At 72.2% G+C, this 104,470-nt stretch carries 91 protein-coding genes and 1 riboswitch (1 of these 92 running past the window's edge); of the genes, 60 read left to right on the forward strand and 31 right to left on the reverse strand.

All coding sequences use genetic code 11. The features are described from left to right. Together AB0E02_RS16160 and AB0E02_RS16165 are read left to right on the forward strand one after the other, a co-directional pair. Positions 1-547 carry the 3' portion of a response regulator transcription factor gene (locus AB0E02_RS16160; protein WP_362139530.1) on the forward strand. Its footprint begins 167 nt before the window's first position, so the window shows 547 of its 714 coding nt (coding positions 168-714); the start codon falls outside the window, past its left edge; its stop codon occupies positions 545-547. A gap of 261 nt (positions 548-808) precedes the next feature. Next, on the forward strand, positions 809-1,933 hold the full coding sequence (locus AB0E02_RS16165; RefSeq protein WP_362139532.1) for an alpha/beta hydrolase-fold protein: 1,125 nt from the start codon (positions 809-811) through the stop codon (positions 1,931-1,933). A 79-nt stretch (positions 1,934-2,012) separates the two neighbouring features. Here the strand turns inward: AB0E02_RS16165 and AB0E02_RS16170 are convergent, their stop codons facing one another. Beyond that, positions 2,013-3,161, reverse strand: coding sequence for an NlpC/P60 family protein (locus AB0E02_RS16170; protein WP_362139534.1), 1,149 nt, complete (start codon positions 3,159-3,161; stop codon positions 2,013-2,015). Positions 3,162-3,392: 231 nt separating this feature from the next. Between AB0E02_RS16170 and AB0E02_RS16175 the strand changes: the two genes are divergently transcribed. Beyond that, positions 3,393-3,746 (forward strand): hypothetical protein, encoded by a 354-nt coding sequence (locus AB0E02_RS16175; RefSeq protein WP_030416551.1) that lies wholly within the window; start codon positions 3,393-3,395, stop codon positions 3,744-3,746. A 186-nt stretch (positions 3,747-3,932) separates the two neighbouring features. On the opposite strand, the gene AB0E02_RS16180 is transcribed toward AB0E02_RS16175, so the two are convergent. Further along, positions 3,933-5,090, reverse strand: a complete 1,158-nt coding sequence (locus AB0E02_RS16180) for an NlpC/P60 family protein (RefSeq protein ID WP_362139537.1) — start codon at positions 5,088-5,090, stop codon at positions 3,933-3,935. A gap of 7 nt (positions 5,091-5,097) precedes the next feature. Then, positions 5,098-5,267: riboswitch (cyclic di-AMP (ydaO/yuaA leader) on the reverse strand. A 282-nt stretch (positions 5,268-5,549) separates the two neighbouring features. On the opposite strand from AB0E02_RS16180, the gene pcrA reads away from it, so the two are divergent. Then, positions 5,550-8,024 (forward strand): DNA helicase PcrA, encoded by a 2,475-nt coding sequence (pcrA, locus tag AB0E02_RS16185; RefSeq protein WP_362139538.1) that lies wholly within the window; start codon positions 5,550-5,552, stop codon positions 8,022-8,024. 74 nt (positions 8,025-8,098) lie between these two features. Here the strand turns inward: pcrA and AB0E02_RS16190 are convergent, their stop codons facing one another. Further along, positions 8,099-9,868, reverse strand: coding sequence for a peptidoglycan DD-metalloendopeptidase family protein (locus AB0E02_RS16190; RefSeq protein WP_362139541.1), 1,770 nt, complete (start codon positions 9,866-9,868; stop codon positions 8,099-8,101). A 191-nt stretch (positions 9,869-10,059) separates the two neighbouring features. Continuing rightward, positions 10,060-10,860 (reverse strand): alpha/beta fold hydrolase, encoded by an 801-nt coding sequence (locus AB0E02_RS16195; protein ID WP_362139544.1) that lies wholly within the window; start codon positions 10,858-10,860, stop codon positions 10,060-10,062. A 369-nt stretch (positions 10,861-11,229) separates the two neighbouring features. Between AB0E02_RS16195 and AB0E02_RS16200 the strand changes: the two genes are divergently transcribed. Continuing rightward, positions 11,230-11,688 (forward strand): cobalamin B12-binding domain-containing protein, encoded by a 459-nt coding sequence (locus AB0E02_RS16200; RefSeq protein ID WP_051823727.1) that lies wholly within the window; start codon positions 11,230-11,232, stop codon positions 11,686-11,688. Between the two features lie 23 nt (positions 11,689-11,711). Here AB0E02_RS16200 and AB0E02_RS16205 read toward each other — a convergent pair whose 3' ends face one another. After that, positions 11,712-13,469, reverse strand: coding sequence for a DUF5691 domain-containing protein (locus AB0E02_RS16205; protein WP_362139715.1), 1,758 nt, complete (start codon positions 13,467-13,469; stop codon positions 11,712-11,714). Between the two features lie 123 nt (positions 13,470-13,592). Continuing rightward, positions 13,593-14,978 carry an SWIM zinc finger family protein gene (locus AB0E02_RS16210; RefSeq protein ID WP_362139548.1) on the reverse strand — a complete coding sequence of 462 codons (1,386 nt, stop codon included), beginning with the start codon at positions 14,976-14,978 and terminating at the stop codon, positions 13,593-13,595. A 171-nt stretch (positions 14,979-15,149) separates the two neighbouring features. Here AB0E02_RS16210 and AB0E02_RS16215 point away from each other — a divergent pair, with 171 nt between their 5' ends. From AB0E02_RS16215 to sucD, 7 genes are all read left to right on the forward strand, one after another. Continuing rightward, the gene (locus tag AB0E02_RS16215; RefSeq protein WP_362139550.1) at positions 15,150-16,292 is read left to right on the forward strand and encodes an AAA family ATPase; all 1,143 of its coding nucleotides are present in this window, start codon (positions 15,150-15,152) and stop codon (positions 16,290-16,292) included. Beyond that, on the forward strand, positions 16,289-18,919 hold the full coding sequence (locus AB0E02_RS16220; protein WP_362139552.1) for a DUF5682 family protein: 2,631 nt from the start codon (positions 16,289-16,291) through the stop codon (positions 18,917-18,919). The genes AB0E02_RS16215 and AB0E02_RS16220 overlap by 4 nt, the downstream gene beginning before the upstream one ends. Positions 18,920-19,194: 275 nt before the next feature. Further along, positions 19,195-20,328 carry a VWA domain-containing protein gene (locus AB0E02_RS16225; protein WP_362139717.1) on the forward strand — a complete coding sequence of 378 codons (1,134 nt, stop codon included), beginning with the start codon at positions 19,195-19,197 and terminating at the stop codon, positions 20,326-20,328. A 169-nt stretch (positions 20,329-20,497) separates the two neighbouring features. Further along, complete coding sequence (locus AB0E02_RS16230; protein WP_362139554.1) at positions 20,498-21,667, forward strand: hypothetical protein; 1,170 nt, start codon at positions 20,498-20,500, stop codon at positions 21,665-21,667. A gap of 93 nt (positions 21,668-21,760) precedes the next feature. Further along, a complete protein-coding gene (locus AB0E02_RS16235) occupies positions 21,761-22,672 on the forward strand; it encodes a hypothetical protein (RefSeq protein ID WP_362139557.1) in 912 nt (303 codons plus the stop codon). Between the two features lie 1,334 nt (positions 22,673-24,006). Continuing rightward, on the forward strand, positions 24,007-25,182 hold the full coding sequence (gene sucC, locus AB0E02_RS16240; protein WP_362139560.1) for an ADP-forming succinate--CoA ligase subunit beta: 1,176 nt from the start codon (positions 24,007-24,009) through the stop codon (positions 25,180-25,182). Between the two features lie 23 nt (positions 25,183-25,205). Beyond that, entirely contained in the window at positions 25,206-26,090 is an 885-nt protein-coding gene (gene sucD, locus AB0E02_RS16245; RefSeq protein ID WP_362139562.1) for a succinate--CoA ligase subunit alpha, read from the forward strand. A 145-nt stretch (positions 26,091-26,235) separates the two neighbouring features. Here sucD and AB0E02_RS16250 read toward each other — a convergent pair whose 3' ends face one another. Beyond that, positions 26,236-27,087 (reverse strand): hypothetical protein, encoded by an 852-nt coding sequence (locus tag AB0E02_RS16250; protein WP_362139564.1) that lies wholly within the window; start codon positions 27,085-27,087, stop codon positions 26,236-26,238. A gap of 108 nt (positions 27,088-27,195) precedes the next feature. On the opposite strand from AB0E02_RS16250, the gene AB0E02_RS16255 reads away from it, so the two are divergent. Beyond that, a complete protein-coding gene (locus AB0E02_RS16255) occupies positions 27,196-28,737 on the forward strand; it encodes a DUF6350 family protein (RefSeq protein ID WP_362139566.1) in 1,542 nt (513 codons plus the stop codon). Between the two features lie 29 nt (positions 28,738-28,766). Here AB0E02_RS16255 and AB0E02_RS16260 read toward each other — a convergent pair whose 3' ends face one another. Then, entirely contained in the window at positions 28,767-29,675 is a 909-nt protein-coding gene (locus tag AB0E02_RS16260) for a hypothetical protein (protein WP_362139568.1), read from the reverse strand. Between the two features lie 260 nt (positions 29,676-29,935). Here AB0E02_RS16260 and purN point away from each other — a divergent pair, with 260 nt between their 5' ends. Both purN and purH read left to right on the forward strand, forming a co-directional pair. Then, positions 29,936-30,601: a phosphoribosylglycinamide formyltransferase gene (purN, locus tag AB0E02_RS16265; protein WP_362139571.1), complete on the forward strand. Its 666-nt coding sequence runs from the start codon at positions 29,936-29,938 to the stop codon at positions 30,599-30,601. Continuing rightward, positions 30,598-32,160, forward strand: a complete 1,563-nt coding sequence (gene purH, locus AB0E02_RS16270) for a bifunctional phosphoribosylaminoimidazolecarboxamide formyltransferase/IMP cyclohydrolase (protein WP_362139572.1) — start codon at positions 30,598-30,600, stop codon at positions 32,158-32,160. The genes purN and purH overlap by 4 nt, the downstream gene beginning before the upstream one ends. A 66-nt stretch (positions 32,161-32,226) precedes the next feature. Here purH and AB0E02_RS16275 read toward each other — a convergent pair whose 3' ends face one another. Continuing rightward, a complete protein-coding gene (locus AB0E02_RS16275) occupies positions 32,227-32,787 on the reverse strand; it encodes a hypothetical protein (protein ID WP_362139574.1) in 561 nt (186 codons plus the stop codon). Between the two features lie 122 nt (positions 32,788-32,909). Beyond that, on the reverse strand, positions 32,910-33,641 hold the full coding sequence (locus AB0E02_RS16280; RefSeq protein ID WP_362139577.1) for an RDD family protein: 732 nt from the start codon (positions 33,639-33,641) through the stop codon (positions 32,910-32,912). 306 nt (positions 33,642-33,947) lie between these two features. On the opposite strand from AB0E02_RS16280, the gene AB0E02_RS16285 reads away from it, so the two are divergent. Both AB0E02_RS16285 and AB0E02_RS16290 read left to right on the forward strand, forming a co-directional pair. Next, complete coding sequence (locus AB0E02_RS16285) at positions 33,948-34,802, forward strand: bifunctional methylenetetrahydrofolate dehydrogenase/methenyltetrahydrofolate cyclohydrolase (RefSeq protein ID WP_261956101.1); 855 nt, start codon at positions 33,948-33,950, stop codon at positions 34,800-34,802. Between the two features lie 95 nt (positions 34,803-34,897). Further along, positions 34,898-35,326: a DUF3017 domain-containing protein gene (locus AB0E02_RS16290; RefSeq protein WP_362139579.1), complete on the forward strand. Its 429-nt coding sequence runs from the start codon at positions 34,898-34,900 to the stop codon at positions 35,324-35,326. 84 nt (positions 35,327-35,410) lie between these two features. On the opposite strand, the gene AB0E02_RS16295 is transcribed toward AB0E02_RS16290, so the two are convergent. After that, positions 35,411-35,818 (reverse strand): peptidase inhibitor family I36 protein, encoded by a 408-nt coding sequence (locus tag AB0E02_RS16295; RefSeq protein WP_362139581.1) that lies wholly within the window; start codon positions 35,816-35,818, stop codon positions 35,411-35,413. 331 nt (positions 35,819-36,149) lie between these two features. Here AB0E02_RS16295 and AB0E02_RS16300 point away from each other — a divergent pair, with 331 nt between their 5' ends. From AB0E02_RS16300 to AB0E02_RS16315, 4 genes are all read left to right on the forward strand, one after another. Then, positions 36,150-36,968 (forward strand): peptidoglycan-binding protein, encoded by an 819-nt coding sequence (locus tag AB0E02_RS16300; protein ID WP_362139584.1) that lies wholly within the window; start codon positions 36,150-36,152, stop codon positions 36,966-36,968. Beyond that, complete coding sequence (locus AB0E02_RS16305; protein ID WP_362139587.1) at positions 36,965-37,861, forward strand: DUF2690 domain-containing protein; 897 nt, start codon at positions 36,965-36,967, stop codon at positions 37,859-37,861. Before AB0E02_RS16300 ends, AB0E02_RS16305 begins: the two co-directional genes overlap by 4 nt. A 337-nt stretch (positions 37,862-38,198) precedes the next feature. Continuing rightward, positions 38,199-38,789 (forward strand): helix-turn-helix transcriptional regulator, encoded by a 591-nt coding sequence (locus AB0E02_RS16310; RefSeq protein WP_362139590.1) that lies wholly within the window; start codon positions 38,199-38,201, stop codon positions 38,787-38,789. A gap of 459 nt (positions 38,790-39,248) precedes the next feature. After that, positions 39,249-40,238 (forward strand): malate dehydrogenase, encoded by a 990-nt coding sequence (locus AB0E02_RS16315; RefSeq protein WP_362139593.1) that lies wholly within the window; start codon positions 39,249-39,251, stop codon positions 40,236-40,238. A 69-nt stretch (positions 40,239-40,307) separates the two neighbouring features. Here the strand turns inward: AB0E02_RS16315 and AB0E02_RS16320 are convergent, their stop codons facing one another. Together AB0E02_RS16320 and AB0E02_RS16325 are read right to left on the reverse strand one after the other, a co-directional pair. Continuing rightward, positions 40,308-40,490, reverse strand: coding sequence for a hypothetical protein (locus tag AB0E02_RS16320; protein ID WP_362139595.1), 183 nt, complete (start codon positions 40,488-40,490; stop codon positions 40,308-40,310). Then, on the reverse strand, positions 40,487-40,723 hold the full coding sequence (locus AB0E02_RS16325; protein ID WP_362139596.1) for a hypothetical protein: 237 nt from the start codon (positions 40,721-40,723) through the stop codon (positions 40,487-40,489). The genes AB0E02_RS16320 and AB0E02_RS16325 overlap by 4 nt, the downstream gene beginning before the upstream one ends. 160 nt (positions 40,724-40,883) lie before the next feature. On the opposite strand from AB0E02_RS16325, the gene AB0E02_RS16330 reads away from it, so the two are divergent. The 5 genes from AB0E02_RS16330 (at position 40,884) to AB0E02_RS16350 (ending at position 45,033) form a co-directional block, all read left to right on the forward strand. Further along, a complete protein-coding gene (locus AB0E02_RS16330) occupies positions 40,884-41,843 on the forward strand; it encodes a helix-turn-helix transcriptional regulator (protein ID WP_362139597.1) in 960 nt (319 codons plus the stop codon). Further along, positions 41,791-41,919 carry a DUF397 domain-containing protein gene (locus AB0E02_RS16335; RefSeq protein WP_362139720.1) on the forward strand — a complete coding sequence of 43 codons (129 nt, stop codon included), beginning with the start codon at positions 41,791-41,793 and terminating at the stop codon, positions 41,917-41,919. The genes AB0E02_RS16330 and AB0E02_RS16335 overlap by 53 nt, the downstream gene beginning before the upstream one ends. A gap of 84 nt (positions 41,920-42,003) precedes the next feature. Further along, the gene (locus AB0E02_RS16340) at positions 42,004-43,785 is read left to right on the forward strand and encodes a hypothetical protein (RefSeq protein ID WP_362139600.1); all 1,782 of its coding nucleotides are present in this window, start codon (positions 42,004-42,006) and stop codon (positions 43,783-43,785) included. Then, positions 43,772-44,146, forward strand: a complete 375-nt coding sequence (locus AB0E02_RS16345; RefSeq protein WP_362139602.1) for a hypothetical protein — start codon at positions 43,772-43,774, stop codon at positions 44,144-44,146. Before AB0E02_RS16340 ends, AB0E02_RS16345 begins: the two co-directional genes overlap by 14 nt. Positions 44,147-44,148: 2 nt before the next feature. Beyond that, complete coding sequence (locus tag AB0E02_RS16350; protein WP_362139604.1) at positions 44,149-45,033, forward strand: hypothetical protein; 885 nt, start codon at positions 44,149-44,151, stop codon at positions 45,031-45,033. A gap of 33 nt (positions 45,034-45,066) precedes the next feature. Here AB0E02_RS16350 and AB0E02_RS16355 read toward each other — a convergent pair whose 3' ends face one another. From AB0E02_RS16355 to AB0E02_RS16365, 3 genes are all read right to left on the reverse strand, one after another. After that, positions 45,067-45,276 (reverse strand): DUF5988 family protein, encoded by a 210-nt coding sequence (locus AB0E02_RS16355; protein WP_030413973.1) that lies wholly within the window; start codon positions 45,274-45,276, stop codon positions 45,067-45,069. Positions 45,277-45,321: 45 nt separating this feature from the next. After that, positions 45,322-45,930, reverse strand: a complete 609-nt coding sequence (locus AB0E02_RS16360) for a Uma2 family endonuclease (RefSeq protein ID WP_362139607.1) — start codon at positions 45,928-45,930, stop codon at positions 45,322-45,324. A 95-nt stretch (positions 45,931-46,025) separates the two neighbouring features. Then, a complete protein-coding gene (locus tag AB0E02_RS16365; protein WP_362139610.1) occupies positions 46,026-46,826 on the reverse strand; it encodes a hypothetical protein in 801 nt (266 codons plus the stop codon). A 285-nt stretch (positions 46,827-47,111) separates the two neighbouring features. Here AB0E02_RS16365 and AB0E02_RS16370 point away from each other — a divergent pair, with 285 nt between their 5' ends. The 7 genes from AB0E02_RS16370 (at position 47,112) to AB0E02_RS16400 (ending at position 55,042) form a co-directional block, all read left to right on the forward strand. Then, a complete protein-coding gene (locus AB0E02_RS16370; RefSeq protein WP_362139612.1) occupies positions 47,112-48,620 on the forward strand; it encodes an aldehyde dehydrogenase family protein in 1,509 nt (502 codons plus the stop codon). A 182-nt stretch (positions 48,621-48,802) separates the two neighbouring features. Continuing rightward, positions 48,803-50,344 (forward strand): GMC oxidoreductase, encoded by a 1,542-nt coding sequence (locus tag AB0E02_RS16375; protein WP_362139615.1) that lies wholly within the window; start codon positions 48,803-48,805, stop codon positions 50,342-50,344. Further along, positions 50,344-51,465 (forward strand): glycine betaine/L-proline ABC transporter ATP-binding protein, encoded by a 1,122-nt coding sequence (locus tag AB0E02_RS16380; RefSeq protein WP_362139617.1) that lies wholly within the window; start codon positions 50,344-50,346, stop codon positions 51,463-51,465. The genes AB0E02_RS16375 and AB0E02_RS16380 overlap by 1 nt, the downstream gene beginning before the upstream one ends. Beyond that, on the forward strand, positions 51,465-51,638 hold the full coding sequence (locus AB0E02_RS16385; protein WP_158745063.1) for a hypothetical protein: 174 nt from the start codon (positions 51,465-51,467) through the stop codon (positions 51,636-51,638). Before AB0E02_RS16380 ends, AB0E02_RS16385 begins: the two co-directional genes overlap by 1 nt. Further along, positions 51,635-53,638, forward strand: a complete 2,004-nt coding sequence (locus AB0E02_RS16390; RefSeq protein WP_362139620.1) for an ABC transporter permease subunit — start codon at positions 51,635-51,637, stop codon at positions 53,636-53,638. Before AB0E02_RS16385 ends, AB0E02_RS16390 begins: the two co-directional genes overlap by 4 nt. A 2-nt stretch (positions 53,639-53,640) precedes the next feature. Further along, positions 53,641-54,633 carry an ABC transporter substrate-binding protein gene (locus AB0E02_RS16395; protein ID WP_362139622.1) on the forward strand — a complete coding sequence of 331 codons (993 nt, stop codon included), beginning with the start codon at positions 53,641-53,643 and terminating at the stop codon, positions 54,631-54,633. A gap of 154 nt (positions 54,634-54,787) precedes the next feature. Then, positions 54,788-55,042, forward strand: coding sequence for a hypothetical protein (locus AB0E02_RS16400; protein ID WP_078866197.1), 255 nt, complete (start codon positions 54,788-54,790; stop codon positions 55,040-55,042). A gap of 21 nt (positions 55,043-55,063) precedes the next feature. Here AB0E02_RS16400 and AB0E02_RS16405 read toward each other — a convergent pair whose 3' ends face one another. Next, the gene (locus tag AB0E02_RS16405; protein WP_362139625.1) at positions 55,064-55,798 is read right to left on the reverse strand and encodes a hypothetical protein; all 735 of its coding nucleotides are present in this window, start codon (positions 55,796-55,798) and stop codon (positions 55,064-55,066) included. A 487-nt stretch (positions 55,799-56,285) separates the two neighbouring features. Between AB0E02_RS16405 and AB0E02_RS16410 the strand changes: the two genes are divergently transcribed. From AB0E02_RS16410 to AB0E02_RS16420, 3 genes are all read left to right on the forward strand, one after another. Beyond that, on the forward strand, positions 56,286-56,567 hold the full coding sequence (locus AB0E02_RS16410; RefSeq protein ID WP_267887910.1) for a helix-turn-helix transcriptional regulator: 282 nt from the start codon (positions 56,286-56,288) through the stop codon (positions 56,565-56,567). A 236-nt stretch (positions 56,568-56,803) separates the two neighbouring features. Then, a complete protein-coding gene (locus tag AB0E02_RS16415; RefSeq protein ID WP_030413963.1) occupies positions 56,804-57,229 on the forward strand; it encodes a hypothetical protein in 426 nt (141 codons plus the stop codon). Positions 57,230-57,590: 361 nt separating this feature from the next. Next, positions 57,591-58,760, forward strand: a complete 1,170-nt coding sequence (locus tag AB0E02_RS16420; protein WP_362139628.1) for a hypothetical protein — start codon at positions 57,591-57,593, stop codon at positions 58,758-58,760. A gap of 30 nt (positions 58,761-58,790) precedes the next feature. On the opposite strand, the gene AB0E02_RS16425 is transcribed toward AB0E02_RS16420, so the two are convergent. Next, complete coding sequence (locus AB0E02_RS16425) at positions 58,791-60,218, reverse strand: PLP-dependent aminotransferase family protein (RefSeq protein WP_362139630.1); 1,428 nt, start codon at positions 60,216-60,218, stop codon at positions 58,791-58,793. A 73-nt stretch (positions 60,219-60,291) separates the two neighbouring features. Between AB0E02_RS16425 and AB0E02_RS16430 the strand changes: the two genes are divergently transcribed. Next, the gene (locus AB0E02_RS16430) at positions 60,292-60,777 is read left to right on the forward strand and encodes a carboxymuconolactone decarboxylase family protein (protein WP_362139722.1); all 486 of its coding nucleotides are present in this window, start codon (positions 60,292-60,294) and stop codon (positions 60,775-60,777) included. Between the two features lie 195 nt (positions 60,778-60,972). Here the strand turns inward: AB0E02_RS16430 and AB0E02_RS16435 are convergent, their stop codons facing one another. Genes AB0E02_RS16435 through AB0E02_RS16445 form a run of 3 tightly spaced genes read right to left on the reverse strand, consistent with a single transcriptional unit; the run spans position 60,973 to position 62,652 of the window. After that, positions 60,973-61,716 (reverse strand): isocitrate lyase/phosphoenolpyruvate mutase family protein, encoded by a 744-nt coding sequence (locus AB0E02_RS16435; RefSeq protein ID WP_362139632.1) that lies wholly within the window; start codon positions 61,714-61,716, stop codon positions 60,973-60,975. Then, entirely contained in the window at positions 61,713-62,162 is a 450-nt protein-coding gene (locus AB0E02_RS16440; RefSeq protein WP_362139634.1) for a carboxymuconolactone decarboxylase family protein, read from the reverse strand. The genes AB0E02_RS16435 and AB0E02_RS16440 overlap by 4 nt, the downstream gene beginning before the upstream one ends. Positions 62,163-62,166: 4 nt before the next feature. Continuing rightward, complete coding sequence (locus tag AB0E02_RS16445; protein ID WP_362139635.1) at positions 62,167-62,652, reverse strand: carboxymuconolactone decarboxylase family protein; 486 nt, start codon at positions 62,650-62,652, stop codon at positions 62,167-62,169. Between the two features lie 47 nt (positions 62,653-62,699). Here AB0E02_RS16445 and AB0E02_RS16450 point away from each other — a divergent pair, with 47 nt between their 5' ends. Together AB0E02_RS16450 and AB0E02_RS16455 are read left to right on the forward strand one after the other, a co-directional pair. Beyond that, positions 62,700-64,124: a PLP-dependent aminotransferase family protein gene (locus tag AB0E02_RS16450; protein ID WP_362139638.1), complete on the forward strand. Its 1,425-nt coding sequence runs from the start codon at positions 62,700-62,702 to the stop codon at positions 64,122-64,124. A 51-nt stretch (positions 64,125-64,175) separates the two neighbouring features. After that, positions 64,176-64,721: a hypothetical protein gene (locus tag AB0E02_RS16455; RefSeq protein ID WP_362139640.1), complete on the forward strand. Its 546-nt coding sequence runs from the start codon at positions 64,176-64,178 to the stop codon at positions 64,719-64,721. Positions 64,722-64,742: 21 nt separating this feature from the next. Here AB0E02_RS16455 and AB0E02_RS16460 read toward each other — a convergent pair whose 3' ends face one another. Continuing rightward, a complete protein-coding gene (locus AB0E02_RS16460) occupies positions 64,743-65,288 on the reverse strand; it encodes a GNAT family N-acetyltransferase (RefSeq protein WP_362139643.1) in 546 nt (181 codons plus the stop codon). 426 nt (positions 65,289-65,714) lie between these two features. Between AB0E02_RS16460 and AB0E02_RS16465 the strand changes: the two genes are divergently transcribed. The 3 genes from AB0E02_RS16465 (at position 65,715) to AB0E02_RS16475 (ending at position 73,933) form a co-directional block, all read left to right on the forward strand. Further along, on the forward strand, positions 65,715-72,164 hold the full coding sequence (locus AB0E02_RS16465) for an Ig-like domain-containing protein (RefSeq protein ID WP_362139645.1): 6,450 nt from the start codon (positions 65,715-65,717) through the stop codon (positions 72,162-72,164). A 153-nt stretch (positions 72,165-72,317) separates the two neighbouring features. After that, a complete protein-coding gene (locus tag AB0E02_RS16470; protein WP_030417203.1) occupies positions 72,318-72,725 on the forward strand; it encodes a hypothetical protein in 408 nt (135 codons plus the stop codon). Positions 72,726-72,742: 17 nt separating this feature from the next. Further along, on the forward strand, positions 72,743-73,933 hold the full coding sequence (locus AB0E02_RS16475) for a glutathionylspermidine synthase family protein (protein WP_362139646.1): 1,191 nt from the start codon (positions 72,743-72,745) through the stop codon (positions 73,931-73,933). A gap of 335 nt (positions 73,934-74,268) precedes the next feature. Here the strand turns inward: AB0E02_RS16475 and rocD are convergent, their stop codons facing one another. Continuing rightward, entirely contained in the window at positions 74,269-75,486 is a 1,218-nt protein-coding gene (rocD, locus tag AB0E02_RS16480) for an ornithine--oxo-acid transaminase (protein ID WP_362139648.1), read from the reverse strand. Between the two features lie 316 nt (positions 75,487-75,802). On the opposite strand from rocD, the gene glyA reads away from it, so the two are divergent. The 4 genes from glyA (at position 75,803) to AB0E02_RS16500 (ending at position 80,411) form a co-directional block, all read left to right on the forward strand. Next, positions 75,803-77,119 carry a serine hydroxymethyltransferase gene (glyA, locus tag AB0E02_RS16485; protein ID WP_362139651.1) on the forward strand — a complete coding sequence of 439 codons (1,317 nt, stop codon included), beginning with the start codon at positions 75,803-75,805 and terminating at the stop codon, positions 77,117-77,119. A 278-nt stretch (positions 77,120-77,397) separates the two neighbouring features. Then, positions 77,398-78,411, forward strand: a complete 1,014-nt coding sequence (trpS, locus tag AB0E02_RS16490) for a tryptophan--tRNA ligase (RefSeq protein WP_362139654.1) — start codon at positions 77,398-77,400, stop codon at positions 78,409-78,411. A gap of 184 nt (positions 78,412-78,595) precedes the next feature. Continuing rightward, complete coding sequence (locus AB0E02_RS16495) at positions 78,596-79,180, forward strand: 2'-5' RNA ligase family protein (protein ID WP_362139656.1); 585 nt, start codon at positions 78,596-78,598, stop codon at positions 79,178-79,180. 304 nt (positions 79,181-79,484) lie between these two features. Then, positions 79,485-80,411, forward strand: a complete 927-nt coding sequence (locus AB0E02_RS16500) for a YihY/virulence factor BrkB family protein (protein WP_362139658.1) — start codon at positions 79,485-79,487, stop codon at positions 80,409-80,411. A gap of 124 nt (positions 80,412-80,535) precedes the next feature. Here the strand turns inward: AB0E02_RS16500 and AB0E02_RS16505 are convergent, their stop codons facing one another. After that, complete coding sequence (locus AB0E02_RS16505) at positions 80,536-82,023, reverse strand: D-alanyl-D-alanine carboxypeptidase (protein ID WP_362139724.1); 1,488 nt, start codon at positions 82,021-82,023, stop codon at positions 80,536-80,538. Between the two features lie 10 nt (positions 82,024-82,033). Here AB0E02_RS16505 and AB0E02_RS16510 point away from each other — a divergent pair, with 10 nt between their 5' ends. The 8 genes from AB0E02_RS16510 (at position 82,034) to AB0E02_RS16545 (ending at position 90,177) form a co-directional block, all read left to right on the forward strand. Further along, positions 82,034-82,285, forward strand: coding sequence for an SCO4848 family membrane protein (locus AB0E02_RS16510; protein WP_030417175.1), 252 nt, complete (start codon positions 82,034-82,036; stop codon positions 82,283-82,285). A 458-nt stretch (positions 82,286-82,743) separates the two neighbouring features. Then, on the forward strand, positions 82,744-83,523 hold the full coding sequence (gene gntA, locus AB0E02_RS16515) for a guanitoxin biosynthesis heme-dependent pre-guanitoxin N-hydroxylase GntA (RefSeq protein ID WP_362139661.1): 780 nt from the start codon (positions 82,744-82,746) through the stop codon (positions 83,521-83,523). Positions 83,524-84,024: 501 nt separating this feature from the next. Beyond that, a complete protein-coding gene (locus AB0E02_RS16520; RefSeq protein ID WP_362139664.1) occupies positions 84,025-85,362 on the forward strand; it encodes a metallophosphoesterase in 1,338 nt (445 codons plus the stop codon). Between the two features lie 304 nt (positions 85,363-85,666). Beyond that, complete coding sequence (locus AB0E02_RS16525) at positions 85,667-85,978, forward strand: hypothetical protein (protein WP_362139666.1); 312 nt, start codon at positions 85,667-85,669, stop codon at positions 85,976-85,978. A 56-nt stretch (positions 85,979-86,034) separates the two neighbouring features. Then, positions 86,035-87,447, forward strand: coding sequence for a hypothetical protein (locus tag AB0E02_RS16530; RefSeq protein ID WP_362139668.1), 1,413 nt, complete (start codon positions 86,035-86,037; stop codon positions 87,445-87,447). Positions 87,448-87,562: 115 nt separating this feature from the next. Next, positions 87,563-88,741, forward strand: coding sequence for a S8 family serine peptidase (locus tag AB0E02_RS16535; RefSeq protein WP_362139670.1), 1,179 nt, complete (start codon positions 87,563-87,565; stop codon positions 88,739-88,741). A 204-nt stretch (positions 88,742-88,945) separates the two neighbouring features. After that, positions 88,946-89,593 (forward strand): hypothetical protein, encoded by a 648-nt coding sequence (locus AB0E02_RS16540; RefSeq protein WP_362139672.1) that lies wholly within the window; start codon positions 88,946-88,948, stop codon positions 89,591-89,593. An 83-nt stretch (positions 89,594-89,676) separates the two neighbouring features. Next, the gene (locus AB0E02_RS16545; RefSeq protein WP_362139675.1) at positions 89,677-90,177 is read left to right on the forward strand and encodes an FBP domain-containing protein; all 501 of its coding nucleotides are present in this window, start codon (positions 89,677-89,679) and stop codon (positions 90,175-90,177) included. 331 nt (positions 90,178-90,508) lie between these two features. On the opposite strand, the gene AB0E02_RS16550 is transcribed toward AB0E02_RS16545, so the two are convergent. Beyond that, positions 90,509-91,357: an alpha/beta hydrolase gene (locus AB0E02_RS16550; protein ID WP_362139677.1), complete on the reverse strand. Its 849-nt coding sequence runs from the start codon at positions 91,355-91,357 to the stop codon at positions 90,509-90,511. Positions 91,358-91,445: 88 nt separating this feature from the next. Here AB0E02_RS16550 and AB0E02_RS16555 point away from each other — a divergent pair, with 88 nt between their 5' ends. Both AB0E02_RS16555 and AB0E02_RS16560 read left to right on the forward strand, forming a co-directional pair. Continuing rightward, positions 91,446-91,844: a MerR family transcriptional regulator gene (locus tag AB0E02_RS16555; RefSeq protein WP_362139680.1), complete on the forward strand. Its 399-nt coding sequence runs from the start codon at positions 91,446-91,448 to the stop codon at positions 91,842-91,844. 152 nt (positions 91,845-91,996) lie between these two features. Further along, entirely contained in the window at positions 91,997-92,827 is an 831-nt protein-coding gene (locus AB0E02_RS16560) for a hypothetical protein (RefSeq protein ID WP_362139683.1), read from the forward strand. Here AB0E02_RS16560 and AB0E02_RS16565 read toward each other — a convergent pair. The 5 genes from AB0E02_RS16565 to AB0E02_RS16585 all read right to left on the reverse strand — a co-directional run bounded on the left by AB0E02_RS16565 (position 92,824) and on the right by AB0E02_RS16585 (position 97,261). Then, entirely contained in the window at positions 92,824-93,600 is a 777-nt protein-coding gene (locus tag AB0E02_RS16565) for a succinate dehydrogenase iron-sulfur subunit (protein WP_261956049.1), read from the reverse strand. The genes AB0E02_RS16560 and AB0E02_RS16565 overlap by 4 nt on opposite strands. After that, positions 93,600-95,354 (reverse strand): succinate dehydrogenase flavoprotein subunit, encoded by a 1,755-nt coding sequence (gene sdhA, locus AB0E02_RS16570; protein WP_362139686.1) that lies wholly within the window; start codon positions 95,352-95,354, stop codon positions 93,600-93,602. Before sdhA ends, AB0E02_RS16565 begins: the two co-directional genes overlap by 1 nt. 20 nt (positions 95,355-95,374) lie before the next feature. Next, positions 95,375-95,851 (reverse strand): succinate dehydrogenase hydrophobic membrane anchor subunit, encoded by a 477-nt coding sequence (locus tag AB0E02_RS16575; RefSeq protein ID WP_362139689.1) that lies wholly within the window; start codon positions 95,849-95,851, stop codon positions 95,375-95,377. Between the two features lie 6 nt (positions 95,852-95,857). Beyond that, complete coding sequence (sdhC, locus tag AB0E02_RS16580) at positions 95,858-96,238, reverse strand: succinate dehydrogenase, cytochrome b556 subunit (protein WP_030416515.1); 381 nt, start codon at positions 96,236-96,238, stop codon at positions 95,858-95,860. 243 nt (positions 96,239-96,481) lie between these two features. Then, positions 96,482-97,261, reverse strand: a complete 780-nt coding sequence (locus tag AB0E02_RS16585; RefSeq protein WP_362139691.1) for a 2-oxo-4-hydroxy-4-carboxy-5-ureidoimidazoline decarboxylase — start codon at positions 97,259-97,261, stop codon at positions 96,482-96,484. A 134-nt stretch (positions 97,262-97,395) separates the two neighbouring features. On the opposite strand from AB0E02_RS16585, the gene AB0E02_RS16590 reads away from it, so the two are divergent. The 3 genes from AB0E02_RS16590 (at position 97,396) to AB0E02_RS16600 (ending at position 101,433) form a co-directional block, all read left to right on the forward strand. Continuing rightward, complete coding sequence (locus tag AB0E02_RS16590) at positions 97,396-99,063, forward strand: glycoside hydrolase family 20 protein (RefSeq protein ID WP_362139693.1); 1,668 nt, start codon at positions 97,396-97,398, stop codon at positions 99,061-99,063. A 661-nt stretch (positions 99,064-99,724) separates the two neighbouring features. Then, on the forward strand, positions 99,725-100,396 hold the full coding sequence (locus AB0E02_RS16595; RefSeq protein ID WP_362139695.1) for an RNA polymerase sigma factor: 672 nt from the start codon (positions 99,725-99,727) through the stop codon (positions 100,394-100,396). Continuing rightward, positions 100,396-101,433 (forward strand): hypothetical protein, encoded by a 1,038-nt coding sequence (locus AB0E02_RS16600; RefSeq protein WP_362139698.1) that lies wholly within the window; start codon positions 100,396-100,398, stop codon positions 101,431-101,433. Before AB0E02_RS16595 ends, AB0E02_RS16600 begins: the two co-directional genes overlap by 1 nt. Before the next feature lie 163 nt (positions 101,434-101,596). Here AB0E02_RS16600 and AB0E02_RS16605 read toward each other — a convergent pair whose 3' ends face one another. Beyond that, positions 101,597-102,466, reverse strand: a complete 870-nt coding sequence (locus AB0E02_RS16605; RefSeq protein WP_362139701.1) for a L,D-transpeptidase family protein — start codon at positions 102,464-102,466, stop codon at positions 101,597-101,599. Between the two features lie 172 nt (positions 102,467-102,638). On the opposite strand from AB0E02_RS16605, the gene AB0E02_RS16610 reads away from it, so the two are divergent. Then, a complete protein-coding gene (locus tag AB0E02_RS16610) occupies positions 102,639-104,237 on the forward strand; it encodes a methylmalonyl-CoA mutase family protein (RefSeq protein ID WP_362139703.1) in 1,599 nt (532 codons plus the stop codon). Positions 104,238-104,470: the final 233 nt, after the last annotated feature.

Consider the following 104,470-nt stretch of genomic DNA (forward strand, 5'->3'; position numbering starts at 1 on the left):
CGTCGACCAGGCGATCACGGTCATCACCGCCACCCGCCCCGAGGTCGTCCTCCTGGACGTCCACCTCCCCGGGGGCGGCGGCGCCGAGGTGCTGCGCCGCAGCGCCACGATGATGGCCGACCCCGAGAAGCCGGTCCGCTTCCTCGCCCTGTCGGTCTCCGACGCGGCGGAGGACGTCATCGGCGTCATCCGTGGCGGCGCCCGCGGCTACGTCACCAAGACGATCACCGGCACGGACCTGATCAGCGCGATCTTCCGGGTGGCGGACGGCGATGCGGTCTTCTCCCCGCGGCTGGCCGGCTTCGTCCTGGACGCCTTCGCCTCGACGGACGCCCCGCCGATCGACGAGGACCTGGACCGCCTCACCCAGCGCGAGCGCGAGGTGCTGCGGATGATCGCCCGCGGCTATGCGTACAAGGAGTGCGCGAAGCAGATGTTCATCTCCGTGAAGACGGTCGAATCGCATGTCTCGGCGGTGCTGCGCAAGCTCCAGCTGTCCAACCGCAACGAGCTGACCCGCTGGGCCGCGGCCCGCCGCCTGGTCTGACGGAGGGGCCGGCCCGGGAGGCAGCAGGCACGGCGGGCGGGCGGTGCGGGGACGGTGGGACGGAGGTCACACTGACCCCACACGCACCACACGGGACGTGAAGGGGGGTGTGAAGAAGGGCGTAAAGAAGGACCAAAGACGGGCAACCAGGACCACGCGGATCGCCATCTAAGGGCGCGGAGAGGCTCACTGCCGAAGGCGGGGCCCGAACCACCCCACCCCACGTCCTTCGCGTCATGCGTTCCTGGAAGCGAGTTCCCGATGAGCCTGACGGGCACGCCCTTCTTCCTCACCTCGATCGCGCTGCTGGTCATCGCCGTTGTGCTGCCGCTCGCCATCTGGAGCCGGATAGCCGGCCCGCCGCTGCTGCGTGGTCTCGCGCGGCTGCTGATGCTGCTGTTCGCCCAGATCACCGCCATCACCGTGGTGTTCGTCCTGGTCAACAACGCGAACAACCTCTACGACACCTGGGGCGACCTGCTCGGCACCGACAGCCACGTCGCGGTCGCGAAGGACCTCGGACCGGACGGCATGGGCGGCCGGCAGATCAAGAACCAGCCCCGGCAGATCCAGCAGTTCCGGCCCGCGGACGACCCGAAGGTGGGCCCCGGCGTCCAGATGACCAACCTCAAGGGCCGCATCTCGGGCGTGGTCGGCGAGGTGTACGTCTGGCTGCCGCCGCAGTACAACGACCCCGCGTTCCGGAACAAGAAGTTCCCGGTCGTCGAGCTGCTGCCCGGGTACCCCGGGTCGGCGAAGGCCTGGTTCGGCGCACTGCACGTCGCCGAGCAGCTCGGCCCGAAGATGCAGCGCGGCGAGATCAAGCCCGCCATCCTCGTGGCGCCGCGCACCACCCTCCTCACCGGCGCCGACACCGGCTGCGTCAACATCACCGGCAAGGTCAACGCGGACAGCTGGCTGACCGTCGACGTCCGCCAGATGATCGTCGACAATTTCCGGGCCGGCGACCGGCCGCACTCCTGGGCCCTGGCGGGCTACTCGGCCGGCGCCCACTGCGCCGCCAAGCTGGCCCTGGCCCACCCGGACCGCTACCGCGCCGCGGTCGCCATGTCCGGTTACAACGACCCGGCGCTGGAGCCCGATTCGCTCGCCGGCAAGGACCCCGCGCTGCGTGTGCAGTCCAACCCGCTGCACATCCTGAAGGCCGCCAACGCGGCCGGCCGCCCGCCGCGCACCGCCCTGTACGTGTCGGGCGCGGCCGGCGACGGCTATCAGGCGGGCCTCGGCCTCCGGCAGCTCGCGAAGCGCCCGACGACGGTCACCGTGCACCAGATAGCGGCGAACGCCGGCGGCCACACCACGGTGGTGTGGCGCAACCAGGTGCCGGAGATCTTCCGCTGGCTGGGCCTGCAACTGCGGGCCTGAGCCAGCAGACCGGGCTCCGAGCACCGGCCCCCGACCACCGGCGCCGGGCGACGTACCCCCGGCGCCGGGCGTGTGGCCCCTACGCCGGCCGCGTGGCGCCCGCGAAGGGCATCTGGTCGATCGGCGAGATCCGCACCGGTGCGCCCGGATGCGGTGCGTGGATCATCTTCCCGTCGCCGATGTAGAGCCCCACGTGACTGACGGCCGTGTAGAAGAACACCAGGTCCCCGGGCGCCAGTTGGGAACGGTCGATGCGCGGGCCGGCGTTGATCTGGGTGTAGGTCGTGCGCGGGAGGGCGACCCCGCCGGACCGCCACGCGGCCTGGGTCAGCCCCGAGCAGTCGTACGCGGCGGGCCCGGTGGCGCCCCAGACGTACGGCTTGCCGAGCGCGGCGTAGGCGAACGCCACCGCCCGGGCGGCCCGCGCGTTGGGCGCCTGCTGCGCGGAGGCGGTGGCCGCGGCCGCCGAGCCGGTGGGGATCCCGCCGAGCAGACCGCCGTCCCGCCCGCCGCCCCCGCGGTCCGCCCGGCCGCCCGCCGTCCCGGCCCGGGAGCCGTCCCGTCCGGCCATCCGGCCCCGCTGTTCCGCCGTCAGCCGGGCCAGCAGCTGCTCCGCGGCGTCCAGTTTCCGGACGACGGTGACCCGGTGCTTCTTCAGCGTGGACTCGTTCCGGGTCAGCCGTTCCGCGGTCTCCTCGGCCCGTTGCCGGACCTGCCGCACGCTGCCGAGCCGGCGCGCGTACCCGGCCACCGCGCTCGCCTGGTGGGCCCCCGTCCGCTCCAGCACCGCGGCGCCCTCCAGATAGCGCTGCGGATCGGCGGACAGCAGCAGCCGTACGGTCGGGTCCACGCCGCCGGAGCGGTACTGGGAGGCGGCCAGGGCGCCCAGCCCGGCCCGCGCGGTGTTCAGCTTCTGGGTCCTGCGGGCGGCCTCGTCCTGCAGTCTGCTCAGCTCCTCGCGTGCGGTCTCCGCGGCTTCCTGCGCGCCGTCGTACTTCTGTGTGGCCACCTCTGCCTCCTGGTACAGCGCATCGACCCGGCCCTTGACCTGGGCGGGGGTGGAGAGGTCCGCCGCCTGGCCGGTGCCGTCGAAGGCGGTGGCGGTGGCGGCGCCGGCGAGGGCCAGCGTGGCGGCCGTACGGGCGGTGCGCGCGGTGCGCGAGCCGCCGGTGAGCGAGGCGAGCGGATGCTGCCTGGGCTTGCGGTGCGAGGCCACGGTGGCCGTCACTTCCTTCCCTTGCGGCGGGGCGGGAGTCGGCCGCCTGGAGGAGGACGCTAAGCCCGGCTGTCACGGGGATGGGCTCACTTGCACGGCATTGTCCGGTTTCGACCGCTGCCCGAACGCGGCTGACCGGAGCGTCATCGCCCGGTCGCCGGGGCCGCTCCGCGCTGACCGAAGCGGCGAATGTGGACGCCCTGCCGAAAAGGGCGTGCTATGCGGCGGATACGATCCGGCCCCATGGACGTAGTCATCAATATCTTCGTCGGCCTGCACATCATCGGCATCGCCTCCCTGCTGGGCGGCTTCCTGACGCAGATGAAGGCGATGGGTGCGGGCACCGCCCGGTTCGTTCCGGCCATGCTGCACGGCGCGCTGACGATGCTGGTCACGGGCATCGTGCTGGTCGGCCTCAACCAGGCGCAGGACCACCCGGTCAACAACATCAAGATCGGCATCAAGATGGCCGTCCTGGTGGTGATCCTGGCACTGGTCTACGTCAAGCGGGACGAGGAGCAGATCGACAAGGCGCTGTTCGGCGCGGTCGGCGGCCTCACGATGGCCAACATCTTCATCGCCGTCCTCTGGACCTGAGAACGCCGGCCGGACCTGAGAACGCCGGCCGCCGACCCCGGCCCCTAGTGCCCAGGGCCCGGCAACGGCGCCCCCACAGCAGCACACCGCGCGGTCGTCGCACTCCGGGATCCGGAGGCGAGGGCCGCGCGGTGGCGTGTGGGGGGTTTCCGTGGGGGGTGGGCCAAGGGGGAGCGGGGCCGGGCGTCAGCCCAGGCGGACGCTCCCGTAGATCGGCATGTAGTAGATCGACTCCTCCCGGACGTTCGCGCCCGGGTGCGGTGCGTGGATCATCTTGCCGCCGCCTATGTACATGCCGACGTGGCTGATGTCGTCGAAGAAGAAGACCAGGTCACCGGGTTGCAGGTCCTTGGTCGCCACCCGCTGGCCGACCTTGACCTGTTCCCAGGTGGTGCGCGGCAGAACGACCCCGGCCGCTTTCCACGCCGCCTGGGTCAGCCCCGAGCAGTCGTAGGACGAGGGCCCGGTGGCGCCCCAGACGTACGGCTTGCCGATCTGGGCGCGGGCGAACGCGAGGGCCTTCTCGGCCTTGGTGGACTGCGAGCCTCCGGTCGAGCCCCCGGTGGAGCCGCCGGTGTCCCCGCCGGTCCGGCCGCCGGTGGAGCCGCCGTCGTGCTGCCGCTGCCGCTCGCGCTCCTGCTGCTTGCGCGCCTCCTCCTCGGCCCGGCGCTTGGCCGCCGCCTCCTTCCGGCGCTCCAGTTCGGCCAGCCGCGCCTTCTCCTGGGCGGTCAGCCGGGACAGCAGCTGCCGAGCCTCGGCCAGCTTCTGCTGCACGGAGCGCTTGGACTCCTTCAGGGCGGCCTGCGAATTCTGCAGCTGATCCAGGCTGCGGGACGCCTCGGCCCGCTGCCGGGCGGCCGCCGCGGCCTGCTGCTGGTAGTCGCTGACGGCCTGTTGCTGCCGCCCGGTCAGCCGCTCCATCAGGTGGCTGCGGTCGAAGAACTGCTGCGGGTCCTTGGCGAGCATCAGCTGCGCGGTCGGGTTCATCCCGCCGGTACGGTACTGCGCCGAGGCGAACGTCCCGAGCTCCCGCCGGGACGCGTTCATCTTCTCGGCCCGCTTGGCCGCGGCGTCGAGCAACCCGTCCACGGTCTCGCGCTGGTGATCGGCGCGCTCCTTGGCGGCGTTGTACTTCTGGGTGGCCACCTCGGCCTGCCGGTAGAGGCCGTCGACCTTCTGCTTGACGTCTTCGATGGTGGGCCGGGGGGCTCTGGGGGCGGCGGCGTCGGCGGTCTGCGAGAGCAGGGTGACCGAGGCGAGCGCGGCGGTGGTGAGCCCGGCCGCCGTACGGCGGCTCCCGGGCGAGGTGAGAACGCTGGTGCGCGGCTTGCGATGGGACGCCAAGGCCGGCAACTCCTTCCGTGGACCGCCTACCGGGTTAGCTGTCGGGTTCGGGCGGTGTCGCTGACGGAAGGCCGTGCCCTACGGTCCGTACGTCCGCTGGCGTCGGTCGGACGGATCGATTCACCCCGGTGTTGCTGGTGGGTCCCCGGCTCCGGGTGACCCGGGCGTGACCGGAGGGACACGTCGCGGGCAGGGCCGGACTCGGCGTCGGCGGCCCGTGCGGACGCTGTCGTTCGCGGGGAGGCGGGCTGCCTGAGCGAGGACGTTAGCCAACTCGTGTGGCTCCTGTGAAGGCTGATGTTCGATATGCCCGAAACCTTTTCGTGACCTGAGCGATATCGTTCCGCTTTCGGGCGGTGTGCGCGGCCGCCGTCCGCAACGCCCGTTCTCCGGCCGTCCCGGCCACTTGTCCACAGTCCCCGGCACGCTGTCGGTGCGGCGGCCTAGACTCGGTGGGCGATGAGCAGCCTCTTTGACGACAGCTTCCTGGCGGACCTCGGCCACAAGGACGAGGAGCCCCCGCCGCCCCCCGAGGACGAGCACGGGCCGGTCCCCGAGGAGATCCCCGCCGACCTGTTCGGCGGGCGGTTCGACGCGCCCGTGCCCAGGGACGCGTACTACCGCGACGGCGCCGCCCGCCCGGCCCTCGACCCCGCCGCGCTGCTTGAGGGGCTCAACGACCAGCAGAAGGCCGCCGTGGTGCACACCGGCAGCCCGCTGCTGATCGTCGCCGGCGCCGGATCCGGCAAGACCCGGGTGCTCACCCACCGCATCGCGCACCTGCTCGCCGAGCGGCACGTCCACCCCGGCCAGATCCTCGCGATCACCTTCACGAACAAGGCCGCCGGCGAGATGAAGGAGCGCGTCGAGCAGCTGGTCGGCCCGCGCGCCAACGCCATGTGGGTCTCCACCTTCCACAGCGCCTGCGTGCGGATCCTGCGCCGCGAGTCCAAGAAGCTGGGCTTCACGTCCTCCTTCTCGATCTACGACGCCGCCGACTCCAAGCGCCTGATGTCCCTGGTCTGCCGCGATCTGGACCTCGACCCCAAGCGCTTCCCGCCCAAGTCCTTCAGCGCGAAGATCTCCAACCTCAAGAACGAGCTCATCGACGAGGAGACCTTCGCCGGGACCGCGGCCGACGGATTCGAGAAGACGCTGGCCGAGGCGTACGCGATGTACCAGGCGCGGCTGCGCGAGGCCAACGCCCTGGACTTCGACGACATCATCATGACGACGGTCAACCTCCTCCAGGCCTTCCCGGACGTCGCCGAGCACTACCGCCGCCGCTTCCGGCACGTCCTCGTCGACGAGTACCAGGACACCAACCACGCCCAGTACACCCTCGTCCGCGAGCTCGTGGGCACCGGCACCGCCGACATCCCCGCCGCCGAGCTGTGCGTCGTCGGTGACGCCGACCAGTCGATCTACGCCTTCCGCGGCGCCACGATCCGCAACATCCTCCAGTTCGAGGAGGACTACCCGGACGCGACCACGATCCTGCTGGAGCAGAACTACCGCTCCTCGCAGACGATCCTGTCCGCCGCCAACGCCGTCATCGAGCGCAACGAGAACCGCCGCCCCAAGAACCTCTGGACCGACGCCGGCGCCGGCGCCAAGATCAACGGCTATGTCGCCGACACCGAGCACGACGAGGCGCAGTTCGTCGCCGACGAGATCGACCGGCTGACCGACGCCGGCGACGCCAAGGCCGGCGACGTCGCCGTCTTCTACCGCACCAACGCCCAGTCCCGTGTCTTCGAGGAGATCCTCATCCGGGTCGGGCTGCCCTACAAGGTCGTCGGCGGAGTGCGCTTCTACGAGCGCAAGGAGGTCCGCGACGTCCTCGCGTACCTGCGCGTGCTCGCCAACCCCGAGGACAGCGTCCCGCTGCGCCGCATCCTGAACGTCCCCAAGCGCGGCATCGGCGAGCGCGCCGAGGCGATGATCGACGCCCTGTCGCTCCGCGAGAAGATCACCTTCCCGCAGGCCCTGCGCCGGGTCGACGAGGCGTACGGCATGGCGGCCCGCTCCGCCAACGCCGTCAAGCGCTTCAACGTCCTGATGGAGGAGCTGCGGACGATCGTGGAGTCCGGCGCCGGGCCCGCCACGATCCTGGAGGCCGTGCTGGAGCGCACGGGCTACCTCGCCGAACTCCAGGCGTCCACCGACCCGCAGGACGAGACCCGGATCGAGAACCTCCAGGAACTCGCCGCGGTCGCCCTGGAATTCGAGCAGGACCGTGGCGAGGAGAATCCGGGCACCCTCTCCGACTTCCTCGAACAGGTCGCGCTGGTCGCCGACTCCGACCAGATCCCCGACGAGGACGAGGAAGGCAGCGGCGTGGTCACCCTCATGACGCTGCACACCGCCAAGGGCCTGGAATTCCCCGTGGTCTTCCTGACCGGCATGGAGGACGGCGTCTTCCCGCACATGCGCGCGCTGGGCCAGACCAAGGAGCTGGAGGAGGAGCGCCGGCTGGCGTACGTCGGCATCACCCGCGCCCGCGAGCGGCTGTACGTCACCCGCTCGACGATGCGCAGCGCCTGGGGCCAGCCGTCGTACAACCCGCCGTCGCGGTTCCTGGAGGAGATCCCGGACGACTACGTCGAGTGGAAGCGGACCGGCCCGGCGACGCCGTCCGCGTCGATGGGCGGGCTGTCGTCCCGGGCCGGCGGTGGCGGCTTCGGCGGGGGCATCGGCTCGTCGTTCTCCTCGTCCCGCGCCAAGGGGCCGAGCGGTTTCGCCACCCGCCGGACCAATGACCGCCAGGTGGTCTCGCTGGCCGTCGGTGACCGTGTCACCCACGACAGCTTCGGGCTGGGCACGGTCGTCGCCGTCAAGGGCAGCGGGGACAACTCCGAGGCGACGATCGACTTCGGCGGCGAGAAGCCCAAGCGGCTGCTGCTGCGGTACGCGCCGGTGGAGAAGCTCTGACAAAGGCCTGGCAGCTCTGACGGAGTCCTGGGCGCCGGCCGGTGGCCGGCGCTGCGGGAACGGTGCGCCGGGCGTCAGTTGGGGTTGAGGCCGTGGCTGCGCAGCCACGGGATCGGGTCGACCGCCGCGCCGCCCCCGGGACGCACCTCGAAGTGCAGATGCGGGCCGGTGGAGTTGCCGGAGTTGCCCGAATAGGCAATCTGCTCACCGGCCTTGACCGAACCCGACCGGATCTTGGTGCTGCTCAGGTGGCAGTACCAGGTCTCCGTGCCGTCCGGCGCGGTCACGATCGCCATGTTGCCGTAGGCGGAGTTCCACTGGGTCCGGACGGTGCCGTCGGTGGCGGACATGACCGGGGTGCCGTAGCTGACCGGGAAGTCGATTCCGGTGTGCACGGACATCCAGTTCACGCCGGCCTGGCCGAAGAGCGCGCTGAGTCCGTGCTGGGTCACGGGCAGTACGAACTTCGGGCGCAGCGCCTCCTTGCGGGCGGCCTCCTCCGCCTTCCGCTTGCGCTCCTGCGCCTGGCGTTCCTTGAGGTCGAGCCGTTCCTGGGTGCGGCTGGCCCGGTCGCGGAAGTCGTCGGCGCCGGCGCTGAGTCCGGCGAGCTGGGTGTCGAGCTTCTTGTTGGCCGCGGCCCGCTGGACGCCGCCCGGGTCGGGCGCGGTGGCCTGGGTGGTGGTGTCGTCCTTGTCGTTGCCGCCGAGACCGGCGACGGACGCGGCGGCCACCCCGCAGACGCCCATGGCGGCGACCGACGGCACGGCGACGGTCAGCAGCGCCGAACGCTTCGCCGGGCGGCGCCGGCCGCGGCCGCGGACCGGCTTCCCGGCGGCGGGCCCGGTGACCCGCCGGCCGGCCGGGGCGGGGGCCGGAGAGGTCACCGGCATCGCCTGGGTCGGGGCCTCGGCAACGGCGGCGGCGCCTTGGCCCGGGGCCTCGTCGGTGACGTCGGTGTCGTCGTGGTCGTCCCAGGCGGCGGAGTCGGCCGGGGGCGGGCCGGGCTGGGCGGGGATGCCGGCCATCAGCGGCTGGTCGGTGGTGGACCAGATCGCGGTGGCTTCGTAGCTCGCGGTGTCGAGCGGGTCCGTGTGCCGTGCGTCGACGCCGATGGTGTCGAAGGTGGCGGTCTCGAAGTTCGCCATCTCGAAGGCGGCCGTGTCGAAGGCCGCCCTGTCGAAGGCCGCGGTCTCCTCGACCGCGGGGGCCTGCTGCCCGAGGGCGTCATAGCCGCCCGTCGTCCCGTATGTCCCGGCGGGCTCCTGCGTGCCCAGCGTCTCGTAGGCCCCGGTCGTCCCGTACGCCTCGTACGCGCCGACGGCGTAACTGCCGGTGTCATAGCCGGTGGTGGGGTGGTTCCCGGTGTCGTACCCGCCGACGCCGTAGACCGTGGCGCCGTGGGTGTCGTAGCCGCTCGGGTCCTGCGCCGGGGTCTCGTAGGCGGTGTGCGCGTACGGGTCGTAGGCGCCGGTGTCCCACTGCGCCGTGGGGTAGCCGCCGGTGTCGTACGTGCCGGTGGCGTAGCCGTCGCCCGCCGTCGGGTACGTCCCCGTGCCGTAGTCGCCGGCGCCGTAGCTGCCCGTGCCGTAGGTGCTCATGTCGTAGGCGCCGGTGTCGTACGTCCCGCCGGGATAGCCGCCGGTGTCGTAACCGCCCGTGGCGTGGGCACCGGTGTCGTACGCGCCGGGGAGCGAGCCGAAGAGGGGGTCGCCGTCGCCGTATTCGGCACCACCGGCCGGGGAATGCTGCTGCCCGTAGGACTCGTAGGCCGGATAGTGCGCATACGAGGCGTCGGAAGCGGAGCCGGTCGGAAGCGCGGCCTCCGATGGGTGACGGTCGTTCACCAACTTCTCTTTCGCCTCGGCAGCAGGAGAATTAGCGGCGACTGTACCCGGCGGTACACGACGGCGACAATCTTCCACGGGTTTTACGCTGCGCGAGACCGGGCATTTGGCCGCCTTTCGGCAGAGGCCATGCGAGTTCTTGGCGCCCCGTTCGATGGCTGTTCGATAGCCCGTCACGGAGCGGAGCGGCCTCAGGCCACGGATATGGCTCCGTCGGCCTCCTCTTCGGCTGCCGGGTCCGCCGCGGCCAGTGCCTCCCGTATGCCGGCCGCGACGGTGCCGTTCACCGGGAGGGCGAGATGTCCGACACCGGCGACATGGACGTTACGGGCGAGCAAATCCGGGTGATCGATTCTGGCCGCGGTGGCTGGAATCATCACCTGATCCGCGTCGCTCCAGAAAGCGACAAATTGCGTCCGGCAATTCGGCGCCGGCAGCGACAACTCCGCTATCACCTCGGAATCGGGGCGCATCTGGCGGACGATGGGGTGGGCCGACATCAAGGGGGCTATACGGGTCCCGGCGTGCGGGGTGCCGAGGGTGACGACCCTGCGGACCCGGGCGTCGCCGCCGAGCCGCTGGACGTAGTAGCGGGCGATCAGACCGCCCAGGCTGTGCCCGACGAGGTCCACCCGGCGGTGACCGGTCCGCGCGCAGACGTCCGCCACATGCCGGCCCAGCAACTCCGCCGCTTTCCGCAGGTCGCAGGTCAGCGGGGAGTAGTTGAGCGCCTCGACGTGGCACCAGCCGTGGCGCAGCAGCGAACGGCGCAGCAGCACGAAGACCGAGCGGTTGTCGATGAAGCCGTGCAGCAGCAGGACGGGCGGATGCGCCCGGCCCTCGGTCGGGAGGAGCGGAGGGGCGTCTTCCGTCGCGTGGGGCGGCCGTGGCACGGAACGCTCCCGGGACATGCCGGTGGGATAGAGGAGTAGATGCCCGGCGAGGACCGCCAGGTCCACGAGCGTGGTGCGAAGACAGGGCAGGGTCTGCATGACCGACCTCCCGAACGGCATGCGGCAGGCGGCGCTGACCCCCGATGCCCTCGTGGGAAGCCATGAGCGGCGGCGCACGGGCGCACTCGTCCCGATGCGCGTGACGATCCATGGTGCGGCGGCCCGGCTGCGGCTCCCCGGACGCCCGGCCCGCGCGCACTCCGCCCGGCCCTGGCGGCACGACGCACGGAACGCGGCGCGTAGCGAACGTGTCCCAGGTGTGATTTCCCCCTCGCCGGATGTCACGAAACGGCTGGATACTGGATGCTGGCGATAACGTTCGTTCACGTCGTGGCCGCCGGATCGCGGTCGCGCGCCCGATTGTCGGCTTTGCGGCACCACCGTGCCGTGCAGGGCTTGGAGGCAGTGATGAGTGTGGCTCGGCAGGACGGAGCGCAGGCGGGGACCCCTGGCGCGGCGGGCCGGTCGGGGCCGATCCGTGTCGTGGTGGCCAAGCCGGGGCTGGACGGGCACGACCGGGGCGCCAAGGTCATCGCCCGGGCGCTGCGCGACGCCGGTATGGAGGTCATCTACACCGGGCTGCACCAGACCCCCGAGCAGATCGTCGACACCGCGATCCAGGAGGACGCCGACGCGATCGGGCTGTCCATCCTCTCCGGCGCGCACAACACCCTCTTCGCGAAGGTCATCGCCCTGCTGGCGGAGCGCGACGCGGCGGACATCAAGGTCTTCGGCGGCGGCATCATCCCCGAGGCCGACATTCCCCCGCTGAAGGCCCAGGGCGTCGCCGAGATCTTCACGCCCGGCGCGACCACCGCCTCGATCGTGGAGTGGGTCAACGCGAACGTCCGCCCACTGGCGGTCTGAGGCCCCCGGGGCGACGAGAGTGATCATGGCGCGGACCCGTCGTCCGGGGCCGCCGTAGCGGCATCGGCAGCCGTATCAACGTCGGCAGCCGTATCGACATCGGCGGCAGCAGCGGCATCGGCGGTGGTCGGGCCGATGCCGCCGGCGGCCTTGGCGTCCGGCGGCGGGAGGAGCTCGGCGCGCATCGTGGCGCGCAGCCGGAGCGTGCCGACCAGCCGCTGGAACGCCTCGGACCAGTAGCCGCCGGAGCCGGGCGAGGCGCCCTCGGGCTCGTCGGTGACCGCGGTGAGCATCGCGAGCCGGTCCGCCGCCGCCGGGTCCAGACAGCGCTCGGCCAGGCCCATCACCCCACTGAAACTCCACGGATAGCTGCCGGCGTCCCGGGCGATGTCCAGCGCGTCGACGACGGACCGGCCCAGCGGCTCCGCCCAGGGGACCGCGCACACCCCGAGCATCCGGAACGCGTCCGACAGGCCGTGTGCGGCGATGAACTCCGCCACCCAGCCGGCCCGTTCCCCGTCCGGCAGTACGGTCAGCAGCTTCGTCAGGTCCCGTGTGGAGCCGGCCGGTGCGACCTCGCCGGTCCGGGACGACGCGCCCGGCACACCCAGCAGGGCCCGCGCCCAGGCGGCGTCCCGCTGGCGCACGGCGGCCCGGCACCAGGCGTCGTGCAGCTCGGTCCGCCAGTCGTCGGCCACCGGGAGCGCGACGATCTCCGCCGGACCGCGGCCGCCGAACCGCTCCTCCCAGCCGCCCAGCGGGGTCGCCTCCACCAACTGGCCCAGCCACCAGGACCGTTCACCCCGACCGGAGGGCGGCTTGGGAACCACGCCGTCCCGCTGCATCCCCGCATCGCACTCCTGGGGCGGCTCGACCCGGATCACCGCCTCCTGGCCGGCCGCGGAATCCAGGGTCACGCAGACGTGTGCCCGCTGCGCCATCCTGGCCGCGAGGGCCGAACCGGGCAGCGCGGAGAGCAGCTCGGCGGCGGTGGCCCGGACCGTGCGGCTGCGGTCGGACAGCGCCTGCTCCAGGAAGGGCTCGTCGCCCGCCGTGAGCCCCTCGCGCAGCGAGTCGAGGAACATCAGCCGGTCCTCGGCCCGCTCCGTGGACCAGGTCGTCCGCAGCAGCTCCCGGCCCGCCTCCGGGGCGCGGCGGCGGACCGCCGTCAGCAGGGCCACCCGCTCCGCGAACAGCCCCTCCTCCCACCGCCGCGCGATCTCCTCGGGGGCCTCCCCCTCGGGCAGGACGGCCGCGCCGCCGATCCCCCGGAGCGCGAACTTCCAGGCGTCGTTGAGCCGCGCCAGCCACCGCGCCCGCGGCCCGGCCAGCGCCAGCGCGGCCGGCCGCAGGTCCGTACGGGCCCGGGCGGCGTCGAGCAGCGCGGGCAGCAGGGCCTCCGGGGCGCGGTAGCCGTACTCGTCGGCGGCGGCCAGCCACTGGGGCAGCAGTTCGGTCAGGTCGGGGGCCGCGCCGCGGCGGCTGCCGCCTCCCGTACCGCCGCGGTCGGCGAGCAGCAGGGCGAGCCTGCGGCGCGCCGCGGCCGGCAGCGGCGGCCGCGGGTCGTCCGGTGCCGGGGCCGGCCGCTCACCGGCCGGGGCGGGGCGCAGCGCGCCGCGCCGCCGCACCGTGCTCACCGCGGCCGCGTCCAGCAGGGCCGCCGCCGCACTCTGCCCGGGTCGTACGGTCACCGGGGGCAGCCGCCGCTCGGTGCCCAGCAGCGCCGCGCTCACCAGATCGGGCCAGGGGGCCGGGGCGGTCGCCGGAGGCATCGGAGGCATCGGGGTCGTCGGGGCGGTCGGGTGGGGCTCAGGGCTGGTGGTGGTCGTCATGCCCGTCCTCCAGGCATCGGTGATGGATGGGGTCCTCGGGAGCGCGCGCTCCGGCGCGGCCGGGAATCGGGGTCACAGGGACACCGGGGACGGGTCCCAGGCGGTCAGCGGGAGGAAGCCGCGGTGGCCGCACTCGCCGAAGACCGTGACCGGCGCGCCGCCCGATATGGCGGCCAGCTGCCAGACGCCCGTACCGCCCAGGCAGCGCGGGTCCAACGGCAGTGCCGACTCGCCGTCCGCGTCGGCCAGTTGCCAGCCCCGGCCGTCGCGGCCCGGTATCGGGGTGACGTCGGCGAGCACCACCGGCCAGGAGTCCAGCCAGGGGTCGTCGCGCAGCGCATCGCCGTACGCGGCCAGGGCGGCGTCGATACCGCAGCCCGGCGGCACCGGGCCCGGGACGGCCGGGGCGTACCGCTCGCCCAGGGTGGCGCGCAGCGGGCGGGCTCCGGGGTAGTAGGCGAGGTCCGCGTCGAGGACCAGACCGGGCGGCAGGGCCGGCTCCAGCGGGCGGTTGGTGCCGGCGAACGACAGATGCAGCGCCATCCGGCCGGTGCGCTCGCCGCGCAGGAAGATCCGGCGGGTGGTCAGCCTGCCGTCGTCGCTGTCCTGCTGGGCCAGCACCAGCCAGCGGTCCCGGACCGGCGCCGCGTCGGGGCCGGTCAGTAGCTCCGCCGCGTCCGTGGTCAGCCCGACGCGCGCGCGGACCGTGGCCGCCAGCGGGGCCGGCAGCCGGTCGATGCCGAGGAAGCCCTGATCGAGGAGGTGCAGCAGCGCGCACTCCTCCAGCAGCCGGGCCGGCCAGTCCGCGCCGGACGCCACCACCGCGCCCAACTCCCGCACCCGGGAGGCGAGACCGGGCGCCTGCGCATCGACCATCCGCGCGGCCGTCTCCTCCCACGAGCGTCCCCCGCCGCCGTCACCCGGCGCGCCGCCACCCTCCCGGCCGCCCGCGGCCAGACCGGACTGCAGCAGATCCGCCAGCCGCTGCTCCAGCTCCGTGGCGCCCGCGCCGATCCGCTGCATCCGGCGCTCCGCCCGGCGCCGGGCGGCCTCCGGATCGGCGGGCCCGCGCGAGGCAGCGGCGCCGGACGGCCCGGCCGCCGCCCGCTCCGCGCGCTCCCGGCGCGCGGCCAGCCACTCACCGGCCCACTGCGGCGGCTCGCCGGCCGCCACCGCGCCCTCGTCCCCCGCCCAGAGCAGCAGCAGCCCCAGGGCGTGCTTGCACGGGAACTTACGGCTCGGGCAACTGCACCTGAACGCCGGTCCCTTGACGTCCACGACCGCTTGGTACGGCTTCTTCCCGCTGCCCTTGCACAGCCCCCACACCGCGCTGCCGTCCGCGCCCGTCTCCGACCACGGCCCGGGCGTCGCGAGCTTGCCGCCCGCCTTGCGTGATGCCTCGTCAGGCGCCAGTGCCAGCACCTGATCCGTCGTCCAGCGTTCCCCCTGCGGATTCATGTCTCCGACGCTACGACGGCCCACTGACAATGCCCTTCCTGCGCGGTGAACTCGCAGCTCAGAGACGGTTTTCGGGGCGTTGTCAGTGGTGTGGTGCAGGCTGGGAACAGCAAGCGGCCGGAGGGACTTTTCCCGGGCGTCGGCCGCGGATTCTTGCGACGAGGGGGACCCATGTCCGAGCTCATCAACGACACGACGGACGACACGCACACGACGGCGGAGGGGGCCGGGGGTGGCCAAGTGCTGCGCCCGCACGCCGAGGACAGTTTCGCCGGCGAACTCAAGGCCCTCGCCGCGGCCGACGACCGGCCGCGTCCGGCGCGCTGGCGGCTCTCGCCGTGGGCGGTCGCCACGTACCTGCTCGGCGGCACGCTCGCCGACGGCACGGTCATCACACCCAAATACGTCGGCCCGCGCCGGATCATCGAGGTCGCCGTGACGACCCTCGCGACCGACCGCGCACTGCTCCTGCTCGGTGTGCCCGGCACCGCCAAGACCTGGGTCTCGGAGCATCTGGCGGCGGCGGTCAGCGGCGATTCCACCCTGCTCGTGCAGGGCACCGCCGGCACCCCGGAAGAGGCGATCCGCTACGGCTGGAACTACGCCCGGCTGCTCGCCCACGGCCCCAGCCGGGAGGCCCTGGTGCCCAGCCCGGTGATGCGCGCGATGGCGCAGGGCATGACGGCACGGGTGGAGGAGCTCACCCGGATCCCCGCCGACGTCCAGGACACCCTCATCACGGTCCTCTCGGAAAAGACCCTGCCCATCCCCGAGCTGGGCCAGGAGGTGCAGGCCGTCCGCGGCTTCAACCTGATCGCCACGGCCAACGACCGCGACCGCGGGGTCAACGAACTCTCCAGCGCGCTGCGCCGCCGCTTCAACACCGTCGTCCTGCCGCTGCCCGCGACACCGGACGACGAGGTGGACATCGTCTCGCGGCGGGTCGGCCAGATAGGGCGTTCGCTGGAGCTGCCGCCCGCACCGGAGGGCCTGGAGGAGATCCGCCGGGTCGTCACGGTCTTCCGCGAGCTGCGCGACGGCCTCACCACCGACGGCCGGACCAAGCTCAAGTCCCCGTCCGGCACGCTCTCCACGGCCGAGGCCATCTCGGTGGTGACGAACGGCCTGGCGCTCGCCACCCACTTCGGCGACGGTGTGCTGCGCGCCGGCGACGTGGCCGCGGGCATCCTGGGCGCGGTGGTCCGTGATCCGGCCGCCGACCGGGTCGTCTGGCAGGAGTACCTCGAAACGGTCGTGCGTGAGCGCGACGGCTGGAAGGACTTCTACCGCGCCTGCCGTGAGGTGAGCGCATGAGCACGCACGGCACGAAGGCCCCGCCGGACGGCAGCGGCCCGTTCCTGCTGGGGGTGCGGCACCACGGCCCCGGATCGGCGCGCGCGGTGCGGGCCGCCCTGGAGCAGTGCGCGCCCGCCGCGGTCCTGATCGAGGGCCCGCCGGAGGCCGACGACCTTGTGCCGCTGGCCGCACGGGACGGCATGCGGCCGCCGGTGGCCCTGCTCGCCCATGTGCAGGACGATCCCGGCCGCGCCGCGTTCTGGCCGCTGGCCGAGTTCTCCCCGGAGTGGGTGGCGCTGCGCTGGGCGCTGGAACACGACGTCCCGGTCCGGTTCATCGACCTGCCCGCGGCGCACACCCTCGCGATGACGGACGAGACAGGCGAGACGGGTGAGATGGGTGAGACGAATGAGACGGGTGAGATGGGTGAGACCGACGGTGAAGGCGAAGGGGACGTAGAGCGCGACCTGTCGGGGGAGGAGGCCCGCGGCCGGGACCGGGACCGGGACCAGGACCAGGACCAGGTGCGGGTCGATCCGATCCGGGTGCTCGCCGAGGCCGCCGGGTACGACGACCCCGAGCGCTGGTGGGAGGACGTGGTCGAGCACCGCGCCGGGACCGGAGCCGCCCGCCCGGGACGCCCCGAAGCGGACGCGCTGGCCCCGTTCACGGCGCTGGCCGAGGCGATGGGCGCGCTGCGCGAGACGTACGGCGACGGCGGCCATGACCGTGACCCCGTGCGCGAGGCCCATATGCGGCTCCAACTCCGCGCCGCACGACGGGAGTTCGGTGAGGCGGTCGCCGTGGTGTGCGGGGCCTGGCACGTCCCGGCGCTGCGTCGCCGCAGCACGGTGACCGCCGACCGCCGGCTGCTCAAGGGCCTGCCCAAGGTGAAGACCGCGGTGACCTGGGTCCCCTGGACGCACCGGCGGCTCTCCCGGCGCAGCGGCTACGGCGCCGGCATCGCCTCACCCGGCTGGTACGGCCACCTCTTCAGCGCCCCCGACCGCCCCGTCGAACGCTGGCTGACCAAGGTCGCCGGCCTGCTCCGCGAGGAGGACTACGCGGTCTCGTCCGCACACGTCATCGAGGCGGTGCGGCTCGCGGAGGGGCTGGCCACGGTGCGCGGCCGGCCGCTGGCCGGGCTGACCGAACTGGACGACGCGGTCCGGGCCGTGATGGGCGACGGCTCCGACGCGCCCTCCGCGCTGATCCACGACCGGCTGGTGGTCGGCGAGGTGCTGGGCGAGGTCCCGGAGGACGCCCCGGCGGTACCCCTCCAGCGTGACCTGGCCCGCAGCCAGCGCACCCTGCGGCTCAAACCGGAGGCGCTGGAACGGGAGCTGGAGCTGGACCTGCGCAAGGAGACCGACGGCGGCCGCAGCCGACTGTTGCACCGGCTGCAACTGCTCGGCGTCCCCTGGGGCGAGCCGGTCCGCTCCCGCGGCAGCACCGGCACCTTCCGGGAGACCTGGCGGCTGCGCTGGGAACCGGAGCTGGCCGTGCGGGTCGCCGAGGCCGGCGTCTGGGGCACGACCGTGCGCGCCGCCGCCACCGCCAAGGCCGCCACCGAGGCGCCCGGGGCGGCCGCGCTCGCCGAGGTGACCGCGCTCGCCGAGCGCTGCCTGCTCGCCGGGCTCCCGGACGCCCTGCCGGTGGTGATGCGGGTGCTGTCGGACCGTGCGGCGCTCGACGCGGACGTCGGCCACCTCGCCCAGGCGCTGCCCGCCCTCGTCCGGTCGGTGCGGTACGGCGATGTGCGGGGCACGGACGCCGGGGCGCTCCGCGAGGTCGCCCTCGGCCTGGCCGAGCGGGTCTTCGTCGGCCTGCCACCGGCCTGCCTCGGCCTGGACGCCGACGCCGCCGCGGAAATGCGCACCCACCTCGACGCCACGCACCGCGCGGTCGCCCTGCTCGCCCAGGCGCACGCTGCGTCCGGGCCGAGCTCTGCGCATGAGTCGCAGGGCACGTCGGCGCCGGGCTTTGCGCCGGCGTCGCAGGTGTGGTCGGAATCCGCGAGCGGGGAGGGTGGCGGGCTGCGGGGGCGCTGGGCGGGGGTGTTGCGGGCGGTCAGCGGGCGGGAGGCGGTTCCCGGGCTGATCCGTGGGCGCGCGGCCCGACTCCTGCTGGACGACGGCCCGTTGGGCGCCGACGGGGCCGAGCGGTTGATGGGGCTCGCCCTCTCGCCCGGCACCCCGCCCACCGACGCCGCCGGCTGGATCGAAGGGTTCCTGGGGAGCGGGTCCGGCGGGGACGGCGGCATGCTGCTGGTCCACGACGAACGGCTGCTCGCCCTGGTCGACCGCTGGCTGACCGGCGTGCCGGACACCGCGTTCACGGACGTACTCCCACTGCTGCGCCGCACGTTCGCGGAGTACGAGTCCGGGGTGCGGCGCACGCTCGGTGAACTGATCCGCCGCGGCCCCACGGCACCCTCGCCCGGCCCCACTGGGCCCGCCACCGACGCCGAGCCCGCGCCCGGCTTCGGCCCCGGCCTGGACCGCGACCGCGCCGCCGCCGTCCTGCCCACCCTCCGCCTGCTGCTCGGCATCGAACAACACGGCTTCGACGACTTTGATGACTTCGACGAGGAGCGCCCCGGCACGCACAACGCGCGCAACGACCTGACAGGAGCCATGAGTTGACCGCCCGACTTCCCGGCCCCCAGGCCGGAACCACATCAACCCCCACCGCGGCAGCCACCGGGGCAACCGCCCCATCAGCCACCGCGGCAACCACCCCGGCAACCGCCCCATCAGCCACCGCGGCAACCGTCCCATCAGCCAGCCCGGCAGCCACCCCGGCAACCGCCCTAGCAGCCACCGCGGCCTCACCCTCGGCTCCGGCCCCTGCTTCCGCTTCCGCTCCCGCTTCCGCCTCCGCCCCCGCCTCCGAAGCCGAACGGCTCCGTCGTTGGCGGCTGGTGCTCGGGGGCGGCGGCGCGGACGGTACGGGACATGAGCTGCGCGGGCGGGATGCCGCGATGGACGGGGCGCTGGCCTCGCTCTACGGCCGTGAGAAGGCTCCCGGCGGCCGCGCCCCGGACGGCGGCCGGCGCACCGCCGGACTCGGTGCCTCGGCGCCCGGGGTGGCCCGCTGGCTCGGCGACATCCGGACGTACTTCCCGTCCTCCGTGGTGCAGGTGATGCAGCGGGACGCCATCGACCGGCTCGGGCTCTCCGCGCTCCTCCTGGAGCCGGAGATGCTGGAGGCGGTCGAGGCGGACGTCCATCTCGTAGGCACCCTGCTCTCGCTCAACAAGGTCATGCCGGAGACGACCAGGGAGACCGCACGGGCCGTCGTCCGCAAGGTCGTTGAGCAACTGGAGAAGAAGCTCGCGACCCGCACCCGCGCCACGCTCACCGGCGCGCTGGACCGCTCCGCCCGGATCGCCCGCCCGCGCCACCGCGACATCGACTGGGACCGCACGATCCGCGCCAACCTCAAGAACTACCTCCCCGAGTACCGCACGGTCGTCCCCGAGCGGCTGATCGGCTACGGACGGGCCGCGCAGTCCGTGAAGAAGGACGTGGTGCTCTGCATCGACCAGTCCGGTTCGATGGCCGCCTCGGTCGTCTACGCCTCGGTGTTCGGGGCGGTACTGGCGTCGATGCGGGCGCTGGACACCCGGCTGGTCGTCTTCGATACCGCGGTGGTCGACCTCACGGACCAGCTGGACGACCCGGTCGACGTCCTCTTCGGCACCCAGCTCGGCGGCGGTACGGACATCAACCGCGCGCTCGCCTACTGCCAGTCCCGCATCACCCGCCCCGCCGAAACCGTCGTCGTACTCATCAGCGACCTCTACGAGGGCGGCATCCGGGACGAGATGCTGAAGCGGGTCGCCGCGATGAAGGCGTCCGGGGTGCAGTTCGTGACGCTGCTCGCGCTGTCCGACGAGGGCGCGCCGGCCTACGACCGGGAGCACGCTGTGGCCCTCGCGGCCCTGGGCGCGCCGGCGTTCGCCTGTACGCCTGATCGGTTTCCGGACGTGATGGCGGCTGCGTTGGAGAAACGCCCGCTGCCCATACCGGACATGACGGAGCAACGGTGACAGGCGCGCCGGAAGGAGTTGCAGGGCACCTGGCGATTCATGCAAGGATCAGGACATCGCTCGATCGCCCGCGATGTGGGTGACCCCGAGGCTTATGCCCGGGTGTCCCTCCCACCAGCTAGCGCTGGGCGGTACCTCCAGCCCCGCATCCGTACGGGAAGGCCCCTCCTTGTCTGCTGCGTTCGCTCTGCCCGGACCTGTGCGCCTGTCGCGCACGGTGGCCGTGCGGCGCGCGCTGCTGGCGGGGCTCTTCCTGATGGGCTTCGCCGTGCTCGGCTTCGCCTTCGGACCCGGCGCCCATGCCGACGACCGTGCGAGCTCGCCGGTGCCGTCCGGAGCCACCTCCCCGGCGCAGACGCACCCGCAGATGCACCCGCACCCGCAGATGCCCGCGCAGACGCAGACGCAGACGCAGACGTGCACGCACACGCAGGCGCCGACCGCCCGCGAGCGGACCACCACGGACCGGACGGCTACGGACCGGACCACCGCGGCCCGGACCGCCAAGGGCCGGAGCGCGGGCACCACTGACCGGGCCGCCGCAGACCGGACCAGTACGGACCGGTCGACCGCGGGCCGGGCGACCCCGTACCGGGCCGCCACCCGGTACGGGTCCGCCGAGTGCGCGGGCCATGAGTCCTGGGCGCACCGCTCGGCCGGCTCCGGTACGTCCAGGACGTCTGGCACGTCCGGCACGTCCGGTACGGCCGTCGAGCAGGAGGGCGCCGCAGCCGGCGCCCGGATCACCGGGCACGCGGGCAGCGCCGGCAGCGAACTCGCCGACGGCGTAAGGCCCGCCGCCGAGCAGGCCGGGCCGGTCGCCGGCAGGGTTACCCGCCCCGTGACCGGTGCCGTGGGCGAGATCGGCGACGCGTTCGGCGGTGCGCTGCCCGTGCAACTGCCGTCCGTCGAGCGCCCGGGCCGGCCCGGCTACGGCGGTGGCTTGCCGCACGGCAGTGGCTTGGCCGGCGGTGGCGTGACCGGCGGCGACCGGCCGTCCGGTGCGCGGACCGGGGCTCCGGCTGGCGGCTTCCGCGTCGTCCCGTCGACGCACTGCGTCCGGGGGGAGGCCCAGCAGGCCGCCCCGGACCTGCCGTCCGCCGTCTCCGGTCAGCGCGACGCGGACCGCCGCGGCCTGCCGGAGCAGCAGTTCCCGCAGGGGCCGACGGCGCCCGCTCCGCACTCCGCCGGCGACCAGCAGGGTCCCCGCGGCGGGGACCAGCACGCCGCCGCACCGGCGGACGCACCGCGCTTCCGGCTGCTGCCCGGTGGCGTCCGTACGGCCGACGGCGCCCCGACGCGTCGCCGTGCCGAAGAAATCCTCGAATTCCCGGGCTAGGGCAGACCGCTCCGCGTCTCCACTGGACCTGCCGCGCGGGGGCGGGACAGGTCTGCCCTTCACACCCTCCTGAATTCAAAGGACTTCACCTTCATGCGTACGAACATCCGTCGTGCGGTCGTCGTCGCCGCTGCCGCCACCGGCCTGTGGGCCCTCGGGTCGGTCGCCGCCAACGCGGCCGAACTGCCCGTCGGCACCTCGAAGCTGCCCGCCACCGGTGCGGTGACCGGTGCCACTCAGCAGCTGCCCACCGGTGACGTGACCGGTACGGCGACCAAGGCCGCGCGCACCGCCACCGCCACCGCGACCGCGACCGGCACCCCCGCGGGCACCGCGCAGAAGACCGTTGGCGACGTGGCGGGCAAGGCCACCGGCGTCCTCGGCGGCGGGGTGCCCACCCAGGGCCTGCCCACGTCCGGCACCGGACTGCTGACCAAGGCCGCCGACGTGCAGCCCACCAAGCAGATCAAGCAGCCCAAGCACGCCACGAAGGCCACGAAGGCCACGAAGGCCAAGCAGGCGAAGAAGGCCCTCAGGGCCGCCAAGAAGACCGCCGGCGCCACGGACCTCGGCGCGACCGGCCGCCTCACGGAAGGCACGCCGCCCGCCGCCTTGGCGCTGCCCGCCGCCCCGGCACTGCCCGGCGTCCCGGCGCTGTCCGCCGCTCCCGGCGTACCCGCCGCGGAGCTGCCCGGCGGTCTGCCCACCGTTCCCTCGACCCCGGCGCTGCCCAAGGCCCCCGGGTCCGCCGACAACCTGCTGGCCGGGCTGGCTGGGCTGGCCGGTGCCGGCACCCGTTCAGAGCAGCTGACGCAGCGGGTCACCGACGTCGTGACCGACGGCAAGGCCACCGTCACCCAGGCCGTCGCCGGTGTCCGGGGCGCGGCCCCGGCGCAGGCAGTCCCGGCCGTGCCCGGTGACCTGACCGGCGCGGCCGGCATCCCGGCGCTGCCGGTCCTGTCGGTCCTGCCGGTCCTGCCGGCTCTTCCGGCCCAGGGCGTCTGAGGCCGGTAGGCCGAACTCACCGGTTCCGGCCGCGGCGGCGGCCAGGCTCCGGAGCCCCCCGAAAGCAGCCGGGCGGTCCTCTGTGGGGGAGGGCCGCCGGGCCTCGGCCCCCGGTTCCGGCCGCGGCGGCGGCCGGGTACCGGGGCGTCCCGAAAACAGCCGGGTATCGGGGGCCCCGAAAACAGCTCAGGTTCTGGCCGCGGCGGCGGCCAGGCACCGGGCACCCGAAAGCAGCCGGGCGGTCCTCTGTGGGGGAGGGCCGCCGGGCCTCGGCCCCCGGTTCCTGCCGCGGCGGCGGCCGGGTACCGGGGTACTCCGAAAGCAGCCGGGCACCGGGGCACCCCGAATACAGCTCAGGCCCCGGCCGCGGCGGCGGTCGGTAACGGGGCACCCGAAAGCAGCCGGGCGGTCCTCTGTGGGGGAGGGCCGCCGGGCCTCGGCCCCCGGTTCCGGCCGCGGCGGCGGCCGGGTACCGGGGCGTCCCGAAAACAGCCGGGTATCGGGGGCCCCGAAAACAGCTCAGGTTCTGGCCGCGGCGGCGGCCAGGCACCGGGCACCCGAAAGCAGCCGGGCGGTCCTCTGTGGGGGAGGGCCGCCCGGCCTCGGCCCCCGGTTCCTGCCGCGGCGGCGACCGGGCACCGGAGCACCCCGAAAGCAGCCGGGTACCGGGGCACCCCGAGAACAGCTCAGCCCCGGCCGCGGCGGCGGCCAGGCACCGGAGCACCCCGAAAGCAGCCGGGCACCAGGGCACCCCGAATACAGCTCCGGCCCCGGCCGCGGCGGCGGTCGGTAACGGGGCACCCGAAAGCAGCCGGGCGGTCCTCTGTGGGGGAGGGCCGCCCGGCTTCGGTGTGTTCGGGGTCGGGAAGCTTCGGCATAAACGCCGGTACGGGCGGGTGAGCGCACCGTGAAATCGAGAAAAACGAGAAAAAGGGGAGGAGAGCGGCGAGTGCGACGAAGCCTCGGCCGCTCGGTCACCGGTCGCGGCCTTCTCCTGCGTGAGCCGTCAACTCGCCGATCAGTAAGCGGAGTTGAGGGGCCGTGGGGGCCCGGCCCCGGGGCGGTGCCGGCCTGTGATTCGCGTGCCGGAAAGCGGGTGGGGACCGAGCGTGGCCAAAGGATCTGTGACCGTAATCACCGCTGGAGTGTGATCTGCGATTTAGGACCTCAAGTGCTGCGGCGATAACCTGCGAGACGGACATGCCGCGTATCCGGTCACCGTGTATACGCCTCCCCTGTGACAGCGCCGTCACGTTGCCCTTCGCGGCACGCCCATCGCAGACAACGAACCGCGATCACTACGGCGATTCTGAGAAGACAAGGGACGGACGCGCGTGGACCTGTTCGAGTACCAGGCGAGGGACCTCTTCGCCAAGCACGGTGTACCGGTGCTGGCCGGTGAAGTCATCGACACGCCTGAGGCGGCCCGCGAGGCGACCGAGCGGCTGGGCGGCAAGTCCGTCGTCAAGGCGCAGGTGAAGGTCGGCGGCCGCGGCAAGGCCGGTGGCGTCAAGCTGGCCGCGACCCCGGACGAGGCCGTCGCCCGCGCGACGGACATCCTCGGCATGGACATCAAGGGCCACACGGTCCACAAGGTGATGATCGCCGAGACCGCGCCGGAGATCGCCGAGGAGTACTACGTCTCGTACCTCCTCGACCGCACCAACCGCACCTTCCTGGCCATGGCCTCGGTGGCCGGCGGCATGGACATCGAGGAGGTCGCCGCGACGACCCCCGAGAAGCTCGCCAAGGTCCCGGTCGACGCCAACGAGGGCGTCTCCATCGAGAAGGCCCGCGAGATCGTCGCCCAGGCGCAGTTCCCGGCCGAGGTCGCCGAGAAGGTCGCCGAGGTCCTCGTCACCCTGTGGAAGACCTTCATCGCCGAGGACGCGCTCCTCGTCGAGGTCAACCCGCTCGCCAAGGTCGCCAGCGGTGACGTCATCGCCCTCGACGGCAAGGTGTCCCTGGACGCCAACGCCGAGTTCCGCCAGCCGGAGCACGAGGCCCTGGAGGACAAGGACGCAGCCAACCCGCTCGAGGCTGCCGCCAAGGCCAAGGGTCTGAACTACGTCAAGCTCGACGGCCAGGTCGGCATCATCGGCAACGGCGCGGGTCTCGTCATGAGCACCCTGGACGTCGTCGCCTACGCCGGCGAGAACCACAACAACGTCAAGCCCGCCAACTTCCTCGACATCGGCGGCGGTGCCTCCGCCGAGGTCATGGCGAACGGCCTGGAGATCATCCTCGGCGACCCGGACGTGAAGTCCGTGTTCGTCAACGTCTTCGGTGGCATCACCGCCTGTGACGAGGTCGCCAAGGGCATCGTGCAGGCCCTGGAGCTGCTCAAGTCCAAGGGCGAAGAGGTCACCAAGCCCCTGGTCGTGCGCCTCGACGGCAACAACGCGGAGCTGGGCCGCCAGATCCTGTCGGACGCCAACCACCCGCTGGTGCAGCGCGTGGACACCATGGACGGCGCGGCCGACAAGGCCGCCGAGCTGGCCGCTAAGTAAGAGGGACGAGGACACTAACAACCATGGCTATCTTCCTCACCAAGGAAAGCAAGGTCATCGTCCAGGGCATGACCGGTGCCACTGGCATGAAGCACACCAAGCTGATGCTGGGTGACGGCACCAACATCGTCGGCGGTGTCAACCCGCGCAAGGCCGGCACCTCCGTCGACTTCGACGGCACCGAGGTCCCGGTCTTCGGTTCCGTCAAGGAAGCGATGGAGAAGACGGGCGCCGACGTCTCCGTGCTCTTCGTCCCGCCGGCCTTCGCCAAGGCCGCCGTCGTCGAGGCGATCGACGCCGAGATCCCGCTGGCCGTCGTGATCACCGAGGGCATCGCGGTCCACGACTCCGCCGCCTTCTGGGCGTACGCGAAGGCCAAGGGCAACAAGACCCGCATCATCGGCCCGAACTGCCCCGGTCTGATCACCCCCGGCCAGTCCAACGCCGGCATCATCCCGGGCGACATCACCAAGCCCGGCCGCATCGGTCTGGTGTCGAAGTCCGGCACGCTGACCTACCAGATGATGTACGAGCTGCGCGACATCGGCTTCTCGTCGGCCGTCGGCATCGGCGGTGACCCGGTCATCGGCACCACGCACATCGACGCGCTCGCCGCGTTCGAGGCCGACCCGGAGACCGACCTGATCGTGATGATCGGCGAGATCGGCGGCGACGCCGAGGAGCGTGCGGCCGACTTCATCAAGGCCAACGTCACCAAGCCGGTCGTCGGCTACGTCGCGGGCTTCACCGCGCCCGAGGGCAAGACCATGGGCCACGCCGGCGCCATCGTCTCCGGCTCCTCCGGCACCGCCCAGGCGAAGAAGGAGGCCCTGGAGGCCGCCGGCGTCAAGGTCGGCAAGACCCCGTCGGAGACCGCGCGGCTGGCCCGCGAGATCCTCGGCGGCTGACCTCGGCCGAGCCCGGCAGACGTTCCTGCCGGCCTCGCGGCGTCGGCACCGCCGGACCCGTCCTGCGGCGCAGTGCTCGCCGTGAAACCGGACGCGGGCCCGTACCCCTGGTGGGTGCGGGCCCGCGCCCGTTTCCGGGGGCCGGTCAGCGCACCTCGGGCAGGAGCCGGGCCTGGTCCGGGTGGGTGCGGTGCACGGACCGGTGCGTGTCGGGCCGGGGTTGCCGGGTGGCCGGTGCCTTCGCGACCGGCGGTACCGGCGGCCCGGCGTAGTGGTCCGGCGTGGCGACCGCGACGGACAGGGTGACCAGCGCGAACAGTCCGGTCAGCCCGAACGCGGCGCGGGTCGTCCGGCGGGCGCTGCGCTCGCCGCCGGCCCGTACCTGCGCACCGGTCGGCGGCGGCTCCCCGGTGGCGGGCCCGTCGTCCGCCGGGCCGGTGAGGAGGGCGGTCAGCCGGTCCCGCAGGAGCGCGCCCTGCCGCGCCGGCGGCTGTCCGGCGAGGCCCAGTTCGGGAAGCCGGGCGGCTAGCAGGTCCCGGGCGTGGGTGAGCCGGCCGGCCGTGGCCCGGGTGCTGGCCTCGACCTCGGCGGCGGTCGCGTGGAGGCCGAGCCCGAGGCCGTCGTGCAGCAGCAACACCCGCCGGTACGGGGCGGGCAGCGCGGTGAGCGCCTCCCGCAGCGCACGGTCCGCGTCGTCCGGGAGCGCCACACTGTCGGCCGTCCGTTCTCCCGGCAGCAGGCGGTGCCACGGCCGGAGCGCGTGGTCGTACACCGCGGCCCGCACCCAGCCCGCCGGGTCCGGGGCCACCGCGACCTCCGGCCACCGCTGCCAGGCCAGCTGGAAGCCGCGCCGCACGGCCCGCCGGGCGAGCCGCGGCTGCCCGGTGAGCAGGTACGCCTGCCGGGTCAGCGCGGCGGCGTGCCGGGTGTGCAGCGCGTCGAAAGCGGTGGCGGCGGGGGACCGCCCGGTGGCGGGCGGGGAGGCGTGCGCGGTCATGCACAGCAGTGTGGAAAGCGGCAAACGGGCATCAGTCGCGACACGTGCGACACGACGATCATTTCGCCGGTACGTGGTGGAAATTCGCTTTCTTGGCAGCATGGCGGCGTGAGCGAGTACCTCGGCAGCGGCCCCGCATGGTCCCCGTCCGGCCGGCCCGCGACCCGGCGCTCCTCCGCGCTCGGCGCCGCCTTCCTCGGCGGGGTGACCGCGGCCGGCCTCGGCCTCGGCGCGCTGACGGTCGCGGTGCTGCTGCTGTGGGTCGCCGCCCCCTACCCCGACACCAGCCTGTCCCGGGCGCTGCACCTCGCCGCGGACCTGTGGCTGCTGGCGCACGGCGGGGGCCTCCTACGGGACGTGCCGCACTCGGCCGTTGCGGCGCCGGTGGCGCTCACCCCGCTGCTGCTCGCCGTCCTGCCGGTGTGGCTGCTGCACCGGGCCGCCCGGCACACCCTGGCCACCGCGGACGACCCCGGTCCGGCGGCCGGCCCGACGTCGCCGCGCACCCTGCTCGGCGCGCTGCTCACCGGATATCTGCTGGTCGCGGGCGCTGCCCTGGGTTACGCCTCGGTGGGCCGGCTGGCCGCCGACCCGCTCAGCGCGCTGCTGTACGTTCCGGGCACCGCGGTCGCCACGATGGCCGTCACCACCTGGCGGGTGCTGGGGCACGGCGGCGCCGCCCTGCTGCCCGAGGGCGTCCAGCGAATCTTGGCGAAGGTGCCGCGCCGACTGCTGACCGTCCTCGGCGGCAACCGCCTCGCCGCCGCCCGTCGGGCCGCCGGCGCGGGCCTCGTGGCGCTGCTGGTGGGCGGCGCCCTGCTGACTCTCGTCGGGCTCGCGGTGCACGGCGGCCGGGTGCGCCACGACCTCCTGACGCTCGCACCGGACTGGGCGAGCCGCGCCACGGTGCTGCTGCTGTGCCTGCTGCTGCTCCCGAACGCGGCGGTCTGGGGCGCCGCCTACGGGCTGGGGCCCGGCTTCACGCTGGGCGCCGGCAGCACGATCGGCCCGCTGGGCGCCTCGGCGCACCCCCCGGTGCCGCTGCTGCCGTTGCTCGGCGGGGTGCCGGAGGTGGGCCCGGGAACGCCGCTGACCTGGGCGGTGGCCGTGCTGCCGGTGGCCGCAGGGATCTGGCTCGCCCGCTCGGTGGCCCGTATGGCGACCGACTCCGGCTCCGCGGACGAGCCTTGGGCCAAGTCCTGGCCGGCGCCCTGGCCGTGGCGGCGGACGGCCGGTGTCGCGGCGTTCGCGGCCCTGCTGTGCGGTGTCGGCGCGGCGGTGCTGGCGGGTCTGGCCGGCGGGGCGCTGGGGCACGGCGCGCTCGCCGCGTTCGGCCCGAGCGGCTGGCGCACCGGCCTCGCGGCGGTCGCCTGGTCCGCCCTCACCGGTGGCCCCGGCGCCCTCGCCGTGCGCTCCTGGCAGCTCCGGCGCGCCCGGAAAGCGGCACCGGCGGACGGCGGGAACGCGACGACGACCGGCGGGACGGGCGGGGAGGCGACAACGGGCGGGGAAGCGGCCACGGGCGAGGAGACGACGAAGGACCCGAAGGCGCCGACAGCGGAAGAGGCGGCGGCCGAGGGTGAGGAGACGGCCGAGGGGGAGGCGACGGCCGACGGCAAGGCGGCGGCCGCCGCGGCTCCCGGGGGCTGAGCGACCGGGGCGGTCGCCGTGCCCGCTGATTACTCCTGCACGCTCAGCAGCGGCCGCAGTTCCTTCGGCAGGAGCTTCTCGCAGGTCTTGCCGGACGACTGTGTCAGGGCGTCGTTCACGCAGGTGAAGTAGTCGCGGTAGACGATCTGGACGGTGAACGTCGCGGCCACCAGCATCAGCGCGAGCGAGGCGGTCACCAGGCCCCCGACGGCGGCGGTGACCTGCGGCCGGGTGGTGGCCGGCGCGCCGGGGCGCGGGCCCTGGGCGGACGGCCGGTGGGGGGCGGGGCGGCCCTCCATGGCGGCGGTGGTCGCCGATGCGGTGGCCTTGGCCGGGTCCGGCTTGGCGCGCAGCGCGCTGATGCCCCAGTAGATCGCCAGCGCGCCGAGCAGCAGGGCGACCTCGGAGAGGCTGAAGAGCACGAAGAAGAACGCCCACATGCCGGCCAGCAGGGCGTAGCGGGCCCGGCGCTGGGCCGGGTCGGTGGGGTCCCAGCGGAGGTTGCCGGGGCCGCCGGGGCCGCCGCCGGGCTGGCCGTTGCGGCTGCCCGGGCGGGTGCCGAAGCCGCCGCTCTGCCGGCCCGGCTGCCGGGGGCTCCACTGGCTGCCCCAGCTCGGCGCCGGCTCGTCCGGTCCCGGCTGCGGCCGGTCGCCGCCGTCCTGCCCCTGGCCCTGGCCCTGCCCCTCTTCCTGGTCCTGGTCCTGGCCCTGGGCGTACGGGGCCGGGTGCCGGGGCCGCCATTCCTGGTCGGGGGTTCCGGCCGGCGGCGGCGCGAACGGGTTGTCGCGGTCGGGGCCCGGCGAGGACGGGCCGGGGGACGACGTCATGCGGCCGCGCGGCAGCACCACCACCCCGGGGGCGGTGGCGGGCCGGGGGTGCCTCCCAGCGGTGGCCGGGGGAGGGAGCAGGAGGGCCGCGCGGCGGCGTCGGTCCGTCATCTGGAGTGTGTCTTCCCCTTGTCTCGTCCGTACGCGGGCCTTCGCGACCGGCGGCCGGATACCACGAACTGCGTGCAGTCTCACGCCCGACGCTACCTCCCGTGCCCGCCCCCGTCCCGCGGGGGCCGCTCGGTGTGCCGGTATCGTTGCTGACGGTCGGCGCCTTCGTAGGGTTCCCCGGATTTGCGGTACCCGCGGCCTTGTACGACCACACAAAGCATGTGAGCTCACTGCACGCGAGATCGAGAAAGAGCCCCGCCGTGGCTTCGTCCCCGCCCCCCGCCCCGCCCGCCCGACCCGCCGGGCCCGCCCGACCGGCGCGCCTCGTCGTGCTCGTCTCCGGTTCCGGTACGAACCTGCAGGCCCTGCTGGACGCCATCGCCGCCCGCGGGGCCGAGGAGTACGGCGCCGAGATCGTGGCCGTGGGCGCGGACCGCGGTGACATCGCCGGCCTGGAGCGGGCCGAGAAGGCGGGCCTGCCGACCTTCGTCTGCCGGGTCAAGGACCACGGCACCCGCGCGGAGTGGGATGCCGCGCTGACCGCGGCGACCGCCGCGTACGAGCCGGACCTGGTGGTGTCGGCCGGCTTCATGAAGATCCTGGGCAAGGAGTTCCTGGCCCGGTTCGGCGGCCGGACGGTCAACACCCACCCGGCGCTGCTGCCGAGTTTTCCCGGTGCCCACGGTGTGCGCGATGCGCTCGCGTACGGCGCGAAGGTCACCGGATGCACCGTCCACTTCGTCGACGACGGGGTCGACACCGGGCCGATCATCGCGCAGAGCGTGGTCGAGATCCGGGACGAGGACGATGAAGCCGCGCTGCATGAGCGCATCAAGGAAGTCGAGCGATCGCTGCTCGTCGAGGTCGTGGGGCATCTGGCCCGGCACGGCTACCGCATTGAGGGACGAAAGGTACGTATCTCGTGACCGCCGAAGGTACGAAGCGGCCCATCCGCCGCGCGCTGGTCAGCGTCTACGACAAGTCCGGGCTGGAGGAGCTGGCCCAGGGCCTGCACGCGGCGGGCGTCGAGCTCGTCTCGACCGGGTCGACGGCCGGGAAGATCGCCGCCGCCGGGGTCCCGGTCACCAAGGTCGAGGAGCTGACGGGCTTCCCCGAGTGCCTCGACGGCCGGGTCAAGACCCTGCACCCGAAGGTGCACGCCGGCATCCTGGCCGACCTGCGCCTGGACGCCCACCGGCAGCAGCTGGCGGAGCTGGGCGTGGAGCCGTTCGACCTGGTGATCGTGAACCTCTACCCGTTCCGGGAGACCGTCGCCTCCGGCGCCACCCCCGACGAGTGCGTCGAGCAGATCGACATCGGCGGCCCCTCGATGGTCCGGGCCGCCGCCAAGAACCACCCCTCGGTCGCGGTCGTCACCAGCCCGGCCCGGTACGCCGACGTGCTCGCCGCGGTCCGTGACGGCGGCTTCGACCTGACCGCCCGCAAGCGGCTGGCCGGGGAGGCCTTCCAGCACACCGCCGCCTACGACGTGGCCGTGGCGGGCTGGTTCGCGGACGACTACGCGGCGGCCGACGACAGCGGCTTCCCCGACTTCCTCGGTGCGACGTACGCGCGCAAGAACGTGCTGCGCTACGGCGAGAACCCGCACCAGGGCGCCGCGCTGTTCGTGACCGGCGAGGGCGGGCTGGCCGAGGCCGAGCAGCTGCACGGCAAGGAGATGTCGTACAACAACTACACGGACACCGACGCCGCGCGCCGGGCCGCGTACGACCACGCCGAGCCCTGTGTGGCCATCATCAAGCACGCCAACCCGTGCGGCATCGCGATCGGCGCGGACGTCGCCGAGGCGCACCGCAGGGCGCACGCCTGCGACCCGGTCTCCGCGTACGGCGGCGTGATCGCCGTCAACCGCCCGGTGTCGGTGGCGATGGCCGAGCAGGTCGCCGAGATCTTCACCGAGGTCATCGTGGCGCCCGGCTACGAGGACGGTGCGGTCGAGGTCCTCGCCCGGAAGAAGAACATCCGGGTGCTCCGCGCCGAGGGCGCCCCGGCCGCCCCGGTCGAGGTCAAGCAGATCGACGGCGGTGCGCTGCTGCAGGTCACCGACCGGCTCCAGGCCGACGGTGACGACCCGGCCAACTGGACGCTGGCGGCCGGCGAGGCGCTGGCGCCGGAGCAGCTGGCCGAGCTGGCGTTCGCCTGGAAGGCGTGCCGCGCGGTGAAGTCCAACGCGATCCTGCTCGCCAAGGACGGCGCCTCGGTGGGCGTCGGCATGGGCCAGGTCAACCGCGTCGACTCCTGCAAGCTGGCCGTCGAGCGGGCCGGCGAGGAGCGCGCCCGGGGCTCGTACGCGGCCTCCGACGCCTTCTTCCCGTTCCCCGACGGCCCGGAGATCCTCATCGCGGCCGGCGTCCGGGCGATCGTCCAGCCGGGCGGTTCGATCCGGGACGAGCTGGTCGTCGAGGCCGCCAAGAAGGCCGGCGTGACGATGTACTTCACCGGCGCCCGGCACTTCTTCCACTGAGCGCCACATACGGCCAAGGGCCGCACCCCAGCCGGGGTGCGGCCCTTGGCCGTATGTGCGGCGCGGTCAGTAACGCGGCCGGTTGAACCAGGCGTTGCCCTCGTCCTTGGAGACGAAGACCAGCACCAGGATGCCCAGGACGGTGTGGACCAGGCCGAGCGGGAACGTGAGCAGGCTCAGGATGATGTTGCCCACGCCGAAGACGATGGTGGCGATGCGGACGCCGGAACCGCCGTTGGCGAACTGCGCGGCCAGGGTGATCGCTGTCACGGTGAAGATCACGATGACCACGATGACCGCGATCAGCACGCCCTTGCCGATGTTCATCGCCGTGATGTCGTCACTGGTGGTGTACGCCGAGGCGTTGTGCGACGCCTTGCTGACGCCGCCCAGCCCCATCACGGCGAGGACCAGGCCGATGAGGTTCAGCCCGGACAGCACGAACAGCATCACCCGGGCGGCCTTGACGCCACCGGGCATCACCGTCGGGTACTGCGGCTGCATGCCGGGCATCGGACCGCCCGGGTACGGGCCGTACGGCGACGGCTGCGGCGGCTGCTGGGGATAGCCGTAGCCGGGCTGCTGGCCCGGAGGCGGGCCGTAGGGGTTGGGGTTGGGGTAGCTCACGAGCGGTGTCCTTCAGGCGACTTGAACGGAGCCGCGAAGGCCCCGATCGCGCTGTTGCGAGGGGGCCTTCGGGGAGTGGCGCACGTCCGTCGGGGCGGTGCCCCGGCCGGAATGCCGGTGCGTTACTGGGACTTGACGACCACCGTGCCGGCGATCTTGTCCGCGAACGTCTGCGACTTCTCGTCCCACAGCGGCCACAGGTAGCCCAGGCAGCAGAACCCGTCGAGGATGTGGCAGAGCTTCCGGACGAAGGCCATGCCGAAGCCGATCGGCTGGCCGGTGGCCTCCTTGACGAGGCGGATGCCGAGGGCCTTCTTGCCCGGGGTCTGGCCGGTGCTGCCTTCCTTGGCGAGCACGAACAGACCGGCGGCCAGGCCGATCAGGCCGGCGATCGCGATGAGCACGAACGAGCCGACCGGAGTGGCGGTGTCCGCGGCCTTGTTGTAGGCGTCGCTGATGCACTGGATGTCGCCGGGCGGGCAGGACGAGGTGTCCGGCGTGACCGTCGCCGCGCTGGCCGACATGGCCAGGGCCACGAAGTACAGGATCGTCGGGAGCAGACCCACGATCAGGTAGTCGATGAGGTAGGCGCCCACGCGCGCGCCCCAGCTCGCGTAACCCTGCGGCATGCCCGGCATGCCGTAGCCGGCCTGCTGCGGGTAGCCGCCGTACGGCTGCTGCGGCGGGACCTGACCCTGCTGGGGGTAGCCGTACGGCTGCTGCGGGGCCTGCGGCTGCTGCGGGTAGCCGTAGCCGGGGCCGCCCTGCGGGGGCACCGGGGGCTGCTGCCCGTAGGGCGCCTGCGGGGCCTGCGGCGGCTGGCCGTACGGGTTGTTCGGGTCGCCAAAACTCATGGGGTGTTTTCCTCCGTTGGGTCAGTGGGGGACGACGCAGCGTGACTCGGAGGAAAAACAGGTTTCACTGGCCCGCCCCCGACGATGCCTGCGGCACTGCGCCGTCAATCCTTCTAGGTGGGGCTTGACTCTGTCCAGTCAGATAGCGGAGCCGTTGTCCAAGTGCAATGATCACTTCCGGCCATATCATGTCCGGAAAATGCAGGGGCAGATGGGCCCCGGATCCGGCCGGCGCATCACCCGGCGCGCGGGCGCCGTGCACGCCCTGATTGGAACGTGACCGCCCTCATCCGGGAGGATGGAGACATGACTGCCCAGATTCTGGATGGCAAGGCCACCGCAGCCGCTATCAAGTCCGAGCTCGCCGCCCGCGTCGAGGCCCTGAAGGCCAAGGGCGTCCAGCCCGGCCTGGGCACCCTCCTGGTCGGCGACGACCCCGGCAGCCGCTGGTACGTCAACGGCAAGCACCGCGACTGCGCACAGGTCGGCATCGCCTCGATCCAGCGCGAACTGCCGGAGACCGCCACCCAGGAGGAGATCGAGGCGGTCGTCCGGGAGCTGAACGAGGACCCGGCCTGCACCGGCTACATCGTCCAACTCCCGCTCCCCAAGGGCATCGACGCCAACCGCGTCCTGGAGCTGATGGACCCGGCCAAGGACGCCGACGGGCTGCACCCGATGAGCCTGGGCCGGCTGGTGCTCGGCATCGAGGGCCCGCTGCCGTGCACCCCGTACGGCATCGTGCAGCTGCTGCGCCGCCACGAGGTCGAGATCAAGGGCGCCCACGTCGTCGTGGTCGGCCGGGGCATCACGATCGGCCGCCCGATGCCGCTGGTGCTCACCCGCAAGTCCGAGAACGCGACCGTGACCCAGTGCCACACCGGCACCCGCGACCTGTCCGCGCACCTGCGGCAGGCCGACATCATCGTCGCGGCGGCCGGTGTGCCGCACATCATCAAGCCGGAGGACGTCAAGCCCGGCGCGGCCGTCCTGGACGTCGGCGTGAGCCGGGACGAGCAGGGCAAGATCGTCGGCGATGTGCACCCCGGCGTGGCCGAGGTGGCCGGCTGGGTCGCCCCCAACCCCGGCGGCGTCGGCCCGATGACCCGCGCCCAGCTGCTGGTCAACGTCGTCGAGGCGGCCGAGCGCGCGGCCGGCTGAGCCGCCCGTTGCTTGCCCGTACCCTCGAAGAGGTGACGCCCGGCCGCGGACGGCCGGGCGGACCGCCGGACCAGGAACCGAAGGGACTGCCAGCCATGCCAGCCGAAGCGCATTCGGACGGCGCCTCCGAGCCGCAGCGCTCCTCGCGCCGCTTCCCGACGCTGACCCGCGACACGGCCCGGCCGGAGGGCGGCGGACGGGCCGCTTCCGGCGAGCACTCCGCGCCCGCCCGGCAGTGGCCGCTGCTCACGGTCATGGGCGGGGTCGCCCTCGGGCTGCTGCTGGTCGCGCTCGACGCGTTCCGCATCGGCAGCCTGCTCGTCGGACTGTCCCTGCTGGCCGGCGCCGCGCTGCGCTGGGCGCTGCCGTCGGTGGGCATGCTCGCGGTGCGCTCCCGCTTCACGGACCTGGCGACGTACGGCGTGCTCGGCTTCGTGATCGTGGTGCTGTCGATGATGGTGCAGCCCAAGCCGTGGATCCACGTCCCGTTCCTGGACGACATCGTGCACTTCACCGTGCGCTGACGCGGCGCCCGCGACCCAACAGCACGACGGCGGCCCGTCCTCTCCCCCGGGGAAGGACGGGCCGCCGCCGTGTGCTTCAGGGCGTCAGCACCACTTGTTCGAGTAGATGGTCATGAGGTTGGAGCCGATGAACTTCCAGCCGGTGCCGCGGTTGAGCTTGGCGTGGTGGCCGTGGCGGTAGGGCTTCTCCCAGACCGTCACGTTGCAGCGGGTGCCGTTGTTGTACGCCGACAGCGGGTAGTTGAAGGCGCCGCCGTAGTGCCGCAGGTCGTTGTTGTTGCCCGCGACCTTCTTCGGCGTCCCCTTGTAGTTGGCCTGCGGGTAGACGCACAGGTAGCCGCGGGGACAGTTGCTCGGTGCCCGCAGGACGGTGGCCGAGCCCTGCTTCGCGGGGGCGGGGGCGGCGCTGGCGCTGACGGCCGGGGCCAGCGCGAGTCCTCCGGTGACGGCCGCGGCGGCCGCGGTGAGGGCGAGGCGCTTGCGAGCGTTCATGGTCGGGTTCCTCCCCGTAGGTGGTCAGGAGGCGGCGCGGGGTGGACCGCGCCGCCGTGGTGCGTCACCGACTGTGCGCCCCCCGCCGCACGGCCGCCACAGCCTCCGGACCGATGGGGAACCCCTGGGACGTCCCAGCCGCTGACCTGCAGGGACGCCGGGTCCGCGGACGCCGCGGTGGGACGCTGGGGCGAAGGGAAGGAGGCGGTACGGATGTCCGGATACCGTGCGGAAACCGTAAAAAGGGCAAACGGAGGGTGCATCCGGGCCATCATCGGCGTGTAGGGGGCTGCTGGCCTCGGGGGAAAAGCAAACGCGTATGGGGTGGAACATGTCGCGTTGGAAAGGGCTGCCCGAAACGCTCGACCATCGGGTGCGGCAGCTCGTCGTGCAGATGCGGAGACTGAAGGACCACAGCGGGCTGAGCCTGGCCTCGCTCGCCGCCAAGACCGCGTACAGCAAGTCGTCGTGGGAGCGCTATCTCAACGGCAAGAAGCTGCCGCCGCGGGAGGCGGTGGAGGCGCTGGCACGGGTCTGCGGCGCCGACGCGACCCGGCTGCTGGCGCTGCACGAGGTCGCGGCGCAGGCGTGGGGCGCGGAACGGGCGGGGCAGCCGCGCTCCCCGGGGGCCGCGGAGGGGGCCGAGGCCGCCGCGCCGACAACTGCCGCCGCCCCGGCGCCCGTTGCGGTGTCCGGTCGTTCGTGGCTGCGGGGTGCGCCGCTCGCCCTGCTCGGCGGGCTGGTCGTGGTCGCGGTGGCCGCGGTGGTGCTGCTGGCCGTCCGGCCCTGGCAGGACGACGGTGGCGGCGGACGCGGGACCGGCACCGCGTCCGCCGGCCGGACCGCCGCCGCCACACCGGCGTTCAGCCACCGCGTCGGCGAGACGTTCCGCTGCCATGTCCGGCGCACCGCAGGCGTGTTGACCGCCGACCGCAGCCGCAGCACCACGGCGATCCTGAGCGGCGGTGTGACCGGCTGGGACGTGGTCGAGGCGCAGTGCCTGCTGAACCACCGCGGTTACGACCCGGGCCCGGTGGACGGCATCGTCGGGGAGCACACCATGCGCGCCGTCAAGCGGCTGCAGGCCGCCGCCGGGCTGCCCACGGACGGGATCGTGGGCCCCGACACCTGGAAGGTGCTGCGCCGGTGAGCGGCCCGGGCAGCGAGCTGTGCGAGGACGTCGAGAGCTCCCGACTGGCCGCCGGAATGCGGGAGTTGCGCGGCCGTACGGGGCTGAGCCTGGCCGCCCTCGCGGCCCGCACCCCGTACAGCAAGTCCTCCTGGGAGCGCTATCTCAACGGCAAGAAGCTGCCGCCGCGGGACGCCGTGGAGGCACTGTGCCGGCTGGCGGGCGAACCGGCCGGGCGGCTGCTGGCGCTGTGGGAGCTGGCGGACGCGGCCTGGAGCGGACGGGCGGCGCCCGCCGCTGCCCGGGCGGAGGCCGCGGCCACGCGGGCCGCCGCGGTCGCCCCGGGCCCTACGGCCGAGGCTCATCCAGTACTGCCACAACCGCCGCCACAGCCCGAGCAGCCGCCGCCCCCGAGGAGGCATCGACGGGTGGTGGCCGTGGCGGCCGGGGCCGGTGCCGGGGGGTTGGCGCTGGCCGTGGCGGTGACGTTCCTGGCGGGGGAGCGGGCGGGGGAGGCCCGCGGTGGCCCGGCCGCGAGCGCCGCACCCAGCTCCTCGGCGGTGACCGGCTGCCGCGGACGGTCCTGTGACGGCAAGGACCCGCACTCGATGTTCTGCGGTGGCGAGGGCATGGTGGACACGGTCGTCGAGGCCACCACCGCCCGCGGGGAGCACGTCCAGGTGCGGTACGGCACGGCGTGCGCGGCCGCATGGGGGCGGCTCGCCGGCGGCCGGATCGGGGACCGCATCGAGGTCACCGCACCCGGCGCGCTGCCGCGGTCGGTGCGGGTCAGGGACCGGTTCGACGCCGAGGGCTACCTCGTCACGCCGATGGCGGCGGCCCGCGGCCCGCGGGGCATCCGGCTCTGTCTCTACCCGGCGGGCGGCGGCCCCCGCGAGTGCTTCGCGCACTGAGCGGACCGCCCGTGATGAGGACCGCCGGCGCTGAGGACCGCCGGTGCTCAGGACCGCCGGTGCTGAGGACGGCCTGCGATGAGGACCGCCCGCGATGAGGTCCGCCTGCGATGCCGGCCGTCGGCGCCCCGGACCGCCGGAGCCGCGGGTGCGGACGGCGGTGCGGGGCGCGTCCGGGAGGCACGACGAGGGCACGGCGCAGGCCCGAATGCTCCCGTGCGCCCAGCGGGAAAGGGACGTTCCACTGGATGGCGGTGTCCCTCCTGGGGGTGAATAGGGCAGGTCCGGGGGAGTCGCGCCGCGGTACGGCGCGTGAGTGGGGGAACAGGGGGAGGCCATGCCTCGCTGGAAGGCACTGCCGCAAGAACTCGATCCGGCGGTGGGGGAGTTCACGGAACGGCTGCGCGCTCTGGTGGACCGCAGCCGGCTGAGTGTGGCCGCCGTCGCGGACCGCACCGGATACAGCAAGACATCGTGGGAGCGCTATCTGGACGGGCGGCTGCTGCCGCCGCGCCGTGCCGTCGTCGCGCTCGCCGAGGCGACCGGCACCGACCCGGGACACCTCGTCATGCGGTGGGAACCGGCCGAACGCGCCTGGAGCCGGGCCGAGCTGCGGCACGACGTACCGAGGGAGGCGATACGGGCCGCCCCGGCGTGGGCCGTACGGGAGGCCGCGGCGGCGCCGGGCCCGGTCCGTACGCAGGTCGCGCAGCTGCCCGTGCGGGACGAGGAGGGGAGGGCGGAACGGGGGGCGTACGCCGACCGACCGGGCCGGGCGGCGGCGGTCGCCCCGGAGCCAGCGGCCGGCTCCGGTGCCGTCGCCGGCCGGCGGGCCCGTCGCCTGCGGGCGCTGATGCTGGCGGTCGGCGCGCTCGGCGCCCTGCTGATGGCACTCGCCGCCGTGCTCCTGCTGGCTCCCGGACGCTGACGGCCGGCCCCGGACGCCGAGGCCGACCGCGGCGGCCCGGGGCGCCGCCGCTGGCCGGGAATCGACGTCCGCGGGGCGTTCGGTGAAAAAAGGGGGGCATGCGCCCGGTTATCCCGGGCAGGCGCCGGTTATCCCCCCACGGGTGTGGCACAGCCCGGCGGCCGCCCGCCTCCCCCCTCCTTGAGCGGGCGGCCGCCGCCACGAACCGTGCGGGCGGGCCGGTCGGAGGCCGGGCGGGCCGACGTCGACCGCGGTGCGGGCGGGCCGCCGTCCGGGCGCCCCGGGTACACCCGGTGAGGCGTTCCACACCGACCCGTCACCGGCACCGGGCAGGGGTCCGATAGCCTGACGGCCGGGTCTCTCGATACCAAGAGACCTCGATAGCTGGGCAGGGACACCCACCGCCACCCCTGGTGGTCCAGGGGCTTGCCCCCGGAAAACACCGCGCAGGAGATCGCCATGACCCGCACTCCCGTCAATGTCACCGTCACCGGCGCCGCCGGCCAGATCGGTTACGCCCTCCTCTTCCGCATCGCTTCCGGTCATCTGCTCGGCGCGGACGTGCCGGTCAAGCTGCGCCTCCTGGAGATCCCGCAGGGGCTGAAGGCCGCCGAGGGCACCGCGATGGAGCTCGACGACTGCGCCTTCCCGCTGCTTCAGGGCATCGACATCTCGGACGACCCGAACGTGGCCTTCGACGGTGCGAACGTCGCCCTGCTGGTCGGCGCCCGCCCCCGCACCAAGGGCATGGAGCGCGGTGACCTCCTGGAGGCCAACGGCGGCATCTTCAAGCCGCAGGGCAAGGCCATCAACGACCACGCCGCGGACGACATCAAGGTCCTGGTCGTCGGCAACCCCGCCAACACCAACGCGCTGATCGCCCAGGCCGCCGCGCCGGACGTACCGCGCGAGCGCTTCACCGCGATGACCCGCCTTGACCACAACCGGGCGATCTCCCAGCTCGCGCAGAAGACCGGCACCCCGGTCTCCGAGATCAAGCGCCTGACGATCTGGGGCAACCACTCCGCCACCCAGTACCCCGACATCTTCCACGCCACGGTCGCCGGCAAGAACGCCGCCGAGACCGTCAACGACGAGAAGTGGCTGGCCGACACCTTCATCCCGACCGTCGCCAAGCGCGGCGCCGCGATCATCGAGGCCCGCGGTGCCTCGTCGGCCGCCTCCGCCGCGAACGCCGCCATCGACCACGTCCACACCTGGGTCAACGGCACCGCCGACGGCGACTGGACCTCGATGGGCATCCCGTCGGACGGCTCCTACGGCGTCCCGGAGGGCCTGATCTCCTCCTTCCCGGTCACCACCAAGGACGGTACGTACGAGATCGTCCAGGGCCTGGACATCAACGACTTCTCGCGCGAGCGCATCAACGCGTCGGTCAAGGAGCTGGAGGAGGAGCGCGAGGCGGTCCGCGGCCTCGGCCTCATCTGAGCCACCCCGCTTCCACGGCGAGCCCGCACGGTCCCGACGACCGTGCGGGCTCGTCCCGTTGGCGGCTCCTCACGGCCGGTGGGGATGCCGCCGGATCTCGACATTGCAGTCCGACACCTTCGACCGGTCCCCCACGGCATACGCCGCCACCCGCTGCCGCGCCAGCGCCCCGCACACATCGCAGCCGTCGACCGGTTCCGGATCCCGCACCGGCACGCCCAGTTCAACGGCCGGTCCCGCGCCGCCCGTCACCACACCACCTCCGGCATGCGGCGCGCGTACTGCCGCCGCTCGTGCGCGATCAGATACGGCCGCACGAGGGCGGAGTCCTCACCCCGCAGCAACTCCGTGTGCCGTACGGGCACCCAACGGGGCGGAACGACGGTTGGGGGTACCGGCGGCGGCAGCTCTGCGGGCCGGTGCCGCCCCGAGCCGGGCAGTAACAGCCGTAGCAGGGGCTCGAAGAGCCGGATAACGTGGTGCATGTCATCAATCTCTCTGGGTTGAAGGCCACGCCCCCGGACGTCTGCCAACGTCGCGGGGGTTCGCCGTTCGTTACTCTGGGTGTGTTCATCGTTGCTCAGCGGGTTGGGTGGTTACAACGCTGAGCGCGTGTCAGTGAGCAACTGTCACAAGGGGGGTGCCGTGAGTCGACGCAATGGCGCTGGGGGAGCGGCGGCTACGACGGCTGTCGTGTTTGGCGAACTGCTGAAGCACCACCGGGAGGCGGCGGGCCTCACCCAGGCCGCCTTGGCGCGGAAGATTCCGTGCGATCGCTCGCACGTGGCGCATATCGAGGCGGGCACCCGCGTTCCACCGGACACCTTTGCCAAGCAGTGCGACGAACTGCTTGGTACGGGTGGGATGTTGCTCCGACTGTGGGGACGGATCGACTGGTATCCGGAGGTGCAGCATCCGGACTGGTTCGAGCGACGCGCCCAGATGGACGCCGAAGCCGTCGCCGTGCGCGCCTACCAGACTCAGGTCATGCCGGGGTTGCTACAGACGGAGGAGTACGCACGGGCCATGTTCTCCCCGATCGCGAGGGGTGACGAGGTGGAAGAGCTGGTCAGGGCGCGACTGAGCCGACAGCAACGCTTTCTGGCCTCGGATGGCCCGCTGTACGTCGTGGTATTGGACGAGAGCTGTCTGCGCAACGTGGTGGGAAGCGCCGCCATCATGTATGGCCAGTGTGCGCACCTGCTGGAGGTCGGGCAGCGAGCCAACATCCGCATTCAGGTCGCTCCGGCCGCCCTTTCCAGACTCGTTCGCCCCAAGACCTCCATGTCGCTGATCACGCTGCCCGGCGGGGACCAGTGGGTTTATTCGGAGTCGCTGGACCGAGGACATCTCAACGACGATCCTGCCCTCTACGTTCGCCACAGCCAGACCTATGATTTGCTCAGGGCGGACGCTCTGTCAGCCCGGGAGTCCGCCGCTCTGATCACCGAGGCGATGGAAGGGTACGGCGACGATGGACAGGCCCGAACTCAGTGCGGCGACCTGGATCAAGAGCAGCTACAGCGACCGCGACGGCGGAGACTGCATCGAAATCGCCCCCGGTATCCCCGGCGTCGTCCCCGTCCGGGACAGCAAGAACGCTGACGGGCCCGTGCTGTTCTTCCCCGCGGCCGAGTGGTCGTCCTTTGTGACTGCGGTCAAGAAAATGACCCTGTCGTGACCTTGCGTTAACTCCCTGACACGGAGTGCTTCCCTGGCCTATGCTGCGGCTTCCGCAAGGCTTTTGGGGGAGGCCGGTGTCCGGATGAACGTACCCGCGCAGCTGACGAAGCCCGCCCCGCTCGAACCCGTCCCGCCCGGTGCCAGTGAGGCCACCCGGTTGTTGTGCGCCGGGACGTACCTGGACGAGGGGTTCCGGGACGCGGTGATCGACGAACTCTACGTCCACGAAGAGCGGTTCGCCGCGCCCTCGTTAGGGATCGACGCGGCCCGGGTGCTCGCCCACGCGCTGCACGCCCGGCGCCTGGAGCTGGGCTGGGCGGCGGCGATCCTCGGGTTGTGGATCGTGGCGATCCCGCTGTCCGGCGGGATGGTGACGTTCTACGTCCTCCCCGTCGTCCTCATCGGGCTGTCCCGCCTGGTCCGCCGGGCGCCCCTGCCGCAGTGGCTGGCCCGCTCGGCGTCCTTCGCGCTCCGCTGGTACGGCCGGCTCTCCCTGCTCTTCTTCCTCGTGGGGATGGTGGCCGCGGCGTTCGCGGTCAGCCTCTGGACGCCCGGCCGGCTGATCCCGGGCCTGCTGTCCCTCTTCCAGTCGGACAGCGGCGGGAGCGACGGCTGGTCCGGCTCCTCGTACGGGTCCTCGTACGGCTCCTCGTACGACAGCGGCAGCGACTACGGCGCTTCGTCGGCCCTCCTGGCCGTCCCGTTCTGGGTCACGCTGCTGCTGCCGGTCGCGCTGGCCGTCCTGGTCGGGCTGCAACAGGGGCAGTTCGCCCGTTCACTGGCCCGGGAGTTGTCCAAGGAGCGGTTCCCGGACGTGATGTCCGATCCGGCGGAGCGGGCCGAGGGCGTCCGGTTCCGGCGGTTGCGGGACCGGGTGCGGATCGAGCAGCACGGGCCGCTGGTGATGTACCGCGCCGCCAACCCGTTCTGCGGCGCCGGGGACCCGTACAAGACCTGGTCGCTGTCGGTGGAGCTGGTCCCGCACCCGGACCGGGAGACCGAGCCGCTGGACAACGGCGCGATCCTGGCCCGGATCGTGCCGCTGGTGGAGGCGCTGCGGGTGCCGTCGCCGCACGGATCACCGCAGGCGGCGGCCGCGGTCCGGGACCGGCTGCGCACCCTGGAGATCGATGAGTGCGTCTTCCTGCCGGTCGAGGGGCTGCCCCACCGGGCCGCGGCGCCGTACGGGCCGGGGGCGTTCGAGCAGCACCGGGCCGCCGCGGTCGAGGAGGGCGGCGAGACCCGGCGGCACTTCCTGCGGATCCGGGTCGGCGGCTGGAACGAGGGCATCGTCACCACGGTCTTCGTCCGGGTCCACACCCAGGGCGGGATGCTGATGCTGGAGGTCGCGCCGCACGTGCTGTGGCCGCTGCGGCAGCTCTTCCAGGACGCCGACCGGCTCGCCCACCAGTACCGGCACCACCACCACTTCGGCAAGGCGGTCTGGGCGCTGGCCCGGACGCCGCGCTCGGCCGGCGACGCGGTGCTCACCCTGGCGCGCGGGCTGCGCTCGGCATGGCGGCTGGCCACCGCCGGGCACGGCGCGGCGCTCCCGGAGGGCCCCGGCGTCTCCGTGCGCGAACTGGGGTCGTACGGCGAGGCGTCGCTGTTCCAGGACATGGACGTGGCGCGGTACCTGAAGACCGTGCAGCAGCGGGTGACGGCCGGGGTGACCACCGCGCTGCGCGAGGCCGGTTACCAGACCGACGAGTTCGAGCAGCGGATCGTGCACGTCGCCGAGGGCGGCGTCTACGTGGAGTCCGCCCAGGGGGCCGTCGGCATCGGCGACCACAACACGATCACCCAGAACACCACCGCGGGTGGCACCGCCCCGAAGGGAAGGAAGAAGAGTGGCAACGGCTGACGCGCGCGGCAACGGCATCCACATCGGCAGCGTCCGGGGCGCCTTCGCCATCGGCGACCACAACACCGTGACGCAGAACGAAGGCGGCGGCGCACCGGCCGCCGATCCGGCGCAGGAGGAACTCCTGCGTGCGGTGCGGGAGTTGCGGGGTGATCTGGCCCGGGCGGTGCAGAGCCCCGAGGTGACCGCGCTGGACGAGGAACTCGCCGGGACCGAGGAGGAGATCGGCGGCACCGGGGCGGCCGGTCCCGGGCGGCTGGCGCGGCTGCGGGCGGCGCTGACCGACGCCGGCGCGGTGGTCGGGCTGCTGGCGTCGGGTGCCGCGGTGACCCAGGCGGTCGCGGCCCTGGTGGGAGGCTGACGATGAAACGCGGCGGGCCGGCCCGCTGGAACGACGAGACCCAGAGCTGGGAGGACGGCAGGCCGGCGCCGGCCCCGTACAGCGGTCCGATGCCGCCCCGGCCGGAATTCGCCCCGAGCGTGGGCACACCGCCGCAGCCGCCTTCCGGCTGGTTACCCGACCCCGGGGCCCCTCCCGGGCCCCCTCCGGGAAACGCACCCGCGCCCGGTCCCGGCCCGGGGCCTCGCCGCCGCACCATCGCCCTGATCGCCGGGCTGGCCGTGGCGGTGATCGGTGCCGGGGCCGGTGGCGCCTATCTGCTGTGGGGCCGCGACGGCGACGCACCGCCCGCCGCCCGCACCCGGGCCTCCGCCCCGCACACGCCCACTCCCACGGCTACCGACACCACCCCGCCCAGCACCGAGAGCACACCGCCCACGGACGCGGTGTCCTCCCCTTCCGTGCCCGCCGGCTACCGCCTGGTCCACGACGACAAGGGGTTCACCACCGCGGTGCCGGACGGCTGGCAGCGCAGCGAGCGCAAGACCGGCGTGTTCTACACCGCGCCGGACGACCGCGGACTGCTGCAGATCTTCGAGATCACCGAACCGGACATCGGTCCGCGCGCGGCACTGGAACAGGCGTCGAAGGGGCTGGCCGGCAACCCCGGCTACGAGGAGATCAGCCTCGGCGACTTCGAGGGCCCGGCGCCCGGCACGGACGCCGTCCAACTGGTCTACGCCTATGACAGCGAGCGGCTCGGTACCCGTGTCAAGGTCGTCGACTGCGCCTTCACCACCGACGACGGCCGGCAGTTCGCCGTCCTCGTCCTGGGCACCGAGGCCGACTGGCCGCTCCAGCAGGAGACCCAGCGGATCGCCCTCCAGGCGTTCGCCCCGGAAGGCTGACGGCGCGCCCGCCCCGCCTGCCGCCCGGCCTGCCTACTCGGCGATCTCGGTGCGCTCCCACCACTCGTAGACCGGCAGCGCGCCCTCGGAGGTGTGCTGCTGGCGGGTGGTGGGCCGGAAGTGTTCGTAGCCGCCGCGGAAGGGGATCTTCAGCTCGCTGCCGTGCGGATCGGCAGGCACGATCCGCTCGGGCAGTTCCGCAGGACCGCCCTCCAGCACTGCTTTCGCCGCTGTCTGCACCATGCCTGCATTCTCACTCGGTCGGGGAGCTCTCGCGCGCCGCGGATGTCAGTCGCGGGGGAACGTGTCGGTGGCGAGGGTGAGGTCCACGACGGTGCCCGTGAGGTCGATCGGCTCGCCGTACGGCACCGTGACGTCGTCCTTGTAGTCGCCGTCCTGCGGGTCCGTGAAGACGCGGCAGCGGCCGGTGTAGGGGTCGGCGATCACGTAGACCGGGATGCCGGCCTCGGCGTAGATCGCCTTCTTCGGGCCGTAGTCGTTCACAGCGGTCCCCTGAGAGATGACCTCGGCGATGAGCTCGATGTCTTGATAGCGCCAACGCCCTCGTGCGTCCTTCTTGGCGCCCTCGGCGAATTTGGCGACGTCCGGACAGAAGCCGTTGTCCTGGCCGGGGAAGTCGACCCGGACGTCCGACAACACCAAGACGTCCATCCCGAAGCGATCTTCCAGCGCCCGCACGATGTGGCGGATGGTCAGCCAGTGCACGTCCCGTTGCGGCGTCATGAAGACTGCCCCCCCGATGATTTCGATCTTGTAGCCCTCGGGGAAGGCTTGCTCAAGCCGCTCGAACATCTCGTCCAAGGTCGGCCCCTGGTCCTCGGCCATCTCCATCCCGTCGGTCGCGATCGGTTCGGTCCGCTCAAGGCTGATGGTCATCGTGCCGCTCCTCCCCGCTGCCACGTCGTACGGGCAGCCGCACGGTTCAACGATAGGCATCCGGGCCGGTTACCCGCTGTAGCGGCATATGCCATTCACGCGGTGTGCGTGCCCTGGAACAGGTCCTCCAGTGCCGAGATGTCGACCGTGTCGCCGGGGGCGGGGGTCTTGTCCGGCACGGGCGTGCCGTAGTTGCTCAGGAGGACGGTGCCCTTCTGGTCGTCGGCCTCGGCGGTGAGCTTGAGGGGGTAGTGGGTGCCCTTGATGGCCACGTAGAGGGTCTCGGTGACGCCGTCGGTGTGTTTGACGACGGGGAGCACGGGAGTGCCCTCGTGGGTCGTGGGGTGGCCCTTGCTGAGCTTGGCGGTGGGGGTGGGCTCGCCGGAGGGGGGCGGCTCGCCGGGGCCGGCGGCGGACTTCTGGAAGGCGGTGAGGTCGCAGGCCGTGGCGAGGTTCTGCAGGAAGGCGTCGTGGTCGGCGGTGCCGTGCAGGAACGTGTCGCGGTACTTGGCGGCCGCCCGGGCACCCTCCTCGCCGGGCAGCTGGCTCTTCCAGAACGCCGCGTCCGGCTTCATCCACACCTGGTTGCCGCGCTTGATGATCTCCACGCGGCCGAGCTCGCCCTTGCTGATCGCGCCGGCGCAGTTGCCGGCCTTGTCGAGGGTGATGTCGAGCTTGGTGGGATCGGCGGTGGTCTCGGTGCGCAGGCGCAGGGATTTCGCGGAGACGAGCTGGTGCAGGGCGTCGTCGGAGATCTGCTGGGCCGACTTTCCCGCGAGGTCGCCCTCACCGTCGGGATCGCCGGCCGCCGCGGCGGCCGTACAGGCGGCCCCGGCGAGCAGGGCCGCTCCGCAGCCCAGGGCGGTGGCGGTGACGGCACGCCGTCTGGTGGTCATCTCGATACCTCCGGGCGGAGGGGGCGGAGGGGTGGTGGGGCGGTGTGAGGGACGGCCGCACGGACCTCCTGCTGCCGGCGGGTCGTACGGCGTGAGCTCCCCGCTTGGACATACGGCTATTCAGGGTACGTTCTAAGACATTCCGCTGCACACCGAGTGAGTCGGCTCACTTTCCATGAAGGTTTGGGCATAGGTCAGGCGCTTCCGGGGAGGGGTCCTCGTTGCTGGTGACGCCAGTGGTTGCACCAGTGGGAACAGACCGGAAACCGGAAGGCAGAAAAAATCGTGTCGGCAAGCGAGACCATTCACATAGCCGGGGTGTGGCGGGCCGCCGCGTCCGGGGCCACCCGCGAGGTCCTCGACCCCGCCGACGCGACGACCCTCCAGGTGGTGGCCGAGGGTGGTGCCGAGGACGCGGACGCCGCGGTCGCGGCCGCCGCCCGGGCCTTCGACGGCGGCGCGGGCGCCTGGCCCCGTACGCCGGTCGCCGAGCGCTCCGCGCTGCTGCGCCGGGTCGCCGACCTGCTGCAGCGCGACCGCGAGGAGATCGCGCTCATCGAGAGCCGGGACACCGGCAAGACGCTGGAGGAGGGTCGGGTCGACGTCGACGACGTCACCAACGCCTTCCGGTACTTCGCCGACGTGGTGATGAACGAGAGCGGCGGCCGGGTCGTCGACGCCGGTTCGGCCGATGTGCACAGCGTGGTCGTGCACGAGCCGGTCGGTGTCTGCGCACTGATCACTCCGTGGAACTACCCGCTGCTGCAAGCGAGTTGGAAGATCGCGCCGGCCCTCGCGGCCGGCAACACTTTTGTGATCAAGCCCAGCGAGGTCACCCCGCTGTCGACCGTGCACCTGGTCAAGCTGCTGGTCGAGGCCGGACTGCCGGCCGGGGTCGCCAACATCGTCACCGGCACCGGCGTGCCGGTCGGCCAGCGGCTGGCCGAGCACCCGGACGTCGACCTGTTCTCCTTCACCGGTGGCCTGGTCAGCGGCACGAAGGCCGGTGCGGCCGCGGTGTCCGGTGCCAAGAAGATCGCGCTGGAGCTCGGCGGCAAGAACCCGAACGTGGTCTTCGCCGACGCCTGCGCCACGGACGAGGGCTTCGACACCGCCGTCGACCAGGCGCTGAACGCCGCGTTCATCCACAGCGGGCAGGTCTGCTCGGCCGGCGCCCGGCTGATCATCGAGGAGTCGGTGCGCGACCGCTTCGTCGCCGAACTCGCCCGTCGCGCCGAGAAGATCAAGCTCGGCCGGGGCACCGAGGACGGCGTGGAGTGCGGTCCCCTGGTCTCGCAAGCGCAGCTCGACAAGGTCGAGGCGTACGTCGCCTCCGCGCTGGCAGAGGGTGCCCAGCTGCGGTGCGGCGGGGCCCGGCCCGAGCCGTCCGCCGTCCGCCCGGCCACCGGCTACTTCTACGCGCCGACCGTGCTGGACGGCTGCCACCGCGAGATGAAGGTCGTCCGCGAGGAGACCTTCGGGCCGATCCTGACGGTGGAGACTTTCACCACCGAGGACGAGGCCGTCGCGCTCGCCAACGACACCGAGTACGGGCTGGCCGGCGCGGTCTTCTCCGCCGACACCGCGCGCGCCCGCCGGGTCGCCGCGCGACTGCGGCACGGCACCGTCTGGATCAACGACTACCACCCCTACCTCCCGCAGGCGGAGTGGGGCGGCTTCGGCAAGTCCGGCATCGGCCGGGAACTCGGCCCCACGGGTCTGGACGAGTACCGCGAGAGCAAGCACATCTACGAGAACCTCCGGCCCGCGCCGGTGCGGTGGTTCTCCGGATGACCAGGACGACGCCCCCGGCCGGGGGCACGGGGGTCGTCCCCCGGAAGAAAGCAGTCGAGAACCTCCGGCCTGCGCCGGTGCGGTGGTGCGCGGGCTGAGCGACCGCCGCTGACCAGCGGCCGCCCGCCCCGAGTCCCCAACCCCCGCACCCCCCAAGGTCTTTGCAAGAAGGAGCACCCTCCATGCCCGTGTACGACTACGTCGTGGTCGGCGGTGGTACCGCCGGTTCCGTCATCGCCTCCCGCCTCACCGAGGACCCGGACGTCACCGTCGCCGTCATCGAGGGCGGCCCGTCCGACATCGACCGCGAGGACGTGCTGACGCTGCGCAAGTGGCTCGGCCTCCTCGGCGGCGAGCTGGACTACGAGTACACGACCACCGAGCAGCCCCGCGGCAACTCGCACATCCTGCACAGCCGGGCCAAGGTCCTCGGCGGCTGCTCGTCGCACAACACCCTGATCTCCTTCAAGCCGCTGCCGTCCGACTGGGACGAGTGGGAGGCGGCCGGCGCCACCGGCTGGGGCGCGAAGGAGATGGACCCCTACTTCGGCAAGCTGCGCAACAACATCGTGCGGGTGGCGAAGAAGGACCAGAACCAGATCGCCACCGACTGGATCGAGGCGACCAGGACCGCCCTCGGCGTGCCGGAGGTCGTCGGGTTCAACGACCAGCCGTTCGACGAGGGCGTCGGCTTCTTCGACCTCTCCTACCACCCCGAGAACAACAAGCGGTCCTCCGCCTCGGTCGCCTATCTCCACCCGCACATCGAGGCCGGTGACCGGCCGAACCTCACGCTGATGCTGGAGACCTGGGCGCACAAGCTGGAGCTGGACGGCACCACCGCCAAGGGCGTCCACGTCCGCACCAAGGACGGCGCGGAGGTCTACGTCGAGGCCGCCCGCGAGGTGCTGGTCTGCGCCGGTGCCGTCGACACCCCGCGGCTGCTGATGCACTCCGGCATCGGGCCGAAGAAGGACCTGGAGGCGCTCGGCATACCCGTCGTGCACGACCTGCCGGGCATCGGCGAGAACCTGATCGACCATCCCGAGTCGGTGATCGTCTGGGAGACCAACGGGCCGATCCCGGGCAACTCCGCGATGGACTCGGACGCGGGTCTGTTCGTCAAGCGGGACCCGGAGCACAAGGGCCCCGACCTGATGTTCCACTTCTACCAGATCCCGTTCACCGACAACCCCGAGCGGCTGGGCTACGAGCGCCCCGAACACGGCGTCTCGATGACCCCGAACATCCCCAAGTCCCGCTCCCGCGGCCGCCTGTACCTCACCTCCGCGGACCCCGAGGTCAAGCCCGCCCTCGACTTCAAGTACTTCGAGGACGAGGACGACTACGACGGGCAGACCCTCGTCGACGGGATCAAGCTGGCCCGCAAGGTCGCCCAGGCCGAGCCGTTCAAGAAGTGGCTCAAGCGCGAGGTCTTCCCCGGTCCCGACGTGACCGACGACGCGGAGATCAGCGAGCTGGTGCGCAAGGCCGCGCACACCGTCTACCACCCCGCCGGCACCTGCAAGATGGGCGCCGCCAACGATGAACTCGCCGTCGTCGACCCGGAGTTGAAGATCCGCGGTCTGCACGGCATCCGGATCGCCGACGCCTCGGTCTTCCCGACGATGCCGGCCGTCAACCCGATGCTGGGCGTGCTCATGGTGGGGGAGAAGTGCGCCGAACTGCTCCAGAAGATTCCTACCGAGGGAGGTGATGCGTGATGGCTACCACCGCCGCCGGCGCATCCGAGATACCCGCTGCCCGCAAGGCCACCGACGCAGCCGAGGACGGCCGCGAGGTCGTCTTCTCCGTCCGCCACCTGTGGAAGGTCTTCGGCCCCAAGGCCGACAAGATCCCCGATGACACCTCCGTCGCCGGGCTGAGCGTGACCGAACTGCGCGAGCAGACCGGCTGCACCGCCGCCGTCCGCGACGTCTCCTTCGACGTCCACAAGGGCGAGGTCTTCGTCGTCATGGGCCTGTCCGGCTCCGGCAAGTCCACCCTCGTCCGGTGCCTGACCCGGCTGATCGAACCGACCAGCGGCGACCTGGAGATGGACGGCGAGGACGTCCGCGCCATGGACCGCACCGCGCTGCGCGAACTGCGCCGCCGCCGCGCCGCCATGGTCTTCCAGCACTTCGGCCTGCTGCCGCACCGCAGCGTCGTCGACAACGTCGCCTACGGCCTGGAGATCCAGGGCGTCGGCAAGGCCGAACGGCGCGAGAAGGCCAACGAGATGGTCGACAAGGTGGGCCTGACCGGCCTGGAGAAGCGCCGCCCCGGCCAGCTCTCCGGCGGTCAGCAGCAGCGCGTCGGACTCGCCCGCGCCCTCGCCGTCGACCCCGAGGTCCTGCTGTTCGACGAGCCGTTCAGCGCGCTCGACCCGCTCATCCGCCGCGACATGCAGGAAGAGGTCGTCCGCCTGCACCGTGAGGAGGGCCGCACCATGGTCTTCATCACCCACGACCTCTCCGAGGCACTGCGGGTCGGTGACCGGATCGCGCTGATGCGCGACGGCGAGATCGTCCAGCTCGGCACCCCCGAGGAGATCGTCGGCTCCCCGGCCGACGACTACGTCCGCGACTTCGTCCGGGACGTCCCCCGCGAGCAGGTGCTGACCGTCCGCCGCGCGATGCGCCCGGCCGAGGACGGCGAGGCCGACCAGGGCCCGGCGCTGACCGCCGACACCCTGATCTCGGACGCCATCGAGGCGGTCGCCCGCTCCGGCGGCGCGGCCCGGGTCGTCGACGGCGGCCACTGCCTGGGCGTCGTCGACCACGCCTGCCTGCTCAACGTGGTCGCCCGGATCGACGAGGACCGGCCGGGCGAGGTGGCTGCCTGATGATGTACGCCGCCACCCCCCGCCACGGCGCCGTCCGCGCCGTGGGCTCCAGAGCCCCCGTCGCCTCCCGCCGTACCCGGCTGCGGGCCGCCCTGCTGCGCCGCTGGCGCGAGGCCCAGCGCGCCGCCGCACTGGGCGTGCCGACCGGCACCGTGAAGCGGGGCCGCGCATGAGTACCGCATCCGCACCGCCCGCCGTTCAGCGCGGCCTCGGCGCCGACGCGCCCAAGGCCGGCCCGCTCAAGGCCCTGCTGGACCGCCGCGGCCTCGCCAAGCTCCTGCTGCTCGCCGTCGCCGCGGCCGTCCTGGTCCCGCTGGTGCACGCCGCCTGGCCCGGCGCCGCCTGGCCCTCCGCGCTGACCGTCGACCTGTCCGGACCGCTCGGGAAGACCAGCGACTGGATCATCGACAACCGCGACAACCACTGGCTGTTCGTCTACTTCCTCGGCCACCTCTCCAACGCCGTGGTCATCTCCGTACGGGCGGTCTACCTGCTGTTGCTCGCCCTCGGCTGGACCGGGGTGACCGCCGGCGTCACGCTGATCGCCTGGCGGGTGGCGGGCTGGCGGATCGCCGCCACCGCGCTGGTCTCGCTCCTGGTCAGCGGGGCGCTCGGGATGTGGGTCCCGACCATGCAGACGCTGGCGCTGATGGTCGTGGCGGTCGCCGCCTCGGTCGTCGTCGGCGCGCTGCTCGGACTGGCCGCCGGCCTCTCCGAGCGGCTGTTCCGGATCCTCCGCCCGGTCCTCGACACCATGCAGGTGCTGCCGGCCTTCGCCTATCTGCTGCCCGTCGTGCTGATCTTCGGCATCGGCGTGCCGGCCGCGCTGCTGGCCACCGTCATCTACGCCGCCCCGCCGATGGCCCGGCTGACCGCGCTCGGACTGCGCGGCGCCGACCCCGGTGTCCTGGAGGCGGTCTCCTCGCTCGGCGCCACCGGACGGCAGCGGCTGCTGACCGCCCGCCTCCCGCTGGCCCGCAAGGAGCTGCTGCTCGGCGTCAACCAGACGATCATGATGGCGCTGTCCATGGTCGTGATCGCCTCGATGATCGGCGCGGCCGGCCTCGGTGACCGCGTCTACCAGGCGCTCGCCTCCGTCGACGTCGGTGCCGCGCTCTCCGCTGCCATCCCGATCGTGCTGCTGGCCATCGTCATGGACCGCACCACCGCCGCGGCCGGCGCCCGGATCGGCGCGACCGCCGGCACCACCGGCCCGGCGTGGCTGCGCGGCTGGCAGGTCTGGACCGGCGTGGCCGCGCTCACCGCGCTGCTGACCCTGGCCGGCCGGCTGACCGGCTCCGCGGTCTGGCCCGGCGCCTGGTTCGTGGACATCGCCCACCCGGTGAACCACTTCAAGGAGTGGATGGTCGACCACCTCTACTCCGGCGTCCCGGTCATCGGCGGCACCGCCGACTGGGCCGCGCACTTCACCAACTGGGTGCTCAACCCGCTGCGCGACGGCCTGACCGCGCTGCCCTGGTACGGCACGCTGCTCGTCGTCGCCGCGCTGGCCTGGGTCATCGGCACCTGGCGCACCGCCCTGACCGCCGTCCTCGCGATGGCCGCCATCGGTGTGCTGGGCGTGTGGAAGCCGTCCATGAACACCCTCTCCCAGGTGCTCGCCGCCCTGGTCGTGACGCTGGTGCTGGGCTTCGGCACCGGCATCCTGGCGGCCGGCAGCAAGCGGTTCGAGGCGATCCTGCGCCCGGTGCTCGACGTCATGCAGACCATGCCGCAGTTCGTGTACCTGATCCCGGTCGTCGCCCTGTTCGCCGTGGGCCGCGCCCCGGCCGCCGCGGCCGCGGTGGTCTACGCGCTGCCCGCGGTCATCCGCATCACCACCCAGGGCCTGCGCCAGGTCGACCCCGCCGCGATGGAGTCGGCCCGCTCGCTGGGCGCCACCCGCTGGCAGATGCTCCGCCAGGTGCAGCTGCCGCTGGCCCGGCCGGCCCTGCTGCTCGCCGTCAACCAGGGCGTGGTCCTGGTCCTCGCCGTCGTCATCATCGGCGGCCTGGTCGGCGGCGGCGCCCTCGGCTACGACGTGGTCACCGGCCTGGCCACCGGAGACCTGGCCCTCGGCCTGGTCGCGGGCGTGGCCATCGTGTGCCTGGGCCTGATGCTCGACCGGGTCACCCAGCCCACGGAACGCCGTACGACGGGGAAGGGAGCCTGATCATGTCCCGTACGCGCACAGCATTCCTCGGTACGGCCGTGCTCGCCGGCACGGTGGCGCTCTCGCTGTCCCTGTCCGCCTGCGGCAAGGCCGACATGACCAAGCAGACCTCGCCGTTCGCCGCGGCCAAGGGCTCGAAGTCGGTCACGCTGTCCGTGCAGACCTGGGTCGGCGCGCAGTCCAACGTGGCCGTCGCCAAGTACCTGCTGGAACACCAGCTGGGCTACCACGTCGACACCGTCCAGGTGGACGAGATCCCCGCCTGGGACGCCCTCAGCCAGGGCCGGGTGGACGCGATCCTGGAGGACTGGGGCCACCCGGACCAGGAGAAGCGGTACGTCAAGGACAAGAAGACGATCACCGCGGGCGGCGGCAACGGTGTCACCGGCCACATCGGCTGGTGGGTGCCCAAGTACTGGGCCGACAAGCACCCCGAGATCACCGACTGGCACAACCTCAACAAGGTCGCCAACCAGCTGCGCACCTCGGAGAGCGGCAACAAGGGTCAGCTGATGGACGGTTCGCCGTCCTACGTCACCAACGACAAGGCGCTGGTGAAGAACCTCCACCTCAATTACGAGGTGGTGTTCGCCGGCTCCGAGGCGGCCCAGATCACCCAGATCCAGCAGTTCGCCAAGGAGAAGAAGCCCTTCCTGACGTACTGGTACGAGCCGCAGTGGCTCTTCAACCAGGTGCCGATGGTGGAGGTCAAGCTTCCCAAGTACACCGACGCCTGCGCGGAGAAGGGCGCCAAGGACCCGCAGTCCATCGACTGCGCGTACCCCACCACCCCGCTCCAGAAGTACTTCAACACCAACTTCGCCAAGAACGGCGGCAGCGCCGCGGCGTTCCTGAAGAACTTCAAGTGGACCAAGGACGACCAGAACGAGGTCTCCGAATCCATCGCCTCGGGCGGCCTGTCCGCCGACGAGGCGGCCAAGCGGTGGGTGGACAAGCACCCGGACGTCTGGAAGAGCTGGCTGCCGAAGAAGTAGGCGGTCCCCGGCCGGACGTCGGACGAAGGGGGTGCGGGCCCGTGGGGCCCGCACCCCCTTCGCGTGCGTGGTCGGCCGGGTGGGGCTCACCCGTTCGGATGGCGGCCGGGGAGTTCCGCCCGGCGGACGGGCGGGGACGCCCGAGGATGCCACCATGCCGCTTCCCCCGAAATGCCCCACGACCGACTGTGACGCCTGGTTGTGGAAGGACACCACCCAGACCAGCACCGACTGGGACAACTGGCGCTGGTGGTGCTGCCGTTGCCAGAAGCAGTGGTACCCCACGGCGGAACAGCTCGGGGAGTTCCGCCAGGGGGCATCGGGCGGCCCGGGGGGACCGGGCGGACCGGGCCGGCAGCCGCGTGCCGCCGCGTACCGGGACCCGCGGGTGGCCGCCGCGCGCCCGTGACGCGCGGCGGCCCGCACCGGCTCAGGCGTTGTGCAGATTCGCGCGCCAGTAGCCCAGCACACCGGCGTCCAGTGCCTGGAGCTTGTTGAGCGCCTTGCCGAAGGAGGCGTAGCGCGGGGTGGCCTTCCAGGTGGCCGAGAGGGCAGCCGCCCCACGGTCCAGGTGCGGCTTGCCGCCGCCCTTGATGTCCACCGCCGCGTTGACGTTGCTGACCGTGGCGCCGCCGCCCTTGAGGTGGGTGGCCCGGCCGCCCCTGGCCAGATACTGCACCCACACCTTCTCGGCGGTGACCGGGATACCGAAGATCTCCTCCGACACGGCGAAGCTGACGCGGGTGTCCAGGCCGGCGATGGTCCCCTTGGCCTTGACCCGCACCTCCTTCACGAACGACACGTCCGCGTTGTACGGGACGGCGCGGCGCAGGCCACCGGGCCGGGTGGTGCCCTTCAGCGACGCGGTGAGCGCCTCGTAGACCTTGCGGTTCTGGAGGTAGCCGACGAACTTCTGCTGCTTGGCCTTCGGCAGCGCACGGAACGCCTTGAGGGTCCGCTTCGCCTCGGGGGCGTTCCGGGACGCCAGGTACTGCAGGTAGTCCGTGACGGTCAGCTTGCTCCCGAGCGACTGTTCCGCGGCGCCCACGGGGGCCGGCGCCGACGGCCGGCCGGCGGCCGAGGCCGCGGGCGCCAGGACCGCGAGCGCCGCCGCGCCGGCCACGGCGGCCGACCCGATCCGGCGCATGGTGGAACCGTTGCTCATGGAATCTCCTCTTGCTCTGTTCCGGGGTACGACAGGGGAGACCGAGAGTACGAACGGGGCCGCGCGGGCGGTATTGACCCTTTGGCCGGTGCCCTCGGGGACAGGCCGGGCTCCTGGAGATCCACTTCTCAAACTCGTACCGGCGGTTTAGGAACCCTTTAAGATCTGCGGTAAGTGCTCTTTCCGGCCATGTGGCCTCGCTTTGCTGGGCAGTTACCGACCGTGACGTCGCCCAGGCCGGGCCGAGGTCGCGTCGGGCGGTCACCGCGCCCGTCTCCCGGAGTCACCCGCCGGGGCGGACCGCGGACCGCAGCGCACGATGACCGCACGCCCATGTTCGTCCGCCGGTCCCCGACTCGACCAACCGGGGAGAAAGCGGATCGATCGTGCCCAGCAGGACTCATAAGCAGAATACGGGGAAGGTAGAACTGCTTTGCCTCAGAGTCATACGTGCAACAAAAGTGAACTATCGGCTGCGCGGATAACCGTGGCGTACCCCACGAGCCCGCGCCCGACACCGGGAGACCCCTCCAGAATCCCTCATCTGACGCCGCGTGAACGCCAAGTGCTCATCCTCATCGGAAAGGCCGCGTCCAACCGGGAGATCGGGCAGCAACTCGGCATCACAGAACGCACCGTCAAGGCTCACCTGGCCAATCTCATGACCAAGATCGAGGTGGCCACCCGTATCGAAGCGGCCATCTTCGCCTACGCCCATCATCACGACATCAGCCCGCCGGACGGCAGCATTCCGGTGGACCGTTCGTAATCCCGGCAGGCCGCCGGAAACCTCCTCGCCCTCGGGACGGGCGAGGAGGTTCCTTTACCTCCGGCGGAAATCCTCAATTCCCCTGCGTACGGCTCCCCTTCGGCCAATGGCCACACGTCCGTTGACCATCCGTCCGATGCCCCAAGAGGCAATAGCGGAATGCCGGACGGCGACGGAAGACTCATTCCGGCGATCACCGACAACCGGTGCGCCGCGAAAGAGAGAAGAGGAGTTCCATGCGCAAGACGATGCGGATGGCCGCCACCGCCCTCGCCGCAGCGGTCACGCTGGGTATCGCGGCACCCATGGCCAGTGCGGCCCAGCACTCCCGGACCCCGGTCGTCTCCTCGGTCCAGGTGGGCGCGGTCCGCTCGGCCGGTGACGTGAACACCCTCACCGCGGTGACCTACGCGGCCGGCCTCGACAAGGCCCAGGTGCCGGGCATTTCGGGCAAGGACGCCAAGGACCGCGCCAAGGCGATCGTGAAGTTCCTCAAGAAGGTGCTCGGCAAGCACTACAAGGAGGCCCGGGCCGCCGCGAAGAAGGGCGTCGCCGCCTTCCGCAAGTGGGTGAAGACCCTCAAGCCGTCGAGCCCGGTTCGGATCGTCCTGGAGAAGGTCGACAAGTACGTGCTGGAGCTGATCGTCAAGCTCCTGCGGTAACGCCCTACGTGCTGGAGCTGATCGTCAAGCTCCTGCGGTAACGCCCCGCCCACCGGCCCACCTCCAGGAGAGGCTCAGGACCGACCCCCGAGGTCCTGAGCCTCTCCGCCTTCCGTCCCCCGACCGCTGTCTGCCTCCTGTGGGGGGAGTGCGGGCGGCACTCGGCCCCGCAGCTGCCGCCGGTGCGGGGCCGTCCGACGTGCGGCACCCCCTCCCGTTATGTCCCCCGGCCACCGGGACCTGGCCGCCCCCAGGGCCCTGAGGCGCGGCATAGTAGGGCGCAGTCCGAGACGGGACATGACACACCACACCAGGGCGCCGCGAGCCGCGGCCGCCACGCACCGGGGGGACTTCCGCTTCCATGCCAGCCATCCGCCGTTCCACCGCCGCGGCCGCCGCCGTGGCCGCGCTGCTCGCGGTCACCGCCACCGGCTGCGGCCCCAGCGACGACAAGGCCGCCGCCCCCGGCAGTTCGGCCGCCGCCGACCAGAAGGGCCCGGGCGACGGGGGCCTGAAGCTGCCCAAGGGGATGCCCACCAGCATCGACGGCCTGAAGAAGTGGAAGGACGGCGGTTGGAACGACTGGGGTGACTGGGCCCGCAAGGCCTCGGACTTCGCCAACCCGATCATCAAGGACCACTGGAAGGCCGACCGGCTGGCCAAGGCCAAGGCCGCCCCGGAGATAGGGGTGAACGCCACCGGCGCGGGCAGCGGATCCGCCGCCTCCGACCCCGAGCCGCGGCCGGTCACCGCCGAGCAGGTCGCCCGCCCGTACCACCAGCACATGGCGCCGGTCGGCAAGATCTTCTTCGACAGCCCCAAGGGCCCGATGGTCTGCTCCGGCACGATCGTCGAGGACCCGGCGCACCCGGGCAAGTCCAACCTGGTGTGGACCGCCGGCCACTGCGTGCACTCCGGCAAGCAGGGCGGCTGGATGCGCAACATCGTCTTCGTGCCGTCATACAACGACAACGGCGTCCCGATGAACCAGGTCGGCAGCACCCCCTCCCAGCAGGTCACCCCCTACGGCCGCTTCTGGGCGGACTGGATCACCACCTCCGGTGAGTGGATCAACATGGGCAGCGAGGAGACCGGCAACGGCGGCTCCGCCTACGACTTCGCGGTGCTGCACGTGAAGCCGGAGAACGGCGGCGCCAAGTCGCTCCAGGAGACCGTGGGCGCCGCCGCCCAGGTGTGGTTCAACGCCCCCTCCGCCGACGGCATCAGCTCCCTCGACGCGTTCGGCTACCCGGCCGCGCCCCCGTACGACGGCGCGCGGATGATGAACTGCCCCGCCCGCCCCGGCCGGCTGGTCATGCAGCAGGGCACGCCCGCCATGCACCGCATCGGCTGCACGATGACCGGCGGCACCTCCGGCGGCGGCTGGTTCGTCAACCGCGGCGGCAAGCTGACCCTGGTCTCCAACACCTCCATCAGCTCCAACGCCCACACCTGGCTGGCCGGCCCGCACCTGGGCCCCGAGGCGCAGCGGGTCTTCGACGGCATCAGCCGCAAGTTCGCCGGCCAATAAAGCCGGTCCGCTTCTTTCGGTGAGGTCTCCCTACGGCCCCGGCGGCAGTGCCCGGCACAGCGCCGCCAGGGCCGCCGGGAAGGCGCTCTCGGACGGGGTGGCATAGCCGACGACCAGGCCGTGCCGGGGCCGATCCGGGGCGTCCGGGTGGCGGTACTCCGACAGTCCGTCCAGGGCCAGGCCCTGCCACCGGGCGGCGCGCAGCGCGGCCCGCTCGTCCGACGCACCCGAGCCGTCCGGGAGTTGGAGGACGGCGTGCAGCCCGGCGGCGATACCGGTGACGCGCAACTGCGGCGCATGGCCGGCCACCGCGGCGACCAACTGGTCCCGGCGCCGCCGGTAGCGCTGCCGCATCCGGCGGACGTGCCGGTCGTACGCGCCGCACCTCAGGAACTCCGCGAGGGTGAGCTGGTCGGTGACCCCGGCCCACGCCTCCCGTTCGCCCTTGGCCGCGAGGACGGCGTCGACCAGCCGGCCGGGCAGCACCATCCAGCCCAGCCGCACCGCGGGCGACAGGCTCTTGCTGACCGAGCCGAGGTGGACCACCCGCTCCGGGTCCAGGCCCTGGAGGGCACCGACCGGCCGGCGGTCGTAGCGGAACTCGCCGTCGTAGTCGTCCTCGATGACGTAACCGCCACTCTCCCGCGCCCAGTTGATGGCGGCGGCCCGCCGGTCGGGATACAGCGGGACGCCGGTGGGGAACTGGTGGGCCGGGGTGAGCAGCACGGCCCGCACCTCCTCCAGCTCCACCAACTCCCCGGTATCGGCGCCCAGTTCATCGACGCTCAGCGGGTGGGTGACGGTGTCGGCGGCAGCCAGGAGCCGGCGGTGGAAGGGCAGGCCGTACGACTCGACGGCGAGCGGGCCGGCGAGGACGGCGGGGAACAGCAGCCGCAGGGCGTGCGCGAAACCGGAGCAGATGACGATCCGGCCGGGGTCGGTGCGGACGCCGCGGGTGCGGGCCAGATAGTCGGTCAGCGCACGGCGCAGCTCCGGGCGGCCGCGCGGATCACCGGGCCCGAACGCGTCGTCGGGGGCCGCGGTCAGCGCCCGGCGGGCGGCGGCGACCCATGCCGTACGGGGGAACGCGGCCGCGTCCGGCTGCCCCTGGAGGAGGTTGTGCCGGGGGCGGGCCGCCGGGTCGCGGTGGGCCGGGGCCCGGGTGGGGGTCAGCGGCTGCGCCCGGTGTGCCACGCGGGTGCCCGAGCCCTGGCGGGCGGTGAGCCAGCCCTCCGCGACGAGTTCGGCGTAGGCGTCGGCGACGGTGTTGCGGGCCAGACCGAGGTCGGCGGCGAGCGAGCGGTACGGCGGCAGACGGGTGCCGGGGGCCAGCCGCCCGGACCGTACGGCTTCGCGGAGCGCACGCAGCAGGGCGGCGCGGCGGCCGCCCGGACCGGTCAGTTCCACATGCAGATCGGCGCCCAGGCCCTCGGCGGAATTGACCCATGATTCCGGCATGGAAATGCACCCTACAGCCGGTCGTCTCCGCTCGTAGATTCAAGGCATGACGAACATCGAAGGGCACGACGTGATGACCACCGCAGACAGCTCCGAAGCGCCCCAACTCCCCACGCCCCGGGTCAATTTCGCCAAGGCCGCCCCCAAGGCCTTCCGGGCGCTGATCGGCTTCGACGCCGCGGCCCGCGAGGGGCTGGACCCGGCCCTGGTCGAACTGGTCCAGATCCGGTCCTCGCAGCTCAACAAGTGCGCCTACTGCCTGCACATGCACACCACCGACGCCCGAAAGGCCGGGGAGAGCGAGGAGCGGCTGCACATGGTCGCCGTCTGGGAGGAGGCGGCGCACTTCTTCACCGAGCGGGAGCGGGCGGCGCTGGCCCTCACCGAGGCCGTCACGCTGGTCGCGCACGGCGGGGTGCCGGACGCGGTGTACGAGCGCGCCGCCCGGCACTTCGCGGAGGACGAGCTGGCCCGGCTGCTGGCGCTGATCTTCACCATCAACACCTGGAACCGCATCGCGATCAGCACCGGCAAGGTCCCCGGCACCGACGAACGCTGACGCGGGGGCAGGCGGGGGCAGGCGGGGGCAGGCGGGGACACGGGCCGCGGGGGGCACGCGGGGCGGGCGACCCCTGTACGCCCGCCCCACCGCGTTCTCCGGGCCGATTCCCGCGGGCCGAGCCCTCCGGGCCGAGCTCTCCGGGCCGAGTCCCCCGGGCCGCCCCTCCCGGGGGCTTCATCCCCTCCGTAGTGGCTAACCCTCCGCCGGCCGCCCGCCCCGCAGCCGTTCGGCAACCTCCGCCAGCGTCGTCATCGCCGCATGCTGCAGCCCGCCGCCGAAGGTGATCCGGGCCGCGCCCAGCGCGCCCAGCTCCTCCGGGGTGGGCCCGCCGGGCACCGCGAGGGCGTTCACCGGGCGGCCGACGGCGGTGGCCAGCGCGGAGAGCAGCGCGGGTGGGGCGAGGATCGGGTAGACGCAGTCGGCGCCCGCCGCCGCGTAGAGCAGACCGCGGCGCACCGTCTCCGCCGTCTCCCGCTCGCCCTCGACCCCGCGCAGATACGTGTCGATCCGGGCGTTGATCACCAGCGCGTCGCCGGCCTCGGCCCGTACCTCCGCCAGCCAGGCGGCCTGCTCCTCGGCGTCGCGCAGGGCGCCGGTGGCGTGGTCGGTGTCCTCCAGATTGCAGCCGGCCGCCCCGGCGTCCAGCAGCCGGCCCACCAGTTCCTTCGCGGACAGCCCGTAACCGGCCTCCACGTCCGCCGTGACGGGCACGTCCACGGCCCGCACGATCCGGGCGATGGCGGCGAACATCTCCGCCGGCGGTGTCCGGCCGTCCTCGTGGCCCAGGGAGGCGGCGATGCCCGCGCTGGGCGTGGCCAGCGCCGGGAAGCCGGCGTCCGCGAAGACCCGGGCGGCGGCCGCGTCCCACGGGCCGGGCAGGACCAGCGGCAGCCGCGGGCCGTGGTGCAGCGCGCGCAGCGTCGCGGCGGCGCTCACAGCTCGGACCCCGTCGGCTGGCGGACCGTGACGTTGACCCGGTTCCAGTTGTTGATCGCGACGATCACCGCGAGCAGATGGGCCAGTTCACGCTCGTCGAAGTGGGCCGCGGCCCGCTCGTAGACCTCGTCCGGGACGTGTCCCTCGGTCAGCACGGTGACGGCCTCGGCGAACGCCAGCGCGGCCCGTTCACGCGCCGAGTAGAGGTCGCCCGCCTCCTCCCACGCCGGCAGCAGATCGATCCGCTGCGGGCTCACCCCGGCCTCCCGCAGATTCTTCACATGCATGTCGATGCAGAACGCGCACCGGTTGAGCTGCGAGGCGCGCAGCACCACCAGCTCGGCCAGCACCGGGTCGCCCAGGCCCTTCTTGGCGGCCATGGTGAGCGCCAGCTGCGCCTGGTAGAACGCCGGCTGCCGGCCCCAGAACTTCATCCGCTGGGTCATCGGTTCAGGCCCTCCCCGGGGTCATGCGGGTGCTCACGCCGAAACGGTTCCAGGCGTTGATGGTGGTGATCAGGGCGATGAGCTGGGCGAGCTCGGGCTCCTCGAAGTGGGCCGCGGCCCGCTCGTACACCTCGTCCGGCACGAAGCCTTCCGTCACGACGGTCACGGCCTCGGTCAGCGCCAGCGCCGCCCGCTCCTTGTCGGTGTAGTACTCCTCGGCCTCCGCCCAGGCGCTCAGCAGATAGATCCGCTCCTCGGTCTCCCCGGCCCCGCGGGCGTCCCTGATGTGCATGTCGAGGCAGAAGGCGCACTTGTTGAGCTGGGACGCGCGGATCTTGACCAGCTCGACCAGCGTCGGGTCCAGGCCCTTCTTCGCCGCCGCGTCCAGCGCGATCATGGCCTTGTAGACCTCGGGCGCGAGCTTGGCCCACTGCATCCGGGGACCGCCGGATCCCGTTGATGTCGTCGCTGCTGTCGATGTCGTCGTCATGACCACGACGCTACGACCGCAATGGCACACCGGTATGGTCCACTTCCATGGGGAATTCCTGGGCCACTTTCGGTCGCGACCTCCACCTGGACCTCACCGGCCCCGGCGGGCTGCGGGCCGCCCTGATCGGCGCGCTGCGGGACGCCGTACGGACCGGACGGCTGACCCCCGGCACCCGGCTGCCCTCCTCCCGCTCGCTCGCCGCCGACCTCGGCATCGCCCGCAACACCGTCGCCGACGCCTACGCCGAGCTCGTCGCGGAGGGCTGGCTGAGCGCCCGCCAGGGCTCCGGCACCCGGGTCGCCGACCGCGTCGAGCCGCTGGGGGCCGCCCCCGCCCGGGCCCGCCGCCCGCCCGGCCCGGCCACCCGCCCCGGCCCACCGCGCTTCGACCTCACCCCCGGCACCCCGGACGTCTCCGCCTTCCCCCGCACCGCCTGGCTCGCCGCCGCCCGCCGGGCGCTGACCGCCGCCCCCAGCGAGGCGTTCGGCTACGGCGACCCGGCCGGCCGCCCCGAACTGCGCGCCGTCCTCGCCGACTACCTCGCCCGGGCCCGCGGGGTCCGCGCCGACCCCGACCGGATCGTCGTCTGCACCGGCTTCATGCAGGGCCTGGCGCTGCTCGCCCGCACCCTGGGCACCGGCCGGGTGGCCGTCGAGTCGTACGGGCTGGACTTCCACCGCGACGTCATCACCCGCGCCGGGCCGGGCACCGTCCCGCTCGTCGTCGACGCGCACGGCGCCCGGACCGAGGACCTGGCCGGGCTCGACGACGTGCGCGCGGCCCTGCTCACCCCCGCCCACCAGTTCCCCACCGGCGTCCCGCTGCACCCCGACCGCCGGGCCGCCGCCGTCAACTGGGCGCGGGCTACCGGCGGTTACGTCCTGGAGGACGACTACGACGGCGAGTTCCGCTACGACCGGCAGCCCGTCGGCGCCCTCCAGGGCCTCGACCCCGACCACGTCGTCTACCTGGGCACCGCCAGCAAGAGCCTGGCCCCCGTCCTGCGGCTGGCCTGGATGGTGCTGCCGGACCGCCTCGTCGACCCGCTGCTGGCCGTCAAACGCACCGGCGAATGGCAGTCCGGCCAGCTGGAACAGCTCACCCTCGCCGAATTCCTGGCCTCCGGCGCCTACGACCGGCACCTGCGCGGCATGCGGCTGCGCTACCGGCGCCGCCGCGACCAGCTCGTCGCGGCCCTCGCCGAACGGGCACCGCACGTCCATGCCTCCGGCATCGCCGCCGGCCTGCACGCCGTCCTCGAACTCCCGCCCGGCACCGAGCAGTCCATCGTGCAGGCCGCCCGCTGGCAGGGCCTCGCCCTGGAGGGCTTGAGCGGCTTCACGGACCCGTCCGCGACACCGGTCCCCCGCGATGCCCTGGTCGTGGCCTACGGGAGGCCACCGGAGCATGCCTTCAACGGCGCTTTGGAGGCATTGATCAGAGCCCTGCCACCGACCCCGGAGGCATAGGCTCACTTCACCCACCCGTTCACCCACCCCTGCCCCAGGTGACCTGACCCCATGAGCGACGCCTACTCGCCGATACCCGAGCTGAACCTGCTCAAGGCATTCGACGACACCTGCACGGACTTCTACTCACCAGGCTTCGAACTGCGCCCGTACCCCCACGGCGTGGGCTGGACCGACCCCGACAACCCGGAGTTCGAGGACCGGGTACTCTCCTTCGCCCAGGCCACCACGTCCGGTTCCGTGTACGCCCTGTGGCGTTGCGACGACCGCGCCGACCTCGCCACCCTCCCCGTCCTCTTCCTCGGCGACGAAGGTGACCTCTACATCACCGCGCACGACCTCCGGGAGCTCTTCTGGGACCTCCTCGACGAGGATTCCGGCGAACCCGCCCCCGACCGCGAGGAGTACCGCACCACCCGCCAGGCGTACCACACCTGGCTCCAGCAGAACTTCGGCCCCACACCCCCCACGTACGACCGCAGCCCCATGGAGGAGCACGGCTGGCGCTTCGCCGACTGGCTGCTGAGCGTGGGGGAGAAGGACGCCGCCGACCTCGTCATCGAGAGCCTCGAACTTCTCGAAGTGCCGCGTTCCTGATGCTCCTTGGGGCGGTGCCCGTCACAGCTCCCGCACGAACGAGACCCGGTCCAGCCCCGGCCCGTCGTAGTCCGTGTGCACCGGGGTGTCGTGCTCGTCGAGGTGGTCGCCCGGCTCCAGGCGGAAGCCCATGCGGGTGTGGTACGCGATGGAGTTGCGGTTGTTGGGGCTGGTGATGCAGCGGACCTGACTGCGGCCGGCCTCTCCGGCCAGCGTGAAGAACCGCTCGTAGAGCGCCCTGCCGAGGCCGTCCCGTCTGCCGTCCGGGCAGATGCCCACGAAGTGGATGTACGCGGTCCGCGGATCCGTCTGGGACAGGAAGCCGATCAGGAACGCGTGCAGGGTCCCGTCCGGGCGCTCGACGAGAAAGCTGGTGCCCGCGAAGTGCTGCAGGAAAAGACGCGGCACGAGCAACTGCCGCTGCAGCGCGCCCGCTTCACCGCCCAGGCCAGCCCACCAGTCGGCCAGCGCCACCTGGAGGCGCGGATGGTCCGACGGTACGGGATGGCGCAGCGTCAGGCCGCTCGGTATCGCGCCGGGCGAGGGCACCGGAGTGTTGTCGGTCATGGCGTCACCTTTCCGAACCTTTGCGCACCTTTCCCGAACCTCTCCGACCGAGGAGCCGGCCTCGTAGCCCGGGGGCGGCGCCCCGGCAAGGAAATGTACCGACCGCATGTGCCCCCGGCGTGGTCCGAGAACCGGCCACGCCCGCGCAGTGCGCCGTGCGTGACCCGGGGCCGTCGCGCGCTGCGCTATCCGGGGGAAACGGGGGAGCGGCTCTGGCGCGTACGAGCGAACGACGCGCCTACTGATGCTATCGATCGGCGGTTTGCCACCTGTCGGGGGAGGACACCGGTACGCGGCAGTCCGGGACGCCGGCTGCCCTGACCGCCCGACCCCTCGTAACAGGAAGTTGTCGCTCACCGCAGCCTTCCGGGCTAGGTGGGGGCGAACGGCCCGCCGCCCTCCACACCCCCATCGAAGGGCCTCACCATGGCATTTACCTTCACGTTGGTATTCGCGGCGCCGAATCCGGCGGTCTTCGGACAACCCGTGACCTTAACCGCGACCGTGATCCCGCTCGGACTGGGCACACCCACCGGCACCGTCACCTTCTCCGTGAGCGGCGGGCCCACCGTGACGGCACCGCTCGTCGGCGGCACCGCGACGGCCACCGTCAACAACGTGAGCGTCGGGTTCCACACCGTCACGGCAAACTACAACGGCAGTGTCAATTTCTCCCCTTCCAGTGGTTTCGGCTCGCTTACCGTCGTGCAGGCCTCCACGACCACCACGGTCACCTCGTCCCCCGACCCCTCGCTCTTCGGCCAGACGGTCACCCTCACCGCCCATGTCGCGCCGGTCGCGCCGGGCGGAGGCACCCCGACGGGCACGGTCACCTTCGTCATCGGAGGCGGCGGGGGCGGCACCCTGACGGCACCGCTCGTGGGCGGCAACGCCAGCGTCACCACCAACACCCTCACCGTCGGCACCCATCCCATCACCGCCACCTACAACGGCAGCACCAACTACGCGGCGTCCTCCGGGACCGACACCCAGACCGTCCAGGGCACGGCAGCGACGACCACCACGGTCACGTCCTCGCCCGACCCCTCGGTATTCGGCCAGCCGGTCACCTTCACCGCCACCGTCGCCCCCTCCCCACCCGGCCCCGGCACCCCCACCGGGACCGTCACCTTCGTCATCTCCGGCGGCCCGACGCTGACGGCGCCGCTCGTGGGCGGTACGGCGAGCGTGACCACCAGCAGCCTCGGCGTGGGCCCGCACACGGTCACCGCCACCTACAGCGGTGACGTCAACTTCAGCAGTTCCAGCGGCACCGATACCCAACTCGTCAACAAGGCCTCGACGACCACGACGGTCACCTCGTCCCCGGACCCATCGGTGTACGGCCAGCCGGTCAGCTTCACGGCCACCGTCGCGCCGGTCTCCCCGGGTGCGGGCACCCCGACCGGCACGGTCACCTTCGTCATCTCCGGCGGCCCGACCCTGACGGCGCCGCTCGTGGGCGGTACGGCGACCGTCACCACCAGCAGCCTCGGCGTCGGCTCGCACACCGTCACCGCCACCTACAGCGGAGACGGCAACTTCACCGGCTCCAGCGGCACCGACACCCAGACCGTCAACAAGGCCTCGACCACCACGGTCGTCACCTCGTCCCCGGACCCGTCCGCCGTCGGCCAGCCGGTCAGCTTCACGGCCACCGTCGCGCCGGTCTCCCCGGGTGCGGGCACCCCGACCGGCACGGTCACCTTCGTCATCTCCGGCGGCCCGACCCTGACGGCGCCGCTCGTGGGCGGTACGGCGACCGTCACCACCTCCTCACTCGCCGCCGGCACCCATACCGTCACCGCGACCTACAGCGGCGACGGCAACTTCACCGGCTCCAGCGGCACCGACACCCAGACCGTCAACAAGGCCTCGACGACCACGGTCGTCTCCTCGTCCCCGGACCCGTCGCTCTTCGGCCAGCCGGTCACCTTCACGGCCACGGTCGCGCCCGTGTCCCCGGGCGCGGGCACCCCCACGGGCACGGTCACCTTCGTCATCGGAGGCGGCGGGGGCGGCACCCTGACGGCGCCGGTCGTGGCGGGTACGGCGACCGTCACGACCAGCTCCCTGGCCGTCGGAACGCACACCGTCACAGCGACCTACAGCGGTGACGCCAACTTCACCGGCTCCAGCGGCACCGACACCCAGACCGTGCACCAGACCGCGACCACCACCACGGTCACCTCCTTCCCCGACCCCTCCGTGACCGGACAACAGGTCGCCTTCACCGCCTTCGTCGGCCCGGTGGCTCCCGGCGCCGGCGTACCGACCGGCACCGTCGCGTTCACCGTCACCAACGGGGTCACCACGGTGAACCTCACCGGCACCCTGGACGGCGCCGGCGTCGCGACCGTCACCACCAACGGGCTGGTGACCACGGGCGTTTACACCGTCACCGCGACCTACGCCGGCGACGCCAACTTCACCGGCTCCAGCGACACCGACACCCAGACGGTCACCCCGGCCTCGACGACGACCACGGTCACCTCCTCCCCGGACCCGTCCGTGGTCGGACAGACGGTGACATTCACGGCCACGGTCACCCCGGTCTCGCCGGGCGCGGGCACCCCCACCGGTACGGTCACCTTCCTCGTGACCAACGGTGTGACCACCGTGAGCCTGACCGGCACGCTGAGCGGCGGCACGGTCAGCGTCAGCACCAACGGCCTGGTGACCGCGGGGACGTACTCCGTCACCGCGACCTACAGCGGAGACGGCAACTACACCGGCTCGGTCGGCACGGACACCCAGACCGTCACCCAGGCCTCGACCACCACGACGGTCACCACGTCCCCCGACCCGTCGGTCGTCGGCCAGCCGGTGACCCTGACGGCCACGGTCGCTCCGGTATCGCCGGGCGCGGGCACGCCCACCGGCACGGTCACGTTCGTCGTCTCCGGCGGTCCGACGCTCACCGGCACCCTCTCCGGAGGCACGGCAAGCGTCACTACCAGCGCCATCCCGGTCGGTACGCACACCGTCACGGCGACCTACAGCGGTGACGGCAACTTCCTCGGCTCCAGCGGCACCGACACCCAGACCGTGAATCAGGCGTCGACGACCACGTCGGTCTCCTCGTCCCCGGACCCGTCCGTGATCGGACAGACGGTGACCTTCACGGCCACGGTCACCCCGGTCTCGCCGGGCGCGGGCACGCCCACCGGTACGGTCACCTTCCTCGTGACCAACGGCGTGACCACCGTGAATCTGACCGGCACGCTGAGCGGCGGCACGGTCAGCGTCAGCACCAACGGCCTGGTGACGGCCGGGACTTACTCCGTCACGGCGACCTACAGCGGAGACGGCAACTTCACCGGTTCGGTCGGCACGGACACCCAGACCGTGGGCGTGTCAGCGACGACCACGACGGTCACCACCTCTCCCGACCCGTCGGTCTTCGGCGAGCCGGTGACCTTGACGGCCACGGTCGCTCCGGTGTCGCCGGGTGCGGGCACCCCGACCGGCACGGTCACCTTCGTGGTCACGGGCGGTCCGACGCTGACGGCGACGCTCTCGGGCGGTACGGCGAGCGTCACCACCAGTGCCATTCCGGTCGGGACCAGCAACGTCACGGCGACGTACAGCGGTGACGGGAACTTCCTCGGCTCCAGCGGGTCGGACACCCAGACCGTGACCCAGGCGTCGACGACCACATCGGTCTCCTCGTTCCCGGACCCGTCCGTGGTCGGGCAGACGGTGACCTTCACCGCCACCGTTGCGCCGGTGGCGCCGGGTACCGGTACTCCTACCGGGACGGTCACGTTCGTCGCCACCGACGGTGTCACGACCGTGAGTCTGACCGGGACGCTGAGCGGCGGCACGGTGAGCGTCAGCACCAATGGGCTGGTGACGGCGGAGACTTATGCCGTCACGGCGACGTACAGCGGTGACGGAAACTTCACCGGTTCCGTCGGTACGGATACCCAGACCGTGACCCAGGCCTCGACGACCACGTCGGTCACGACGTCTCCGGACCCCTCGGTATTCGGCGAGCCGGTGACCTTGACGGCCACCGTCGCTCCGGTGTCGCCGGGTGCGGGCACCCCGACCGGCACGGTCACCTTCGTGGTCACGGGCGGTCCGACGCTGACGGCGACGCTCTCGGGCGGTACGGCGAGCGTCACCACCAGCGCCATTCCGGTCGGAACCAGCAACGTCACGGCGACGTACAGCGGTGACGGAAACTTCCTCGGCTCCAGCGGGTCGGACACCCAGACCGTGACCCAGGCGTCGACGACCACATCGGTCTCTTCATCTCCGGACCCGTCCGTGGTCGGGCAGACGGTGACCTTCACCGCCACCGTTGCTCCGGTGTCGCCGGGTGCCGGCACTCCCACCGGGACGGTCACGTTCCTCGCCACCGACGGTGTCACGACCGTGAGTCTGACCGGGACGCTGAGCGGCGGCACGGCCAGTGTCAGCACCAACGGGCTTGTCACGGCCGGGACTTACGCCGTCACGGCGACCTACAGCGGTGACGGGAACTTCACCGGCTCGGTCGGGTCGGACACCCAGACCGTGACCCAGGCCTCGACGACCACCTCGGTCACCTCGTCTCCGGATCCGTCGGTGTTCGGTGAGCCGGTGACGTTCACGGCCACGGTCGCCCCGGTGTCGCCGGGCGCCGGCACTCCCACCGGCACGGTCACCTTCGTGGTGACGGGCGGCCCGACCCTGACCGGCACCCTCTCCGGGGGCACGGCGAGCGTCACGACCAGCGCGGTACCGGTCGGCACCAGCACCGTCACGGCGACGTACAGCGGTGACAGCAACTTCAGCGGCTCCAGCGGTACGGACACGCAGACGGTGACTCAGGCGTCGACGACCACGACGGTCACGACGTCTCCGGATCCGTCGGTGTTCGGTGAGCCGGTGACCTTGACGGCCACGGTCGCTCCGGTGTCGCCGGGTGCGGGTACGCCGACCGGTACGGTCACGTTCGTCGTCTCCGGTGGTCCGACGCTGACCGGGACGCTCTCGGGCGGTACGGCCAGTGTCAGCACGAGTGCGATTCCGGTCGGGACCAGCAACGTCACGGCGACGTACAGCGGTGACGGGAACTTCACCGGCTCGGTCGGGTCGGACACGCAGACCGTGACGCAGGCGGCGACGACCACGTCAGTCTCCTCGTCTCCGGACCCGTCCGTGGTCGGGGAGACGGTGACCTTCACGGCCACCGTTGCTCCGGTGCCGCCGGGTGCCGGCACTCCCACCGGGACGGTCACGTTCGTCGCCACCGACGGTGATACGACCGTGAGCCTGACCGGGACACTGAGCGGCGGCACGGCCAGTGTCAGCACCAACGGGCTTGCCACCGCCGGGACTTACTCCGTCACGGCGACGTACAGCGGGGACGGTGACTTCACCGGCTCCAGCGGCAACGACACCCAGACGGTCACCCTGGCCTCGACCACCACCTCGGTCACCACGGCCCCCGACCCGTCGGTGTTCGGCGAGTCGGTGACCCTGACGGCCACGGTCGCGCCGGTGTCGCCGGGCACGGGTACCCCCACCGGCACGGTCACCTTCGTGGTCACCGGTGGTCCGACGCTGACCGGGACGCTCTCCGGCGGTACGGCGAGCGTCAGCACGAATGCCATCCCGATCGGTACGCACACCGTCACGGCGACCTACAACGGTGACAGCGGCTTCACCGGCTCCGTCGGGTCGGACACCCAGACGGTCGCGCCGGCCCTGACCACCACGACGGCCACGACGTCCCCCGACCCGTCCGTGGTCGGGCAGACGGTGACGTTCACGGCCACCGTGGCTCCGGTGTCGCCGGGGGCAGGTACGCCCACCGGTACGGTCACGTTCCTCGCCACCGACGGTGTCACGACCGTGAGTCTGACCGGGACGCTGAGCGGCGGCACGGCCAGTGTCAGCACCAACGGGCTGGTGACGGCCGGGACTTACGCCGTCACGGCGACGTACGCCGGTGACGGGAACTTCACCGGCTCGGTCGGGGCGACCACCCAGACGGTGACCCAGGCGGCGACGACCACGTCGGTCACGACGGCTCCGGACCCGTCGGTGTCGGGTGAGTCGGTGACCTTGACGGCCACCGTCGCTCCGGTGTCGCCGGGCGCGGGCACGCCGACCGGCACGGTGACGTTCGTGGTCACCGGTGGTCCGACGCTGACGGCGACGCTCTCGGGCGGTACGGCGAGCGTCAGCACGAGTGCCATCCCGATCGGTACGCACACCGTCACGGCGACCTACAGCGGTGACGCCGACTACACGGCCTCCAGCGGCACCGACACGCAGACCGTGGTCCAGGCGCCCACGACGACCACCGTCACCTCCGCGCCCGACCCCTCGGTGTTCGGGGAGCTGGTGACCTTCACCGCGAACGTCGCCGTCGACGCGCCCGGGGCAGGCAGCCCGACCGGCACCGTCACCTTCGTCATCGACGGTGACGGGGGCGGCACGCTGACCGGCACCGTCTCCGGAGGGACCGCGAGCGTCAGCACCACCACCCTGGAACCCGGTACGCACAACGTCACCGCGACCTACAACGGTGATGTCGACTTCGCCGGCTCCAGCGGTACGGACACGCAGACGGTCAACCAGGCCGCGACGACCAACACGGTCACCTCGTCTCCTGACCCGTCCGGGAACGGGGATCCGGTCACCTTCACCTCCGTCGTGGCGGCGGTGGCACCCGGCGCCGGCGTCCCGTCGGGCACGGTCAACTTCACCATCACCGACGGTGTGACCACCGTGAACCTCACCGGAACCCTGGACGCCCTCGGTGTCGCCACGGTCAGTACCCCGCTGTCCACCGGCAACTACACCGTCACCGGGGTCTACGGGGGTGACGCCGACTTCACCGGCTCCACCGGCACCGACACCCAGACCGTCATCTGACCGTCCACTCCGATAACCGGCCACTCCGATCCATATCCACTCACTCACCCCCGCACAGCGCCGGGCCGTCCGAAGGGGCGGTCCGGCGCCGTACCGCGTGCCCCTAAGCTTGCTCCCCGTTCGTACGGATGTCCGTCCACGGGGAGGCAGAAAATGGCCGAGAAAGCACGCCGCCGGCTGCGGTCGAGCACGGTGATCCTGGGCGGTATGGGCGCCCTGGCCGCCGCCCTGACGTCCTGCGGCTCCGATCCGGACAAGCGCTGCGTGGACCGCAACAGCTACGACGTCGTCAAGGGCTACCGCGTCGTCGACGCCAAGAACTGCTCGGCCGGCGGCGGCTCGTCCACCGGCGGCTCGGGGACCGGTGGCGCCGGATCCGGTACGTCGGGCCGCGGCAAGCGGCCGGTCGACGGCCAGTGGTACTACGACCCCGACAACGGCGGCGGCAAGTACGCCGACAACGGCACCTTCAGCCGGACCACGGCCGTCAACCGCGGCGGTTTCGGCTGCTCCGGAGGCCACGGCGGACACGGCAGCCACCACGGCTCCTTCGGCGGCTGAACGGACACCGCACGGGCATGGAACGCCACACCATCGAACCCCGCCCCGGCTGGCAGCAGACCGTCGAGGCGCAGGGCCTGATCTACCCGCTCACCCGCTACCCGGACGACTCGCTGCGCCCCTACTGGGACGAGAGCGCGTACTACTCCTTCACCCTCCCGGAGGTCGAGGCGCTGGAGGAGGTCGTCGAGGAGCTGCACGGCATGTGCCTGGCCGCGGCCGAGCACATCGTCGCCCGCGACCGCTTCGCCGACCTCGGGATCACCGACCCCCGGCTGGCCGCGCTGGTCGCCGAGTCCTGGCGCCGGCGCGCCGAACTCCCGTCCCTCTACGGGCGGTTCGACCTTCACTACGACGGCACCGGCCCGGCCAAGATGCTGGAGTACAACGCCGATACGCCGACCTCGCTGGTCGAGGCCGCCAGCCCCCAGTGGTTCTGGATGGAGGAACGCTTCCCCGGCGCCGACCAGTGGAACTCGCTGCACGAGCGGCTGGTCGCGGCCTGGAAGCGGCAGGCCCCGCTGCTGCCGCCCGGTGCGCCGGTGCACTTCGCGCACTCCTCGGGCGACGAGCTCGGCGAGGACCTGATGACCGTCGCCTACCTGGAGGAGACGGCCCAGCAGGCGGGCCTCGCGACCGTCGCCGTCCCCGTGGAGGAGATCGGCTGGGACCGGCTCTCGGGCCGCTTCGTCGACCAGCGGCTGCGCTTCGTGCGGGCCTGCTTCAAGCTCTACCCGTGGGAGTGGCTGGCCACCGACGACTTCGGCCCGCACGTCCTGGACACCCTCGACAACGGCGGCGGCACCGGCTCCACCCTCTGGATCGAACCCGCCTGGAAGATGTTGCTCTCCAACAAGGCGCTGCTGGCGATCCTGTGGGAGCTCTACCCGGGCCACCCGAACCTGCTGCCCGCCTACCTGGACGGGCCGCGCGAGCTGGCGCACACCCGCGGTTACGCCGCCAAACCGCTGCTGGGCCGGGAGGGCGCCGGCGTCACCCTGCACCGGCCGGGCGACGAACCGGTGCTGCGCGGACCCGACGACCCGTGCTGCTACCAGGAGTTGGCGCCGCTGCCGGACTTCGACGGCAACCGGGTGGTGCTGGGTGCCTGGGTCGTCGAGGACGAGGCGGCCGGCCTCGGCATCCGCGAGTCGGCGGGCCCGGTCACGGACGAGTACGCCCGTTTCCTCCCCCACGTGATCCGCTGAGCCGGTCCCTCCCGTGTGATCCGCTGGGCCGGTCCCTCCCACGTGATCCGCTGAGCCGGTCCCTCCCGTGGGATCCGCTGGGCTGGTCCCACGTGATCCGCTGGGCTGGTCCCTCCCACGTGATCCGCTGAGCCGGTCCTTCCCACGTGATCCGCTGGGCCGGCCCCTCCCACCTGATCCCCCGGGCCGGACGGGCCGGCGCGGGGCTCGGTACGGACCTGGCACAGCGAGCGGCCAGGGCCTCGCACCCGCCGCCGGCCGCCCGCTGCCCGTCCACCGCCCCCGCAGGCCCCCCGTCACGCCGTTCCCTCACACCATCCCGGCGGGTCCTTCCGTCACGCCTCCAGGACGCTCCGCAGCCGTTCCAGCCCCCAGTCCAGGTCCTCCTTGCTGATCATCAGTGGCGGCGCGAGCCGGATCGTCGCGCCGTGGGTGTCCTTGACCAGCACTCCGCGCGCCATCAGCTGCTCGGAGACCGCGCGCCCGGTGCCGCGGGACGGGTTGATGTCCACGCCCGCCCACAGTCCGCGGCCGCGCACCGCGTCCACCGCCCCGCTGGCCACCAGCAGCCCCAGCTCGCTGTGCAGGTGCTCGCCCAACTCCGTGGCCCGTTCCTGGAATTCGCCGGTCCGCAGCATCGCGATCACCTCCAGCGCGACCGCGCAGGCCAGCGGGTTCCCGCCGAACGTCGAGCCGTGCTCGCCCGGCGCGAAGACGCCCAGGACCTCGCGCGAGGACACCACCGCCGACACCGGCACCACCCCGCCGCCCAGCGCCTTGCCGAGCACGTACACGTCGGGCACCACGCCCTCGTGCTCACAGGCGAAGGTCCGGCCCGTGCGGCCCAGCCCGGACTGGATCTCGTCGGCGACGAACAGCACGTTCCGCCGCCGGGTCAGCTCGCGCACGCCCGCCAGATAGCCGGGCGGCGGCACCCGTACGCCCGCCTCGCCCTGGATCGGCTCCAGCAGCACCGCGACGGTCCGCTCGTCGACCGCCGCCTCCATCGCGGCCAGGTCGCCGTAGGGGACGATCTCGAAACCGGGGGTGTACGGGCCGAAGCCCTCGCGGGCCTCGGGGTCGTTGGAGAACGAGACGATGGTGGTGGTCCGGCCGTGGAAGTTGCCCTCCGCGACGACGATCTTCGCCCGGCCGTCCGGGACGCCCTTGACCTGGTAGCCCCATTTGCGGGCGGTCTTCACCGCGGTCTCCACCGCCTCGGCGCCGGTGTTCATCGGCAGCACCAGTTCCATCCCGCACAGCTCGGCCAGCCGGGTGCAGAAGTCGCCGAACCGGTCGTGGTGGAAGGCGCGTGAGGTGAGGGTGACCCGTTCCAGCTGGGCGCGGGCGGCGGCCAGCAGCCGCGGGTGGCCGTGCCCGAAGTTCAGCGCGGAGTACCCGGCGAGCATGTCCAGGTAGCGCCGGCCCGTCACGTCCGTCATCCAGGCACCCTCGGCGGTCGCCACGACCACCGGGAGCGGGTGGTAGTTGTGCGCGCTGTGGGCTTCGGCGGCGGCGAGGGCGGCGGCGATGCCGGGTTCCGTGGACGTCACCGTGACTCCGTTCCGGTAGGCCGTACGGGGCGTATGGAGTGAGGTACCCCATATGCCCCTCTATATTGCCCCGCACACGGTTCGTCCGGAAGCCACCGGAGCAGTCGGGTGCTCCCTGTGCCGGGTCGTGGCGCAGAACGCGTGTTCCCGGCACCGGGCCGCGCACGGCCGTCTAGACTCGGCGGTGCGCATCGCGACTGGCGTACGGGGAAACGACCCCGAGGGAGCGCTGCGTGGCCACCACCACGAGGTGTCGCCCCGCCTGGGCACCCCGGGACCACGACCGGACCACCGATCGACCGCCCCGGAGGACGCCATGTCACTTCCGCAGTCCGCGCACGCCCAGTCCGCGCACCCGCAGTCCGCATCCCTCTCCCATCCCGCGCTGAGCGCCGCCGACCCCGAACTGGCCGCGCTGGTCGGCGCCGAGGAGCAGCTCCAGGCCGACACGCTGCGGCTGATCCCCAGCGAGAACTACGTCTCCGCAGCCGTCCTGGAAGCCACCGGCACGGTGCTGCAGAACAAGTACAGCGAGGGATACCCGGGCCGTCGCTACTATGAAGGCCAGCAGAACATCGACCTCGTCGAGACCCTGGCCGTCGAGCGCGCCAAGGCCGTCTTCGGTGTCGAACACGCCAACGTCCAGCCGTACTCGGGCTCGCCCGCCAACCTCGCCGCCTACCTCGCGTTCGCCGAACCGGGCGACACCGTGCTCGGCATGTCACTGCCGATGGGCGGCCACCTCACGCACGGCTGGGGCGTCTCGGCGACCGGCACGTGGTTCCGCGGGGTCCAGTACGGCGTACGCGCCGACACCGCGCTGATCGACTTCGACGAGGTGCGCGACCTCGCCCGCAAGGAACGCCCGAAGATCATCTTCTGTGGTGGTACGGCCGTTCCGCGCACCATCGACTTCGCCGCGTTCGGCGAGATCGCCCGCGAGGTCGACGCCGTCCTCGTCGCGGACATCGCGCACATCGCCGGGCTGGTCGCGGGCGGCGCCCACCCGTCGCCCGTCCCGCACGCGGACGTCATCTCCACCACCACGCACAAGACCCTGCGCGGGCCGCGCGGCGCGATGCTGATGTCCCGGGCGAGCCACGCCAAGGCCGTCGACAAGGCCGTCTTCCCCGGTCTGCAGGGCGGGCCGCACAACCACACCACGGCCGCCATCGCGGTCGCCCTGCGCGAGGCCGCCGCCCCGACCTTCCGGGAGTACGCGCACGCCGTCGTCGCCAACGCCAAGGCGCTCGCCGAGGCGCTGCTGGCCCTCGGCTACGACCTGGTCTCCGGCGGCACCGACAACCACCTGGTGCTGATCGACCTCACCTCGAAGGACGTCCCCGGCAAGGTCGCCGCCAAGGCGCTGGACCGGGCGGGCATCGTCGTCAACTACAACACCGTCCCCTTCGACCCCCGTAAGCCCTTCGACCCCTCCGGCATCCGCATCGGCACCCCGGCCCTCACCTCCCGCGGCCTGGGCACGGACCGGATGCCGCAGGTCGCGGAGTGGATCGACCGCGGCGTCCAGGCCGCGGCGAAGGGCGACGAGGACGCCCTCACGGCGATCCGCACCGAGGTCGCCGACCTGATGGCGGCCTACCCGGCACCGGGCCTGGCCGTCGGGGAGTAACCACCGGGGCGTAACCGTGGGGGAGCAACCGCCGGGATGCCCGATGGGAGTACCCGCCGGGAATAGCCGCCCCCACCTGCACGTTGTGGCCCCGCAGGGGGCCTCGCCATCCCCTAGGGGATGCGTTCGACCACCCCCTGCGGGATCACCCCTACGAACCCCCGCCCTCCCCCCACCCCTCACCCCCAACCCACCCCACCCCCGCCCCCGAGGCCCGCCGCCCACCCCCGCGCCCACCGGACGCCCTACCGCTCCCCGCGACCTGAGACAATCAGTCCATGGCTCTCGATCGTCCTCGTGTGCTCTCCGGTATCCAGCCCACCGCCGGCTCCTTCCACCTCGGCAACTACCTCGGCGCGGTGCGCCAGTGGGTGGACCTCCAGGAGTCCCACGACGCCTTCTACATGGTCGTCGACCTCCATGCGATCACCGTTCCGCAGGACCCGGCGGAACTGCGCCGCAACACCCGGATCGCGGCGGCCCAGCTGCTCGCGGCCGGCCTCGACCCGGAGCGCTGCACGCTCTTCGTCCAGAGCCACGTGCCCGAGCACGCCCAGCTCGCCTGGGTCATGAACTGCGTCACCGGCTTCGGCGAGGCCTCCCGGATGACCCAGTTCAAGGACAAGTCGGCCAAGCAGGGCGCGGACCGCACCACCGTCGGTCTGTTCACCTACCCCGTGCTGATGGTGGCCGACATCCTCCTCTACCAGGCCGATCAGGTCCCGGTCGGCGAGGACCAGCGCCAGCACCTGGAGCTGACCCGCGACCTCGCGGACCGCTTCAACACCCGCTTCGGCGACACCTTCGCGATCCCCAACCCGTACATCCTCAAGGAGACGGCGAAGATCTTCGATCTTCAGGACCCGTCGATCAAGATGAGCAAGTCGGCGTCCTCGCCCAAGGGCATCATCGACCTGCTCGACGACCCCAAGGTCACCGCGAAGAAGGTGAAGAGCGCCGTGACGGACACCGACACGGTGATCCGCTTCGACCGCGAGGCCAAGCCGGGCGTCAGCAACCTCCTCAGCATCCTCTCCACCCTCACCGGCACCGCCGTCCCGGACCTGGAGAAGTCCTACGAGGGCAAGATGTACGGCGCCCTCAAGACGGATCTGGCCGAGGTGATGGTCGATTTCGTCACACCGTTCCGGGACCGTACGCGGGAATTCCTCGACGACCCCGAAACGCTGGACTCCCTGCTGGCCAAGGGCGCGGAGAAGGCCCGCGCGGTCGCCGCGGAGACCCTCGCCACCACCTACGACCGGCTCGGACTCCTGCCGGCCAAGCACTGACGGAACGGTCCGCGCGGCCCGCCCCGGCCGGCCGCGCGGACCCCGCCGGGGCCGCCGCCCCCACTCATGGGGGCACAACGGCCCGGCCGTCCGAGGGCCGGGGACGCTCCCCCTCCGGGGTGCGCACCCGGCACACTAAGAGGGTGCGCGAGCGCGCCGCACACACGTCAGGAGGGAGAAGCCAGTGGGGACCGTAACGCTGGGCGTTTCGATCGCGGTCCCGGAGCCGTACGGCAGCTTCCTCCAGCGGAAGCGCGCCGGCTTCGGGGACCCCGCCGCACACGGCATCCCCACCCACATCACCCTCCTCCCGCCCACGGAGGTCCAGGCCGACGCGCTGCCCGCCATCGAGCGCCACCTGGCCGGGGTCGCGGCCGTCTCCCGCCCCTTCCCGCTCCGGCTGGAGGGCACCGACACCTTCCGCCCGCTCTCCCCGGTCGTCTTCGTGAAGGTCACCGAGGGCGCGGCCGGCTGCACCGCCCTCCAGGCCCGGGTGCGCGCCGCCTCCGGCCCGTGCGCCCGTGAGCTGCAGTTCCCGTACCACCCCCATGTGACGGTCGCGCACGGCATCGCCGAGGACGCCATGGACCGCGCCCGGGCCGAGCTCGCGGACTTCTCCGCGACGTGGACGATCGCCGGGTTCGCCCTCTACCAGCAGGGCGCGGACGCCGTCTGGCGCCTGGAGCGCGAGTACCCCTTCGGCCCGCAGGCCCCCGCCGTCCCCCGCCAGGCCGTCGACCTCTCCCGCCCCCCGGCCCCTTCCTGCTGAGACACACCATCCGCGCGGTCTGCCGCCGGGCGTCTCCCGGTGTGCGGCCCTCTCGTGTCGCGTGGCGGTGCTTTCCTGTCGTGTGGCGGTCCTCTTCTGTCCTGCGACGGCCCTCTCCTGGTGTGCGGCGGCCTCTCTCCTGGCGTGCGGCGGCCGTCGGCCGGATGCACCGGGGCGTTACAAGGCACCGGATGCGCGCAGGCCGTTACGGGCACCGGATGCGCGGAGGCCGTTACGGGGTAGTCGGACTTTAGGGTTCCGGATCACCGGGGTGACCGCCTGCTGTACGTACGAGGGGAACGTCGTGGACTGGTTGAGGAAACTGCCGGTGGTCGGCCCGGCCGTCGGCTGGCTGATGACCACTCACCTCTGGCACGCCTACGAACGCATGCTCCGGGTGCACTGGACCCGGCTCGCCGCCGCGATCACCTTCACCAGCTTCGTCGCCCTCTTCCCGCTGCTCACCGTGGGCGCCGCGATCGGCGCCGCGCTGCTCAGCGACAGCGATCTGCACAAGCTGGAGGTCAAGGTCGCCGAGCAGCTCCCCGGCATCTCCGGGCAGATGGACATCGCCGGGCTCGTCGCCAACGCCACCACGATCGGTCTGGTCGCCGGTGCCGCGCTGCTGTTCACCGGCATCGGCTGGGTCGACTCGCTGCGCGACTGCCTGCGCGCCGTATGGGAGAAGGGCGACGACGACACCAACTTCTTCGTCGGCAAGCTCCGGGACGGCGCGCTGCTGCTGGGGCTCGGCGGGGTCGCCCTGCTCTCGTTCGCCTGCTCGGCCTTCGCGTCCTCGGCGGTCGGCAAGGCGGCGGACGCGCTCGGCCTGGCGGAGGGCGGCATCGGCACCGTACTGCTGTCCGCCGCCGGCTTCTGCATCGCCGTCCTCGCGGACTTCCTGCTGCTCGTCTACGTCCTGACCAAACTGCCCGGCGCCCACCCGCCGCGCAGCGCCGTGGTCATCGCCGGCCTCCTCGGCGCCATCGGCTTCGAACTGCTGAAGCTGCTGCTCAGCGGCTATCTGCAGGGCGTCGCCTCACGCAGCATGTACGGCGCTTTCGGCACCCCGATCGCGCTGCTGCTGTGGATCAACTTCACCGCGAAGCTGCTGGTGTACTGCGCCTCGTGGACGGCCACGGCGGGGGAGGAGACGAACGGGGCGCCCGGGGCGGAGGAATCCGGCGACGCGGGGCCGGGGGCCGCCCAAGCGGCGGCGGGCGCCGCATAGCCCCCGCCCCACCGGCTCACCTCGCCCGCCGACTCACTCCCCGCCCCCGCTGACTCACTCCACCTCGCAGGCTCACTCGCCCCGCAGGCTCGCTCCGCCCGTCGGCTCACTCCGCCCCGCTGACTCACTTCGTGGCGCGGCGCCGGCGCACCACCAGTGCCACCGCGCCCAGCACCACCACCGCACCGCCGGTGATCCCCACCGCGGTCCAGGTGCTGCCCGAGCCGGTGCTGTCCAGCGCCGCCTGGGTGCTCCCCTGCCCGCCCTTGTGGCGCTTGCCCTGGGCGCTCACCGCGCCGGTGCCGTCGTCCTCGCTGCGCGGCCCGACCAGCCGGCCGACCGGCTCGACCTTGTCGGCCGCCGCGAACCCCCAGTCGAGCAGCTTGGCGGCCTCGCGGTAGGCCTCGTTGTGCACCGCCTTCTCCGGGTGCATGACGGTGACCAGCAGCTTGCGGTCACCGCGCTGCGCCATGCCGGTGAAGGTCGACCCGGCGTTGGTGGTCGAGCCGTTCTTCACGCCCGCGATCCCGGGGTAGGGCTTGATGTCGTAGTCGCCGCTGAGCAGGCGGTTGGTGTTCTGGATCCCGAACGTCGCGCGCTTGCCGTCCTTGCCCTTGTCCCCGGGGAACTGGGCGCTCGCGGTCGAGCAGTACTCGCGGAAGTCGGCGTTCCGCAGCCCGGCCCGGGCGAACAGGCTCAGGTCGTACGCGCTGGAGACCTGCCCCGGCGCGTCGTAACCGTCCGGCGTGACGACGTGCGTGTCGTTGGCGTTCAGTTCCTTCGCGTGCCGCTGCATCTGCGAGACGGTGGTCTTCGTCCCGCCGTTCATCGCCGAGAGGGTGTGCACCGCGTCGTTCCCGGAGCGCAGGAAGACCCCGAGCCACAGGTCGTGGACCGTGTAGGTCAGGTTCTCCTTTATCCCGACCAGGCTGCTGCCCACGCCCATGCCCGCGAGGTCGGCGGGCTTGACCGTGTGCTTCTGGTTCTTCGGGAACTTCGGCATGACGGTGTCCGCGAACAGCATCTTCAGCGTGCTGGCGGGCGCCAGTTGCCAGTGCGGGTTCTTCGCGGCCAGCACCTTGCCGGTCGCGGCGTCCGAGACGATCCAGGACCGGGCGGTCAGCGCGTCCGGCCCCGGCAGCTTCGGCGCACCGGGCTTCAGCTGCACCTGTACGCCGGGCGTGCCCAGCCGCTCCCCGCCGATCTGCGACATCTTGGCCGGCGGCGCGGGGGCCTTGGGGTCCTTCTGGTCGGCGTACGCGGTGCCGGCCAGCAGCGGAGAGGTCAGCAGCCCGGAGACGGCCAGTGCGGCGGCGGCACGCAGGGACCGGCCGCGACGCACCGCGGCGCGCCCGGCAGCACCGGCGGCACGGGCAGTACCGGCGGCACCGGCGGCACGGGAGGCTCCGGCGGCGCCGGCCGGACCGGACGTGCCGGACGCATCGAGGGCGTCCGGGGCGCCGGGGGACGTGGAGGGGCGGGCAGGGACGGAAGCCGTGAAAGCACTGAAGGTCGTCGGCACGTCGCTGAACGTACCCCTCTTCGCCCCGGTCGCCGACAGCACCCCACGGAAGAGTGCCCCTCCCGACGGCCGGATGGAGCCGCTGCCCATACTGGAACCCATGAAGCTCTCTCGCCCCGTGTCCTGGTTCCTGCTCGCCTTCGGGGTCTGGAGCTGGTTCATCTGGATCACTTTCGTCAAAAACCTCTGCAAGGACGGGAGCGGTCTGGCCTTCAACGACGCCGGCGACCCGACCGCGTACTTCTGGGTCCATCTGCTGCTGGCCGTGACGTCCTTTCTGTTGGGGACGGCAATCGGCGTGATCGGGTTCCGTGGCGTACGGGCCCTGCGCCGCGCGGCGGCGGACAAGTAGAGGCGGCGAACAAGTAGAGGCGGGGGACAAGTAGAGGCGGGGGACAAGCGGAGGCGGGGGACAAGTAGCGGACGGGACGGCTCCGGCGAACTCCCGGGGACGGACCGGCTGCTCGGTCCGCGCCGCCCCGCCAGGACCCCTCGGCCCGCCGTCGCCCCGCCCTGTTCAGCCCGCGGCCTACTCACCCTCCGTGAACCGCCGTAATCATCCCGGAATGTGAGCGATTCGTCGCGAGGAATTTTGCTGCGGGGTTTTCCCAGATCCGCTTCCTCCGGTCACAATCACCAGGCGACTTCCCCCGTCTCATGCGGACCCGGCGCTACCCGGGTGCGGTCACGGCTGCCCTGCCGTGCGCCGTCCCCGGCCCCGGGTGCCGCCCGTACGGGGTGGGTGCTTTCGGATGCGTGAAGGAGATGATCTCCCGTCGAGGAGGCATGTAGGTGGAAGGAAGGCTGTCCATGACGTCGGACGCGCGTGGTGAGGTCGAGGCGTTCATCCTGGGGGACCGGTTCTCCTGCCTGGCGGGCCGTTCGGCCTGGCGCCAGGGCGGCATCACACACCGGCACTATGACGTGCTGGGGAGCGAGGAGGCCGCCCGGCTGATGGCGCTCGATCTCGCGGAATTCGTCGGCTCGGCGGATTGGAGCGCCCGGTCCTTCACCAGCTTCATCGCCACCTTCGAGCAACCCCGCGGTGTGGACGAACTGCGCTTCGAGGAACTCCTCTGGCAGCAGCTCCAGCTCCTCCACGAGCAGGACGCGGAGAACCACCAGTGGGCGGCGGGCTATGCCTCGGACCCGCAGGCCCGGGAATTCGCGTACAGCGTGGCCGGACACCCGTTCTTCGTGATCGGCCTGCACGAGACCCACCGCCGCTGGGGCCGCCGTCCGCCCTTCCCGATGCTCGCCTTCAACTCCCACGAGCAGTTCACCCGCATCAAGGGCGCGGGAATGTGGGACCGCCTGGCGGAAAAGATACGCAAGCAGGACATCAAGCTGCAGGGCGATATCAATCCGAATTTGCAGGAATACGAGGAGCTTTCCGAGGCCCGCCGCTATTCCGGCCGCCCCAAGCCCGCGGAATGGCAGTGCCCGTTCGTTCCCGTGCCCGCCCCGGCAACCGTCTCCGCCTCCGGCGAGGCGGGCCCGGCCCGGGAAGGCGATCTGGACCGGGGCCGGGATCTGGACCGTGATCTGGACCGCGATCTGGACCGGGAACTGACTCCCTCGGGGGCCTGAGCGAGGCGCGTGGGGCGGGTCTGAGTGAGGCGCGTGAGGCGGGGCTGAGCGGGGCGCGTGGAACGGGGCTGAGCGAGGCATGTGAGTGTTGAGCGAAGCGCGTGGGGGCGGGACGACCGGGTGCCCGGCGGCCTGCCCCTGCCGGGCGCCGCTTCCCCATCCCGCCGGTCGCCCCTTCCTCGTTCCGATTCCCGTTCCGAGGGGCGCCGCTTTCCCCTCCCCGCCGGGTGCCGGTGCGCCGCTGCCGGCCGGGCGCCCGATAGCGTGCTCGCCCGGGACGTCTGGAGTTCCCGGGACGTCTGGAGCCCCGGGGATGCCTGGTGCTCCCGGGGCACCTGAGGCTCCCGGGATACCGAGGTATTCGGGACACCGGAAGTATCCGGGACACCGGAGGTATACGGGCCACCGGAGGCCTTCAGGGCACTGAGGGCTCCGGACAACGGCCTCCGGACAACGGCCTCCGAACAACGGCCTCCGGACAACTGAAGCTAGGGAGACGCGGTGGTCTTTGCCCTGATCGCGGTGCCGGTCCTCGGCCTGTTCTTCGGCGTGCACCGCTACGTGTGGTGCCGCCTGGTCCGCGACACCACCGCACCCGGCAGCCGGGCCCGCCGCGCCGGCACCGCCGCCGCCTTCGCCCTCCCGCTGCTCTCCCTCGGCGCCCTCCTCGCCGGCCGGGCCGGCGTCCCCTTCGTGCTCCAGCAGATGCTGGCCTGGCCCGGGTACCTCTGGCTGGCCCTGCTGCTGTACCTCGTCCTGGCACTGCTGGCCGGCGAGATCGTACGGGCGGTGGGCCTGCGGCTCCTCCGGGGGCGGGAGGCACCGGCGACTCCGGCCCCCGCCACCCTCCCGGTCCCGTCCCCCTCCCGCTCACCGGAGGGACCCGAAGTACCCGAGGGCTGCGAAGCCCCCGACGGCCCCCGCGCGGCCACCTCGTCGCCCCCTGTACCCACCCCCTCCTCCGCCCCCACCCTTCTGCCGCCCCGTACCCCCGCGCTGCCCCCGCTCCCCACCCCGCCCCGACGGCTCTTCCTCGCCCGGGCGGTGGCCGCCGGTGCATCCCTGGCCGCCACGGCCGCCGTCGGGTACGGGACCGCGACCACCTTCCGCGGCCCGTCCGTGAAGCGGGTGACGGTACCGCTGGCCAAACTGCCGCGCGCCGCCCACGGATTCCGCATCGCCGTGGTGAGCGACATCCACCTGGGACCGATCCTCGGCCGCGCACACACCCGGCGCGTCGTCGACACGGTCAACCGCACCTCTCCCGACCTGATCGCCATCGTCGGCGACCTGGTCGACGGCAGCGTCGCCGACCTCGGCCCGGCCGCGGAGCCCCTGCGCGACCTGCGCGCCCGCCACGGTGCGTACTTCGTCACCGGCAACCACGAGTACTACTCGGGCGCCGCCCAATGGGTGGACCACGTACGCGAGTTGGGCATCCATCCGCTGGAGAACGCGCGGACCGCCCTGCCCGGCTTCGATCTCGCGGGTGTCAACGACCTCGCCGGTGCGACCGAACACGCCGGCCCCGACTACGACCTGGCGCTGGGTGACCGCGACCCGACCCGCGCCGTCGTCCTCATGGCGCACCAGCCGGTCACCATCCACGACACCGTGCGGTACGGGGTGGACCTCCAGCTCTCCGGCCACACCCACGGCGGCCAGATGTGGCCCTTCACCTACGTCGCCGAGGCCACGAACCCGACCGTCGCGGGCCTGGAGCGCTACGGCGACACCCAGCTGTACGTGACCCGCGGCGCCGGGGCCTGGGGGCCGCCCGTACGGCTGGGCGCACCCCCGGACGTCACGGTGGTCGAACTGGCCGCCCTGCGCGCATGACCGGCGGGCATGACTGGCGGGCATGACCGGTGGGCGTGACCGGCGGCCGTGATCACCTTCGGTCCTGATCGCCCCGGTCTTGATCACCTTCGGTCGGAGCGGGGAGCAGGTTGCGCCCGCAGGTAACAACCCCTCTACAAAGTGCGGCACCATCCTGCGCTAAATCGGACAGATCATGACTTTCGATCTTGCATCGAAGGCACCCAACTCCCTAGTATTTATTGACTTTATGTTGCCCTTAGCGACGGCTTCACGGGGCGGTGCGTGGGGAACGGGCCGGGCAGACGGGGAACGGGGAGAAGGAATGAGCGAGCGCTTCAGGGTCGATCTCGACGAACTGGACAGCGTGGTGCGCCAACTCCGCCACCTTCGAGGCGACATGGACGAACCCAGCCAGAAGGTGAAATACAGCACGACCATTCCGAAGTCGGCGTTCGGCGTGAATTTCCTTGAGGCGGGCGACCTCGCGAAGGCCCATGACGACATGCAGTCGTACATGTCGCAGGTCATCAACGCGCTCCAGGACCTCATCCACAAGTTCGGCGAGAAGACGGAAGCCAGCCGCGGCGCGTACGAGGACCAGGAGCACCAGACGAAGACCTCGATGAATGGCTGAGCACCACTCGGGGACGCGTGCACGAAGGGCGGAGATGGAGATGAAGGGGGGCCTGCATGGTTGACGCCAAGCAGGAGTACGACAGCGCCAAGGCGATGGAACAGCAGCGCAAGAACCACGAGCGGGAAGAGCGGCTGAAGTCGTTCAAGGGCCAGCGCCTCACCCCTCGGTCTCCGTCCGACTTCCATCACCACGGCATCAACGCGCTCCGCGCCATGATCGAGCACGCCAGCCCCGAGGCGATCGAGACCTCTGGTCACCACTGGCGCGCCTCCGCCGACCGTCTGGGCGGCGAGGACGGCCGCGGCGGCATCCGCAAGGCCTTCATGGACGCGGTCGACCACGCCTCGGCGCACTGGGAGGGGTCGGCGGCGCAGGCGTTCCGCAGGGAAGCCGGCAAGGTGCTGGAGAAGATCGATCGGACGTATCAGCTTTCCCGGAATGTGGAATCCACGCTGATCGGTTCGAGGACATCCGGGCCGGAAGTCGGTGTTGCCCACAATCTTCGCGAAGCCAAGAAGGCCATGTCGAAGATCCATGACCCGGGGGTCGTGGACCGGGCGACCGACGAGAGCGGCGACGACAGTCAGTTCAAGCGGGACATGGCGAACCCCAAGATGGACACCCGCATGGCGCTGGAGCTCAACCGGGACAACCTGTCCCTGAGCAAGGAGCGTCAGGTCGAGGCGGTCATCGTGATGGATGAGCTGGCGGCCAACTACGACGGCCACGGCGGCATCCTCAGGGAAGACACCGACCCCGCCGGTCCCACCGGCGACTGGCCCAAGCAGCCGTCGACGCACACGCCGCCGCCTCCGGTGCGCATGCCGGTCACGGGCGGCACCCACCCGCATCAGTCCGCGATGCCGAAGATGCCGAACGGGGCAGGCGGCGGCGCCGTTCCCGAAGGGTTCGACGCACCCAAGCTGCACCGCCCCGACGTGCCGGTGACCACCGGTCTCGACAGCGTGCAGGGTGGCACCCTCGCCCCGCCGACGGGCGGCGGCACCTTCAGCGGTGGGACCACCGGCGGCAGCCACGGCGTGACCGGCGGTACGGGGGGTTTCCCCGGCGGTGCGGTCCCGCCCGGTGTCGTCGGCATGCCCGGCGGCATGGGCGGATCCCGGGGCGCCGGCGGTGCCGGCGGGATGCGCGGCGGCATGCCGGGCGCCGGAGCAGCCGGCAAGACGGGCGGCCTCAAGGGCGCGGCCGGGCGCAGCGGGCCGCAGGCGCGTACCCGTGGCGGACTGGTCGGCAAGCCGGGCGGTCCCGCGGGCGGTGCCAAGCAGGGCGGCTCGGGCCTGCACCGCAGCCGCGGTGGCAAGCAGGCGGGCATGATGGGCGCCGCCGCAGCGAAGGGCAAGGGCAAGGAGAAGGAGCGCACCACCGGACAGCGCCCCGACTACCTCGTCGAGGACGAGGAGACCTGGAACCCGCAACGTAACGTTGCCCCTCGCGTCATCGAGTAGGCCGACGATAACGTCGCATGCGGCCAACGAGGAAAGGCCCCGCACTCCCATGTGTGCGGGGCCTTTCCTCAGGCGGAACAAGGCCGCCGGACAGCACAGCAAGAAGGAGCGAAGGATGAGGGTCACCCGAACACTGCGCGCGACGGTGGGTGCTGCGCTGACCGGAGCACTGCTGCTGTCCGCGGGCGGGACCGCCTCCGCGGACCAGGTCCGAAAGGCCCAGTGGCCGCTGGAGGCGTTCGGGGCCCAGCAGCTCTGGAAGGAGGCCACCGGCAAGGGCGTGACGGTGGCCGTGCTCGACAGCGGCTTCCGTACGACGCACCAGGACCTGACGGGCCAGTTCCTTCCCGGGCCGGACTTCGGCAAGGCGACGGAGGCCGAGGGCGCCAAGCACCTCAAGCCGAACGAGGACATCCGCGACCACGGCACCGCGATGGCCGGGATCATCGCGGGGCACGGTCACGGGCCGGGAGGTTCCGAAGGCGTCAAGGGGCTGGCACCCGACGCCAAGATCCTTCCTGTCCCGGAGTACAAGAACTCCGGACAGGCCACGCGATGGGCTGTGGATCATGGTGCAGACGTGATCAACATGTCCTATGGCGGCGATCTCCAGGGCGACACCTGCGAATCCATCCACTACGCCCTCGACAAGGGTGTCGTGGTCGTGGCCGGCGTGGGTAACGACGGCTGGACGCACAAGAGTTACCCGGTCGGCTGCCCCGGGGCGATCGGTGTGGGCTCGGTCGACCAGTACGGCAAGGCGGCTGACGCCAACAACTACAACGCGGACACCGACCTGCTCGCGCCCGGTGAGAAGGTCGCCGTCGCCATGGGCAAGAGCGACCACGACTACGACACCGCAGCGAACGGCAGTTCCGCCGCCACCGCCTACGTATCGGCCGCCGCGGCCCTGCTCAAGCAGAAGTTCCCCGACCTCACCCCCGGCCAGATCGCCAACCGCCTGGTGAAGACCGCCGGTCTCGCGCAGGCCGAGAAGGCCAAGCACCTCAAGCTCCCGGACGCCCACTACGGTTACGGCTTCATCCAGCCCGGTCCCGCCCTGCGCCAGGACATCCCCGCCGGTCCGGCGGCCGGCCCGCTGCCGATGCCGAAGGGCAAGTACTCCGACACGGCCGCCGACAAGGGCTCCGACCCCAATCCCCCCATGGGCGGCAAGCAGACCGCCCTGCTCATCGGCGGCATCGCCCTCGGTGTCCTGGTCGTTGCCGGCATCGTGATCGGCATCGTGGTCGCCGTGCGCCGCCGCAACTCGCGCAATCAGGCGTGGGGCTGAGCTTCCACTCCGTACACTGCCGCGGCCGTTCCGCTCCGGAGCGGCCGCGGCGCATTTCTCAACCGGTCTGGCCCCAAGGAGGACGGCAGTCTTCCCGAGGACCCGGTCCGGCAGGGCACGATCGCGGTAACGGGCCCCGGCGCGGCAGCCGACACGGCGAAGGACCCGTTCGGTTGATGGCAGCCGACCCGGAAGGAGAATGTCTTGGCGCACGATTCGCGTACACCGGCACCGCCGCTTGAGGCTCCGGACACGGCGGAGGTGTTGAAGACTCATTACCGTGCTCTGACCGGACTCATCGCCTTGCGTCTGCTGGTCTCCGCGCTTCTTGTGGCAATCCCGGTCGTGTTGGCCCATGTGACGGGCTCGAACTCGATTTTCCTTACCCTGCCCGTCGTTGCCGGTGTCTTCCTCTTCATCTTCACCCTGTACCGGGTCATTCACGGAATCCGTGGACCCCAGTGCGCGCGAGTACTCCGCAGCTATCCGCTGGAGTTCCACCCCCGGGTGGTCAAGAAGCGTGAGCGGTGGACCCGGTACGGCAATGTCTTCGAGATCCGCGTGACGACGCGCGGGCAGCACGGGGCGCCGCTGATGCTGGCGGTCCACGCGGCCGGACGCCGGCGCTGGCCGGAGGGTACGGAAGAAGGGGCGTGGGTCGCCGGTGACCTGGCCTTCGGCGGTGTGTTGGTGGTGCCCGGGAGCAAGGCGATGTTCTTCCTGAAGCCGGCGGACTGGGAAAAGTACGCCGGGCGACGTGCGGAGGCCGGCCCCGAGCGTCTCGCACGAGCGGAGCAGGCGAAGCTCACGCACCGGACGAAGCGTGCGGTGATGATGCGGCCGGGGGCCTGATCCCTGATCCCTGATCGACACCTGCGTGCGCGGCGGGAAATTCGGACGACGGGGCCGCATCACCGCTGTTAGCTTCGGGTGTTATGGACCCCGTAGGTGAAAAAGCGATACGTGCCTCCTTTGTGAATTGCTCGAAGGGGGAGGCGAGCCGGATCAATCTGCCGGTGGGGCTGGCCGGACTGCCGTGGGGGGATCTGGACTTTCTGGGGTGGCGCGATCCCGGGGCGCCGGACCGGAGTTATCTGGTGGCGCCGCGCGGCGACGGGCTCATCGGCGTCACTCTCAGGGTGCCGCAGGGGGTGCGGCGGAGTTTCACCAAGACGACGGTCTGTTCGGTCTGCATGACCGGGCACCCGGGGTCGGGGGTCAGTCTGCTGGCCGCGCGGCGGGCCGGTCCGTCCGGGCGGCAGGGAAACACCGTCGGCACGTACCTCTGCGCCGACCTCGCGTGTTCCCTCTACGTACGCGGGCGCAAGCGGTCCCAGCTCGCCGGGCGGCACGAGGAGACGCTGCCGCTGGAGGCGCGGATCGAGCGCACGGTGCGCAACCTGGACGAGTTTCTCGACAAGGTGCTGGAGGGCTGAACCGGGGGAGGGAGCGAGGGCGGGTGAGGGAGTGCCCTCGCGCGCCCTCACCCGTCTTCGCGCGTTCTCACCGCACGCCCTCACCCGTCTTCGCGCGTTCTCACCGCACGCCCTCACCCGTCTTCGCGCGCCCTCACCACACGCCCTCGCCGCACGTCACGGGTTCTGGAACAGGACCTCCGGGTCGGCCACGGACGGGCCGTTCAGCGGACGAACGTCAGGAGAGTCGGCAACGGCGCTCGCGGGTACCGGAGTGCCGTCTCGCAGCGGCGCGCGCGGTTACCGGAGTGCCGTCTCACAGTCCGTGCTTGGCTCGCAGTCCGTGCTTGGCTCACAGGCCGTGCTTGGTCAGGAAAGTGTGGATCAACTCCTGCCACTCCGCGGGCCGTTCGACCATCGGGAGGTGGCCGGTGGCGATCTCCGCGTACTCGGCGCCGGGGATGTGGTCGGCCAGGTAACGGGAGTGGGACGGGTGCAGCAGGGTGTCCAGCGTGGTGGCGATGACCAGCGTGGGCACGGTGATCGTGGGCAGGTCGGCGGTGGTGTCCAGGACGCGTACCAGCGCGGCCTGTTCGGCGGAGCCGGCGGGCCACAGGGACGGGTCGGGGGCCAGGACGGCGGCGCGCTCGGTGGGGGAGAGGGCGTTGAACCGCTCGGGGGCCAGGCCGCCGAGGGCCCGGGCCTGGGCGAAGGCGGCGTGGTCCCCGCGCTCCAGGAGGCCCAGCCAGAGGTCGAGCCAGACCGTGGTCCGGGCGTCCGCCTTGGCGAGGCCGGCCGTCAGGACCAGTCCGCGGACCCGCTCGGGGTGCCGGGCCGCGGCCCGTACGGCCACGGCGGTGCCCATGGAGTAGCCGATCAGGGTGAAGGTGTCCATACCGGCCTCGGTGGCCTCGGCGACCAGGGCGTCGGCCAGGGCGTCCAGCTCCAACGGGCCGGTGACGCGCGGGGTGTGGCCCGAGCCGGGGTAGTCGGGGGCCACGACGTGGTGGCCGGTGGCGGTCAGGGTGGGGATGAGGCCGCCGTAGTTGCCCTCGACGCTGCCGGTCGCGCCGTGGGCCAGCAGGATGCCGGACCCGGCGGGATCACCGGCGACGGTGGTGGACAGCTTCGGAAGGGCGGTCGGGGATGCGGGAATCGATGCGGAAATCGATGCGGAAATCGATGCGGGAATCTGCGTCATGCGGAAGAGGTTGCAGTGTGACACCGGTGTCAAGGTCAAGTCGGTGCCGGGCCGTTCCGTTCGGCCCCGGTGCCGGAAGGGGGAGCGGATGCGGATCGGGGAGCTGGCGCGGCGTACGGGGGTCAGTACGCGGGTGCTGCGCTACTACGAGCAGCAGGGGTTGCTGAGTGCCGAGAGGGACGCGAACGGCTATCGCCGCTATCGGGGTGAGGAGGCGGTGGAGGCCGTACGGAGAGTGCGGGAGCTGCTCGCCGCGGGACTGAACACCGACGAGATCCGCGGGCTGCTGCCGTGCGCCCAGGGCGGTCCGGGCCTCACCCCGTGCGCGCTCTCGGCCGGGATCGTGGAGCGGAGGATGACCCAACTGGACGCGGAGATGGCCGAGTTGGCCCAGCGGCGGGCGGCCCTGGCGGCGTATGCGCAGGTCATGCGGAAGCGCCGGGAGGAGGACGCGGCACTGGCGACGATGGCCCTGCGCTCGGCCTGACGGGGCCGGGGCGCCCGCCCCTCAAGAAGGCCGTAAAGCTCCTTGCGTTCTTTCCGATTCTTCTTGCGCTTTCCGCTTGCCATGACCCGCCCGTCCGGCCGATCCTCGTGTGCACGCCGTTCGGGGGAGCGGTGGGGAAGCAGGGGGCTGCCGTGTTACGAGTGCACTTCACCGGGCAGGACTTGGCGCGTACGAGGGTGGCGGAGGGCGCCGACCCGCTCTGGGAGACCGCGCTGAGCCTGCAGATCCTGCGGGAGGACCGCGGCGAGCCGGCGCTGGCCGCCTGGCGGCAGCACGCGGTGCGGCACGGCCCCGGGCCGCTGCGGACCCTGTTCCCGCTGGTGCCGCTGCGCGGCTACTTCCCGGACTTCCTCACGCCCTACGCGGCGCTGGAGGGCGTCGAACCAGGGCTGGAGGCGGTGATGCGCACCCCGCGCACGCGGCTGCGCGCCGAGGTGGCGCTGCTGGCCGGGCACCGGGCGCTGCCGGGCGAGGCGCGCGGCATCGGGGAGGGCGAACCGGCCGCGCTGCGCCAACTGGCGCGCAGCCTGCGGACGTACCACCACCTGGCGGTCGCGCCGGCCTGGCCGCGGATCGCCGGACGGGTGGGCGCGGACCGGGCGTTGCGGGTGCACGCCCTGGCACAGTCCGGGGCGGAGGCGATGCTGCGGACGTTCGGGCCGGCTATGCGCTGGCGGCCGCCGGTGCTGGAGGTGGCGTACCCGGTGGAGCGGGAGCTGTTCCTCCAGGGGCGGGGGCTGGTGTTCGTGCCCTCGTACTTCTGCCGGGGCGTGCCCATCGCGCTGGTGGACGAGGCGCTGCCGCCGGTGCTGGTGTACCCGGCGGCCGAGCCGGAGGCGGCCGGGCACGCCGAAGGGCCCCGCTCCCGTGCGTACGGGGGCGGGGCCCTCGGGGATGTTCCGGCCCCGGCCGGCGTCCGGGCCGGGGCCCGGACGCCGGCCGGCGCTGAACGGCGGTGCTAGAAGCGCCGGGTGATCAGCGCCCGCTTGACCTCCTGGATGGCCTTGGTGACCTCGATGCCACGCGGGCAGGCCTCGGAGCAGTTGAAGGTCGTCCGGCAGCGCCAGACGCCGTCCTTGTCGTTGAGGATCTCCAGGCGCTGCTCGCCGCCCTCGTCGCGCGAGTCGAAGATGAAGCGGTGCGCGTTGACGATCGCCGCCGGGCCGAAGTACTGGCCGTCGTTCCAGAACACCGGGCACGAGGACGTGCAGGCGGCGCACAGGATGCACTTGGTGGTGTCGTCGAAGCGCTCGCGGTCCTCGGCGGACTGCCGGCGCTCACGGGTCGGCTCGTTGCCGGTCGTGATGAGGAAGGGCATCACATCGCGGTACGCCTGGAAGAACGGCTCCATGTCCACGACCAGGTCCTTGAGGACCGTCAGGCCCTTTATGGCCTCGACCGTGATCGGCTTCTCCGGGTTGATGTCCTTGATCAGCGTCTTGCAGGCGAGACGGTTGCGGCCGTTGATCCGCATGGCGTCCGAACCGCAGATGCCGTGGGCGCAGGAACGGCGGAAGGTCAGCGACCCGTCCAGTTCCCACTTGATCTTGTGGAGGGCGTCCAGGACGCGCTCCTTGGGGTCGATCTCCAGCTGGAAGTCCTGCCAGCTGGCCTCCTCGGAGACCTCCGGGTTGAACCGGCGGATCCGGAAGGTGACCGTGATGTACGGGGAGTCGGCGAAGCCGGGCTCGGGCTGGCCGGCCTCGGCCGCCTTGTCCAGGGTCGGGGTAGCCATCAGTACTTACGCTCCATCGGCTGGTAGCGGGTCTGCACGACCGGCTTGTAGTCGAGACGGATCGACTCGGCGCCGTCGTCGCCCACCTCGCGGTACGCCATGGTGTGCCGCATGAAGTTGACGTCGTCGCGGTTGGGGTAGTCCTCGCGGTAGTGACCGCCGCGGGACTCCTTGCGGGCCAGTGCGGACACGGCCATGACCTCGGCCAGGTCGAGCAGGTTGCCCAGCTCGATGGCCTCCAGCAGGTCGGTGTTGAACCGCTTGCCCTTGTCCTGGATGGACACGTTCAGGTACCGCTCGCGCAGCTCGCCGATCTTCTCGACCGCGGTCTTGATCGTCTGCTCGGTGCGGAACACCATCACGTTGGCGTCCATGGTCTCCTGCAGCTCCTTGCGGATCTCGGTGACCCGCTCGCTGCCGGTGGCGGTGCGCAGCCGCTCGACCTGCTCCTGGACCAGCTTCGCCGGGTCCTCGGGGAGCTCGACGAAGTCGGCGGTGGCCGAGTACTCCGCGGCCGCGATGCCGGCCCGGCGGCCGAAGACGTTGATGTCCAGCAACGAGTTGGTGCCCAGACGGTTGGCGCCGTGCACGGAGACGCAGGCCACCTCGCCGGCCGCGTACAGGCCGGGGACGACGGTGGTGTTGTCCGACAGGACCTCACCCTCGACGTTGGTCGGGATGCCGCCCATGGCGTAGTGCGCGGTCGGCTGGATCGGGATCGGGTCCGTGTAGGGCTCGATGCCGAGGTAGGTCCGCGCGAACTCGGTGATGTCCGGGAGCTTGGCGTCGAGCTGCTCCGGCGGGAGGTGCGTCAGGTCGAGGTAGACGTGGTCGCCCTCGGGACCGCAGCCGCGGCCCTCGCGGATCTCGGTGTAGATGGAGCGCGAGACGACGTCGCGGGACGCGAGGTCCTTCATGACCGGCGCGTACTTCTCCATGAAGCGCTCGCCGTCCTTGTTGCGGAGGATGCCGCCCTCACCGCGGGCGCCCTCCGTCAGCAGGATGCCCATCCGCCAGATGCCGGTCGGGTGGAACTGGAAGAACTCCATGTCCTCCAGTGGCAGCCCGCGGCGGTAGACGGCGGCCTGGCCGTCACCGGTCAGGGTGTGCGCGTTGGAGGTCACCTTGAAGAACTTGCCGCAGCCGCCGGAGGCGTAGATGACGGCCTTCGCCTGGAAGACGTGGATCTCGCCGGTGGCGAGCTCGTACGCCACCACACCGGCCGACTTCTTGACGCCGTCGACCTCGGTGATCAGCTGGTCGAGGACGTAGAACTCGTTGAAGAACTCCACGCCCTCCTTGACGCAGTTCTGGTACAGCGTCTGGAGGATCATGTGGCCGGTGCGGTCGGCCGCGTAGCACGACCGGCGGACCGGGGCCTCACCGTGGTTGCGGGAGTGACCGCCGAAGCGGCGCTGGTCGATCGTGCCGTCCGGCGTGCGGTTGAACGGCAGGCCCATCTTCTCCAGGTCGAGGACCGAGTCGATGGCCTCCTTCGCGAGGATCTCGGCGGCGTCCTGGTCGACCAGGTAGTCACCACCCTTGACCGTGTCGAAGGTGTGCCACTCCCAGTTGTCCTCCTCGACGTTCGCGAGGGCGGCGGCCATACCGCCCTGGGCGGCGCCGGTGTGGGAGCGGGTCGGGTAGAGCTTCGTCAGGACCGCGGTGCGGCTGCGCTTGGTCGCCTCGATGGCGGCGCGCATGCCCGCGCCGCCGGCGCCGACGATGACGGTGTCGTACTTGTGGATCTTCATGGTTCCAGTCAGCCCCGGCTTCAGGAGATGTTCGGGTCGAAGGTGAAGATCACCAGCGTGCCCAGAAGGACGGTGAACACCGTCGCGGTGTACAGCAGCATCTTCAGCCAGAAGCGGGTGTTGTCCCGCTGCGCGTAGTCGTTGATGACGGTGCGCAGGCCGTTGGCGCCGTGCAGCATGGCCAGCCACAGCATCAGCAGGTCCCAGACCTGCCAGAACGGCGAGGCCCAGCGGCCGGCGACGAAGGCGAAGCCGATCTTGGAGACACCGCCGTCGAGCACGAGCTGGATCACCAGGTGGCCCAGGACCAGGACGACCAGCACGATGCCGGACAGCCGCATGAACAGCCAGGCCTGCATCTCGAAGTTGCCCCGGGAGGCGCGGCCGGTCTTCTTGGTGCGCTTGCGCGGCGGCTCGATGACCGGGGCCGGGTTGTCCACGTCGTAGAGGCGGACGTCGCTCGCGGTGGCGCCTGCGGAAGTGGTTTCAGCGGACATCTCGCGTCAGCTCCCGAACAGCGTGCGCAGGGTGTGCTGCAGCACGGGGTAGAAGGCACCGGCCATCAGCACGACCCAGACACCCACGACGGTCCACAGCATCTGCTTCTGGTACTTCGGGCCCTTCGACCAGAAGTCGACCAGGACGACCCGCAGGCCGTTGAGCGCGTGGAAGAGGATGGCGGCCACCAGGCCGTACTCCATCACATTGACGATCGGCGTCTTGTAGGTCGCAACGACGTTGTCGTACGCGTCGGGGGAGACGCGGACGAGAGCGGTGTCGAGGACGTGTACGAACAGGAAGAAGAAGATGAGGACGCCGGTGACTCGGTGAGCCACCCAGGACCACATGCCTTCCCGGCCGCGGTACAGCGTTCCAGCCGGCACGGAAAAACCCTCCGGGAGCGGGGATTGGGGCGCCAGCCGGCTTCTCTGTCGGTCGGGCCCGGCCGGGTACGGTCCTCCGGCCGCTCGTCATCGTATCGACGAGTTGTCGGTTCCTCGCGCGGGGGTCCTTAGGTGTGATCAAACAGGCACCAACGGGCTATCACACAAGGACGAACCGGGACTTTGCCGGGCATACGGCGTGATTGCTGCGAGCTCGGGCCCGTACTGCGGCGGGCGCCGGCCTCAGACCGCGAGGCGGCGCAGCCGGCCGCGGGCCACCCGCCGGAGCTGCTCCGCGGTGACCGACCGCTCCTCGTCCGGGCCGTTGCCCAGCCGCATGCGGATGCCGAACAGGATCTGGTCGAGCACCTCCTCCTCCCGGCAGCCGTCCAGGCAGATCACGAACGCATGACGGAAGCGCTGCTCGTATGCGGCGTATGCGGCATTCAGGGCGGTACGGGCGGCCGGTGCGCCGGGCCCGTGGGTCCCGGCCGGGGGCCGCGGCGGGGACTCGGCGGCGAGCGCCTCGTCCAGCCCGACCGCCGGAAGGCCCGTGAAGGCCCGGTCGGCGGCGGCGAGCAGGGCCTCCGGGTCCCGGTACGGGCGCCGGTCGGCGAGCTGCCCGGCCCACTCGCGGCTGCCGCAGCAGCGCAGCAGCGCGGCCAGCGCGCCGTCCCGGTCCAGGGCGTTGAGGCGGCGCAGCCCCGTGCCGTCGGGGCGGGGTCGCGGCAGGGCGGTGGAGGGGACCTGCGAGGGTATGCCGCACCGCGCGGGCTGGGGGCGCAGCGTCGGCCGGGCGGCCGGGGTGTCACCGGACAGCGTGGGCTCCTCGGACGGATGCGATCGGAACGGTTCGACAGGTGCGGGGCGGGCGACTGACGGAAGCTGAGGGAAGCGGACCGACGCCGGGACGCGGAACGAAGCGGCGACGGGTGTGGCGGTGGTGCGTGGAACACGACACCCCGGCGGTATCCGGTGGTTCCGGAAGAGCCCTGGGAAAGGGGTGACGAACGAGGACGCCACGCTAACGACGCCTGTCGACAGCTGTCCGACGGATGCGCGAATTTCACCCGGAGGAGAGAGTTCCCGCACATCCGGTGGACGACCGGCCCCGCACACCTGGCAATGCCTTCGCCCCGAAAAGTGAGGATTGCACGATGTCGAAACCGATGCGGCCGTCGCGCGCCGCGCTGCCGGCCGCGGCGCTCACCGGCGCGCTGCTGCTCGCCGGCTGCTCCCACTCAGCCGGCACCGAGTCCCCCGGCAGCACCAGCGCCAAGGTGAACCCCTCGGCCGCCGCGACCCCCAGCTGGGCGCCGATCACCGGAACGCCGCAGGTCATCCCGGCGGTACGGGAGTTCCACCGGGCCGAGGGGCGCGGCTGGCGCCCCTCCAAAGGGGCCCGGGTGGTCGTCCCGGCCGGCAAGCGGAGCAACGTCGCCGACGAGGCCGCGCTGATGGCCCGTGACCTGGGCGGCCTGACCGTCGTCTACGGCGACGAGCCGGTCCGCCCCGGCGACATCGAGGTGAAGCTCTCCGGCAAGAACGGCGGCAAACAGGGCAACAACCTGCCCGTCCAGGACGCCGCCGACGAGGCCTACACCCTCACCGCCAAAGGGACCCGGCTCACTCTCACGGCCCCCACCGACGCCGGAATCTTCTACGCCACCCGCACGGTCAAGCAGGCCGTACGCGCCGCCGGCGGGCTCCCCGAAGGCACCGTCCAGGACCGCCCGGACCGCCCGCAGCGCGGAATGTCGCTGGACAACGCCCGCAAGCCGTTCACCGAGGCGTGGATCGAGGCGCGGCTGCGGGAGATCGCCGACCTCAAGCTGAACCAGTTCCAGCTGCACTTCTCCGACGACCAGGGCTTCCGCATCCAGAGCGACACCCACCCCGAGGTGGTCTCCGCCGACCACCTCACCAAGGCCCAGGTCCGCCGGATCATCGCGCTCGCGCGCAGCCTGCACATCTCCGTCGTCCCGGAACTGGACTCGCCCGGCCACCTGGGCAAGGTGCTGGAAAGCCATCAGGATCTCCAGTTGCACCGCGCCTCGGGCAGCGTGGTCCCCGGCGCGATCGACATCTCCAACCCCAAGGCCGGCCCGCTGATCGACTCGCTGCTGCGCGAGATGAGCCAGCTGTTCACCAACCCCAAGGGCGCCCCCGCCTACTGGCACCTGGGCGGTGACGAGTACCAGGCGCTGATGTCGTCCTCGCCGTCCACCACGTACCCGCAGCTGGCCCGGGCCGCGCGGCAGAAGTACGGGAGCAACGGCACGATCGAGGACCTGGCCACCGGCTGGCTCAACGACCGGCAGAAGACCGTCGAGGGGCAGGGCAAGAACCGGATCGAGGCCTGGAACGACGGCTTCTTCTCCAGCCCCGCGATCAGCGCCGACAAGAACCGGACGGTCGCCTACTGGACCGGCAAGGAGGTCGGCAAGCGTCCCCCCGAGGCGTTCCTGCGCGAGGGCCGCAACGTGCTGAACTTCAACGACGAGTACCTCTACTACGTCCTCGGCCAGCCCAACCAGTTCACCTATCCCACCGGCGAGCGCATCTACCGGGACTGGACGCCGAAGGTCATCCGCGGCACCCGGGCGGTGGACGTCCCCGCCTCCATGACCGGCCCGGACCGGATCCCCGGCGCGCGCTTCGCGATCTGGTGCGACCGGTCGCAGGCGCAGACCGCGCCACAGGTGGCCGCCGGAATCCGGCTGCCGCTGGCGGCACTGGCGCAGAAGACCTGGGCCCCGGGGACACCGGCCCTGTCCTGGACGGCCTTCACGACCCTGGCCAAGAAGGCGGGCTTGTCCGGTTGATGAGGAATGCGGCCCGCCCAGCCGGCCGCCACCCGGTAAGAAACGGGTGAGAACTCAGGTTGGTGGCGGGCCTGGGCCCACGAGGACGGCCGGGGCCGCCACCCCCCGATACGGGCTGACGTCGCTCTCGACGGGGGAGGGGGATTCGGCATCAGGTTCCGTGGCGGCCTGGGCCCACGAGGACGGCCGGGGCCGCCACCCCCCGATACGGGCTGACGTCGCTCTCGACGGGGGAGGGGAATTCGGCATCAGGCTCCGTGGCGGCCTGGGTCCACGAGGACGGCCGGGGCCGCCACCCCCCACAGGAGAGGCCCCGGCCGTCGTTCGTGGAGGGCCGTAACGGCCCTCTATCCGGTACAGCGCCGGACGGCCCGAAAGCGTCACACGCGGTGCGGGCGGTGGTACGGCCAGTGGTCTGGACGCGGGCCCGGCCAGGCCCGTAACGTGCGCATCCGCGCCGGTGGGCGCACGGTCTCCCGTATTCCGGTCCCGTGCGGTCCGCGATCCGGCCCGGGTGCGGAGCGGGTGTGCGCACGGGTTACGGTCAGCAGGAACAGCGGGGTTACCGGGGGTTCTCCCGGAACCCCGATCTACGGCGAAGCGAAGCACTGAAGCAGCAAGGACCGGGCGGCGGACATTCCACGTGCGACAGGATGGACCCGTGCGAGGGGACGACATTCAGCCGGACGACCGCCGGCTGACGGTGGCCGTACAGGCGGCGCAGGACGGCGACGAGGCAGCGTTCCGTACCGTCTACCGCGCCGTACACCCCCGACTTCTGGGGTATGTACGGACGTTGGTGAGCGAAGCGGACGTCGAGGACGTCACCTCCGAGGCCTGGCTGCAGATAACCCGCGACCTCGCCCGCTTCAGCGGCGACGCCGACCGCTTCCGCGGCTGGGCCGCCCGGATCGCCCGCAACCGCGCCCTGGACCACATCCGGATGCGCGGCCGGCGCCCGGCGATCGGCGGCGACGAGAGCGAACTGGCCGACACCCCGGCGGCGTCCGACACCGCCGGTGAGGCCCTGGAGGCCCTCGGCACCGGCCGCACCATGCAGCTGATATCCCGGCTGCCGCAGGACCAGGCCGAGGCCGTGGTGCTCCGGGTGGTGGTCGGGCTCGACGCCAAGAGCGCGGCCGAGGTGCTCGGCAAACGGCCCGGTGCGGTACGCACCGCCGCACACCGCGGACTCCGGAAGCTCGCCGAACTGATCGGCGACCCGCAGGGCGCCGGGGACCACGTCCCCGAGCAGCAGCGCGCCGGGGACGTGGCGGATTCCCGCCTACGGGGTGTGACGGAATCGGCCGCACGAACGCAGAAGGACATGTGATGGCCGACGATCGGTACGACTGGCTCGACAAGGACACTGCGGAGCGACTGCTGCGTGGTGAGCGAGTCGGTTCCCCGTACGACGCCGGCGCACAGGAACTCGAACAACTGCTGGCGGCCGCCGCCGCGGTCGGCGCACGGGCCCCCGAGGCCGCGCCGCTGCCCGGCGAGGAGGACGCCGTCGCCGCGTTCCGCCGGGCCGGTCCGCACGGCTCCGGCGCCCGTTCGGCACGCCGCGGCTCCGACGCCGCCGTGTCGACGGTCCACGCCGCCGCCGTCGCCGAACGCACCCGGTTCGCCCGCCCCTTCCGGCGCGGCTTCGCCGTTGCGCTCGCGGCCTGCGCCATCGGCGGGGTCGCCGTCGCGGCCGGGGCGGGAGTCCTGCCCGGCCCTTTCCGCGATGGCGGGGAGCCCGGACCGGGCTCCAGTGCCTCCTCCGCCAAGACGCCCGGACCGCTGGCCACCACTGAGCCCGGCGAGGCCCAGACCGACGGCACCACGGGCAGCACGCCCGACGCGACGCACGGCGGGACGTCCACCGCGCCCTCCGACACCGCGACGCCCGGGGCCAGTCCCGGCGCGACCGGGGTGCCGGGCAGCGGTACGCCCGGCCGGCACGGCGACCAGGGCGGCAAGAAGACCGACCCCGGCCGCGGCGCCAAGAAGAAACTTCTGCTCACTCTCTGTCAGGAGTACGAGTCCGGCAACCGGGACCGGATGGACCGCGACAAGCGGCAGCGCCTCGAACGCCGGGCCGGCGGCGCGGACAACGTGCACACCTTCTGCCGGACCTATCTGGCGCGCTATCAGTCCGGTGGCGGCTCGGGTGACAACGATGGCGTCGTCGGCAATCTGACCGGCGGCACCGGAACCAGCGGCAGCACCGGCCAGACCGGTGGCTCCGCCGGCTCCGGCGACGAGGAGGGCGACCAGCCCGCCCCGTCGCCCAGCGCCTCCAGCCCCGCCCCCACGCCCTCCGTGACCAGCACGGATCCCGCCGGGACGACCCCGAGCAGCACGGCCTCCGGCCGGGTGTGACGTTTTTTGAGCCGGTGACGCAGTACTGAGTGAAGCCGACTGGTCATCGGCTGCGCGAGAGCCGGGGTTCCCCCCGTACCCACGGCTCAGCGCATTTGGCGCGGGCGGGGCACGTTCCCCCGGCCCTGCCCGCGCCCTTCTCCCTCTTCTCGGCCTTCTCGCCCTAGTGGTAGACGACCACCTTGGTCCCCTTGTGCACCGCCGCGAACAGCGACGCGATCTTGTCCTTGTCCCGGACGTTGACGCAGCCGTGCGAGGCGCCGCGGTAGCCGCGGGCCGCGAAGTCCGCGGAGTAGTGCACCGCTTGGCCGCCGCTGAAGAACATCGCGTACGGCATGGCCGTGTGATACAGCGTCGAGACATGGCGCCGGCTCTTGAAGGCGATGGCGAAGGTGCCTTCCCGGGTCGGGGTGTACTGCGAGCCGAAGCGGACGTCCATCGCGGACACCACCCGCCCGTCGACCACCCAGGCCAGGGTGTTGCTCCGCTTGCTGATGCAGATCACCCGGCCCCGCAGACAGCGCGGATCCGGGACGCCGACCGGCCTGGTGGTCGGCGGGTAGAGCTCCGTCCGCGACGGCTCACGGGTCCGGGCCTGCAGCGCACGCCACGCCGCGGGCTGCACCGCCCCCGTACGCGGCAGCCCCTGATGCTTCTGGAACGTGCGGACCGCGGTGGCGGTGACCGAGGCGTAGTAGCCCGTCGGGGCGCGGTCGAACAGACCCAGCTGGGTCAATCGTGCCTGGAGTTCGCGGACCTGCGCGCCGCGCGAGCCCATCGCCAGCACCGCGCGCGGGGCCCGCGGCGCCGGATGCCCGGTGCGGTGCGGGCGCGCGGGAGCGGTGTGCCGGGCGGGCGCGGGGTGGGCGGTCAGCGGTGGGGGAGCGGGGGTGGTGGGGGCGTAGCGGACGCCCTTGCTGTCCGGCGCGCCGGTCCTGGTCACCGTCACCGGCCGGCAGCCCACCGCGAGCGCCGCCACCACCAGAACCGCGGCCGCCACCGGCGCCGTACGTCTTCCGCTGCTCCGCCTCATGCGCTACCCCCGGATCTGGGCGGCCCGACCGGCCAGTGGAGATGCTTCCCAGCGCTGCGGCGTGGCGAACCTGCGGGCATGCTGTGACAAAGGCGTAAAACCGTGACGACGGTGCATCGACCGTCGGAAAAGGACCACCGGATCGCGGTCACCCAGGCGGAGGCGTACTTCCATGGCGCAGGAACCGGGCAGTGTGCGGCACAACGAGAGCGGTCTGCCCGTCGAGCCGGTGTACGGGCCGGAGGCACTGGCCGGCTGGGACCCCGAACGCCGCCTCGGCGCGCCCGGCGGCTACCCCTACACCCGCGGCATCCACCCGACGATGTACGCCGGACGGCCCTGGACGATGCGCCAGTACGCGGGTTTCGGCACCGCCCGGGAGTCCAACGCCCGCTACCGGCAGCTGATCGCCCACGGCACCACCGGCCTGTCGGTCGCCTTCGACCTGCCGACCCAGATGGGCCACGACTCCGACACCCCGATCGCCTCCGGGGAGGTCGGCAAGGTCGGGGTGGCCATCGACTCCGTCGAGGACATGCGGGTGCTGTTCGGCGGCATCCCGCTGGACAAGGTCTCCACGTCCATGACGATCAACGCCCCCGCGGCGCTGCTGCTGCTCCTCTACCAACTGGTCGGCGAGGAGGAAGGGGTGCCGCCCGGCCACCTCACCGGCACCGTCCAGAACGACATCCTGAAGGAGTACATCGCCCGCGGCACCTACATCTTCCCGCCGGCGCCCTCGCTGCGGCTGGTCTCGGACGTGTTCCAGTACTGCCGTACCGAGATCCCCCGCTGGAACACCATCTCGATCTCCGGCTACCACATGGCGGAGGCCGGCGCCTCCCCCGCGCAGGAGATCGCCTTCACCCTCGCCAACGGCATCGAGTACGTCCGGACCGCGCTCGCCGCCGGCATGGACGTCGACGACTTCGCCCCCCGGTTGTCCTTCTTCTTCGTCTCCCGCACCACGCTCCTCGAAGAGGTCGCCAAATTCCGTGCCGCGCGCCGCATCTGGGCCCGCGTCATGCGCGAGGAATTCGGCGCACAGAACCCGAAATCCCTCATGCTGCGCTTCCACACCCAGACGGCCGGTGTGCAACTCACCGCCCAGCAGCCGGAGGTGAACCTCGCCCGGGTCACCGTCCAGGCCCTGGCCGCGGTGCTCGGCGGCACCCAGTCGCTGCACACCAACTCCTTCGACGAGGCGATCGCCCTGCCGACGGACAAGGCGGCCCGGCTCGCCCTGCGGACCCAGCAGGTGCTGGCCCACGAGACCGATGTGACCGCCACCGTCGATCCGTTCGCCGGCTCCTACGCGGTCGAGTCGATGACCGACGACGTGGAGGAGGCCGCCCTCGCGCTGATGCGGCGGGTCGAGGAGATGGGCGGCGCGGTCGCCGCCATCGAACACGGCTTCCAGAAGGAAGAGATCGAGCGCAACGCGTACCGCATCGCGCAGGAGACGGACGCCGGTGACCGGGTCGTCGTCGGCGTCAACCGGTTCCTCCTCGACGAGGAGGAACCGTACGAGCCGCTGCGCGTCGACCCCGCGATCGAGGCCCAGCAGGTCGAACGCCTCGCCCTGCTACGGTCCCGCCGCAGCGGCCCCGCGGTGACCGCCGCCCTCGACACCCTCCGCAAGGCCGCGGAGTCCCCGGACAACGTCCTCCCCCCGATGCGGGATGCGCTCCGCGCACGGGCGACGGTGGGGGAGGTGTGCGACGCGCTTCGGGGGGTTTGGGGTACGTATGTGCCGCCGCACGGGCTTTAGCCCACGTACCCGTCTGCGGCGCCGCGGTTGTTGATCGCCGTTGCGCGCTTTGCGGCGCCTCCCACGTACCCGTCTCTCCCGTCGCGGGTGTTGGTCGCCGTTGCTCCCCCACTGCCTAAAGGGCGTGGGAGGTACCCCCAGCGGCGGGCTGGGTGGGTGTTGGGTGCGGTGACGGGCCTCCGGGGCCGGTGTTTGGGACTGCTGGCGCTTTACGTCCCAAACACCGGCCCCTC

It is taken from the genome of Streptomyces sp. NPDC048196 (assembly GCF_040652715.1).
In the GTDB taxonomy this organism is placed as follows: domain Bacteria; phylum Actinomycetota; class Actinomycetes; order Streptomycetales; family Streptomycetaceae; genus Streptomyces; species Streptomyces siderophoricus.

Coding starts and splice junctions, on each gene's coding strand:
- AB0E02_RS16250 (WP_362139564.1), bottom strand. CDS start 27,087: ATGACCGCGCACGCCTCCCCGCCCGCCACCGGGCGGTCCCCCGCCGCC.
- AB0E02_RS16415 (WP_030413963.1), top strand. CDS start 56,804: ATGCGCAAGACGATGCGGATGGCCGCCACCGCCCTCGCCGCAGCGGTC.
- AB0E02_RS16395 (WP_362139622.1), top strand. CDS start 53,641: ATGTCCCGTACGCGCACAGCATTCCTCGGTACGGCCGTGCTCGCCGGC.
- AB0E02_RS16235 (WP_362139557.1), top strand. CDS start 21,761: ATGCGTACGAACATCCGTCGTGCGGTCGTCGTCGCCGCTGCCGCCACC.
- trpS (WP_362139654.1), top strand. CDS start 77,398: ATGGCTCTCGATCGTCCTCGTGTGCTCTCCGGTATCCAGCCCACCGCC.
- AB0E02_RS16175 (WP_030416551.1), top strand. CDS start 3,393: ATGGACGTAGTCATCAATATCTTCGTCGGCCTGCACATCATCGGCATC.
- AB0E02_RS16220 (WP_362139552.1), top strand. CDS start 16,289: ATGAGCACGCACGGCACGAAGGCCCCGCCGGACGGCAGCGGCCCGTTC.
- sdhA (WP_362139686.1), bottom strand. CDS start 95,354: ATGAAGATCCACAAGTACGACACCGTCATCGTCGGCGCCGGCGGCGCG.
- AB0E02_RS16565 (WP_261956049.1), bottom strand. CDS start 93,600: ATGGCTACCCCGACCCTGGACAAGGCGGCCGAGGCCGGCCAGCCCGAG.
- sucD (WP_362139562.1), top strand. CDS start 25,206: ATGGCTATCTTCCTCACCAAGGAAAGCAAGGTCATCGTCCAGGGCATG.
- AB0E02_RS16300 (WP_362139584.1), top strand. CDS start 36,150: ATGTCGCGTTGGAAAGGGCTGCCCGAAACGCTCGACCATCGGGTGCGG.
- AB0E02_RS16390 (WP_362139620.1), top strand. CDS start 51,635: ATGAGTACCGCATCCGCACCGCCCGCCGTTCAGCGCGGCCTCGGCGCC.
- AB0E02_RS16350 (WP_362139604.1), top strand. CDS start 44,149: ATGAAACGCGGCGGGCCGGCCCGCTGGAACGACGAGACCCAGAGCTGG.
- AB0E02_RS16340 (WP_362139600.1), top strand. CDS start 42,004: ATGAACGTACCCGCGCAGCTGACGAAGCCCGCCCCGCTCGAACCCGTC.
- AB0E02_RS16460 (WP_362139643.1), bottom strand. CDS start 65,288: ATGACCGACAACACTCCGGTGCCCTCGCCCGGCGCGATACCGAGCGGC.
- AB0E02_RS16215 (WP_362139550.1), top strand. CDS start 15,150: ATGTCCGAGCTCATCAACGACACGACGGACGACACGCACACGACGGCG.
- AB0E02_RS16405 (WP_362139625.1), bottom strand. CDS start 55,798: ATGAGCAACGGTTCCACCATGCGCCGGATCGGGTCGGCCGCCGTGGCC.
- AB0E02_RS16610 (WP_362139703.1), top strand. CDS start 102,639: ATGGCGCAGGAACCGGGCAGTGTGCGGCACAACGAGAGCGGTCTGCCC.
- AB0E02_RS16290 (WP_362139579.1), top strand. CDS start 34,898: ATGCCAGCCGAAGCGCATTCGGACGGCGCCTCCGAGCCGCAGCGCTCC.
- AB0E02_RS16575 (WP_362139689.1), bottom strand. CDS start 95,851: ATGTCCGCTGAAACCACTTCCGCAGGCGCCACCGCGAGCGACGTCCGC.
- AB0E02_RS16555 (WP_362139680.1), top strand. CDS start 91,446: ATGCGGATCGGGGAGCTGGCGCGGCGTACGGGGGTCAGTACGCGGGTG.
- AB0E02_RS16440 (WP_362139634.1), bottom strand. CDS start 62,162: ATGACCCAGCGGATGAAGTTCTGGGGCCGGCAGCCGGCGTTCTACCAG.
- AB0E02_RS16525 (WP_362139666.1), top strand. CDS start 85,667: ATGAGCGAGCGCTTCAGGGTCGATCTCGACGAACTGGACAGCGTGGTG.
- AB0E02_RS16550 (WP_362139677.1), bottom strand. CDS start 91,357: ATGACGCAGATTCCCGCATCGATTTCCGCATCGATTTCCGCATCGATT.
- AB0E02_RS16470 (WP_030417203.1), top strand. CDS start 72,318: ATGGCCGAGAAAGCACGCCGCCGGCTGCGGTCGAGCACGGTGATCCTG.
- AB0E02_RS16325 (WP_362139596.1), bottom strand. CDS start 40,723: ATGCACCACGTTATCCGGCTCTTCGAGCCCCTGCTACGGCTGTTACTG.
- AB0E02_RS16535 (WP_362139670.1), top strand. CDS start 87,563: ATGAGGGTCACCCGAACACTGCGCGCGACGGTGGGTGCTGCGCTGACC.
- gntA (WP_362139661.1), top strand. CDS start 82,744: ATGACGTCGGACGCGCGTGGTGAGGTCGAGGCGTTCATCCTGGGGGAC.
- AB0E02_RS16385 (WP_158745063.1), top strand. CDS start 51,465: ATGATGTACGCCGCCACCCCCCGCCACGGCGCCGTCCGCGCCGTGGGC.
- AB0E02_RS16420 (WP_362139628.1), top strand. CDS start 57,591: ATGCCAGCCATCCGCCGTTCCACCGCCGCGGCCGCCGCCGTGGCCGCG.
- AB0E02_RS16205 (WP_362139715.1), bottom strand. CDS start 13,469: ATGCCTCCGATGCCTCCGGCGACCGCCCCGGCCCCCTGGCCCGATCTG.
- AB0E02_RS16605 (WP_362139701.1), bottom strand. CDS start 102,466: ATGAGGCGGAGCAGCGGAAGACGTACGGCGCCGGTGGCGGCCGCGGTT.
- AB0E02_RS16445 (WP_362139635.1), bottom strand. CDS start 62,652: ATGACGACGACATCGACAGCAGCGACGACATCAACGGGATCCGGCGGT.
- glyA (WP_362139651.1), top strand. CDS start 75,803: ATGTCACTTCCGCAGTCCGCGCACGCCCAGTCCGCGCACCCGCAGTCC.
- AB0E02_RS16530 (WP_362139668.1), top strand. CDS start 86,035: ATGGTTGACGCCAAGCAGGAGTACGACAGCGCCAAGGCGATGGAACAG.
- AB0E02_RS16425 (WP_362139630.1), bottom strand. CDS start 60,218: ATGCCGGAATCATGGGTCAATTCCGCCGAGGGCCTGGGCGCCGATCTG.
- AB0E02_RS16315 (WP_362139593.1), top strand. CDS start 39,249: ATGACCCGCACTCCCGTCAATGTCACCGTCACCGGCGCCGCCGGCCAG.
- AB0E02_RS16165 (WP_362139532.1), top strand. CDS start 809: ATGAGCCTGACGGGCACGCCCTTCTTCCTCACCTCGATCGCGCTGCTG.
- AB0E02_RS16365 (WP_362139610.1), bottom strand. CDS start 46,826: ATGACCACCAGACGGCGTGCCGTCACCGCCACCGCCCTGGGCTGCGGA.
- AB0E02_RS16430 (WP_362139722.1), top strand. CDS start 60,292: ATGACCACCGCAGACAGCTCCGAAGCGCCCCAACTCCCCACGCCCCGG.
- AB0E02_RS16400 (WP_078866197.1), top strand. CDS start 54,788: ATGCCGCTTCCCCCGAAATGCCCCACGACCGACTGTGACGCCTGGTTG.
- AB0E02_RS16545 (WP_362139675.1), top strand. CDS start 89,677: ATGGACCCCGTAGGTGAAAAAGCGATACGTGCCTCCTTTGTGAATTGC.
- AB0E02_RS16195 (WP_362139544.1), bottom strand. CDS start 10,860: ATGCAGACCCTGCCCTGTCTTCGCACCACGCTCGTGGACCTGGCGGTC.
- AB0E02_RS16510 (WP_030417175.1), top strand. CDS start 82,034: ATGAAGCTCTCTCGCCCCGTGTCCTGGTTCCTGCTCGCCTTCGGGGTC.
- AB0E02_RS16260 (WP_362139568.1), bottom strand. CDS start 29,675: ATGACGGACCGACGCCGCCGCGCGGCCCTCCTGCTCCCTCCCCCGGCC.
- AB0E02_RS16310 (WP_362139590.1), top strand. CDS start 38,199: ATGCCTCGCTGGAAGGCACTGCCGCAAGAACTCGATCCGGCGGTGGGG.
- AB0E02_RS16285 (WP_261956101.1), top strand. CDS start 33,948: ATGACTGCCCAGATTCTGGATGGCAAGGCCACCGCAGCCGCTATCAAG.
- AB0E02_RS16360 (WP_362139607.1), bottom strand. CDS start 45,930: ATGACCATCAGCCTTGAGCGGACCGAACCGATCGCGACCGACGGGATG.
- AB0E02_RS16295 (WP_362139581.1), bottom strand. CDS start 35,818: ATGAACGCTCGCAAGCGCCTCGCCCTCACCGCGGCCGCCGCGGCCGTC.
- AB0E02_RS16505 (WP_362139724.1), bottom strand. CDS start 82,023: ATGGGCAGCGGCTCCATCCGGCCGTCGGGAGGGGCACTCTTCCGTGGG.
- AB0E02_RS16355 (WP_030413973.1), bottom strand. CDS start 45,276: ATGGTGCAGACAGCGGCGAAAGCAGTGCTGGAGGGCGGTCCTGCGGAA.
- AB0E02_RS16375 (WP_362139615.1), top strand. CDS start 48,803: ATGCCCGTGTACGACTACGTCGTGGTCGGCGGTGGTACCGCCGGTTCC.
- AB0E02_RS16200 (WP_051823727.1), top strand. CDS start 11,230: ATGAGTGTGGCTCGGCAGGACGGAGCGCAGGCGGGGACCCCTGGCGCG.
- AB0E02_RS16280 (WP_362139577.1), bottom strand. CDS start 33,641: ATGAGTTTTGGCGACCCGAACAACCCGTACGGCCAGCCGCCGCAGGCC.
- AB0E02_RS16380 (WP_362139617.1), top strand. CDS start 50,344: ATGGCTACCACCGCCGCCGGCGCATCCGAGATACCCGCTGCCCGCAAG.
- AB0E02_RS16210 (WP_362139548.1), bottom strand. CDS start 14,978: ATGAATCCGCAGGGGGAACGCTGGACGACGGATCAGGTGCTGGCACTG.
- AB0E02_RS16590 (WP_362139693.1), top strand. CDS start 97,396: ATGTCGAAACCGATGCGGCCGTCGCGCGCCGCGCTGCCGGCCGCGGCG.
- AB0E02_RS16600 (WP_362139698.1), top strand. CDS start 100,396: ATGGCCGACGATCGGTACGACTGGCTCGACAAGGACACTGCGGAGCGA.
- pcrA (WP_362139538.1), top strand. CDS start 5,550: ATGAGCAGCCTCTTTGACGACAGCTTCCTGGCGGACCTCGGCCACAAG.
- AB0E02_RS16455 (WP_362139640.1), top strand. CDS start 64,176: ATGAGCGACGCCTACTCGCCGATACCCGAGCTGAACCTGCTCAAGGCA.
- AB0E02_RS16475 (WP_362139646.1), top strand. CDS start 72,743: ATGGAACGCCACACCATCGAACCCCGCCCCGGCTGGCAGCAGACCGTC.
- AB0E02_RS16450 (WP_362139638.1), top strand. CDS start 62,700: ATGGGGAATTCCTGGGCCACTTTCGGTCGCGACCTCCACCTGGACCTC.
- AB0E02_RS16465 (WP_362139645.1), top strand. CDS start 65,715: ATGGCATTTACCTTCACGTTGGTATTCGCGGCGCCGAATCCGGCGGTC.